Consider the following 93,258-nt stretch of genomic DNA (forward strand, 5'->3'; position numbering starts at 1 on the left):
AGGCACCCGCGGGTGCCTTTTTCAATTCATCACTTTGGTGTTTCAAAAACGGTTACGCCATCCAGCCCTGAATTTGCGCATGCTGCAACAGCATGATGGTTTTGCCGTCTTTGATGCGGCCATCTTTGATCATCTCAAGCGCCTCGGCAAACGGCACTTCCAGAACATCAATATCTTCATCCTCTACCCCGCCACCGGCGTTCTGGCGTTGTGATTCGTCGTACTGCGCCGCGAAGAAGTGAACGATCTCCGTGACACTGCCCGGTGACATGTAAGCCTCAAACAGCTTATCGACTTTACCCACCGCAAAACCGGTCTCTTCGATTGCCTCTTTACGGATGCAGTCTTCCGGCGAATCGTTATCCAGCAGACCGGCGCAGGTTTCCAGCAGCATGCCGGTGGCATTGCCGTTGACATAGGTCGGCATACGGAACTGTTTGATCAGCAGGACGGTTTTTTTGATTTTGTTGTAGAGCAGGATCGTCGCGCCGTTGCCCCGGTCATACACTTCGCGGGTTTGCGGCTGGCGTTCGCCATTGCGCTTGATTAAATCGTAGGAGAATTTACGCAGAACGTACCAGTTGTCAGACAACAGCTCGCTTTGGACGTTTTCGATCTTTGATGACTGGTTTAAGAAACAATCGTCTTGAGATGACATTCAATGCCCCCGCTCAGAAGTGGTGAGAGAAGCCCGTCATCTTAGCCGGATTATTCTCCCCCCGCTATCCTCATCCTTGTGAAATCGCTTCAAGGAGTTGTTCACGATGACGTTCAGTCCATTGCCTGTCGAGCGGCCCCCAGCTGGAAAGCTGATAGTAGCCGTCATTATTGCGGATCCCCTGCTGCACAAAATCGAGTTCGACGCCCATGCCCGGCAGCGCTTTAAGCACGTCCTGTAAGGTCCGGCGCGGCCATCCGGTAATTTCCATCAACTTCGGCACGTTAGGTTTTTGTTCATTTTCCAGCAACCAGCAAAGATACAGACGGCGGGCAAACACCGAATTCAAATTCATCAAACGTACTCCGGTCGTGTTATTTGGAAAGGATCACACCAAGCGTAGAAGATTTTAGGAAACATAACCCCGTGTACGGAGGGGGTTTTTTACATTATCTCCTTTATTTCTCCACGTTTTATCCAATGTGAGCAGGTAAAGTGCTTGGACGTAGAACTACACTCTAACACTCGCTCCGTCCTGTTTGGACAGTACTGCCACTGGGAAACGCTTCTCAGTGGATTTTTTTGTCAGATTACTGACGTTCTGTTTGTTTGCTGATGTTCGTCACTCCCGCCTGAGTGATAACGAGGTTCTTGACGCATGGCCAATTTTTTCATCGATCGCCCGATTTTTGCCTGGGTTTTAGCGATCATCCTTTCCTTGTCCGGCGCCCTGGCTATTTACTTTTTGCCGGTCGAACAATATCCCGATCTGGCTCCGCCCAATGTCCGCATCTCTGCGACTTACCCCGGCGCATCAGCACAAACTTTAGAAAACACCGTCACGCAGATTATCGAGCAAAACATGACCGGCCTCGACAATCTGATGTACATGTCTTCGCAAAGCAGTAACGATGGCAAATCACAAATCACCCTAAGCTTTACCGCCGGGACAGACCCGAACGAAGCGCTGCAACAGGTACAGAATCAGCTGCAACAGGCGCTCAAGCGTTTGCCGCAGGACGTACAAACGCAGGGCGTGACGGTGTCCAAAACCGGTGACACTAACCTGATGATGGTGGCGTTCGTCTCCACCGACGGCAGTATGGATAAGCAAGATATCGCCGACTATGTGGCCTCAAACATTCAGGATCCGCTGAGCCGCGTGGACGGCGTAGGCAGTATCGATGCCTACGGTTCGCAGTACGCGATGCGCATCTGGCTTGATCCGGACAAACTGAATAACTATCAGCTGACCACCGCCGACGTAGTGGCGGCTATCAAAGCGCAGAACAGTCAGGTGGCGGTCGGCCAGCTCGGCGGCGCGCCTTCGGTGGATTTTCAGGCGCTGAACGCCACCATCAACGCCCAGTCCCAGCTACAAACGCCGGAGCAGTTCCGTCAGATCACGCTGAAAGTGAATCAGGATGGTTCGCAGGTGAAACTCGGCGACGTGTCCGAAATTGGTCTCGGTGCGGAAAACTACAGTCTGCTCAGCCGCTATAACGGTCAGGCAGCATCCGGTATGGGCGTGAAACTGGCGTCCGGTGCCAACGAACTGCAAACCGATAAAGCCGTGCGCGCGCGTCTTGAGGAACTCTCTCACTACTTCCCACACGGCCTGAAAGCCGAAGTCGCTTATGAAACCACTCCGTTCGTTAAAGCGGCAATCACCGACGTGGTGAAAACGCTGTTTGAAGCGATCGTGCTGGTGTTCTTAGTGATGTACCTGTTCCTGCAAAACTTCCGCGCGACGCTGATCCCCACTATCGCCGTGCCCGTGGTGCTGCTAGGCACCTTCGCCGTGCTGCATCAGTTCGGCTACAGCATCAACACGTTAACCATGTTTGCGATGGTGCTGGCGATCGGGTTGCTGGTGGATGACGCCATCGTGGTGGTGGAGAACGTCGAGCGCGTGATGAGCGAGGAAGGACTCAGCCCCAGAGACGCCACACGTAAATCGATGGGGCAAATTCAGAGCGCGCTGGTGGGGATCACCATGGTGTTGTCGGCGGTCTTTGTGCCGATGGCCTTCTTCGGCGGTACCACCGGCGCGATTTACCGTCAGTTCTCGATAACCATCGTCTCTGCGATGGTGCTTTCAGTATTCGTGGCGCTGACGCTGACCCCGGCGTTGTGTTCCACCATTCTCAAACCTATCGCAAAGGGTCATCATCACGGCAAACGCGGCTTCTTCGGCTGGTTTAACCGCATGTTTGACCGCAACGCCCGCCGCTACGAAAACGGCGTGGCGGGTATTCTGAGAAACAGCGTGCGCTGGATGCTCGGTTATGCGCTGCTGGTCGCGGCGCTGGCGTTCATGTTTATCAAATTACCGACCTCGTTCCTGCCGCTGGAAGACCGTGGCGTGTTTACTGTTCAGATCCAGCTGCCGCCGGGTTCGACGTTGCAGCAGACACAGAAAGTGGTCGAGAAAGTCGAAAAATACTTCCTCAATACCGACAAGAAAGATGTGCTGTCGGTGTTCTCCACCATCGGCGCAGGACCGGGCGGAAACGGGCAAAACGTGGCGCGTATGTTCGTACGTCTGACCCCGTGGGATGACCGCACCGGCGCGGACGACTCCTCGTTCGCTCTGATTGAGCAGGCCACTAAAGAGTTTAATAAGATTACCGAAGCCCGCGTGATCGCCAGCAGCCCGCCGGCCATCAACGGCCTTGGCAGTGCCACCGGTTTCGATATGGAATTGCAGGATCACGCCGGGCTGGGCCATGCCGCGCTGATGTCTGCCCGCGACCAGTTGCTGGAAATGACCGCCAAAGACAGCAGTCTGACCCGCGTGCGTCATAACGGGCTGGATGACAGCCCGCAGTTGCAAATCAACATCGACCAGGTGAAAGCACAGGCGCTGGGCGTGGCTATCTCTGATATCAACAGCACGCTGAGCACCGCGTGGGGGTCTTCCTACGTCAATGACTTCGTCGACCGCGGTCGCGTTAAAAAAGTGTACGTTCAGGCGGGGGCGAAATTCCGCATGTTGCCGGATGATATTAACCGCTGGTTTGTCCGCAATTCTGCCGGAACCATGGTGCCGTTCTCCGCGTTCGCCACTTCTTACTGGCTGACCGGCTCGCCGCGTCTGGAGCGTTACAACGGCTACTCGGCACTGGAAATTGTCGGTGAACCGGCTGAAGGCGTCAGCAGCGGCACAGCAATGGATAATATGGAAAAACTGGTGGCGAAGCTGCCGGTAGGGATCGGCCTCGAATGGACCGGTCTGTCGTATCAGGAACGTTTGTCCGGTTCGCAGGCTCCGGCACTGTATGCGATTTCCCTGCTGGTGGTGTTCCTGTGTCTGGCGGCGCTGTATGAGAGCTGGTCGATTCCTTTCTCAGTCATGCTGGTGGTGCCGCTCGGTGTGCTCGGTGCAGTGATCGCCACATGGATGCGCGGGCTGGAAAACGACGTGTACTTCCAGGTCGGGATGCTGACCATCATCGGGCTGTCGGCGAAGAACGCCATTCTGATCGTCGAATTTGCCAATGATTTGAACGTCAGAGGCAAGGAGCTGCTGGCGGCTACGCTGGAGGCCTCGAGAATGCGTCTCCGCCCTATCCTGATGACTTCACTGGCGTTTATCTTCGGCGTGTTACCGATGGCGACCAGCACCGGTGCAGGTTCCGGCAGTCAGCATGCGGTGGGGACCGGCGTTATCGGCGGAATGATTTCCGCCACGGTGCTGGCAATCTTCTTCGTGCCGCTGTTCTTCGTACTGATCCGCCGCCGTTTTCCGGGGAAATCCGGTGAACCGATCATTGCCGACATCGTAGAAACGGCACCCGTCGACGCGAAATAACGGCGAAAAAAATCCACAAAAAAGGCGTTAATGTGAATTAACGCCTTTTTTATTAGTGATTTACTGGTGTAAGAATCGTCGCTAAATCGGACGTAATGGTCTTCCTGAACAAACGTTTTTATAATGACGGGCTGACACTGCAAATAAATCTGTCTTGCTTTACGGGCCTGAGTTTTACAGCAATTACGCGTTCAACATACGGTCGATAAAGTCTTTCCAGTTACCTAACTCTTGTTCTAACATTTGACTCCCCTTTATTGGACGCGGGAATTATACGTCTGTTTTTTGTACAAGCCAAACTTCTCTCATGTTTCTTTAATCACGATCACACTCCCGCCCCGTCTGGATCCTGCCCGCGTTTTGCCTCATTATGTGCCCTATCCTCGCGCCAGCATTCTGTGCTGGTGAAAAGTTCATAATTACTGACAGGTTACGTTTTTCTATGGCAACGACTTCAGCTTCAGCCTCATTTGTTCTCTATGGCATCAAAAATTGCGATACCGTCAAAAAAGCCCGTCGCTGGCTGGAAGAAAACGCGGTCAGTTATCAGTTTCATGATTATCGTGTTGAGGGGCTGGACGACGCGCTGTTGCAGAATCTGATCGACAAACAGGGCTGGGAAGCAATGCTGAACACCCGTGGCACGACCTGGCGCAAACTTGATGACGCCACCCGCAACGCCTGCGATAACGAAACCAATGCCAAAGCGGTGATGCTGGAACATGCGGCCATCATCAAACGCCCATTTCTGCTGGCTCCCGATGGCCAGTCTCTGCTGGGATTCAAACCAGAGACCTATCAGCAATTCCTCGCGGAGGTGAAATAACATGAGCTGCCCCGTTGTCGATCTCGCCCAACAGTTAATCCGCCGCCCTTCCCTCAGCCCGGAGGATGCGGGCTGTCAGGACATCATGATCGCCCGCCTGCGCGCGGTGGGTTTTCATATCGAACTGATGCCTTTTGGCGATACCCTGAATTTCTGGGCCACGCGCGGTGAAGGTAAAACGCTGGCGTTTGCCGGCCATACCGACGTGGTGCCAACCGGCGATCACAAACTCTGGGTTACCGGTCCGTTCGAGCCAACGCTGCGCGACGGAATGCTTTATGGTCGTGGTGCGGCGGACATGAAAGGTTCGCTGGCGGCAATGGTCGTCGCCGCCGAACGTTTCGTGGCTGCAAATCCGCATCACAAAGGCCGTCTGGCGTTTCTCATCACCTCCGACGAAGAAGCCAGCGCGGTTAATGGCACGGTTAAAGTGGTCAATGCGCTGATGGAACGCAACGAGCGTCTGGATTATTGCCTGGTCGGCGAGCCTTCAAGCACTTCGCGCGTCGGTGACATCGTGAAGAATGGCCGTCGCGGCTCCATGACCGCCAACCTGCACATTCACGGCGTTCAGGGCCACGTCGCCTATCCGCATCTGGCCGATAATCCGGTTCACCGCGCGATGCCTGCACTGAACGAGCTGGTGGCTACCGTCTGGGATAACGGCAATGAATTCTTCCCGCCGACCAGCATGCAAATCGCCAATATCAACGCCGGTACCGGCAGTAATAACGTCATTCCCGGTGAGCTCTACGTGCAATTTAACTTCCGCTTCAGCACCGAACTGACCGATGACATCATCAAACAGCGCGTGGCGGAGCTGCTCGATCGTCACAATCTGCAATACACCCTGAACTGGGTAGTCTCCGGCCAGCCGTTCCTGACCTCGCGCGGCGAGCTGGTGGACGCGGTGGTCAACGCCGTACGCCATTACAGTGAAATTACGCCAGAGCTGCAAACCACCGGCGGCACCTCCGACGGACGCTTCATCGCGCTGATGGGCGCACAGGTGGTCGAACTGGGGCCGGTTAACGCCACCATCCACAAGATCAACGAATGCGTACACGCCGCCGATCTGCAAGTGCTTAGCCGCATGTATCAGCGCATCATGGAGCAGTTAGTCGCATGATCACCAATGAGATGCTGACCGGGCGCTCAACCGCGCACCTGGTCACATTGGGCGACGGGCCGCACCGTCTGCAAAAGCAGGCGGCAGAGGCATTCGCCCGGATGCAGCAGGCAGCGCGGGAAGCCGGGTTTGATTTACAGCCTGCCAGCACTTTTCGTGATTTTGAGCGCCAGCAGGCTATCTGGAATGGCAAATTTCGCGGCGAGCGACCAGTATTAGATAAAGACAGTCAACCGTTGGATATCAGCGGATGCTCTGACGCTGAACGCTGCGGGTTTATCCTGCGCTGGTCGGCGCTTCCGGGCGCCAGTCGTCACCACTGGGGCAGTGATCTGGATGTGTACGATCCGCACCTGCTGCCCGAAGGAAAGACGTTACAGCTGGAGCCGTGGGAATATGAGCAAGGCGGGTATTTTTATCCGCTGAACTGTTGGATGTCAGACCATATGGCGGAGTTTGGCTTTTTCCGTCCTTATGCCGAAGACCGTGGCGGAGTTGCCATTGAACCCTGGCACCTGAGTTATCGCCCGCTGGCCACATTGTGCGCGGCGCAACTGACGCCGGACGTACTTATTAGTGCATGGCAAGGGCAAGATTTAGCGGGCTCCGACTGGATAATCAGCGAGATCGCGACTATCTTCCCAAGATTCATCGCCCTACCTACATAACAATTTAAGGAGCACGCCATGGAGTGGATTAAAGATTACTGGTGGATCATTCTGATCATTCTGTTCGGGATGTTAATCAGCGGCATTAAAGAACTGCGACGCGTTGATGTGAAAAAGTACCTCAACGACAAACCTGAAATCCCACCTCATCGCGATAATAATGCCGAGTGGGATAAAGACGATGACTGGCCGAAGAAGAAGTAAGGCCGGTAAAAACGAAGGCAGCCGGGATGGCTGCCTTTTTTGTTGGCAATGTTCAGATTACTGCGGCTGATCGTTTTGCAAATGCGAGATAGCGGTATTGATCATCTGCGAGTCCAGCCCGTGCGCCATGCCCGCCTGAATGTTCAAGGTACAAGCGCTGCCTAAAGATTTCAGTCGCTCAGCGGCACTTTTCGACTGGAACGGGTTGATCACCGGATCCTGCTCACCGTGAATAAAGTGCACCACGGTGCCTGCGGCTATCGGTTTTTCCGGCAGATTGGCGAAACGGCCGCTGAACGCGACGATGCGCGACGCCAGATGCTCTTCCACTTTGGTGGATTCCAGCGCCATGATGGTGCCCTGCGAGAAACCGACCAGCGTGGTGTGTTCCGGCGTCACACCGGTTTTTTGCTGCCAGTCACGGACGATCTGGATAAACAGCGGCATCGCGTCATCAATTCGCGGCTGACGATTTTTTTCTGTCACGCCCTGTACGGAGAACCACTGGAAGCCGCGGCCAAAATCACAAATATCCGGGCTGCCGACGCTCACCACCTGCGCCTGCGGGAAGGACACCGCGAAAAACTTGCCAATTTCGCCCATGGAAATCGGGTTATCGCCCACGCCGTGAAATAATAAAATCAGCTGGTTTGCACGCTCTTGCGGCTGCTGGACAATAATCTGTTCTGAGCTCATGGGTCTCTCCCGTTTATGTTAATTCAGCCACTATACGCCGCCTGCCGGACAGTGAAATCGGGTTTTATTGAACGAGTCTTTCCATTTTTTGCAATGACTCCGCGCTGCTAAATCCCTTGCCTCCAGCGTTCACAGGCTGCGGGATCCAGTTCCGCCAGCGCCTGCTGCGTCTCTTGTCGCCAGCGCTGAACCAGCGCTTTCCTCCCCGATAACCCCGCCGCCTGCACAACTTCCGCCGCATTTTTCCCTTGCTGCAGGTGTGCCCGCAGCAAGGGAAGGGGCAAGTAACTGTTAATGAGCAGGCGGTTTAGCGCGGGCAGACTGCTTTCCAGCGGCCGGTGCGCGAAAGCGAAGCCAGCCAGCTCGCGCCAGTCAGCCTCATTGAGCGCCGCCTCTGCGGCAAGCGGAAGCGGCAAAGTAATGTCCATCAGCGGTGCCAGCCAGCGCCAGTCACGGTAAAGCTGCTGTTCAGCCGTCTGCGCCAGCGCATGCCCTGCCGGGCTCAGTGGTAGTATCGCCATCACCGCATAGCATCCGCTGCTGGCCTCTTTCTGCGTGCTGATACGCGCGAGGCGAAAACCCGCCTGCTGCCACAGCGCCGCCAGATCATCGGTATAACCAAAACTCACCGAAAGGAAATCCAAACCTTGCTCCGTTGCGCGCTGTTTTTCCTCCGCCAGCAAAGCGCGCGCGATACCCTGACGCCGGGACGCCGGGTGCACAGCAATACGGCTGACGCGCCGCGACCGCAATACCGCCGCCTGCACCAGTCCGGCGTGGGCGGCAAGTGACTGCGCCACCAGATTGCCGCGCGGACGTCGTCTTCCAGCCCAGACGTCATGCGCCAGCGCCGGGCTCAGCAAGCCTTCTTCTACCAGCCACAGCGCGCCGGTTAAGGTATCACCCTGTCGGGCGGCGCTGAAGGTCATACCCGGCGCATCCAGCAGACGGCGTAAATCCAGCGGCGACGTGCGGTAATGCGCACTGGTCAGCAGACCGTAGAAATCCTCTAACAGCGCGGGTTTGCGCAGCCAGTCGTCAGCAGCGGGGGAAAAAATAGCAGAAGATACGTTTGTGTTTTTAACCTTCGTCAGGGGTTCACCGAACAGCAACGCATCGCTTATCAGGGGTTCGAGCACATCCTGTTCCGACCAGCGGATTGGCGCGATCAGCCGCAGATCCTGCCACTGCGGCAGCGAAGCGCAAAACTTCAGCAGGAATCCGCGTCCGGTGCCTTCGTAACCCTGAACCGTGGTAGTAAGTAATACGCGCGGGAAAGCCGCCACCAGCTCCGTCAACATCGGTGCGGGAATAGCAGCGGCTTCATCGATAATCAGCCAGTCCGCATCATCCACCGCGGCTTCACGGCACATCATCAGCAGGGCATCGGGTGCGATAAAACGGGTGGATTCAGGCGCATGGGCGAGGATCTGATTCACAGCACCTTTACCCGGCGCAGTCACCAGGCAGGTGCCCGGCCACTGCGCGGTCAGCATTCCCGCAAGACGCGACTTACCGCGACCCCGCGGCGAAGTCAGTACCCACACACCGGATTTGGCCTGCATCAGCCTTTGTAAAATCTGTTGCTGCTCAGGCGTCGGTTGGCCATCAGGCGGCAGCCAGTCAGGCGCAGGCGGTAAAGGGGAAAGTGAAAAAGGATGATGTTGCCTGCACAGCGCGACGTGCGGCGTGCTTTCCAGTAATGCCTGAAAACGACGGATAAAACGCGGCGTGGGGATCGCCTGTGGTTGTTCGCTCCAGCGCAGGCTGTCGGCGTCAGGTAATTGCGACCAGCGGCACCAGTCTGGCACCAGCAAAATCAACCAGCTTCCGGCCTTAAGTGTTCCGGAAAACGCCGCCAGTGCGTCCACGTTCAACCCGGCGCGGGCATCAAAAATGCCGTGCAAAAAATCCTGACCGAGAAGCGAATGCGCCGCAGTCGGTGAGCAGGCGTTCACTCCCACAGGCGGCGAATCACTGATCCACAACCAGTCCCCCGCGCTTTGGCCCGAAAATTCGAGAGCCTGCGCCACGCACCAGTCCGCTTCACCGCTGAACACCAGCACGCGCCGCACGCCACGGCGCAGCATCTGTTGCTGTAACGATGCGACCGATACGACAGGCATCTCAGGTTTTCCCGACCAGCATGGAGAGCAGCCCGGCGGCGATCAGCGGCCCGACCGGCACACCTTTAAACAGCGCCACGCCAAGCACCGTACCGACAAGTAAACCGGCGACCAGATGCGGCTGAGTGCCCATCAGCGTGAGGCCCCGTCCGCCGAGCCACGATACCAGTACGCCCACCAAAATAGCGGCGATGGATTTCCAGTGAAAGAAAGAATGGACCACGGTGCTGGCGCTGATTTTTCCGCTGGCGATCGGTGCCATCACCCCGATGGTGAGAATAATAATGCCGATAGTCAGGCCATATTTTTCAATCCACGGGAAGAAGGTATTGAGCGGCGTGATGCGCACTGTCAGCAGGAAAAACATCGCGATAGTCACCGCGCTGTTGTGGCTGATGATGCCCAGTCCGGCGAAGACCAGTAAGATCAATAGGGTTGGATCGAGAAAAGCCATAGCGTTCCCTGCGTTTCCTGTCAGAAAGGCAGAAAGGCTCCGGAGAGCCTTTCTGAATCGGTCGTTGATTATTGAACAGTTTTTGCGGGCAGACCAGAACTGAATGGTCGCGTCTGCGCGAAATCAGAGGCTGCCGAAGGTATTGCACTGATCCGGATTACCGGTATCGAAACCGCGTTTGAACCAGTCATAGCGCTGCTGAGAGGTGCCGTGGGTAAAGCTGTCCGGCACTACACGCCCCTGACTTTGCTGTTGCAAACGGTCATCGCCTATCGCCTGTGCGGCGTTCAGTGCTTCTTTCAGATCGCCTGCTTCAAGGACGTTTTGCTCCTGCATCGAATGGCCCCAGACACCGGCGTAGCAGTCGGCCTGCAATTCCATTTTCACCGACAGTTGATTCACCACCGCCTGCGACGCACCCTGCTGCAACTGCCGCACCTTGCGCTCAATGCCCAGCAGATTCTGCACGTGGTGACCTACTTCGTGGGCGACTACGTAACCCTGTGCAAAATCACCGCCCGCGCCCAGTTTGTTCTGCAATTCCTGATAGAAAGAGAGATCGATATACACCGTGCTGTCCGCCGGGCAATAGAACGGCCCCATCACCGACTGGCCGGTTCCGCAACCGGTACGGGTCGCGCCACGATACATCACCAGTTTCGGTTCGCGATACGTCATCCCCTGTTTCTGGAAAATGTCTTTCCACGTATCTTCCGTCGACGCGAGGATGACGGAAGTGAATTTCGCCTGCTCATCATCTTTCGGGCTGATGGATTGGGATTGCGTCTGGCGCTGTACGTTGCCGGATTGTCCGCCGTCAATCAGTGGAGAAAGATCGATACCATAATACCCGGCGACCAGTACCACGATAATAATCACAATGCCGCTTTTGCCACGGATTGGCAGGCGCATACCGCCACCACCCAGGCCACCGCCGCCGCTGGATCCCTGTCCGCGTCTGTCTTCTACATTGTCGCTTTCGCGACGCCCTTGCCAACGCATACTCCACCTCCAGACTGTTTTTATAAAGACTAGCCAGCGTGCGCGATTTATACCATCCGCGCAGGGACGTAATTTTAGGTCAGGAGGAATTAAATGAAATAAATCAGGGTAAAAAAGAGGAAATTAAATGCGGGATAAAGATCGGGTGGCGAAACTACCACCCGTTTTAGCATAAGCCCGCGACGGAAACGATTGCGCGTCCGGGTTAAAAACTAAGCGTTGCTTAGTCCAGTTTCACACCGATACGGCGAGCGACTTCTTCGTAGGCTTCAATCAGGCCACCCAGACTCTGGCGGTAACGATCTTTGTCCATCTTGTTCAACGTCTCTTTGTCCCACAGGCGGCTGCCGTCTGGTGAGAACTCATCACCCAGCACCACTTCGCCGTTGAACAGACCGAACTCGAGTTTGAAATCGACCAGAATCAGACCGGCATCGTCAAACAGCTTGGTCAACACGTCGTTGGCTTTGTAGCTCAGCTCTTTCATACGCGCCAGGTGCTCTTCGTTCACCCAACCGAAGGTTTTGCAGTAAGACTCGTTGATCATCGGATCGTGCATCGCATCGTTTTTCAAAAACAGATCAAACAACGGCGGATTCAAAACCAGACCTTCTTCAATGCCCAGACGTTTTACCAGCGATCCAGCAGCACGGTTACGGATAACGCATTCAACCGGGACCATATCCAGTTTTTTCACCAGTACTTCGTTGTCAGACAGCAGGCGTTCCATTTGGGTCGGAATCCCGGCTTCTTCCAGCTTAGCCATGATGAAATGGTTAAATTTATTGTTAACCATACCTTTACGGTCGAACTGCTCAATACGCTGACCATCCAGTGCTGACGTATCGTTACGGAATTCCAGCACCAGCAGGTCCGGGTTTTCAGTGGTGTAGACGGTTTTCGCCTTGCCGCGATACAACTCAGCTAACTTTTGCATCTTTACTTACTCCAGTGGAAAAAACAGATGTAAAAAGGGGCCGAAGCCCCTTGGTATTATTTTGCACTGCTCTGGCTAAATGCGGCCTGCATGACCGCCACCATCGCGTCGTTCTGCGACTGGCTGAGAGCATGTCCTTTCGGATCAAGGAACTGCAAGCTACTGCGGTTGTCGAGGTCGCCAACCTGAAGTTTGTAGTCACCGGAAGAGAGGCCCGGATCTTTCGCACCCAGTGTCTGCCACGCATCGTCATTCAACGGTTTGTAGGTAACGGACAATGTCCCCTGCGGACGGCTGCTGTCGGTCACTTTCATGCCAGCTTTCGCCAGTGCATTTGGTAAACGATCCCACACTGCGCCGTAGGTGGTACGCACGATCAGCACCGGTAAACCGGTATCATCAGCGCCGCTCTGCACGTCGATTTCACCGACGCGACGGTTGTCGAGACGCGCCTGCGTATCCTGCTGCACTTTATCGAGGCTGGCGGTGATCGAGTTCATCATCTGGCTGTTATAACGCTGGATTTCAGCTGATGCGGTCACCGCTTTATCCTGCTGTTTCAGCTCAAGCGTTTTAACGGTCAGCGCTAACTGGTAGCTCTGCTGTTTCACGCTGATCTGGTAACGGCCCTGATACTGGAAGTCTTCATCTGCACGATTCCAGTCAACGAAATCGGTGGTCAGCGTCTGGTTAGCGTCGTCACGGTTAGCAATTTTGTAGTTATTTTGCTGAACGGCTTTCACCACGCTGTTCCACAAATCGCGGTTTTGCGCGGTGTTTTCCAGCAATACAGTACTGCTGTCACCGGCGAACTGCGTTTGTGAGCCGTTCAGCAAGGCCAGAGGCTGCATTGGTGGACGGATATCGAGCTGTTTGCCCACCGCGCCTTGCATCGCGCCCTGGCGGATTTCGTAGGTGCCATTCTGCACTGGCAGAATCATGCCCGCCGGTGCTTTAAGCTCACTGAGCGCTGGCGCATCGAGGTAGGATTCATCACCGCTGACCTGACGCTTGTAGCGCTGGTCGCTGGAGCAGGCTGCCAGCAGCATAATCAGGGAAACCCCGACCACTTTCGCTACGGCTGTTTTCTGCAAACGGGTCATCTGGAAACTATTCTTGTCAAATAAAGAGGCCATCAAATCTTCCTAAGAGTTACAGCAAACCGGCGCTTTTAAGTGCTTGTTCCACGACCGGACGGGCAGCATCTGTTAACGGCGTCATAGGCAGACGCAGAGTATCGGTTGCCATCATTCCCAGTGCCTTACAGGCCCATTTCACCGGGATTGGGTTTGCTTCTATAAACAAATGCTGATGCAACGGCATCAGGCGCTGATTCAGGCGACGTGCTTCGGCAAAATTGCCACTGGCCGCCAGTTCACAAAGTTGAGCCATTTCACGGGCAGCCACGTTGGCTGTGACAGAAATGACGCCTTTGCCACCAAGTTGCATAAAGTCCAGACCGCTGGCGTCATCGCCGCTCAGCAGAATGAAATCTTCATCATCAACCAGCACTTGGATCTGACTAACACGACTTAAGTTCCCTGTTGCTTCTTTAACAGCAACAATATTCTTTAATTTTGCTAAACGCGCGATGGTCGGCGGCAACATATCGCAGCCGGTGCGTGAGGGCACGTTGTAGAGAATTTGCGGCAGTGAGGTGCTTTCAGCGATGGCTTTGAAGTGCTGATACAGGCCTTCCTGCGTAGGACGGTTGTAATAAGGTGTGACTGTCAGACAGCCCACAACGCCACTCTTTTCAAAACGTTGTGTCAGAGAAATCGCTTCGGCGGTGGCGTTAGCACCGGTGCCTGCGATAATAGGGATGCGCCCGTCGGCCAGTTCCAGCGTTTGCATGACCACGTCACCGTGTTCGTCATGGCTAAGCGTAGCCGACTCGCCTGTCGTGCCAACGGAAACGATCGCCGCAGTACCACTGGACACATGATAATCAATCAGTTTTTTCAGACTCGCGCGATCGACAGCACCTTTGGTGTCCATCGGCGTAACCAGTGCAACAATACTTCCCGTAAACATTGACCTTCCCCTCCACAAACAGGTCACTCATGGTACTTTTGACACCACTGCAAAAGCAAGCAATCAACGTGTTGTAAGCGCTTGTCCGACGGTTTTTTTTATGTTTACCTTGGGAATACTCCCAAGCACGACAGGAACAGCCATTTTGCCGCAGCCACAACAACATTATCTGGTTATCACCGCCTTAGGTGCCGATCGCTCTGGTATCGTCAATACCATCACCCGCCAGGTCAGCAGCTGCGGCTGCAATATCGAGGATAGCCGTTTGGCGATGCTCGGTGACGAGTTCACCTTCATCATGCTGCTCTCCGGCAGCTGGAACGCCATCACGCTGATTGAATCCACGCTGCCGCAAAAAGGCGCCGAGCTGGAATTGCTGATCGTGATGAAACGCACCAGCGCACCGGTTCGCCCGCCGATGCCAGCCACCGTTTGGGTGAAAGTGGAAGTTAAAGACTCCCCGCACCTGATCGAGCGTTTTACCGATTTATTCGACACGCACCAGATGAACATTGCAGAACTGGCCTCAAAAACCCGGCCAGCCGATGCCAGCACGCCAGCGCAGCTCTCTATCCAGATGACGGCACACAGCGCGGCGAATACCGATCCGGCAATTATTGAGCAAGCCTTTCATCAGCTATGTACAGAACTGAATGCGCAAGGCAGTATTAACGTCGTTAGTTATTCTGAGAATGAAAATAAACTGCAGTAATCGCTAAGTGATACGGAGAAAGACAATGAGCCCACTGAAAGCCGGTGATCCTGCGCCGCAATTTAGTTTACCCGATCAAGACGGTGAACAAATTAATCTGGCCGACTTCCAGGGACAGAGAGTCCTGGTCTATTTTTATCCAAAAGCTATGACCCCGGGCTGTACCGTACAGGCCTGCGGACTGCGCGATAACATGGATCAGTTGAAAAGTGAGGGTGTGGAAGTGCTGGGGATCAGCACGGATAAACCTGAAAAACTGTCTCGTTTTGCCGAGAAAGAACTGCTGAACTTCACCTTGCTGTCCGATGAAGATCATCAGGTGTGCGAGGCGTTTGGCGTCTGGGGTGAGAAATCCTTTATGGGCAAAACCTACGACGGCATTCACCGCATCAGCTTCCTGCTCGACGGCAATGGCAAGGTTGAGAAAGTGTTCGACGACTTCAAAACCACCAATCACCATGACATCGTGATGGCCTATCTGAACGAGAAATCAGCCTGATTATTGCCGCCTGATCCACGTTCATAAAAAAAAGCGCAGACGCGCTTTTTTTATTTGAATCAGAGAATGATGGGCTCAGGCCGTTTCGTTCAGCAATTCATCCGGCCAGACGTGAACGACGGCTTTGACCAGCGTCGCCAGCGGTATCGCAAAGAACACCCCCCAGAATCCCCACAGACCGCCGAACACCACCACCGACAAGATGATCACCAGCGGATGCAGGTTTACCGCTTCGGAGAACAGCAAAGGTACGATGACGTTGCCGTCCAGCCCTTGCACCACCAGGTAGGCGACAATGAGCGTCCAGAAATCTGCGCCGAGCCCCCACTGGAACATCGCGACAATCACGACAGGAATGGTGACCAGCATCGCACCGATGTAGGGGATCAGCACTGAAATCCCTACCAGGACCGCCAGCAGCAGCGAATAGCGCAAATCCATCACCCAGAACACCAGATAAGTCGCAACGCCGACGATAATCATCTCAAGGACTTTGCCGCGAATATAATTAGTGACCTGCTGATTCATCTCCGCCCAGACCTGTCCCGCCAGCCCGCGATCGCGTGGCAAAACGCGGCGCACAGCGTTGAGCATTTGCTCTTTGTCTTTGAGCAGGAAGAACACCATCATCGGCACCAGGATCAGGTAAATGGCCAGTGTCAGTAACCCGACCAGCGAGGCGAGGGAATATTTCACCACCGATTCACCGAGCCCCGAGAGCTTGCTGCGCATATTTTCAGCCATCATGTCGATAATGCCTGCATCCACCAGCGCCGGATAACGCTTGGGCAACGTGGCGGCAAAATCGTAGAAACGGTTAAGCATGCTCGGTAAATCCGCCAGCAAATTGACGCCCTGCTGCCACGTAACCGGCGCAATCACCAGAATCCCTAACATCAGGATCCCTGCAAACAGCAGCAGTACCACGCTCACTGCCACCGTGCGTGAAAGCCCGATGTGTTGCAGGCGCACGGTCGGCCATTCCAGTAAATATGCCAGCACAATCGCCACCAGCAGCGGTGCCAGAATGCCGTTAAAAAAGTAAAGGATACAAAAACCGGCGACCAGGATCGCCAGCAGCGCAATGGCCTGCGGGTCGGTAAAGCGGCGGCGATACCACTGTAATAACATGTCTAACATCTGAGAACGCTCCTGAGATTTTTATTGCCTGTTGGGTTGCGCTGTTCGTTCCCTGCGCGCTCAGACACAAGTAACTATCTTTTAAATTCGTTGTCACACAACTGAAGCCAGCGGAGTGTTTTAAACTCCCACGAGGATAGCTACTATAGAGTTCAGCGCCAACAATAGCGCCAGAAAATAATGCTCACTTCGCCAGTTCATGAAATAAAAGCTCTTAAAGCTCATCGATGTGCGGTTCACTTATTGGGAAGCAAATGTTTATGGTAATGCGGTTGAAAAAAACGGTGATCGCCCTGTGTCTTGGCAGCCTGTTCACTGGCGCAATTTTCCCGGCAGGCGCTGACGACAGTTCATTCTGGTCAACGCCGGTGACCTCTTCCTCCAAAAACACCAACTCGCCTTTGGCACCGCCGGTAAGCGATCAGTTACCGGATATCGGCACCACAGCGGGCGGCACGCTGAGCATTAATCAGGAATTACAGATGGGCGATTTTTACGTCCGTCAGATGCGCGCCAGTACGCCGCTGATTAACGATCCGCTGCTCAATCAGTACATCAACGAACTCGGGCAGCGTCTGGTGGCACATGCCTATTCCGTGCGCACGCCATTCCATTTCTTCATCGTCAATAATGACGAGCTGAATGCCTTCGCCTTCTTCGGCGGCAACGTGGTACTGCACTCGGCGTTGTTCCGTTATACCGATAATGAAAGCCAGCTGGCCTCGGTCATGGCGCACGAAATCTCCCACGTTACCCAGCGCCATCTGGCCCGTGCGATGGAAGATCAACAACGTAATGCGCCGCTGACCTGGGTCGGTGCGCTCGGTTCCATCCTGCTGGCGATGGCCAGCCCGCAAATGGGTATGGCAGCGCTGACCGGTACGCTGGCCGGCACGCAGCAGGGAATGATCAGCTTCACGCAGGGCAACGAGCAGGAAGCCGACCGTATCGGTTTGCAGGTGCTCCAGCGCTCAGGCTTTGATCCGCAGGCAATGCCCGCGTTCCTGCAAAAACTTGCCGATCAGGCGAGTTATTCCACCCGTCCGCCGGAAATGTTGCTGACGCACCCCCTTCCCGACAGCCGTCTCGCCGACGTGCGTAACCGCGCCAATCAGATGCCGCACACTGTCGTGCAGTCTTCACAAAACTACCTGATGGCGAAAGTGCGCATGTTAGGGATGTACGGCTCGGAAAGTTTCCCGCTGACCGATGATTATCTGCAAAAGCTGAGCGACGGTAACGTGCGCGAACAGCTGGCGGCGAAATACGGTCAGGCGCTGCAATTTTACAAAGCGAAGAAATACGATCAGGCGCGGGCGATTCTGGAACCGCTGATGGTGCAAAATCCGGGCAACGAATGGCTGCTGGATCTCTCCACCGATAACGATATCGAAAGCAAACGCGCCCCGCAGGCCATCGCCCGGCTGGAGCAGGCAGGCGCGGCCACCAGCTCTAATCCGGTGCTTCAGCTCAATCTGGCGAATGCCTATCTCGAAGGCGCGAAACCGGCCAACGCCAGCAAGATCCTTAACCGCTACACCTTCACCTATCCGGGCGATCCGAACGGATGGGATCTGCTGTCCCAGGCGTCTGCCGCGCAGGGTTTACGCGCGCAGGAGCTGGCCGCCCGTGCAGAAAGCATGGCGCTGATCGGACGTCTGGATCAGGCCATTGAAATGCTGAGTAACGCCAGCGCATTGCAGAAATTAGGCAGTCTGGAACAGGCCCGTTACGATGCGCGTATCGACCAGCTTCGTCAGTTGCAGGGCCGTTTCCGTCAGTATCAGAAAGGCTGACTTTGAATCTTTAAGGGAGAATGTTATGGCACATGATGTCGCGATTTATCACAACCCGCGCTGCTCCAAGAGCCGCGAAACGCTGAAATTGCTGGAAGACGTCGGGATCGAGCCGGAGGTGATTTTGTATCTGGAAACACCGCCGACGGTTGCCACGTTGCAGGATTTACTGAAAAAGCTGGGGTTCAGCTCTGCGCGCCAGCTGATGCGTAAAGGCGAAGAGATTTATAAGGAACTCAGTCTGGCCGATAAAAACCTGAGCGAAGCGCAGCTGTTGCAGGCAATGGCGGAAAATCCGAAGCTGATTGAACGTCCGATCGTGCTGGCCAACGGCAAAGCACGTTTAGGGCGTCCGCCGGAACAGGTGAAAGACATTTTGTAATTCCGCTCGTCCGTTCGGGTTCGTGATGCGAACCCGGACATCCTCCGATCACAACCCCAGAATTTCCTTCACGAACGGGATCGTCAGTTTACGCTGTGCGGTGATAGAAGCGCGATCGAGCTGATCAAGCGTCATAAACAGCGTGCGCATTTCACGATCCAAACGTTTGAGCAGGAAACGGCCGACGTCTTCCGGCAGTTCAAATCCGCGCAGTTTGGCGCGCAACTGCAGTGCCTGAAGTTTCTCTTCGTCGGAAAGCGGCTGAAGCTTGTAGATTTGTCCCCAGTCGAGACGTGACGCCAGATCCGGCAGGCTGAGATTCAGCTGACGCGGCGGACGATCGCCGGTAATAAACAGACGCGTACGGCCTGTTTCAAGAATGCGGTTATACAGATGGAAAACCGCAGCTTCCCATTCGTCATCGCCGGCGATCCCTTCGATGTTATCGATACAGACCAGCGCAAGATGCTCCATGCCGTCCAATACTTCAGGCACAAAATAGGCGCGTTTATCTAAAGGCACGTAACCCACGGCTTCACCGCGCTGGGATAATTCAGCGCAGGCTGCGTGAAGAAGATGACTGCGGCCGCCGCCTTCACGTGACCAGAAATAAATATAGGTGCCGTGTTCCTGATGCAATGCGGTCTGAATCGCAGAAAGCAGAGAGGGATTCTCACCCGGATAAAAACTGGCAAAGGTTTCATCATCGGGAAGATAAAGTGGCAGGGAAAGCTGTGCCGGCGTATTCAGAAGCACCTCAACCGAAGCGGTATGAAGACCGCAGATGTTGTCATGTCAATAAAAAGGAACGACCGAATTCTAGCAAGGATCCGCAGCAAATTGAACTGTGCCGAGTGCAACCGCTTGTGATCCGAGCACCTGACCGGAAAGCACTGCGCCCGCCGGTCAGGTGTTTCAGCTGAAATTCAACGATCAGACTGGCGGATTTTCTCGTTCGTCTTCGATATCAATGATCTTTTCTTCACCGCGGAAGATCTCAATCACTTTAAACAGCAGGCTGAGGAAAATGCCGACGATGGTCGCCAGCGCCATGCCTTTGAGCTCCGCCGCGCCAATGTGGATCTTGGCACCGCTGACGCCGATGATCAGGATAACCGCCGTCAGGATCAGGTTCTGTGCTTTGTTGTAATCGACTTTCGATTCAATCAGCACGCGGATACCGGATGCGCCGATCACGCCGTACAGCAGCAAGGAGACGCCGCCCATTACCGGCACCGGTACGGCCTGAATAGCCGCCGCTAATTTCCCGATGCACGACAGCAGGATCGCCAGAATCGCCGCGCCGCCAATCACCCAGGTGCTGTAAACCTTGGTGATGGCCATCACGCCAATGTTCTCGCCGTAAGTGGTGTTCGGCGTAGAACCGAAGAAACCGGAAAGTACGGTAGACAAGCCGTTTGCCAGCATCGAACGGTGCAGGCCCGGATCGCGCAGCAGATCTTTTTTGACGATGTTTGCCGTCACGACCAGATGCCCGACGTGTTCTGCAATCACCACCAGCGCGGCAGGCAGAATGGTCAAAATCGCCACCCACTCAAAGCGCGGGGTGTAGAACGTTGGCAGCGCAAACCAGTGAGCATTCGCGATGGCAGACACATCCACCACGCCCATAAAGAACGACAGCGCGTAGCCGACCAGCACACCGATGAGGATCGGAATGATCGCCAGGAAACCGCGGAACAACACTGAACCCAGAATGGTCACCGACAACGTCACGACGGAAATGATCACTGCGGTGGAATCCACCGGCGCGCCATCGGCAGGCAGCAGTCCGGCCATATTCGCCGCCACGCCCGCCAGTTCCAGCCCGATGACGGCAACGATTGCGCCCATCGCCGCCGGCGGGAACATCACGTTGATCCAGCCGATACCCGCCTTCTTGACGATCAGCGCCACCAGACAGAACAACAGCCCGCAGGCGATAAATCCGCCCAGCGCCACTTCATAACCCATCGGCAGCAGTAACAGCACCGGTGAGATAAACGCAAAGCTGGAACCGAGATAAGCCGGTATTTTCCCTTTACACACAAATAAATACAGCAAAGTCCCTATGCCATTGAACAGCAGCACCGTTGCCGGGTTGATTTTGAACAGAATGGGTACCAGAACGGTGGCACCAAACATGGCAAACAGATGCTGGAAACTCAGGGGGATTGTCTGCAGTAAAGGCGGACGTTCGCTTACCCCGATGACACGACGGGTCATGGATTGATCCTCTGTGAAATGATGTTGTATTTGACGAGTAAAAAAAAATCAAAAAAAAGCCGACTTCTCAGTCGGCTATTGCTTGCTGCTTATTTCGTACCAAATATCTTATCGCCCGCATCACCGAGTCCCGGGATGATGTAGCCTTTTTCGTTCAGCCCTTGATCAATCGAGGCGGTGTACAGCTCAACGTCAGGGTGCGCGGCTTCCAGCGCGGCAATCCCTTCCGGTGCAGCCACCAGCACCAGCACTTTGATGCTCTGGCAGCCCGCTTTTTTCAGCAGGTCGATGGTTGCAATCATCGAGCCACCGGTCGCCAGCATCGGGTCAACCACCAGCGCCAGACGTTCTTCGATGTTAGAAACCAGCTTCTGGAAATAGGGTACAGGTTTCAGGGTTTCTTCGTCACGGTACACGCCCACGACACTGATACGCGCGCTTGGTACGTGCTCCAGAACGCCTTCCATCATGCCCAGACCGGCACGCAGGATAGGCACAACGGTAATTTTCTTACCCTTGATCTGATCGATTTCAACCGGACCGTTCCAGCCTTCGATGGTGACTTTCTCAGTTTCTAAATCGGCAGTCGCTTCATACGTCAGCAGACTTCCCACCTCAGAAGCCAGTTCGCGAAAACGTTTCGTGCTGATGTCGTTCTCACGCATCAGGCCCAGCTTGTGTTTCACCAGCGGGTGTTTCACCTCGACGATCTTCATTGTTTATTCTCCTAAGGTGGTTGAGCTGCAAAAAAAAATCGCGAGATTATAACGCCATTTTTTTTCAATGCTACAGCCAATTGCCTGATCTGGATCATCAGGAACCCCGATAGAGTATAGACAGCCCAAAAAGGGTCATCGCATAAGGCGCTCGCAAACGTTTGCCTGCGCTGTTAGAATTGCCCCGCTTTATTCTTCAACCACCAACCCAAACCGCCGTGGGGACTTCGCAGTGACCGACAAAACCTCTCTCAGCTATAAAGACGCAGGCGTAGATATCGATGCCGGTAACGCATTGGTAGATCGCATTAAAGGTGTAGTAAAACAGACTCGCCGCCCTGAAGTCATGGGTGGACTGGGCGGTTTTGGTGCCCTCTGCGCATTGCCGCAAAAATACCGTGAACCCGTACTGGTTTCGGGCACCGACGGCGTTGGCACCAAGCTGCGTCTGGCGATGGATTTGAAACGCCACGATACTATCGGTATCGATCTGGTCGCGATGTGCGTCAACGATTTGATCGTTCAGGGTGCTGAACCGCTGTTCTTCCTCGATTACTACGCCACCGGCAAACTGGACGTCGATATCGCCGCCAGCGTGATAACCGGTATCGCCGAAGGCTGCAAGCAGTCTGGCTGTGCGTTAGTCGGGGGTGAAACCGCTGAAATGCCGGGTATGTATCACGGCGAAGATTATGACGTGGCAGGTTTTTGCGTCGGCGTGGTGGAAAAATCAGAAATTATCGACGGCAGCAAAGTCGCTGACGGCGACGTGCTGATCGGTCTTGCCGCCAGTGGCCCGCATTCCAACGGTTACTCCCTGGTACGCAAAATTCTCGAAGTCAGCAACACCAATCCGGAAACCACCGATCTGGCAGGTAAACCGCTTGCCGATCACCTGCTGGCACCGACCAAGATTTACGTGAAATCGATCCTGAACCTGATCGAAAACGTTGATGTCCACGGTATCGTGCATCTGACCGGTGGCGGCTTCTGGGAAAATATCCCACGCGTATTGCCGGATAACACTCAGGTCATCATCAACGAATCCAGCTGGCAGTGGCCGGATGTTTTCACCTGGTTGCAGACCACCGGTAACGTCAGCCGTCACGAAATGTACCGCACCTTTAACTGTGGCGTGGGCATGGTTGTGGCCCTTCCGGCTGAACTGGCCGATCAGGCGATTGCTTTACTCAATGACAATGGCGAGAAAGCGTGGAAAATTGGCTATGTTAAAGCCTCTGACTCCGCGGAACGCGTGGTAATTGAGTAATCGGGTAAATCAACTGACTGAAGACAGGTAGCGATATGAAAAGGATTGTGGTTCTGGTATCGGGCGAAGGCAGTAATCTTCAGGCCCTGATTGATGCCTGCCAGCAGGGACGAATTAATGCAGAAATCACCGCTGTCTTCAGCAATAAATCCGCCGCTTACGGTCTGGAACGTGCGCGACTGGCAGACATTGCCGCGCACGCGCTGGATGTCAAAGCTTACGAAGACCGCGCGGCGTTTGATGTCGCACTGGCCGATGCTATCGATGAATACCAGCCGGACCTGGTCGTGCTGGCGGGGTACATGCGTATCCTTACTGCCGACTTCGTTCAGCGCTTTGCCGGGCGCATGATCAACATCCACCCTTCCCTGCTGCCGAAATATCCGGGTTTACACACTCACCGTCAGGCGATTGAAAATCAGGATACGGAACACGGCACGTCGGTGCATTTTGTGACGGAGCAGCTCGACGGCGGCCCGGTGATTTTGCAGGCCAAAGTGCCGGTATTTAGCGATGACAGCGAGGATGATTTGGTGGCCCGCGTACAAACGCAGGAGCACAATATCTATCCGCTGGTGGTCAGCTGGTTCGTTGAAGGCCGTTTATCCCTGAAAAACGATCTGGCATTGCTGGATAACAATCCACTACCTGATCAGGGTTACGCAGCGGATTAACCTGCTTAAACGCGATGATTTCACTATAAACCGGCTTCGTGCCGGTTTTTTATTTCCTGTCATTTGACACTTGTTTACAGTTCAGCCGATATAATGGCGTTCCCGGCGCACGTTTAAACGTCGTTTGTGCGCCGACCTTCATCTGGAACACGGTTGTTTCAGATTTCATTTCCAAGAAGGTTACCTCAGGTAAAACGGCTTTATTTTTTGAGGAACACCCCATGTTTAGCAATAACAGCGTCAGATTACGTCCCCTGGAAAAGGATGACCTGTCGTTTGTTCACCGTCTTGATAATAACGCCAGCATCATGCGTTATTGGTTTGAAGAGCCTTATGAGGCATTTGTCGAACTGACCGATCTGTATAACAAACATATCCATGACCAAAGCGAACGCCGCTTTATTATCGAATTCCAGGGCGGGCCGGTCGGCCTTGTCGAGTTGGTGGAAATTAATCATATTCACCGCCGTGCGGAATTCCAGATAATCATTGACCCACAGCATCAGGGCAAAGGATTTGCAGGCGACGCCGTGCGTCTGGCGATGGATTATGCCTTCTCGGTGCTTAACCTCTACAAACTCTATTTAATCGTCGATAAAGAAAATAAAAAGGCGATCCACATCTACAGCAAACTAGGGTTTGAGCTGGAAGGCGAACTGAAACAGGAATTTTTTGTGAACGGGGAATATCGCAGCGCCATTCGCATGTGTATTTTCCAGCCGCAGTTCCTGGCCAAATACAAAACCAAACCGGTACAGATCAAACCGGAAGCCGTAATTGGTGCCAGCGCGGTCTGATTTAATTCATACAGTCCGGGTCAATTTTCTGCTGGTGTAGGGCGTGAATGTCCTTCACCGGTAAGACTTTTCCTGCATATCTCCTGCGTTTTCCCCTCTTTTATTTCATCTGATAAAACTCTCCCTGTTATGTTGGACTTTCCTGTCAATCTTTCGCAATATTGTTAGTAGACACTAGGCCCCTCACACAAAAGGCTTCCTGTTACGTTGACCGTTGGAAAAGCGAACAGCACGAAGATGATGGTGAGCTAAATTGCGGTGTTTTCAGGCGGATTTCGCCTGTATGGGCCAGGTTGCACGCTAAACGAACGGAGTGAAAATGGGTCAGGAAAAGCTTTATATCGAGAAAGAACTAAGCTGGCTGTCCTTCAATGAACGCGTTTTGCAGGAAGCAGCGGACAAAAGTAATCCCCTGATCGAACGGATGCGGTTTTTAGGCATTTATTCCAATAACCTTGATGAGTTTTACAAAGTCCGCTTTGCCGACTTAAAACGACGGATCCTCATCAGTGAAGAACAGGGTTTTCTCGGCGCATCGCGGCATTTGCTGAAAAAGATTCAGGCGAAAGTCCTGCGGATCGATCAGGAGTTCGACAGCCTTTATAACGACCTGTTACTGGAGATGGCGCGTAATCAGATCTTCCTGATTAACGAGCGTCAGGTGTCAGAAAATCAGCAGCTCTGGCTGCGTCAGTATTTCAAACATCACCTGCGCCAGCACATCACGCCGATCCTCATTAATCACGACACCAATCTGGTGCAGTTCCTTAAAGACGATTACACCTATCTGGCGGTCGAAATTATCCGCGGCGATGAGATCCATTATGCGCTGTTGGAAATCCCGTCAGACAAAGTACCGCGTTTTGTGAATCTGCCGCCGGAAGCGCCTCGTCGCCGCAAGCCGATGATCCTGCTTGATAACATTCTGCGTTATTGCCTCGACGACATTTTCAAAGGCTTCTTTGATTACGATACGCTGAACGCTTATTCGATGAAAATGACCCGTGATGCCGAATACGATCTGGTCACGGAAATGGAATCGAGCCTGCTGGAGCTGATGTCTTCGAGCCTGAAACAGCGACTGACCGCAGAGCCGGTGCGGTTTGTTTATCAGCGCGATATGCCTAATGAAATGGTGGAATTACTGCGCGGTAAGCTCGGGATCTCCAACTACGATTCGGTGATAGCCGGTGGCCGTTACCACAACTTTAAAGATTTCATCGGCTTCCCGAATGTCGGTAAAGCCAATCTGGTGAACCGTCCCCTGCCCCGCCTGCGTCATTTGTGGTTCGATAAATTCCGCAACGGCTTTGCCGCCATCCGCGAGCAGGACGTGTTGCTGTATTATCCGTATCACACCTTCGAGCACGTGCTTGAGCTGCTGCGTCAGGCATCGTTCGATCCGAACGTGCTGTCGATCAAAATCAATATCTACCGTGTCGCCAAAGACTCGCGGATTATCGAATCGATGATCCACGCAGCGCACAACGGCAAGAAAGTGACCGTGGTGGTTGAGCTGCAGGCGCGTTTCGACGAAGAGGCGAATATTCACTGGGCGAAACGTCTGACTGAAGCCGGTGTACACGTTATTTTCTCTGCGCCCGGCCTGAAAATTCACGCAAAACTCTTTCTTATTTCCCGCCGCGAAGGCGACGAAATTGTCCGCTATGCTCATATTGGGACCGGGAACTTTAACGAAAAAACTGCCCGTCTTTACACCGACTATTCGTTGCTCACCGCCGATGCGCGCATCACCAACGAAGTCCGCAGGGTGTTTAACTTCATCGAGAACCCTTACCGCCCGGTCTCATTCGAGCATCTGATGGTGTCGCCGCAAAACTCGCGCGACATGCTTTACCGTCTGATCGACCGTGAAATCGCTAACGTTCAGGCCGGTGGAACCGGTGGCATTACGCTGAAAATCAACAACCTGGTGGATAAAGGGCTGATCGACCGTCTTTACGTGGCGTCCAACGTTGGGGTAAAAATCCGTCTGCTGATCCGCGGTATGTGTTCACTGGTGCCCAATCTGCCGGGATTCAGCGAAAACATTCAGGTCACCAGCATCATTGACCGTTATCTCGAGCATGATCGCGTATACGTGTTCGAAAACGGCGGCGATGCCAAAGTCTTCCTGTCGTCCGCCGACTGGATGACGCGCAATATCGATTACCGTATCGAAGTGGCGGTGGCGCTGCTCGATCCGCGTCTCAAACAGCGCGTGCTGGACATTCTGGAGTTGCTGTTTAATGACACAGTCAAAGCCAGAGTGATTGATAAAGAACTGAGCAACCGGTATGTTCCACGCGGAAATCGCCGCAAAGTCCGTGCGCAACTGGCGATTTACGAATATTTGAAAGATCTGGAACAACAGAGTCAGCAAGCCTGAACCCCCTGGAGCGTTACACGATTATGCCCCTTAAAAACAGCTCATTGAGTGCCAAGCCACAGGAAATTGCGGCGATTGATCTTGGATCGAACAGTTTCCACATGGTGATTGCGCGCGTCGTCAACGGCGCCTTGCAGGTGTTAGGCCGCCTGAAGCAGCGCGTTCATCTGGCTGACGGCCTCGACAGTAAAAATGTGCTCAGTGAAGAAGCCATTCAACGCGGGCTGGATTGCCTGGCTTTGTTTGCCGAACGCCTGCAAGGCTTTCCGGATAACAACGTCACTATCGTCGGGACGCATACTCTGCGTCAGGCGGTGAATGCTGAGGAATTCCTCAAGCGTGCCGCAGAAGTCATCCCCTACCCGATCGAAATCATCTCCGGTCAGGAAGAGGCGCGTCTGATTTTCATGGGCGTGGAGCATACGCAACCGGAAAAAGGTCGCAAACTGGTCGTTGATATCGGGGGCGGATCTACGGAACTGGTCATCGGCGAAGACTTCGAGCCGTTGCTTGCCGAAAGCCGCCGCATGGGCTGCGTCAGCTTTGCGCAGATGTTTTTCCCGAACGGGGAAATCAGCCGCAGCAATTTCAAACGTGCACAGCTCGCCGCCGCACAAAAGCTGGAAACGCTGGCGTGGCAGTACCGTCTGCAAGGCTGGCAATATGCGCTCGGTGCCTCCGGCAGCATCAAAGCCGCCCATGAAGTGCTGGTCGAAATGGGCGAGAAAGATGGCCTCATCACGCCGGAACGTCTGGAAATGCTCACCGAAGCGGTGCTGGATTTTAAGAGTTTCGATGCGCTGGATTTACCGGGGCTGTCGGAAGATCGTCAGTCGGTATTTGTGCCGGGCCTGGCTATTTTGCGCGGCGTGTTTGATGCGCTGGCGGTTAAAGAACTTCGTCTTTCCGACGGTGCGTTGCGCGAAGGCGTGCTGTACGAAATGGAAGGCCGTTTCCGTCATCAGGATATCCGTACCCGTACCGCGAAAAGTCTGGCCGAACACTACAATATCGACCGGGAACAGGCGCGCCGCGTGCTGGAAACCACCGAGCAGCTATACAGCCAGTGGCTGGCGCAAAACACCAAGCTGGTTCAGCCACAGCTGGAGTCGCTGCTGAAATTCAGTGCCATGTTGCATGAAGTGGGCCTGAGCATTAACCACACCGGCATGCACCGCCACTCTTCTTACATCCTGCAAAACACCAATCTGCCGGGGTTTAATCAGGAACAACAAACGTTGCTGGCGACTATCGTGCGTTTTCATCGTAAAGCAATCAAACTCGAAGAGCTGCCGCGCCTCAACCTGTTCAAGAAGAAGCATTACATTCCTCTGATCCAGTTATTGCGCCTCGGTGCTTTACTCAATAACCAGCGCCAGTCCACCACCACACCGGAATCCCTGCGGTTATCGACGGATGATAATCACTGGACGCTGCGCTTCCCTGCGGGTTATCTGGCGCAGAATAACCTGGTTCAGCTCGATTTTGAGCGCGAGCAAAGTTACTGGGATGACGTGACCGGCTGGAAACTGATGCTGGAAGAAGAAGACGCCGAAGCGAAAGAAAGCTAAGCGGTTTTGCGTCATGCAATGACGTTGGATGGCCAAACAAAAAGCCCTCAGGCACGTTGTGCACTGAGGGCTTTTTCGTAAGTACTATATCTGCGTGTCAGGCTTGTGGCACGTCCAGCAGCGTCGATAAAAGTTGCGGTTTTCCGACCAGATAACCCTGCATATAATCCACGCCCAGCGCGTGCAGTGCCGCTTTCTGCTCTTCGGTTTCCACATATTCCGCCACAATCGCCAGATGCTTCATCCGCGCCACCTGGCAAATCGACTGCACGATGTAGCTATCCAGCGAATCTGTCAGCATGTTGCGCACAAAGCTACCGTCAATCTTAAGGATATCGGCCTCAATCGCTTTCAGGCGGCCATAGCTGGCGTAGCCCGTCCCGAAGTCATCTATAGCGATACGGCAACCGTAGTGGCGCAGCTCACGCATGGCGTAGTCCGCGTACTTCACGTCCTGCAATAAGTGCGACTCGGTGACTTCCAGCACGATCTGGAAGGGTTCCACCTCGAACTCCTTCATCAGCGCTTTGAAATCGCGGGTGAACGTCGGGCGGCACAGGGTTGATGGCGTAAAGTTGACGGCAAAACGCAGGCTCGGCAGCCGCACGCGGTTCTGGCTGATAAACATCAGCGCGTGCCTGAGCACCCACATATCCATCTGATACGACAGACCAAATTCGTGCACCACTGGCAGGAATTTATCTGGCATGATCAGCGCTTTATCTGAACCTTCCGACATGCGCAGCAGAATTTCATGATAGCTGTCTCCGCGCACGCCCAGGATCGGTTGTGCCATCAGTACAAATCGGTCGTCATCCAGCGCGCGCTGGATTTTATGCAGCATATCGACTTTGTCTCTGATTTCAGTCTGCACCTGGCTGTGATCGCTTTTATTCGATTCCGGCTTTCCGGTGGTCAGCGACATTTCGGCAATCCCGCTCAGTTCACCCAGCAAAATCGGCAGATGTTCGACCGGCGAATAGACCGTGCAGTAAGACAAGCCGATATTCGGATGCAGCGGTAAACCGTTCCAGATCAGCCGAAAATCTTCAACGTACTCATACAGCTTAATAAGTTTTTCGTCGACATTGTCACAGTTCAGCCGCAGAACCAGATCGTAGCCTGGCAGGTGATAGACTTTTTCACCGGGCTGTAAGTAAGGCTTCAGCCCCATTGCCAGCTGCCGTTTGAACTGGATACGCAGCTGCATTCCGTAATTACGGCTCAGCACATCCATATCCGAAACACGTACAAAGCACAGCAGCGAGCGCGGATATACCGCCAAATCCCGGTTAAAAGCTCGCAGATTAGGCAGACCAAATACCGGATCCTGCAGCGCTGCCGCTCTGAATTTTTTCATCAGCAGCCGCTGGCGTGAAGAAATCACCGCCATCAGCAACAGCGTGAAGGTATAAACCAGCATCAGGGCGGAGACAAAAACCAGATTATGAATAAAGTTTTGCTCAGAGATAAAGCCCTGATAGTTATGAAACAGAATGGTGAGGATAACGGTCCACACGATGCTGATGAAGTAATAGCCGTAACGCAGTGCGCCGAACAGCAGCACCGGGAACAACAGCGTGAGCGTATAATCACTGAGCAAAATTTTCATGAAAGGCTCGCTCAGCCCCTCGATGCACAGCAACCCTACCATCGTACACAGAAGCGTAAACCACACCACGATTTCCAAAGACTTCACGCTCGGTGCGCACTGCTTACGCAACATCATGCGTAACACGCGCCAGTAACGTGGCTGCCGCAGAATGCGGATCACCAGATAAATCAGATGCGAGTTAAGCAGGATCCCCAGAATCATGGACTGAAGATTAATCAGCGTACGCAGCGTCATGAATTCGCGGGTCGCCATGCCCAGATACTGCGGCAGCAGACCACTTTCCACTACGATTTGCAGCACAATAATGAAGAAGAACGTCAGGAAAATCAGCAGCCAGCCGACGCGTACCCACGGCTGACTCATCAATCCGAGCGGCGCGGACCAGCGGCTTCCCGCCTGCCAGCGATATCCCAGCCAGGCAAGAAACAGTGACGTGAAGTAAATCACCGTCATCAGCGTGCCCATTTCCACACCCACGCGCAGGTAATAGCGCAGGAACAGTGCCAGCACGATGCCGGGGAATGCCGCCCAGTCAAAGACCATCAGCAGCGCCACGCAGGTCGCGAGCGGCATATAAATCAGATATGTGCGACCTTCCGGCAACGTAATGATCGGAGAGAGCCAGGAGGTGATGGGGATCAGCACCATCGCGCAGAAGATCGGAAGTCCCCACCATTTATGGCGCAGTGCATTCCAGGAAAAGAATTTTTGCATCGGGTCCATCGTCAGTTTTGCGGATATGAGTCATGCCGCAGTAAAGGTATCAGGATGAAACGGGCATCATGAAATCGTCGGGCGACAATGACGACAGGCTCCGCATTCAATTATCGTCATAAAAATGTCATTTCACAGAAACCAGCAGGAAAAAAGAAAAACAGCGGAGGTCGGTGTCATAAATCCAAAATAGAGCTGAATTCTAATCGGCTTTATATTAATGCTCTTGATACTGATCAATAAACACATTCTTCAAATTTTTGACTAAAAAGACCTTAAACAATTTCTCACGTGATTAACAAATTAACAAATACATTCAAAACAATGAGATTAACTTTAAACATATAGATTGTCTGAATGGTAATGTCATCCCGCGACTTCACTTATCCGTGAAAATAAACCGCACTTTTTGCTTTTTGCCTTTATCTGGAGAGTCGTTTAGTTGTGCGTTATATTGTAACCGTTATCATTTACATCTTTTATCACTGCCACCGGAGCAAAAATCCCCTTAACGGACTTTACTATGTCTCGAAAATCCAACATCAAGTTGATGACGAAAATTGTGTTGTCGATAAGCTTTATTATTTTGTTCGGACGTCTGGTCTACTCCGCTGTCGGCGCGTATTCGCATCATCAGAATCAAAAGCAAACTCAACGCGAAGCGCAGACCGAAGCACGTCCTGAACACACTGATACGACGAAATCCATACCGGCGCCCTGAAGGCCTGCCGGACGTAAAAAAGAGAAAGGACCCTGAATGTCTGCCGAAAAACCAAAGAATTACGGCCAAAAGCTGGCGGAAAGTCGCCGCCGGATCCTCGATCTGCTGCTCAACACCGATGAACTCGCCGACAGTATTCTCGGGGAAGAGATTGAGGTTGATGACGCCACGCGCGCACAACTCATGGACTACACCGCAGAACTCAGCGCGCGGGTACAAAAACTCCACGCAGCCGACGTCGCCGACGTACTGGAAGCGTTACCGATCCGCGAACGTCTGGCGCTGTGGCGGCTGGTCGAACCGGCCGCGCGCGGTAAAGCGCTGGTCGAGGTCTCAGAAACCGTCTGGGATAGCCTGATCGAAGAAATGAGCGACAAAGAACTGCTGAAAACCATGTCGCTGCTCGACGTGGACGATCAGGTATATCTGGCGGAATACCTGCCGCGTGATCTGACAGGCCGCGTACTCACGTCGCTGGAACCGAAGCAGCGGGAAAAAGTCCGCGAAGTCATGAAGTTCAACAAAGAATGCGTGGGCCGTATCATGGATTTCGAGCTGATGACCGTCCGCCCGGACGTCACTCTCGCGACCGTACAGCGCTTTCTGCGTTTGCAAAAAAGTATTCCACAGGCCAGTGACAAGTTGTTTATTACCGATCGCAAAAATACCCTGCTCGGCGAACTGCCGCTGACCGCGATTTTGCTCAACCCGCCGGAGACGAAAGTCGCCGACGTGATGATTACCGATCTCACCAGCTTTGAGCCGGAAGACAAAGCAGAAGATGCCGCCAGCGCGTTCGAACGTTATGACCTGATTACCGCACCGGTAGTGGATAAAAAAGGCAAGCTGATGGGGCGCCTGACGGTGGAAGAGATCGTCGACTTCGTCAACAACGATACCGACAGCAATCTGCGCCGCATGGGGGGTCTGAGCCCGGAAGAGGATGTGTTTTCTCCGGTCGGCAAAGCGGTCCGTAACCGCTGGGCGTGGCTGGCGATCAATCTTTGTACCGCTTTTATTGCGTCGCGCGTTATCGGCTTATTCGAACATACGATTTCGCAGCTGGTCGCGCTGGCCGCACTGATGCCGATTGTCGCCGGGATTGGTGGTAACACCGGTAATCAGACCATCACGATGATCGTGCGCGGTTTGGCGCTGCACCATGTGCAGGTAGGAAACCTGAAATTTCTGATGTTCAGGGAGCTCGGCGTGGCGCTGATCAACGGTTTAGTCTGGGGCGGCCTGATGGGTATCGTCACCTGGCTGCTGTACGGCGACTGGGAGATGGGTGCTGTGATGACGCTGGCGATGATCCTAAATCTGCTGCTGGCTGCCCTGATGGGTGTGATTATTCCGTTAACCATGGTGCGCATCGGCCGCGATCCGGCTATCGGTTCAAGCGTGATGATTACCGCGCTGACTGACACCGGTGGCTTCTTTATTTTCCTCGGCCTCGCCACAATCTTCCTGATCTGATGACGGTCTTCCGGCCTGCGGGCCGGTAATTTCCCCTTTTCGCAAAACAATCACAACAACAGCCCTGAAAACCTCGTTTTATTTCTGTAACGGATTATTCGTTATCGCCGAAAGAGTGATGTAGAATTCATACTAATAATCCTAAAATAATAATCATTCACACCGACACAACGTGAATCGGCTGAACAGGCCTTATCTCCAGTGAGCCGGTGATAAATAACAGCAAAAACAAGCGTCAATGTTACTGCCTGCTGCTCATTGCCAGTCAGAAAAAGGTTTTCACCGTGGAAAAAAGTAAACCGACCGCTTTCCTTGTGGAAAAGGTCAACTGGAAAGTGCCTCTCCTGACTGGCATTGCCATTTGTCTGCTGGCTCTGGCGTGTCTGAATATTGTCCAAAAAACCGCCAGTCTGGCAGGATTATGGTTACCCACGGCGTTTCTGATACCCGTGCTGTTCCATCACCGCTATCTGGACTGGATCCCGCTGCTTTGCGCCGCGGCGTTAGGTATTGCTGCCGCGCATTCCCTGATGGGATCGCACATCCTCGGTTATCTGCCCTACACCCTCAACAATCTGATTGAGGCGACGCTGTGCGCCCTGCTGCTGCGTCGGGCGTTGCCGCAACAAGATCCCCTTTCCGGCCTGAGTCACTGGGTGAAGTTTTTGGTCATTGCGGTGATTTTCTGTCCGCTGGTCAGCTCAGTGATCATGATGATGTTCATTCTGCACATCCATACCTCGGCGCAATTACAGGAGCGTTTTGCCACCTGGTTTATGTCCGAAGCGGTGGCAATCCTCGCGCTGACCCCGCTGGGGCTTATCTACCAGCGGGGTTATCTCACGCAAATTCTGACTTCCCGCCGCCTGATTGAATTGCTGGTCACGCTGATTGTGACGCTGACGCTCGGTTTTATGGCGCTCAAATGGCTGCCTTACACCTTCGCGTTTATCACCATTCCTTTGCTTTGGGCTGCCATTCGTTTGCCGCGCATCGAGGCATTTATCATTTTCCTGTCGATGACGCTGATGATTGCCCTGCTGCAAACCAGCGGCATTATTACCGTCCAGCCTCATGCTATTCAGATCCCACAAGGGCTGATCTTCCTGCCGCTGTTACTGATTCTGCTGCCCGCGAATGCGATGGCAATGGCGATGCACGCCCTGCGCACCGAGAAATCTCACATCACCCAGAGCGAAAACCGTTTTCGTAACGCGATGGAGTATTCGGCGATTGGCATGGCGTTGGTCTCGCCGCAGGGCAAATGGCTGCAGGCGAACAAATCACTGTGCAAGCTCCTGGGCTATGACGCGGAATACCTGAAAACGCTGTCGTTTCAGGACATCACCCATCCTGAAGATTTAGGTAAAGATCTCGCCTTGCTCCAGCAGCTGTTAGACGATGATATTCAGAGCTATAACATGGAGAAGCGCTACCTGTGCCGCAGCGGCGAAATGGTTTGGGTGCTGCTGGCGGTTTCACTGGTGCGAGATGAGAACCAAAATCCGCTCTATTTCATCTCTCAGATTGAAGATATCACCGAGCTGAAACACACCGAAATCACCAATAAGCGGCTGTCCGAAGCATTGCATGAAGAGAAAGAGCTGCTGCACATCACGCTGAACTCTATCAACGAAGCCGTGATTTCGACTGACCGCGATCTGAATATCACCTTTATGAATCCGGTGGCTGAGAAGATGACCGGCTGGAAAGAGGCGCAGGCGCAGGGGCAGCCGGTTGGCCGGATTGTGCATATCACTAAAGGGCCAGACGGGCCGTTGCTCGACAATTTGCAACAGTTCGATATCAGAGAAAATCTGCACTCGTCCGTTGAACAATCGTTAGTTTTACACGGCCACAGCACAGGCCTGTTTGACGTCCAGCTGGCGGTTTCACCGTTGCGTACGCTGAAAGATGAGCCGATCGGCATCGTGCTGGTCTTGCAGGACGTCAGTAAATCCCGTGAGCTGATGCGCAAACTCAGCTACAGCGCCTCGCATGATTTACTCACTGGTTTAGCCAACCGCGGCAGTTTCGAAAAAAGCCTGAAAAAAGCACTCAGCCTGACGGCAGTACAGCATCAGGCGCACAGTCTGGCGTTTATCGATCTCGACCGTTTCAAGGCAATAAACGATACTGCGGGGCACGCGGCTGGCGACGCATTACTGCGTCAAATCAGTACGCTGATGCAGGATCACATTCGCAACAGCGATCGTCTGGCGCGGCTGGGCGGCGATGAATTTGCGCTGATCCTGTTGGATTGTCCGCTGGATCAGGGGCTGAACTCCCTTCAGCAGCTGGTGAATAAGATCAACGCGTTCCAGTTTGTCTGGGAAGACCAAATTTACCGCATCGGCGCCAGCGCCGGGCTGACGTTAATTAACAATGCCAATATCAGCGGCAGCGAGTACATGGCACAGGCCGATGTCGCCTGTTACACCGCCAAACACAACGGCCGCGGACGGGTCTTCACCTATGAGTCGCGGCAAAAACTGCAACTTTCCTCGCACACGGCGCTGTTCCGCCCCGAGGACATCACCCGTATTTTGAGTGAGAATCAGATAACCCTGCATTGCCGCGCGGCGTCGCCGCCTAAAACACCGCTGTCGGTGTGCTTCTATCAGATGTCTTTACAGCTGGCGATCCCCAACCAGATGGCGCAAACCGCCGAACTGTTCCTGCAGGCCGCCCATTTCTACGACATGATGCCGCAAGTGGACCACTGGCTGTTACGCCGTGTGCTGACCGATTACGGGCAGGGCATTGCCAATAAAGGCATTTGCGTGGCGATCCCTGTGTCGACGGAAGGCTTATTGCAGCCAACCTTGCGCGCTGATTTGCTGGGGATGCTCGATGAAACGCCGTTGCCGACGTCATCCATCAACCTGATGATTGACGACGCGGTCCTGTTAAAACACCCGGATTTACGGGTGTTTATTGCTGAAATACGTCGTCGCGGCTGCAAAATTGTGGTGCAGAACATTGGCAAGAACATGGTGGAATTTAACCAGCTGCCGGCTGATACGGTGGATTACGTACAGATCGACCCGAGTTTTATGGCACAAATCCATTACAACCAGATGCATGAAGTGCTGGTGACCATTTTGCACGGCAACACCCACCGGCTGAATGCTCAGACGCTGGCGGGACCGGCCGATATCACCGAGACACTGGAGAAATTGACCGGGATAGGCATCGATCTGGTTGGCGGCGATACCATCGCCCCGGAAACTTCGCTGGAAAAACTGCTCAACACCGGCTATTTCGGTATTCACTAAGGCGTGTCTGGCTGCCAGTCATTGTTGAACCATAAATGCAGCGTGGCGTAGGTGCGCCACGGTTGCCAGATTTCGGCATAGCGGGCGATTTTTCCCGGCGTCATGCCCGGAAAACGCTGTTTGATCAGATAATCCCCACCAAGGAAAACATCCGGCGCTGACCAGGCGCGCATCGCCACATAACTGGCGGTCCAACTGCCAATGCCGGGCATAGCCAGCAGCATTTTGATACTGTCCTGCGCATCGGTCATTTCATCGAGCGGTAACCGCCCTTCTTCCACCGCCTGCGCCAGCCCGATCAGACAGGCCGCGCGTTTCGCCTGCACGCCAATCCCGCGCAAATCATCCACCGTCAGTTGCCCGACAGTCGCCGGTGATGGGAAGAGATGCGTCAGTGCCGCAAACGGCGTACTCACCGGCTCGCCCCATCTCTGCGTCAGCCGCGTGGCCAGCGTCGCTGCCATTTTCACGCTAACCAGTTGCCCGAGGATCGCCCTGACCACCAGCTCAAAACGGTTCACACAGCCTGGCAATCTCAGCCCGATGGCATTTTCCGCCAGTGAACCTAGCCCGGCGGCGATTTGCTGCGGCTCTGCATCCAAATCCAGCAACCGTCGCACCTGCTGCGCAACGTTGTCCGCAACGGGTTCCAGCGACGGCGAAACCTGCAGCTCGACGCTGTGCTGCCCGGCTAAAGGCCGCAGCCTGATCCAGCCGGTCAGCCGTTCGCCGCTGTGCTTCACCGCCAGCGTGCGCTGGTAGAATTCGCCGTCCTGCTGCTCGACGCCCTGCAAAGCGCGCGCGCCAAGAAAGGCCGTCATCCACTGCCAGTCGTACGGTGGTTGATAGGTCAGAAGCATTGTAGTCACAGGACGATCCTTATAAAAATGGCCCCCAAACGGGAGCCATTGAGCGTAGCTGAAAAAACAGGGGAAGGACTACTTTCTGCGCCAGGTGGTGCCTGCCGCGCCATCTTCCAGAACGATACCCATTTCATTCAGACGGTCACGCGCTTTATCCGCCATGCCCCAATCCTTGCTGGCGCGGGCATCGTTACGCTGTTTGATCAACGCTTCGATTTCAGCCACTTCGTCGTCGTTATCCGCCTGCGCACCGGATTTGAGGAACTGCTCAGGATCCTGCTCCAGCAAGCCGAGCACGCCAGCCAGCTGACGCAGTTCTGCCGCCATGCCATTGGCCGCCGCCATATCTTCGGTTTTCAGGCGGTTGATATCACGCGCCATATCGAACAACACCGAATAGGCTTCCGGCGTGTTGAAATCGTCGTCCATCGCCGCACGGAAGCGGGCGACAAACGCCTCACCACCGGCCGGTGTCGCAGTGGCGTCGGTGCCTCGCAGTGCGGTGTACAGACGCTCCATCGAGGTACGCGCCAGTTTCAGGTTCTCTTCGCTGTAGTTCAGCTGGCTGCGGTAATGGCCGGACATCAGGAAGTAACGCACGCTTTCAGCATCGTAATATTTCAGCACGTCGCGCACGGTGAAGAAGTTATCCAACGATTTAGACATCTTCTCGCGGTCGATCATCACCATGCCGGAGTGCATCCACGTATTCACATACGGGCCGTCGTGTGCGCAGCTTGACTGAGCGATTTCGTTCTCATGGTGCGGGAACATCAGGTCAGAACCGCCGCCGTGGATATCAAAATGATCGCCCAGCTGTTTGCAGTTCATCGCCGAACATTCGATGTGCCAGCCCGGACGGCCTTCGCCCCACGGCGACGTCCAGCTCGGTTCACCCGGTTTGGACATTTTCCACAACACGAAGTCCATCGGATTACGTTTCACATTCGCTTCGACTTCCACGCGCGCGCCGGCCTGCAGCTGATCCAGATCCTGACGGGACAGCAAACCGTAGTCCGGATCGCTTTCGACCCAAAACATTACGTCGCCGTTCGACGCCACGTAAGCGTGGTCACGATCGATAAGCTTTTGCACGATTTCGATGATTTCATCAATGTGCTGTGTGGCACGCGGTTCAGAATCCGGCGGCAGAATGTTAAGTGCAGCGAAATCATTGTGCATTTCGGCGATCATACGATCAGTTAAGGCCGAGAAATGTTCGCCCTTCTCAGCCGCACGTTTGATGATCTTATCGTCGATATCGGTAATATTACGCACATATTTCAGGTCGTAGCCGAGGTAACGCAGGTAGCGCGATACCACGTCGAAAGACACAAAGGTGCGACCGTGGCCGATGTGACACAGGTCGTAAACAGTGATCCCACACACGTACATCCCGACTTTACCGGCATGAATTGGCTTGAATTCCTCTTTTTGGCGACTCAGGGTATTAAAAATCTTCAGCATCAGGCTATTCCGTGTGTTGGGCGTAGAAAATGATGGTTGTGCGCTTACGCGACACTCCGGCTCATAATATAACGAAAACGCCTTCACCGAAACGGCATAAGGCCGCCGGACGGGCTTTAGTCATCACAAACCGTCTGCTGACGGCAACTTTTGAGTTATGGTATAAGAAAAGGCTATAGTAGCGACTCTTACTAAGAGCACACATCAACATAAGCAGGATGATTAATATGGTCACTTTCCACACCAACCACGGCGACATCGTAGTAAAAACTTTTGCTGACAAAGCGCCCGTAACGGTTGAAAACTTCCTGAACTATTGCCGTAAAGGCTTCTATGACAACACGATTTTCCACCGTGTTATCGACGGTTTCATGATTCAGGGCGGCGGTTTTGAGCCAGGCATGAACCAGAAAAATACTGATGCTCAGATTAAAAACGAAGCAGACAACGGCCTTAAAAACACCAAAGGCACGCTGGCGATGGCACGTACCAACGATCCGCACTCTGCCACTGCACAGTTCTTCATCAACGTGACTGACAACGACTTCCTGAACCATAGCGGCAAAAACGCGCAAGGTTGGGGCTACTGCGTATTCGCAGAAGTGGTTGAAGGTCAGGACGTGGTTGATGCGATCAGAGCGGTCAAAACCGGTCGCAGCGGCATGCATCAGGACGTTCCAAAAGAAGATGTTGTGATCAAAAGCGTCACAGTCAGCGAATAATTAACGTCGGGATGACCACGTTTTTTATCGCAGATATTCATCTTTGCGCACAGGAACCGGCAATTACTGCCGGTTTTCTGCGTTTTCTGCGCGAAGATGCGCCGCAGGCCGACGCGCTGTACATTCTCGGGGATTTATTCGAAGCCTGGATTGGTGACGATGATCCTGAGCCGTTACACGCGCAAATCGCTGCGGCGTTAAACCAACTTCATCAGCAAGGCGTGCCCTGTTTCTTCATCCACGGCAACCGCGATTTTCTGCTCGGCAGACGTTTCGCGCGCGACAGCCTGATGACGCTGCTGCCGGAAAAGAAAGTCCTCGAACTTTATGGTCGCCGCGTGCTGATCCTGCACGGTGACACACTGTGTACCGATGATATCTCCTATCAGAACTTCCGCAAGAAAGTGCATAATCCGCTGATCCAAAAGCTGTTCCTGATGTTGCCGCTGAAATGGCGTCTTGGCATTGCCGCCAAAATGCGCGCCAACAGCAAAGCCTCGAATCAGGGAAAATCGCTGGCGATTATGGATGTGAATCCTCAGGCAGTGGTCAGCGAAATGCAGGCGGCAGGCGTTGAATGGATGATTCACGGCCACACTCATCGTCCCGCTGTCCACGACGTGCCGCTCGGTGAGAAAACCGGCCACCGCGTCGTGTTAGGCGCATGGCACGAAGAGGGATCGATGGTCAAAGTGACTGCCGAAAACGTGGAGCTGATCAGCTTCCCGTTTTAAGACTGCACACGGGTGTTCCGCTGTGAAAGCGGAACTGCTCATCAGGCGACAAAATTAATTCCGCTTCAATCCTCCCGAAAAACTCCACCCGTTCGCTGATATCCGTACCGGCATACTGCTCCGCAAGCGCCAGATAATCGGCGAAGTGCCGTGATTCCGAGCGCAAAAGCGACGTATAAAAACGCGACAACGTTTCATCCAGATGTGGTGCGATTTTAGCGAAACGCTCGCAGGAACGCGCCTCGATGTAGGCGCCGATAATCAGCCGGTCCACCAGAATGTTCAAATCGTCGTGATGCCGGGTGTGTTTGATCATTCCGCTGGCGTAGCGCGACGGCGAAAGCTGGGTGTAGGTGACATTCCGCTTTTGCATGATTTCCACCACCTGTTCGAAATGGTGCAACTCTTCACGCGCCAGCCGCGCTGCGCAAAATAATAATTCGGTACGATCGAGATATTTGGTCATCAGGCTCATCGCCGTGGCCGCCGCCTTCTTTTCACAGTTGGCGTGGTCAATCAGCATCACCGCCTGATTTTCCAGCGCAACATCCACCCACAAAGCCGGTGTTTCACAGTGCAGAAAATCATAAATCGGTGCCAGTAAAGCCTGCGTCATAAATCAGTTTCCCGTCGGGTAAGCTAAAAATAGTGTGGCTGGGATTATACAAATCTGCCGACAACTTCTCAGCAAAAAAGCACGGTTCTGCGGCGACGCAACCGTTTTCCTTGCTTCATGAGCGTGATATCATTTGCGCCCTCTCCGCCAGAACCTGTCCTCTGGCGATGCTTGCATAATCACAGGAGCTATACAGACATGTCATCCAACGTTACCCCGGCAAAAATCGCCATCGTTATGGGGTCTAAAAGTGACTGGGCGACCATGCAGTTCGCCGCCGAAGTGCTCACAACGCTGAATATTCCTTTCCATGTCGATATCGTCTCCGCTCACCGCACCCCGGACAAATTGTTCACCTTTGCAGAACAAGCTTCGGCCAACGGGTTTGATGTAATCATCGCAGGCGCAGGCGGCGCGGCGCATCTGCCGGGCATGCTGGCCGCGAAAACGCTGGTGCCGGTGCTGGGCGTACCGGTGCAAAGTGCTGCGCTGAGCGGCATCGACAGCCTGTATTCCATCGTACAAATGCCTCGCGGTATTCCGGTGGGTACGCTGGCAATCGGCAAAGCGGGCGCCGCAAACGCCGCCCTGCTGGCCGCACAAATTCTGGCGCTGCACGATACGCAAATCAGCAAAAATCTGGCCGCATGGCGTCAGGCGCAAACCGATGAAGTCCTGAATAACCCCGACCCGCGGGAGGAAGCATGAAACCGGTCTGCGTTCTCGGAAACGGTCAGTTAGGCAGAATGCTGCGTCAGGCGGGCGAACCGCTGGGGATCGCCGTCTATCCGGTAGGTCTGGATGCCGAGCCGGAAGCCGTGCCTTATCAGCAAAGCGTGATCACCGCTGAAATTGAACGCTGGCCTGAAACCGCGCTGACCCGCGAACTCGCGACGCACACGGCGTTCGTCAACCGCGATATTTTCCCACGTCTGGCCGATCGTCTGACGCAAAAGCAGCTGCTGGACCAGCTCGGGCTGGCCACCGCCCCCTGGCAGTTACTGGCCGATGAAGCCGAATGGCCGCAGATTTTCTCACAGCTCGGTGAACTGGCGATTGTAAAACGTCGCGTCGGCGGTTATGACGGTCGCGGCCAATGGCGTCTGCGTGCAGGCGAAGAAACGACATTGCCGAAAGACTGCTACGGCGAATGCATCGTCGAGCAGGGCATCAATTTTTCCGGCGAAGTGTCGCTGGTCGGGGCGCGCGGTCACGACGGTAAAACGGTCTTTTATCCGCTCACCCACAATTTGCATCAGGACGGTATTCTGCGCACCAGCGTGGCGCTGCCGGAGCCCGACGCCGCCCTGCAACAGCTGGCGGAAAGTATGCTGTCGGCAATCCTTAATGAACTCAATTATGTCGGCGTGATGGCGATGGAGTGTTTTGTGGTCAGCGAAGGTTTGTTGATCAACGAACTGGCCCCACGCGTACACAACAGCGGGCACTGGACGCAAAACGGCGCATCTTACAACCAGTTTGAAATGCACCTGCGGGCGATCCTCGGCCTGCCGCTGCCGAAACCTGTCGTCAGTACGCCGTCGGTGATGGTCAATCTGATTGGTACGGATGTCGCTACGCAGTGGCTCAGCCTGCCACTAGTGAACCTGCACTGGTACGAGAAAGAAGTACGCCCCGGACGTAAAGTCGGACACCTAAATCTCAACGACGCCAGTGCCAGCCTGCTGAAAGATAATCTGACCGCACTGATCCCGATGCTGCCGCAAGAGTATGCCAGCGGTATCGAATGGGCGATTGAGAAGCTTTGACGTTCCAGCACCCTGCCCTGCGAAGGGGAGGGTGCTTAAAAACTACGAATCGTATTGCCTGAACAACGCCCTTCCCCGCAGCAACCGCACACCCAGCCAGCCGCCACAGACCGAGAGCAGCAGCGCGCTGACTGCCGGCACAGCAATCCACATCAGGTAATTCGGCTCCCAGGGGAAATCGAACACTTTGCGCTGTAACAGCCATAATGCCGCCTCCGCCCCGATGGCTGCCGCGATACCGGCGACCAGCCCAAGTACCGCGAACTCACACCACAGCGTGCGATGCAGCATCTTTTTGCTGGCGCCGAGCGTGCGATAAACGATCAGCTCCTGACGGCGCTGGCGCATCCCAATCTGAATTTGTGCCAGCAACAGCAGGCCGCCACACAACATCACCAGAATCACCATCACTTCCAGCGCCCTGCTCACCTGCTGCAAAACCTGTCCAACCTGACGCAAAATCGAGCCGATATCCATCATGCTGACCGTCGGGAACTGGCGGTTGAACTGCGTGATCGTGCTGTCATCGCCGTGATAGCGGAAGCTGGTTAGCCAGCTTTGCGGCTGGCCGTCGAGCGCGCCCGGCGGGAAGATGAAGTAGAAGTTCGGTTTCAGACTGTCCCAGTCGACTTTGCGCAGACTGGTAATTTTGGCGCTGAAATCCTGTGTATCACCGTTGAAGGTCACGGTATCGCCGAGCTTCACGCCCAGACGCCCCGCCAGCCCTTCGTCGATCGACACTTCACCGGCTTTCGGTGGCCCGTTGCCTGCGACCAGCGGATTGTGATCCGGCAGGCCCTGCATCCACGTCAGGTTCAACTCACGGTTGACCGCCTCACCGGCCGCATCATCAGGTTTGATGATGTCAGTGGCAATCTGGTCGTTAATTTTGGTCAGACGCACACGCACGATCGGATAGAAGGTTTCCGGCTCGGCTTTATGCTGATGCAGGAAATCCGTCACCTGCGGGATTTGCTCTTTGGTGATGTTGAGCAGGAAATAATTCGGACTGTCAGGCGGCAGCTGTTGCTCCCAGCGGTCCAGCAAGTCTCCGCGCATCACCAGCAGCAAGGCCAGCAACATAAATGACATCGAGAACGCCGCCAGCTGGCTCAGCGTCACCCACGGCTGGCGCAGCAGACGATTCACAGCCAGACGCAGCGGTAGCTGGCGGAACGTCAGGCGGCGCAGTAATAACAGCGCGCCCCAGCCGATAATCCCCAGCAACAATGACAGCACCAGCACGCCCGCCAGCAGTGACCAGAGCAGCGAACTTCCGCCCATCAGCGCCGCCAGCAGACCGACGACCACCAGCACCATCACCGGCAGGAAATAGCGCAGCGGCCAGACGTTGGCGACCACGTCGTTACGCAACACGCGCAGCGGCTGAGTCGCCAGCAGCTGGCGGTATGGCCGGATGCCGATCAGAAACGAGATCACCACCATCGCGCCCATCGACCACACCCACGGCCAGACGCCAGCGGGCGGAAGCGCCGCGGGCAGAACCGGTGCCAGTACCTTCATCAGCCCTGCTTCAAACGCCAGCCCGACCAGACTGCCGCAAATGCCTGCCAACACCATCACGGCTATCCACTGGCCGATAATCAGTCGGCGCAGCGCCTTCTTCCCCGCGCCGAGCGTTTTGAGCACCGCCACCAGATCGTAACGGCTGCGGCAATAATGCCCCATCGATACGGCAATCGCGGCAATCGACAACATTAGCGTCAGCAATGCCGAGAGCGTGAGGAACTGCTGGGAACGTTGCAGAGATTTGCCCAGCGCGCCGTCAGAATCTTCCATGCCGGTCCAGCGCTGGTCGGGTTTCAGCAATCCTTTAATGGCGTCGCCGTAGCTCTGAATTGCCTCAGGCGTTCCGGCAAACATATAGCGATAGGTCAGCCGGCTGCCCGGCTGGACTGCGCCGGTTTTTGGCACATCTTCCAGATTCATGATGACGCGCGGAGCCGTCTGGAACGGATTAAAGCCCGAGTCCGGTTCCTGCACAATCACTCCGGCAATTTTCAGTGTGGAATCGCCGACGTCCAGATTGTCGCCCACTTTCACGTTCAGCAATGCCAGCAGACGCGGGGCAACCAGCACGGTGCCCGGTTCCGGTTTCAGCCCCGCCGGTTCAGTCTGTAATGCGCCGTACAAGGGGTAGGCCAGATCGGTGGCTTTCACCGACGCCAGTTGCGGTGTGTTCTCAGCGAAGGTCATGGTCATGAAAGAGAGCTGGCGGCTGACCTTCAGCCCCTGCTTTTCCGCGTCCTGCAACCAGGCTTCGGTGATGGGATGGGCCGATCGCAAAACGCGGTCACCGACGATAAACTCGCGGCTTTGCTGGCTCAGCCCTTTATCCATACGGTCACTGATACTGCCGAGCGCCAGCACGCAGGCCACCGCCAGCGTCAGTGCCAGCCAGACGATCAGCAACGAAGGCGAACGCCATTCACGCCAGAACCATCGCCAGATCATGCTTCCTCCCACAACTTACCGTCACGCAGACGCAGACGCCGCTGGCAGCGCGCGGCCAGTTGCTCGTCATGAGTGACCAGAATCAACGTGGTGGCCGCATCGCGGTTCAGCGAGAACAAGAGATCGACGATACGCTCACCGGTGGCGCGATCCAGATTGCCGGTTGGTTCATCGGCGAACAGTAATTTCGGCTTGCCGATAAACGCCCGCGCCAGCGCGACACGCTGCTGCTCGCCGCCGGAAAGTTGTGCCGGAAGATGATGCAAACGCCCGCCCAGCCCGAGACTTTCCAGCAACTGCACCGCCTGCTGACGGCTGTTGCTGTCACTTTCACCGCGCAGCAACGCCGGAAGCTGTACGTTTTCCAGCGCGTTCAGCGTCGGCACCAGCATGAAGGACTGAAACACAAAGCCGACATTTTTCGCCCGTAGCGCGGCGCGGCCTTCTTCGTTAAGCGAACGGAGAGATTTGCCGAGCAGCACCACGTCGCCGCTGGTGCCGTCGTCCAGCCCGGCGAGAATTCCCAGTAACGTGGATTTGCCGGAACCGGACTCGCCGATCAGCGCAATTGTCTGCGCCGGTTTGACAACCAGCTCCACACCGGACAGGATGGTTAGCTGTCCTTCACCCTGACCGACGTGCTTATTAAGATGATGAACTTCAAGAACGTTTTCCGCTGGCATCTCCCCTTCCTTATGTTGTTAGGATTATTGAGTTTTCGCGCCGTTGCTGCTGATAACTTGCTGATTATTGGCGACAGTTTAAGTGCTGTCTATCGCCTTCCGGTAGCCGAATCCTGGCCGTCACTGCTGAATAACAAATGGCAAAAAGAGGGGAATAAACCCACCATTATTAACGCCAGCATCAGCGGCGATACCGCCGAACAAGGGCTGGCGCGACTGTCTGCGCTGCTGCAACAACATCACCCGCGCTGGGTGCTGATTGAACTGGGCGCCAACGACGGGTTGCGGGGATTCCCGCCACAAACTATTTCCCAAACGCTGACGCAGATTATCAGCCAGATAAAGCAGGCCGATGCCCAACCGCTGCTGATGCAAATTCGCCTGCCGCCAAACTATGGCCGCCGCTACGGTGATGCGTTCTACGCCATCTATCCCGCGCTGGCGAAGCAGGAAAATGTGCCGCTGGTGCCGTTCTTTATGGAACAGGTCGCCGCGAAGCCGGAATGGATGCAGGACGACGGTTTACATCCTGCGCTGGCCGCTCAGCCGTTTATCGCCGACTGGATGGCTGAGAAACTCGCCCCGCTGCTGAGCAATTAGGTTTAAAATACGATAAATAAAATAATACCGGGACGTGAGTAAAACCAAGACGTTACCTTTTTCACCCGACTCCCTAGTAAATCACAGCTATAAAAAATAGGGACACCTCACAGGTAAAGTTATGCAAAAAGCAGTATTAATCACCGGTTGTTCGAGCGGTATCGGGCTGGTGGCGGCGCAGGATTTGCGCAGTCGTGGTTATCGGGTTCTGGCCGCATGCCGGAAAGCGCAGGATATTGACACACTGGAGCAGATGGGTTTTGAGACCGTACAGTTAGATCTCGATGATGAACACAGCGTTGCTCAGGCCGCTGCCGAAGTCATCGCGTTAACCGGCAACCGCCTGTATGGCCTGTTTAACAACGCCGGATATGGCGTTTACGGCCCGCTGAACAGTATCAGCCGGGCGCAGTTTGAGAAGCAGTTTTCCACCAACCTGTTCGGCACCCATCAGCTGACGCAGCTTTTGCTTCCCGCCATGTTGCCGCACGGCGAGGGGCGTATCATCCAGACAAGCTCAGTGATGGGGCTGATTACCACGCCGCGCCGTGGCGTTTATGCCGCGAGTAAATTCGCGCTGGAAGCCTGGTCCGATACGCTGCGCATGGAGTTGCATGGCACGGGCATTCAGGTCAGCCTTATTGAACCCGGTCCACTGAGCAGTAACTTCACCGCCAATGTGAATCAATCACAGGCCGACCAGCCGGTGGAAAATCCGGGGATCGCGCAACGTTTTACGCTCAAGCCGGAAGCAGTTTTGCCTAAACTGCACCATGCTTTAGAAAATCCGCGCGCACGCCTGCGTTATCCGGTCACGCTGGTCGCCCATGCACTGACCGTGCTGAAACGTCTTTTGCCAGGCCGCTTGCTGGATAAAATTTTACGTGGAAACAGTTAAGTAAAGTCTGATGGGGTTGAAGCCGCTAATGCCCGCCCCCATCTGTTTATTAATACTTTAAATTTACACACCCAAAAATAATTTGAGTTGCAGGAAGGCGGCAAGCGCATGAATCCACGGGAGCTTAGATAACTAAGTACCCAGGGTGAATGAACGCAGCCAACCCATTTGCAGCTCGAAGTATGAAGGGTAGCGAGAGAACGAATTCATGCTTGCACAACCTACTATTATCGATATCGACGAAACCAACCTGCAACAGGCGCTGGAGCAATCCATGTCTGTGCCGGTGATGTTCTACTTCTGGTCAGAACGCAGCCAGCACTGCCTGCAACTTGGGCCAATTCTCGACAGACTGGCCGCCGAATACGCCGGTCAGCTCATTCTGGCGAAGGTCGATTGCGATGTGCAGCAGATGATCGCCCAGCAGTTTGGTCTTCGTTCCATTCCTGCGGTTTACCTGTTTAAAGACGGGCAGCCGGTGGATGGTTTCCAGGGGCCGCAGCCGGAAGAAGTGATCCGCGAATTGCTGCAAAAAGTGCTGCCGAAAGAAGAAGAGCTGAAACTGGCTCAGGCGCAGGAACTGTTGCAGGAAGGCAACGTACAGGACGCGCTGCCGCTACTGAAAGACGCGTGGCAGCTGAGCAATCAGCGCAGCGATATCGGTCTGCTGCTGGCTGAAACACACATTCATCTGAACCGCATCGACGACGCCGAAACCGTGCTGGCGACCATTCCGTTGCAGGATAAAGATTCACGTTATCAGGGACTCATCGCTCAGATCGAACTGCTGAAACAAGCGGCGGATACCCCAGAGATTCAACAACTTCAGATGGAACTGTCAGGCGATCCGGATAACGCCGAGCTGGTGGTTAAACTCAGCCTGCAACTGCATCAGGTCGGGCGTAACGAAGAAGCGCTGGATTTGCTGATGGCGCCCCTGAAGAAAGATTTAGGCGCGGCCAACGGTGCTGCGCGTAAAACGCTGATGGATATTATGGCCGCTCTTGGCACCGGCGATGCGCTGGCCGCCAAATATCGCCGCCAGTTATATTCCCTGCTGTACTGATTCCTCAGAAAATAGCGAATTAATACTTCCTGCGCACACCGGCTTTCCCCTGCCGGTGTGCGTTTTCCGTCCCCTTTCCTCTGCCTTTTTCTCCTCTGAACTATCCTTTATTAATACGATGACTCGCGTAAGTGTGCGACAATTGACCTCGCGTATTACCCGTGGGTAAACGCACAGGGACTTGTTTTATCGGAATATTCCAGCCGGAATATTCAGGACACAGTTTTACAGGAGTTTCATACTATGTTTGACCTCATTCACATCCCAATCATCATTCTGATCGTACTGGCATTGCTGGTGGTTTACGCCGGGATCAAGATAGTGCCGCAAGGCTACCAGTGGACCGTCGAGCGCTTCGGCCGTTATACCAAAACCCTGATGCCGGGGCTGAACCTGGTTGTGCCTTTTGTTGACCGTATCGGTCGAAAAATCAATATGATGGAACAGGTGCTGGATATTCCTTCTCAGGAAATCATTTCCCGCGATAACGCCAATGTTGCCATTGATGCTGTCTGCTTTATTCAGGTCATCGACCCGGCACGCGCCGCATATGAAGTCAGCAATCTGGAGCAGGCCATCGTCAACCTGACCATGACCAACTTCCGTACCGTTCTGGGTTCGATGGAACTCGATGAGATGCTGTCACAACGCGACAATATCAACGCACGTTTGCTGCATATCGTCGATGAAGCCACTAATCCGTGGGGTGTAAAAATCACCCGTATCGAGATCCGTGACGTGCGTCCACCGGCTGAACTGATCTCAGCAATGAACGCGCAGATGAAAGCTGAACGTACCAAGCGTGCTGATATTCTTGAAGCGGAAGGCGTGCGTCAGTCGGCTATTCTGCGCGCTGAAGGTGAAAAGCAGTCGCAGATCCTCAAAGCAGAAGGTGAGCGTCAGTCGGCATTCTTACAAGCTGAAGCGCGTGAACGTGCAGCAGAAGCCGAAGCGCAGGCGACCAAAATGGTGTCTGAAGCCATCGCGGCAGGCAGTGTTCATGCCATCAACTACTTCGTGGCACAGAAATACACCGATGCACTGACCAAAATTGGCTCCGCCAATAACAGCAAAGTGATCATGATGCCGCTGGATGCCAGCAGCCTGATGGGCTCGATTGGTGGTATCGCTGAATTGCTGAAAGAAACCAAAGGCGGCAAATAATGCTGCAAAACCTGATGGCAACGCCGCATCTGTTCTGGCTGTCGCTCGGCGGCCTGTTACTGGCAGCTGAGCTCGTCGGGGCCAGCGGTTATTTGTTGTGGAGCGGTGTCGCTGCGGCGCTGGTGGGGTTAGTTACCTGGATCCTGCCGCTGCCGTGGGAATGGCAGGGTGCGGCGTTTGCCGGACTCACCATTATCGCCGCGTGGCTGTGGTGGAAGTGGCTGAATCAGCGCGTGGATAAAAACAGCGCCAACGCGTCGCTCAATCAGCGCGGCCAGCAGCTGGTGGGCACTTACGCCACCGTGATTGAGCCGCTGATGAATCACTTTACGCGGGTAAAAATCGGCGACAGCAGCTGGCGCGCTATCTGCACCTCGCCGTTAAACGTCGGTGACGAAGTCATTATCACCGGTGTGGAAGGCGCGACGCTGCGGGTGGAACCTCACTCCCGCGAATCCTGAGGGTGGTGACAACAGCCGCTGAGATTGTCGATGATCGGGCAGTTTGCGCCGTCATCTCCCGGACAGGACTGCGCCAGCGTCAGCAGACGCTGGCGCATCACTTTTAGCTCTTCAATGTGCCGCGCTATCTCCGCGGCCTTTTCCAGCGTGCGTGCTTTCACATCTGCACTGTGCCGCTCGGGATTATGGAACAGCGCCACCAGCTCCTGACACTCATCAAGCGTAAACCCGACCTGTCGCGCCTGACGCAGCAGCGTCAGCTCTTCAATGTGTTTTTGCGCGTAACTGCGATAGCCGTTTTCACTGCGCATCGGCGCAGTCACCAGCCCTTTCTCTTCATAAAAACGAATCGCCTTGCTGGTCAGCCCGGTTCTTTTCGCCACATCACTGATATTCATTTTGACTCCTTGACCTTCCCCTTGCTGGAAGGTTTATCCTCTATAACTAATGAAAGTTCACTATCGGGTCAAGACAAAAAGGAAATCATCATGACAACAACCGTTTTATCCCTGCAAGGTTTGTCCTGCGGACATTGTGTCGCTTCGACGCGTAAGGCGCTTGAAGCCGTTGAAGGCACCACAGCGGTGGAAGTGTCTCTCGACAAAGCTATCGTCAAAGGCGATGCCAGCAGCCAGAGTCTGATTGAGGCTGTGGTGAACGTGGGCTATGAGGCACAACTGCTGGAGGATCCATCCCCAAAATCTGAGCCGCTGACCGATAAGGCGACTGTTTTGCCGGAACCCCTGTCAGCGGCTGTGTCACCCGTTCCGGCAAAAGTTTCTGCCACCGATGACAGCGTGCAACTGCTGCTCAGCGGGATGAGCTGCGCCAGCTGCGTCAGTAAAGTACAGCGGGCGCTGGAGGGCGTGACCGGCGTCGAACGTGCGCGGGTTAATCTGGCCGAACGTAGCGCACTGGTCAGCGGCGACGCCGATCAGGCTGCGCTGATCGCTGCCGTTGAACGTGCCGGTTACGGCGCTGAAATTATTATTGATGAAACCAAACGTCGCGAGCGTCAGCAGCAAACCGCGCGCAGCAGCATGATCCGCTTCAGCTGGCAGGCCGCCGTTGGTCTGGCTGCGGGTATTCCGCTGATGCTCTGGGGTCTGCTCGGTGGCGAAATGATGGTCACTGCACAGAACCAGACCGGCTGGCTGATTGTCGGCGTTCTGACGCTGGCTGTCATGGTGGTCGCGGGCAGTCATTTCTATCGCAGCGCGTGGAAAAGCCTGATGCACGGGAGCGCCAACATGGACACGCTGGTGTCACTCGGTACCGGGGCGGCATGGGTATTTTCCTTCGCCGTCAGCCTGTGGCCGGACGCCTTCCCCATGCAGGCGCGGCATCTTTATTATGAAGCCAGCGTGATGATCATCGGCCTGATCAATCTCGGCCACGCGCTGGAACAACGCGGTCGCCAGCGGTCATCACAGGCTCTTGAACGTCTGCTGGATCTCACCCCGCCGACCGCACGTGTGGTTACAGATCAGGGCGAAAAATCCATCCCGCTGGCAAATGTTGAGCAAGGTATGACGCTGCGTCTGACTACCGGCGATCGTGTGCCGGTTGATGGCGAAATCCAGAGCGGCGAAGCCTGGATGGATGAGGCGATGCTGACCGGTGAACCTCTCCCGCTGCAAAAATCGCAGGGCGACAAAGTGCATGCCGGAACGCTGGTGAAAGACGGCAGTGTGCTGTTTCGCGCGGACGCCATCGGCAGCCAGACGACGCTTTCCCGCATCATCAAACTTGTGCGTGAAGCGCAAAGCAGCAAGCCGGAGATCGGTAAACTCGCGGACAGAATCTCTGCCGTGTTTGTACCTGCCGTGGTGCTATTCGCGCTGTTCAGCGGTGCCCTCTGGTACTTCTTCGGCCCACAGCCACAGCTGATGTACACGCTGGTTATTGTCACTACGGTGCTTATCATCGCCTGCCCTTGTGCGCTTGGGCTGGCCACGCCGATGTCAATTACCGCCGGTGTCGGGCGTGCGGCGGAGTTCGGCGTGCTGGTGCGTGATGCCGATGCGCTGCAAAAGGCCAGTACGCTCTCGACGCTGGTCTTTGACAAAACCGGGACGCTGACCGAAGGCCAGCCGAAAGTGACGGATATCCATACCTTTGGCGGCATCAGCGAATCCGAGGCGCTACGCTTTGCTGCCGCGCTGGAACAGGGCTCTCATCATCCGCTGGCGCAGGCCATTGTCGAAAAAGCGCAAGGCCAAACCCTTCCCGAAGTGCAAAACTTCCGCACGCTTGGCGGACTGGGTTTACGGGGTGACGTCGACGGCACAACGCTGCTGCTGGGGAATCAGGCGCTCATACAGGAAAATGGCGTGGATGCTCAGGCGGCTGATGGTTTGCTCAATGAGATGACGGAGCAAGGCGCGACACCGGTTCTGCTGGCAGTCGACGGGCAAATTGCGGCGCTGTTTGGCCTGCGCGATCCGCTGCGTGAAGACAGCATTGGGGCGTTACAGCGCCTGCATCAGCTCGGCTACCGGCTGGTGATGCTGACCGGTGACAATCCGCGCACCGCGCAGGCGATTGCGACGCAGGCAGGAATTGATACGGTGATTGCCGGTGTTCGGCCCGACGGAAAGGCTGATGCCATCAAAGCGTTACAGGCCAAAGGTCAGCAGGTGGCGATGATTGGCGACGGCATTAACGATGCACCCGCGCTGGCGCAGGCGGACGTTGGTATTGCAATGGGCGGTGGCAGCGATGTGGCAATTGAAACCGCTGCCATCACCCTGATGCGCCCGAGTCTGCACGGCGTCGCCGACGCACTGGCGATGTCGCAGGCCACGCTGCGCAACATGAAACAGAACCTGCTTGGGGCATTTATCTACAACGTGATTGGCATCCCTATCGCCGCCGGTGTGCTGTATCCGCTGACCGGCACCCTGCTCAGCCCGGTGATTGCCGGTGCGGCGATGGCGCTGTCTTCCATCACCGTGGTGGCAAACGCCAACCGCCTTTTACGATTCACGCCTAAAAAACAGGCCTAAAAAACAAGACGTTTCCTCTGTTCGCCCAACGTCTGACGCGATAGCATGGTCTCTCATTTTTCGGGAGACCATGCTATATGGCGCAGTTTTTTAAACAGACATTCCGCTGGCTACGCAGGCTGCTTCCCGTCGAGTATTCTTATCCCGCCATTGATATTCAGCTTCCCGGCCACCGCTCCCTGCATCTGGTCGGCAGCATTCATATGGGCACGCAGGATATGCAGCCGCTCCCCGAGCAGCTGTTACGCCGTATGCAAAAAGCCGATGCGCTGATTGTCGAAGCGGATATCAGTGGATCCGAATCCCCTTTCGAAATGTCCGGTGAGTTCCCGCCGCTGGCCGAACGGCTACCCGAAGCACAGTATCTGCACGTCGAAAAATTATGCGAAGAGCTGGGTGTGTCGATGTGGACGCTCAACCCGCTGCCGTCCTGGCAGGTCGCGCTGATGTTACAGGCGACGCAGGCACAGCGCCTCGGGTTACGTGGCAACTACGGCATTGATTATCAGCTGTTGCAGAATGCCAAACAGCAGAACATGCCGGTCATCGAACTGGAAGGGCCGCAGGAACAGTTTGCGCTCTTGCAGCAACTTCCCGACAACGGTCTGGGACTGTTGGAAGACACTCTGACGCACTGGCACACCAATGCCCGCTTGCTGCAAACCATGATCAGCTGGTGGCTGGATACCAAGCCGGTGACGGCATTAGATCAGTTACCGAATACCTTCAGCAGTGAGCTGTACGACGTGCTGATGAATCAGCGTAATCTGCGCTGGAAACAACAACTGTCGGATCTCCCGCCGGGAAATTATGTCGTCGCCGTTGGCGCGCTGCATTTGTACGGTGAAGGGAATTTGCCGGATTTGCTGGCGGATAAGAAGGTCTGACTAACAGATTACCCAAAATCAATCGGGCTGGATCAAGGCGGCGACGAAGAGAACTCCGGGAGCTTATAGCAGTCAGTGACCGGGGTGAACGCAGGCAGCCAACGCAGAGGCCGCCCGAAGGATGAAGAGGATGCGATCAAAAAAATGGCCGGGTTTTAAGGCCGGCCAGTCAAAGAGGAATTTCATTTTATTTTTATAGCTACAGTGCCAGCCCTTGCGGACGCGGCACCGGCGGGCACAGGGTAACAACCCGCGCTGGGTCTTGGCAATAACCATTCATTGAACTACTATTTCTCCCTCGCTTAATAATCATACTTTATTGTTTAATTTCATCGAATTGAACTGCCGACGATATTTCGAACAAAAAAGTAATCAGAGATGAAAGATCATGACCCCAGCGGTACTTCTTCTGGAAAAAAATAAAATCAGCTTCACTCTTCATCCGTATGAACACAGCAGCGACGAAACGAATTTTGGCGACGAAGCCGTGAAAAAGCTTGGGCTGGATGCGCGACAGGTCTACAAAACGTTGCTGGTTTCCCTCAACGGCGACGCCAGGAATCTGGCCGTTGCGGTGACGCCGGTAGCCTCGATGCTGGATCTGAAGAAAGTCGCAAAAGCCCTCGGCGCGAAAAAAGCCGACATGGCAGATCCGGCGATCGCCCAGCGCGTGACCGGCTATCTGGTTGGCGGTATCAGCCCTCTCGGGCAAAAAAAATTGCTGCCGACGGTGATCGACAGTCCGGCGCAGACGTTTTCCACCATTTATGTTTCAGGTGGTAAACGCGGGCTTGATATTGAACTGGCGGCAGGCGATCTTTGCCGCTTACTAAAAGGCCAGTTCGCTGAGATCGCTAAAGTCGACTGACAGCCCTGCCCCGATAATTTTAAGATGAAGGTTCACCTGCCATGACCGATAACACGGCAACGCCGGGAAGCCCGCAGAAAGACGCAGTCAAAAAGACTGCGTTTTCTATTCTGGCGGCGATCAGCGTTTCTCATCTGCTTAATGACATGATCCAGTCGCTGATCCTGGCGATTTATCCGTTGCTGCAAAATGAATTTGCGCTCAGTTTCACCCAGATAGGGATGATCACGCTGACGTACCAGATCACCGCGTCGCTCCTGCAACCTTTGATCGGTTATTACACCGACAAGCACCCGCAACCCTATTCGCTGCCAATCGGTATGGGCTTTACGCTCTCCGGCCTGCTACTGCTGGCGGCGGCACAGAGTTTCCCGGTCGTGCTGCTGGCGGCGGCGCTGGTAGGCACCGGTTCTTCGGTGTTTCACCCGGAATCGTCCCGCGTGGCGCGTATGGCCTCCGGCGGTCGCCACGGGCTGGCGCAATCGCTGTTTCAGGTGGGCGGTAACTTCGGCAGCTCACTCGGCCCGTTGCTCGCTGCGCTGATCATCGCGCCTTACGGCAAAGGCAACGTTGCGTGGTTTTCACTGGCGGCGTTGCTCGGCATTGTCGTGCTGTTGCAAATCAGCAAATGGTATCGCCAGCAAAATCAGATCGCCAAAAAACGCGGCCCGGTGAAAAATACGGTAACCGTACTCCCGCGCCGGACGGTGGCGATGTCGCTGGGTATTTTACTGGTGCTGGTGTTCTCGAAGTATTTCTATCTGACCAGTATCAGCAGCTATTACACCTTTTATCTGATCCACAAATTTGGCGTCTCGGTGCAAAGTGCACAGATCCACCTGTTTGTTTTCCTGTTTGCGGTCGCGGCAGGGACAATTATCGGCGGGCCGGTGGGTGATAAGATTGGGCGCAAATACGTCATTTGGGCGTCAATTCTCGGTGTCGCGCCATTTACGTTACTTTTGCCACACGCGAATCTTATGTGGACCAGCGTGCTGAGCGTGATTATCGGCGTAATTCTGGCCTCGGCCTTTTCAGCCATTCTGGTGTTTGCCCAGGAGCTGATGCCGGGGAAAGTCGGTATGGTATCCGGCCTGTTCTTCGGTCTGGCTTTTGGCATGGGCGGGCTGGGCGCTGCTGTGCTTGGCTATGTGGCGGATATCACCAGCATCGAGCTGGTGTATCAGATTTGTGCCTTCCTCCCGTTGCTCGGGATATTTACCGCCTTCCTGCCTAATTTAGAACGCAAAGACGCCTAATCTCCCGCCTTCTGCTGCCGATACTCAGAATATCGGCAGCATCCAATCCCCTCTCTACTTGAGTTCTGCCCGATAAAACCCATTTAAATCATCTGTTCAGATTTTTTTTGTTCTCTGCGGGGGATTTACTGCAAAAAAGGCCAAAATTCCTCAACGTGGAAATGATTTTTACCATAAACTTAGAAACAATCTGCAACATATCGCCCTGAGCATAACCAGAAGGAGTCTGAATGCATCATTCTACGCCCTTGATTACCACGATTGTCGGTGGCCTGGTACTGGCCTTTATTTTTGGCATGATTGCCAATCGTTTACGTATTTCCCCTCTGGTTGGCTATATCGCTGCAGGCGTTCTGGCCGGGCCATTTACACCAGGCTTTGTTGCTGATACCTCTCTTGCTCCCGAACTGGCTGAAATCGGCGTGATATTGCTGATGTTCGGTGTCGGTCTGCATTTCTCTTTGAAAGATTTACTGGCCGTAAAGGCGATAGCCATTCCCGGCGCTGTAGCGCAAATCGCGGTAGCGACGCTGCTTGGGATGGGGTTATCAAGCCTTATGGGCTGGGATCTGGCCACCGGGCTGGTGTTCGGTCTGTGTCTGTCTACCGCCAGTACCGTGGTGCTGCTGCGTGCTCTGGAAGAGCGGCAATTAATTGAAAGCCAGCGCGGGCAAATCGCCATCGGCTGGCTGATTGTTGAAGATCTGGTGATGGTACTGACGCTGGTCTTGTTACCGGCCTTCAGCGGCATGCTGGAAAGCCATCACGCCAGCCCGACCGAGTTGCTGATTGAGCTGGCTGTCACCATCGGTAAAGTCGTGGCCTTCATGACGCTGATGATGGTGGTCGGACGTCGCGTGGTGCCGTGGATCCTGGCGAAAACCGCCAGCACCGGTTCACGCGAACTGTTCACGCTGTCGGTTCTGGCGCTGGCGCTCGGTATCGCTTACGGCGCGGTCGAGTTCTTTGACGTCTCTTTCGCTCTGGGCGCGTTCTTCGCCGGGATGGTGCTGAACGAATCCGAACTGAGCCAGCGGGCGGCGCATGATACCTTGCCGCTGCGCGATGCGTTTGCCGTGCTGTTCTTCGTGTCGGTCGGCATGCTGTTCGACCCGATGATACTGGTGCGCGAGCCTCTGACAGTGATCGCCACACTGGCGATTATCGTGTTCGGCAAATCCATCGCCGCCTTCTTACTGGTAAAAATGTTCGGGCACTCGAAGCGAACCGCGCTGACGATTTCAGTCAGTCTGGCGCAGATCGGCGAATTCGCATTTATTCTGGCAGGACTGGGGATTTCTTTGGGGCTGCTGTCCGAGCCGGGACGTAATCTGGTGCTGGCGGGGGCTATTTTGTCGATTATGTTTAACCCGCTGCTGTTTACGCTGCTGGAAAAATATTTGGCGAAAACCGAGACTATCGAAGATCAAAGCGTCGAAGAAGCGGTGGAAGACGAAAAACAGATCCCCTTTGATTTGTGTAATCACGCATTGCTGATCGGTTATGGCCGCGTCGGCAGCCTGCTGGGCGAGAAGCTTCAGGCCGCCGGTATCCCGCTGGTCGTGATCGAAAATTCCCGTCCACGGGTCGAAGCGCTGCGCGAGCAGGGGATCAGCACGGTACTGGGCAACGCCGCTAATCAGGAAATCATGGATCTGGCGCGTCTTGACTGCGCCCGCTGGCTGCTGGTGACTATTCCTAACGGTTACGAAGCCGGTGAAATCGTCGCCTCCGCGCGCACCAAACGGCCAAATATCGAGATCATTGCCCGTGCGCATTACGATGACGAAGTGACGTACATCATGGAGCGCGGCGCGGATCGCGTGGTGATGGGCGAACGTGAAATCGCCAACAGTATGCTGGATATGTTGCAGATCGACATTATGACCGAAGACGAAAAAAGGCCGTTTTGCCCGGTCTGATTTCAGCAATAAAGGCGGGCGCAGTTTGTTTCTGCGCCCGTTTCAAATTCTGACATTTGCTCTCACCCTGCCCCCAGATAAAAAACACCTAATCAGATCAATTCGCTGTATTCTGTTGCTATGCCAAATTGAGATCGGTAGGCGCAATGTTGTTACCCCATCTGGAAACGTTAAACATTTTAAGTACGCCGGTCTGGGTCGTTTCGGCGCACAGTCAGCACATTCTTTTCGCCAATACGGCGGCCAGAAAGCTGGCAGGTAACAGCCTGCTCGGGCCGCTGCGCAACGGCCAGTTCTCGGTTCATTCTCAGTTGTCCCTCGAGTCCTATCTGCCGAATCTGGCAAAAGACGATCAGATCGTCGAAATCTGGACGATCCACAAGGAAGGCCGCGCATTCCCACTGAGCTGCCGCCTGTCTTCATTCCAGATGGATACGAACGAAACCGTCATCGTATTCGAAGGCGCACACACGTCCGCCGCCAATGTGCCGATGCCCATTCCAGGTGACACGCCCTATCGCCGCGATGAAAGTGGTTTCTACGAACGGCTTTTTCAGACCAATACTGCGCCGATGTTGTTAATCGATCCGGCCAATAACGGTCAGATTGTCGATGCGAATCAGGCGGCCACGCGCTTTTATGGATATACGCGCGACGAGATGTGCACCAAACATACCTGGGAAATCAACGCAATGGGGCTGGACGTGCTGCCGGTGATGCATGAAATCTCCCGGCTGCCCGGTGGACACAAGCCGCTGACGTTCGTGCATAAACTGGCTGACGGCAATCTGCGTCACGTCCAGACCTACGCCGGTCCGGTGGAGCTGAATGGCGTACGGCTGATGCTGTGCATCATTCACGATATTACCGAGCAGAAGCGTCTGGAGCAGGAGCTGGAACACGCTGCACTGCGCGATCCGCTGACCGGATTGGGCAACCGCCGTCAGTTCATGCAACTGGTGGAAAATGCGCGGACGCAGAATCCGCAGCGGACACACAATTTCAGCCTGATGCTGGTGGATGCCGATCACTTTAAGGCGATAAACGATGAGCATGGCCACAACACCGGCGATGATGCGCTGGTCATGCTGGCGCGCACGCTGGAAACCGGCATCCGCGAGAGCGATACGGTGTTCCGCTGGGGCGGCGAGGAGTTTTTAATTTTACTGCCGCTGACGCCGCTGGAAGGCGCGATGCACGTTGCTGAGGATTTGCGCGAAGCCGTACAGCAATTATCCCGGCCTGGGCTGCCTGCGCTGACGGTAAGCGTAGGTGTGGCGCAGTACGAAGCGGGCGAGGATTTTACCAGCCTGTTTAAACGTGTGGACGACGCACTGTATCGTGCGAAAACGTCTGGCCGTAATCAGGTTCAGGCAGGATAAGCTGGATTGAAGCGGAGGGAGCTCTTCGATTGAGACTCCCCCGCCCTTTTAACTCAACGTTCCCAGTAGCTCTCTTCGAGACTGTCTTCACGCTCAGGCAGGCCACGCGTCAGACGTGGTGAATGCTGATTCAGAACCTGATAGCTGACGCGGTTGGCATATTTACACACCTGCGCCAGCGACGAATACGTCAGGTATTCGCGGGAATGTTTACTGGAGTTCGGTACTGAGGTTCGGTGGAACCCGTTGGCAGCGATATCATGCAGCAGTGCGGAAAGCGCGCCGTCTCCGGCACCGTTGGTATTCATGATTTTTTCCGGTCCGCCCATGTAAGGCGCGATGTGGGAGAAAATCTTCAGCGGCTGCTCGCAGCATTCACGACGCATCGCACGGCTGAATTCGTACTGGTTGAATTCGGCAATCGCGCCCGGCAGCAGCGGATGCTGAGTGGTGCGTTTAAATTCTTCTTCGGTATAGCTCGCCATAAACAGACCGTTCGGTCCGGCGGTGCATAACACCAGATCGACCCATTCCAGCGCCTTGTCGGCGGCCATCAGCGGATCTTTCAGACCGGTAAGCGCAAAACCTTCGTCTTCATTCATCGCCAGAATCGACACGTGGTCGCGCAGAAAATCGCGCCATGCCTGCGGATCATCGGCGATCACATATTGCGTGCCCAATGTTAAGACCACCGGCACATGATATTTTTTCGCGTATTCAATGGCCTGCATCGTGGCCTGTGGGATCGGCTCGCCGGGTTTGCTGCGCAGCAAATACGAAGTCAGCAACAATGCTGAAGCGCCGGCAATCACGTCTTCCGGCACGCTTTCAGCTTTCAGGCCGTTCATCTTGCCCGGACTGATAGCAAAGGTGCGTTCACCGGTTTCACTGATCAGCGTAAAGCAGCGGCCAATTGCGCCGTCCACGCCCTGCAGGAAGTTGAGATCTACGCGGCTGGAGGTGTTACACAGATAGCGGTAAGCGTAATCGCCAATCTTAACGTTATTACACATCACACCGAGCAGCACCGAACGGTCATCGGCCAGCACCGAGTAGTTGTGCAGCGTATTACCGACGGTACCCCCGGCGAACTGATGGGTGATCAGCGCATTAAGCATCAGTTCCTGATAGAGCGCTTCCGACATTTCATCATCCAGAATGTTGGATTCGCCGGGCGTTAGCCCGTAACGGGCGACAAAATGTTCATCCACGCGCGCTTCGATATCCACCATCGTCTGGTCAATGCCGACGATGTAAGACGCGCCGCCTTCGGATTCCGGCTGCATCTCCTGCAGCATAGAATCACGCAATAAAGGGTCGCGCGCGCTGACCGGAAAATAGTGTTTGGACTTACGCTTACCAGGAAATTTCATTCGTTATTCTCGGGAAATTCAAAAAGCTCAGCCTTCTTTCAGAAGTGCTGAGTGACCAGTTGTTGCAGCAGATCGATATGCTCCGGCTGGTCGTTTAAGGCGTCAATATATTCGAAGCGTTCGCCGCCTGCATGAATAAAAATCTCACGGTTCTCTTCTTTGATCTCTTCCAGCGTCTCCAGGCAGTCTGAGGCAAAGCCCGGACAGATAATCTGTATGTACTTAACACCCTGCGCTGGCAGGCCCTTCAGCGTTTCGTCAGTGTACGGCGTCAGCCACGGTTCGCGACCAAAGCGCGACTGGAAGGTCAGCATGATTTTTCCGGTCGGCAGTTGCAGCGCGTCGGTCAGTGCCTGTGCGGTGTCACGGCAGCGCTGTTCGTAATCATCGCCTTCTGCCACAAAACGTTTCGGAATACCGTGGAACGACAAGACCAGACGGTCCGGCTCACCGTGCTGCGCAAAGGAGCGTTCAATACTGGCTTTCAGCGCGGAGATGTACGCCGGATGGGTGGCGTAATCGCGGATAAAACTTAGCGAAGGCAAGCGGCGCTGGGATTTCAGCACGCGCGCCACGCCGTCAAACACGGCGGCGCTGGTGGAACACGAATATTGCGGATACAGCGGCAGAACGACCATTTTGGTCACGCCCTGAGCCAGCAATTTTTCGATCGGATCTTTCATGCCAGGCTTACCGTAGCTCATTGCCAATTCAACTGGCGTGCCCGGCAGGCGTTCGGCCAGCGCTTTTTGCTGACGACGGCTGAAGACCATCAGCGGCGAGCCTTCTTCCATCCACACGGACTTATACAGTTTGGATACGCGCGGAGAACGCAGGGGCAAAATCACCAGATTAAGGATCGGCCACCACAGCAAACGCGGGGTGTCCACAACGCGGATATCACTCAAAAACTCACCCAGATACTTTCTCACGGCCTGCGGAGTCGGTGCTTCCGGCGTCCCGAGATTAACCAGAAGAACCCCGAATTTGGTCTGCGTCATGCTGAATATCCTAAATTGATGGCATTGAAGCCAGGGTGAAAAATATGGGCGCTTCCGTTTACGGTGATTCAGAAAGAGGCGCACGTCATTGTAACGAAAACAAAGACGATCGGAACAACGGTGGTGGCTATCAATGCGAATTGTGACTATTTTTGGCGGGGAATGGCTGAAAAACAAACGGGGCGACCGAAGTCACCCCGTTGGCTGAACAGATACAGTACGAATCAGCTTAAGATAGCCGCCAGTTCGTCACGCACGGCAGAAACCTGCTGGGTGCCGTCAATTTTGACGTACTTAGTATTGCCTGCTTCTGCTTCTTTACCGTAGTAGGACACCAATGGCTCAGTCAGCTCATGGTATTCCACCAGACGTTTACGCACGGTTTCTTCCTGATCATCTTTACGGGTGATCAGATCTTCGCCGGTCACATCGTCTTTACCTTCCACTTTTGGCGGATTGTACTGGATGTGATACACGCGGCCAGAGCCTGGGTGTACGCGGCGACCCACGATGCGATCCACGATCAGTTCGTCAGGCACGTCGAATTCCAGAACATAATCGACTTTGATGCCCGCGTCTTTCATGGCATCAGCCTGCGGAATGGTGCGAGGGAAACCGTCTAACAGGAAACCGTTGCGGCAATCTTCCTGCTGAATACGTTCTTTCACCAGAGCGATAACCAGTTCATCCGTCACCAGTTTACCGGCGTCCATAATCTCTTTTGCTTTCTTGCCGAGTTCACTTCCGGCCTTCACAGCGGCGCGCAACATATCACCGGTAGAAATCTGTGGAATACCAAATTTCTCCATGATGAATTGAGCCTGAGTACCCTTACCTGCGCCCGGAGCGCCCAGCAGAATGATACGCATTGCGTAAATCCCCTTGCATGTAATTTTTATGAATCTCGAAAAACGGTCAACCATACCATTTTGAGCGCTTTTGCTCAAGGAACAACCCCAACGGGCACAAGGGTTAAGCGGCTGTCATCCGGCGTTTTTACCCGAAAGGTTTGCAACAGCACAGCCAGACTCAGGCGGCCAAAACTGGAGCGTAAATCACGGCGTTCAGGCAATGGATTGAAGTGGAAGCGAAGCAAGGTTGATCAGATATAAAAAAGGGCCCCGTTCTCACGGTGCCCTTTACAATGTGACTTCAGCAAATTATGCCTGTAGCAGCGTATTCATACGACGGATGAACAGGTTTGGATCTTCCAGCGTGCCGCGTTCTGCGAACAGCGCCTGATCCAGCAGCAGTTCGATCCACTCGCTGAACTGTGCTTCGTCCGTCACGTCCGAAGCACGTTTCACCAGCGCATGCTCAGGGTTCAGCTCGAAGATATATTTCACTTCAGGCGCGTCCTGGCCGGCAGCCGCAAACAGTTTTGCCATCTGCGTGGTCATTTCATCCGCGCCGGTGGTGACGATGGCTGGAGTGTCGGTCAGACGATGCGTCAGACGCACTTCTTTCACGCGCTCACCCAGCAGCGATTTCACACGCTCAACGAACGGCTCCAGCGCTTTTTCCGCTTCTTTCTGCTCTTCGGTTTCTTCGTCGGCCAGTTTATCCAGTGACTCATCGGCTTTACTGACGGACTGGAAGACTTTGCCATCAAACTCGGTCAGATAGCTCATCATCCATTCGTCGATGCGGTCAGACAACAGCAGGACTTCAATGCCTTTTTTGCGGAACAGTTCCAGATGCGGACTGCTCTTCGCGGCGGCATAGCTGTCAGCGGTGATGTAATAAATCTTGTCCTGACCTTCCACCATGCTCGCAACATACTCTTCCAGCGACAGCGTTTGTTCGCTGGTATCGTTGCGGGTGCTGGCAAAACGCAGCAGTTTGGCGATCGTTTCTTTGTTCGCGCCGTCTTCTGCAGGGCCTTCTTTCAATACCAGACCAAACTGTTTCCAGAATTGCAGGTATTTTTCGTTGTCATCTTTCGCCAGTTTTTCCAGCATTTGCAGAACACGCTTGGTCAGCGCACTGCGCAAGTTCTGGGTAACGCGACTGTCCTGCAGAATTTCACGGGACACGTTCAGCGGCAGATCGTTGGAGTCGATCAGGCCACGCACAAAGCGCAGGTAGTTCGGCATGAACTGCTCGGCTTCGTCCATGATGAACACGCGCTGTACGTACAGTTTCAGGCCGTGTTTGTGATCGCGATTCCACATATCCCATGGCGCCTGAGAAGGGATATACAGCAGGCTGGTGTATTCCTGCTTACCTTCAACGCGGTTATGGCTCCAGCTCAGCGGATCGCTGAAATCATGGGAGATATGTTTATAAAATTCGACGTATTCTTCGTCACTGACTTCGGCTTTGCCACGGGTCCACAAAGCCTGAGCCTTGTTGATTTGTTCCCATATGACAGTGCCGTCTTCTTCGTTGCGGGTTTCCACTTCAACCGGCAGCGCAATGTGGTCTGAATATTTGCTGATGATGGAGCGCACGCGCCAGTCATCCAGAAACTCGTCCTGATCTTCACGCAGATGCAGGGTGATTTCAGTCCCGCGGTCGGCTTTCTCGATATCGGCCAGGGTGTATTCACCTTCACCGGCAGACTCCCAGAACACGCCTTCTTCAGCACTGGCACCGGCTGCACGGGTGCGCACGGTCACTTTGTCCGCCACGATAAAGGCAGAGTAGAAACCGACGCCGAACTGGCCGATCAGCTGGCTGTCTTTCGCCTGTTCAGAACCGACAGACTGGAGGAACGCTTTGGTGCCGGATTTCGCGATAGTCCCGAGGTTGTCGATGACTTCATCGCGGGTCATGCCGATACCATTGTCGCTCAGCGTCAGCGTGCGTTTTTCTTTATCAAATGCCAGACGCACGTGCAGTTCGCCGTCGCCTTCATACAGCTCAGGGGTGGACAGCGCGCGAAAGCGCAGTTTGTCAGCCGCATCGGAAGCGTTGGAGATCAACTCACGCAGGAAAATTTCTTTGTTTGAATACAGAGAATGGATCATCAGATGAAGAAGTTGTTTTACTTCAGACTGGAATCCGCGTGTCTCTTGTCCTTTCATACTCATCAAATTACCTCAATCCAGATACTGTTATTGACCAAATCAGACGTTGAGGAATAAGTGGGGTTAGGGACGTGGTTTTTCAAGCATACGAAGAAATTTTTAAGAAGAAATGCAAAAGGGAACGGCAGAAAGTAAATCGGGTGCGGTAATCAGCACCCGATCTATAACAGTCAGAACTTGAAGGGATTCCGCCCGGCGAGAGAGTGTGACAGAGTGGTGCCATCAACCATATCCAGCTCACCGCCCACCGGCACACCGTGCGCGATGCGGCTCGCCAGGACGCCGTACTGGCCGCACATCTCAGCGATGTAGTTGGCGGTGGCTTCACCTTCAACCGTCGGGTTAGTCGCAAGGATGACTTCCTGAATGCTTTCACTTTCAAGACGCTCCTCCATCCGGCCCAGACCAATGTCGTCCGGCCCGATGCCATCGAGTGGAGACAGGTGGCCCATCAGCACAAAATAGCGACCTGAGAACTGACCGGTTTGTTCTATCGCGTGAATGTCTGCCGGACTTTCTACCACGCAAATCTGTCCGTTCTCTTTACGCCGTGGATTGGCGCAGATCGTACAGATTTCCTGCTCGGTAAAAGTACGGCAATCGGCACAATGGCCTATCTCAGACATGGCGCGCGTTAACGACTGCGCCAGCCGCATTCCACCGCTGCGATCGCGCTGCAGAAGTTGGAATGCCATACGCTGCGCTGACTTCGGGCCAACGCCCGGCAGACAACGCAACGCCTCCATTAAAGATTCAAGGAGAGGGCTGGTTTGCATCAGAACGGCATCTTAAAGCCTGGTGGCAATTGCATTCCGCCAGAGATAGCCTCTGTTTTTTGCTTGCGCACTTCGTCGATACGACGTGCAGCATCATTGAATGCCGCCGCGACCAAATCTTCCAGCATGTCTTTGTCGTCTTCAAACAAAGTCGGATCAATGACAACACGACGAACGTTATGCTCGCCGTTGATGGTGATTTTTACCAGACCAGCGCCAGACTCGCCGGTGACTTCCAACGCAGCAATTTCAGCCTGAACTTGTTGCATTTTTTCCTGCATTTGTTGGGCCTGTTTCATCAGGTTACCAATGCCGCCTTTTCCAAACATAAGCTTTCTCTCCATAGAGCCGCGACGATGCGGCGTTTGATTTAAATTGGGCGAATACTTTCTTCATCCAGTTCGGCGTCAAAGAACCGACGCAGAGTCTGGATGTTATTATCCGCAATAATCGACTGACGCGCCTGCGCCAGCTTTTCTTCGTAAATAGTTTGTCGCCATTCAAGCGGCGTTTTCACCGCCAGATTATCGTCTTCCAAAACGGTGAGTTCAACCGTTCTCTGATGCAGTGTCGATAAAGCCTCAGCGAGCACTTTCTGTGCCGATGGCGAATTCAGATGCTTTTGCGATGAACGCAGATGCAGGCAAATTTTGCCCGGTTCCGGCTGTTCACGGTACGCATTCAGTGCCAGTTGCTGTACCAGTTTCGGAATGGCTAACTGGCTAATTTCTGCCGCCCATTCATCACGTTCAATGGCCTCTTCTGCCAGGCGGGAGACCAGTTCCGGTGATTTTTCATGTTCCAGCGCTGTCCGCAATGCTTTCGGCGTCGCGACCGGTTCCGGGGACTCCTGCGGTTCAGTCAGCGCTTTCCAGCGATACGCTTCTTCTTTTACCGGCGCTACGGGTTCTTTCTTCACGCTGGCCAATGTCTGCGCACGTTCAGTCACCGAGGCGAGACGCTCCAGTGCTGAGTTTGCCGGCCGCGCTTTTCCTGGCGCTGCCGGCTCAGCTTTTTTTGGGGTGGTACTCCCCTGCTGCCTGAGTAATTGTGTTCGCGCCTGCAACAGCTGGGCTGTGGAATCCGGCATGGATGCGGGTTCGGCGTTGCCGTGCGGCGGCGGTGAATCATTGTTGTACTGCTGCGGTGACGACGGCTGTGGCTGCGCGGGCGCAGTGCGCGGTACATGACTTGCCGGAGCCTGGGCGACGGGTGCAGCGACCGGCTGCGGAACCGGCTCAGCAATAATGACTTTCGGGTGGAATGCCAGTGCACGCAGCAACGTCATTTCGACACCCATACGCTTGTCCGGCGCATACGCCAGCTCTTTACGGCCAATCAATAATGTCTGGTAGTAGAGCTGAACATCCACAGGCGGGATCACCCGCGCCAGTTCACGTAAACGTTGTTCGATGGCGGCGTAATGGTTGTCGAGCACCGAGGGCAACAGCTGAACCATCGCTATGCGGTGCAACAATGACAGCGTTTCTACCAGAAGATTTTCCCAGTCCACCCCGCGCGACGCAGCCTGTTCGACCTGCGCCATCATCTGACCTCCGTCGGCGCTGACCAGCGCCTCGAGCATCGCCAGCGGCTGTTCGTCATCGAGGGTACCAAGCATTTGCGCCACCGTTTCGGTGGTGACCGCGCCCTGACCCATCGCGATCGCCTGATCGGTGAGACTCAGCGCATCACGCATGCTGCCGTCGGCTGCACGGGAAAGCAGCTGAAGTGCACGCGGCTCAGTAGCAATGGTTTCCTGGGTTAATACGTTTTCGAGCTGTTTGCGGATTTGCTCCGGATCCAGAGCTTTCAGGTGAAACTGCAAACAACGCGATAAAATCGTGACGGGTAATTTCTGCGGGTCTGTTGTCGCCAGCAGAAATTTGACGTGCGCGGGCGGCTCTTCCAGCGTTTTCAACAACGCATTGAAGCTGTGACGCGAGAGCATGTGCACTTCGTCAATCAGATAAACTTTGAAGCGACCGCGCGCCGGTGCGTACTGGACGTTATCGAGCAACTCGCGGGTATCTTCGACTTTGGTACGGGACGCGGCATCGATTTCAATCAGGTCGACGAAACGGCCCTGCTCAATCTCACGGCAATTATCACACACGCCACAGGGCGTGGAGGTGATGCCGGTTTCGCAGTTAAGCCCTTTCGCCAGCAGACGGGCAATGGTGGTTTTCCCCACGCCGCGGGTACCGGAAAACAGGTAGGCATGATGAATGCGCCCGAGCGACAGGCCATTAGCCAGTGCGGTCAGCACATGTTCCTGTCCGACGACGTCGGCAAAAGTTTGGGGGCGCCACTTACGGGCAAGAACCTGATAGCTCATTAGTACTTCATCGTTGATTTATAATGAATAATTTGACGATACACGAAAAAACATCGTTTAACCCGTCTTTCTGCGCTGGTCTGCGTAACGGAGACTGAAGACTCAGCATAATGATGCCGGAGCCAGACTACCACTACTTAGTGTATCAGCAGGGTCGCTATCATTCCTATTACTTTACTTTTTGCGGGCTGCGCCGCAGGTTCTCCCCCTTCTTCCTCCTCCTGAGATTTTCCCTGCAAGGATGAGGGCAAATCTGGCGTGAGGATTACACTGTTTTCATCTCTGCCAAAAGAATGCTTCCTGCCACGCGTAAGGAGAGCCATGAAACGCCTGACACTGCCTCTGTTATTGTTGATTTCCCCCGCCTCGCAGGCGAACTGGTCGCTGCAAGGCTTCCCCGACCTTTCTGAGACGTCATCAGGAATTCTCACCACGCACGCCGCGTTGCCAAAAGGCCAGCGCACACTTGAACTTCTTCAGGATAATCAATGCTGGCAGCCTGCCGATGACGTCAAACTTAACGTCATGCTCTCGCTGCGACCGTGCGCGAGCAAAGCGCCGGTGAACTGGCGGCAATTTCGTGCCGGCGATTATCAGGTGCGGATCGATACCCGCAGCGGAACGCCGACCCTTCAGCTGAGTCTTAATACCACGCCGGAAACGGTCGCTGAAGTGACGAAAACCTGCCCGCGCTGGAATGGAAAACCGCTTTCTGTGGACGTCTCTTCGACGTTTTCCGAAGGTGAAGTCGTACGGGATTTTTACTCCGGTCAGGAAGCAAAGGTGTTCAAGGGACATATACAGATAATGCCCGATCCCGCCAGTGGCGGTTTACTGCTGCTTGAATCCGCTGCAAGTAAACCCGTCACCCCTTTTAGCTGGCAAAACGCCACGGTGTATTTCGTACTGACCGACCGTTATGAGAACGGTAATCCTGCCAACGATCACAGCTATGGGCGCCACAGCGACGGGTTACAAGAAATCGGCACCTTCCACGGCGGCGATCTGGCTGGCCTGACTAATAAACTGGATTATCTGCAACAACTGGGAGTCAACGCTCTGTGGTTAAGCTCACCGCTGGAGCAGATCCACGGCTGGGTCGGGGGTGGCACCAAAGGCGATTTTCCGCATTATGCTTATCACGGCTATTACACCCTCGACTGGACAAAACTCGATGCCAATATGGGCACTGCCGAAGAATTGCATCGATTGGTAACAGAAGCACACAAACGTGGGATGCGCATTCTGTTTGACGTGGTAGTCAATCACACGGGCTACGCCACGCTGGCCGACATGCAAACCTTCCAGTTCGGATCGCTGTATCTGAAAGGCGATGAGATAGAAAAGACGCTGGGTAAAAACTGGACCGACTGGACACCTCGCCCCGGTCAGAACTGGCACAGTTTTAACGATTATATTAATTTCGGCGACAAGGACGGCTGGAGTACGTGGTGGGGTAAAAAATGGATCCGCACCGATATCGGCGATTACGACTCGCCGGGGTATGACGATCTCACCATGTCGCTGGCTTTTCTCCCTGATATCAAAACCGAATCTAAAGACATCAGCGGGTTACCAATTTTTTACCGTCATAAACCTGACACCGCCGCGAAAGACATTCCCGGCGCAACGCCGCGTAACTATCTGGTGACATGGCTCAGTCAGTGGGTCCGCGATTACGGCATTGACGGGTTCCGCGTTGATACCGCTAAACATGTTGAAAAGCCGACGCTGGCGTTGCTGAAAGAACGTTCTGTCGACGCGCTGAAAGAGTGGAAAGCGGCCAATCCTGAGCTGGCACTAGACGATGCACCGTTCTGGATGACCGGCGAAGCCTGGGGTCATGGTGTGATGAAAAGTGATTATTACGACAATGGTTTCGATGCGATGATCAACTTTGATTTTCAGGATCAGGCCGCTGCCGCGCTGAGTTGCTTCGCCAGCATCGATGCGACATATCAGCAAATGGCAGAAAAAATGCAGGACTTCAACGTGCTGAGCTATCTCTCTTCACATGACACCCGGCTGTTTTTCGACGCAGACGCGAAAGGCGCACTGCCTTTCCAGCGGCGGGCAGCAGATTTGCTGCTGCTGGCACCCGGCGCAGTGCAGATTTATTACGGCGATGAAAGCGGGCGCGCGTTTGGCCCGACGGGATCGGACCCTTTGCAGGGGACGCGTTCTGACATGAACTGGAATGAGCTCAGTGGAGCGAAGCAGACCCTGCTGACGCACTGGCAAAAACTGGGGAAATTCAGGCAACAACACGTTGCTCTCGGCGCAGGCGTTCAGACATCGCAGCACACGCCTGACTATTACGCATTTAGCCGCAAAAAAGGTAACGATAAAGTGATGGTAGTGTGGGCGGGAGAGTCGGAGAAATAGCAGTGAATAAATGGCCTCGCGATAAAAGCGAGGCCATTTAACAGTCATCAATGCCCGTCGAAAGAAACCAGACTGTAGCAGTTGATGTTCAGGGAGTTCAGGCGTTTTTCTCCGCCCAGTTCCGGCAGGTTGATGATGAAAGCGGCATCGGTCACTTCTCCCCCCAGACGGCGGATCAGTTTCGCAGTGGCTTCAATAGTGCCGCCCGTTGCCAGCAGATCGTCGATCACCAGAATTTTTTCGCCCGGCTGGATCGCATCAACGTGGATTTCCAGGCTGTCAGTGCCGTATTCCAGATCGTAGGTTTCGCTGATAGTTTCACGCGGTAATTTGCCCGGTTTGCGCACGGGAACAAAACCCACGCCCAGAACCAATGCCACCGGGGCGCCGAACAGGAAACCGCGAGCTTCGGTGCCGACCACTTTGGTTACACCGGCATCGCGATAACGATCGGCCAATAATTTAATGCTTTCAGCGTAAGCTTTCGGGTCTTCCAGCAAACTGGTGACGTCGCGGAACAGTATGCCTGGCTTAGGATAGTCAGGGATGGTTTTGATACTGTCTTTAATTAACTGAAGCTGCTGTGCGGTAGCGGTCATAATGTCATTGCCTGATATAGCTGCTGTTCATACTTAAACGCGGGCGGTCAAATGTCCCCCGTCATGCCTGATATAAAGCATGTCGTCTAAGGAAGGAAATTGGGAGCGCACCGACGTACGAGATGCCCAAATCTATGCAAAGCCGCTTTAAAAAGCAACCCGCAGCCGGACATGATCACCTTTTTTATTGCTCAAGGTCAACCACTGGTAGTCGCCACATCATTATCAGCAACATAAACATCATGCAGAGCAATAAAATACGAACCCATAATAACGGGACGAAATAGATTGAGACGGCGAACGTCACCAGGATCAGCGCCACCGCTTTCGGTTTTGCCCCTTTTGGTAATGCGCGATGCTGCTGCCAGTGGCGAAGATAACTGCCGAACCAGGAACGGTGCAGTAACCAGTGGTGAAAACGCGGCGACGAGCGTGCAAAGCACCAGCCAGCCAGCAGTAGAAAGGGTGTTGTCGGCAACAGTGGCAGCACAACACCCAGCGTCGCCAGCATCACGCAAATCCAGCCAAGAATGATCAGTAGTACGCGTTTCATTCAATTCCTTTTAATTCGGATAAACCACGGCAAGTATTCCTCTGGCCAGTGTAAACTGACGCAGCAACACTGTCATATTTGCCGGACGCGTCATCAATGGAGATTTCCCGTGAGCACAGAACGAATTTTACATGTCCTTGATCAGCAGATTGAAACACTGTCGCGGGAAATTGAACCGATTGGACACGTCTCCGCCACGCAGGCGCGGTTTGATATCGCCTTATTCTCCACTAAAGGCACACGTCTGCGGGATTATCTGGCAGAGATAAAAAATAATTTACGTCAGCTCAATCAGGAAGTGGTGGAAAAGCGCTCTGCGCAGGTGGCATTTATCGCTGAAAGGCTGGTGGCGCAAATCACCGCCATGCAGCGTGAGCTCGCCACCCAAACGCTGCGAAAAACGCATCAGACGCCGGAGCGTAAAAGCCATGATAACTACACCAGACTGGCGGAAACGCAGCAGTTCGAGCGTCGGCTGATCGCCATGATTGAAGACCGGGAAACCACACTCGGGCAACTGGCGACGTTCAGCGATCAGCAGCGGGTACAGAAGGAACTGGCCGCGTTAGAAGGACGGCTTATGCGTTGTCGTCAGGCGCTGGCGAAAATTGAAAGACAGATTGAACGGCAGGAAAAAGGTTTTTGAATCTTTATCACATTTTTTGAATCCGGCATGCTTCGTTGACCTTTTCTTATCTATAATGATAAGTCCAAAACCTGCTAATTATAATGTTGGCCAATATGTCAGTAGAAAATGCGCCTCCCGAACTTCAGCTTGCTGTTGATCTGATTTACCTGCTCGAGTGCAACGAGATTGCGCCTGAAACCGCCCTTGCCGCACTGGAAATTGTGCAGCGCGATTATCAGGAAAAGCTGAAAAGCAGCAAAAGTTCGCTTTCCATCAGTTATCTGTAAGCTCGCCAGCCTGCGTTAATGGCTGCCGGAGGAAATATCAGGGGATTTCATCGTTTTCCCCTGATGTGCAAAACCACCCTCAGCCTTGTGTCACCGCATCCGGCTCATCTCCTGGCTGTCTCAGCACCCGCTTCACTTCCTGAACTTCACTTCCATCCTGATTATGCAGATACACTTCCAGCTGATTGAAGGCGATATTGATATCGTTCTCGCGGCAGAGTTTATCAATGCTGCGGTTAAGTTCATCGACGGTGTAACTGCGGTCTCCCAGCTCCCGGACATACACACGCAGTTCGTGATCCAGCGTGCTTGCGCCGAAATTGAGGAAGAAGACCAGCGGCGAAGGATCGTTCATCACCCGCGGATTTTCATGCGCCGCCTGCAATAAAATCTCTTTCACTTTGTCGAGATCCGAACCATACGCCACACCAATTTTAATCAGCACGCGGGTCACGGTATCTGTCAGCGACCAGTTGATCAGCCGCTCAGTCACGAAAGCTTTATTAGGAATGATCACTTCTTTGCGATCGAAATCGGTGATGGTCGTGGCACGAATGCGGATGCGGCTGACCGTGCCGGAGAATGAGCCGATGGTGACGGTATCGCCGATACGTACCGGGCGCTCAAACAGGATAATCAGACCCGAAACGAAGTTGGCGAAGATCTCCTGCAGGCCGAACCCAAGCCCGACCGACAGCGCGGCCACCAGCCACTGAAGTTTATCCCATGAAACGCCCAGCGATCCGAGCGCGGTCACGGCTCCGATCACGGTGATCGAATAGGTGAGGATGGTGGTGATGGCATACGACGTTCCCTGCCGCAGCTGCAGCCGCGAGAGAACCACAACTTCCAGTAATCCCGGTAAATTACGCGTGAGTACATAGGCCACGATCACCGCCAGAAAACCGAGGAGTAAATTCCCCAGCGTGACGGTTTGCTGCGTCACCGTGCCCGCCACGGTGCCGGAGTAATGCCACAGCGAAATGCTGTCGAGATAGGAAATCACCGTCAGCAGATCCGACCAAATCCAGTAGAACACTGTCGCGAAAATAAAGAACAGCCCCATGGTGGTCAGGCGCAGCGATTGCTGGTTAATCTGATCCAACCCCAGCGGCGGCTCTTCGACTGGCTCGCTGCCTTCCACACCCTCTTTGGTGGCCGCCGTCTGACGTCGTGCCAGCGCACGCCGGTAGGCCAGACGCCTGGCTGCCACGCTCAGTCCACGCAGCGCGGTAAGGTAGGTGATATTCCAGAAAATTAGCAGATACAGGCTGTCAATCCAGCGCCCGGCCAGTCGCAGCGTGGTGTAGAAATAACCGGTAACCATCAGACCAATCAGGAACACGGGAGCCAGCGCAATGGCGGTAACCACCACCAGTCGAATACTGTGCGAATCTTTTTCGCGCCAGCCATCGCGCGCAATCGGGAAAACCAGCACGGTCAGCGCGGTGAGTGTCAGTAAAATCACCACCTGCCCGATAATGTCATCCACCAGCCCGAGCGGCGCTTTTTCACCCCGCACCGACCAGAAGATCAGCGGTAGCATCACCAGACTCAGGCGGATCACCGAACGGCGATAATGCGCGCAGGTGGTCGCCGGTGTATTGAAGTGGCGTTCGTTGATGCCACCCGGCTTGAGAATACGGAAGCAGAACCCCATCACCAGCTGGAAAACAGCCAGCCGCTGAGACAGTGTCCATAAAAAGTCGCTAAGTTCGATATCACACTGCGAGAACCAGTAGCCAACGCCCAGCATCAGTAAAACGCCCGGCAGAACGTTGAGTACCATCAGCAACAAAGCCTGCGGCGTGTGCAGCTGGCTGTCGCGCTTGAGCTGCCCGACGTCATTGCTCAGGCTTTCAATCCGCTGATTGATGTATTTTTTGCGCCACAGCAGCAACAGAATCACCACCAGCAGCGGGACAGTCACGGGTAAGGAACGCACAGCCCCAAGCATCAGCTCGCCACGGGGAAGATTGATACTCAGGCTGCTCAGCTGGCTTTTGACGTCATCAGGCAGGGATTTAATGAAATCCCAGTTCATCGGTTTATTACTGCTCACCCAGAAAATCTGCTGAGTCAGCGTTTCGGTCAGCGACTGGTTGATGCTCTGCAACTGCTGCTGGTTGATCTGCAAATTGATGGCCAGCGACAGCTGATTTCCCAGCTGCTTATTCAGTTGATCGAGTAACTCCCGGCGCATATCCACAATCTGATCCAGCGCGTCACTGATGTCATCATTAATCGTTTCTTTGCTGTTGGTGACAACACTTTGGATGTAGCTGTCACCCTGGAATAAAGCATCGCGCTGCTGATTAATGGTGAATTGATCAAGGCGGAGATCAGCAATCCGCGCGCTCATATCGGTGATAAGGCCGGAAGGCGGAATGGTATTTTGCTGCTGCTGATACAAAATGCGTGACAGCAGCAGGCTGCCTTTTAGCACGGTGATCTGTTCTTTAAGATCATGCTCTGACTGCGCCGAGCGATCTAACCAGTTTTTCACCGTGATGTTTTTCTGCACCAGCTGATTGCCCTCTTCTGTCGCGGCGATCAGGCGTTCACTTAGCTTGCGGTTGATGCCCAGTTCCTGCGCCACCAGCGGATCATTCTGGATATTGGACGTGTCGTCTGGGGTCTGCGCTTCTTTTGCCGTGCGCTCGGAGAGGATCAGGCGTTTGCCGTTCACCACTTCCTGCAACAACTGGGCGGTATGTTCCAGCTGATTGATATGGGCGTTGGTGTAATCACGCTGTTTTTGCAGTAAATCCTGTAGCGTGGTGTTGGCTTCCAGGCTTTTGCGTTGTAAATCGATTTGCGCATTCAGCAACGATTGCTGGGTCACCAGCATGGTTTGCTGAGTGTTGCGTAAATCCTGCTGCCCCGGCGACATTCCGTTGAGCTCATTACGGATTTTCTGAATACTCAGTGAATAGGTATACATCGCGTTCTGCACGCGTTCCGGCTGGGTTTGTAGCGAAATTAACTGCGTATTGAACGTCGAGAGATCTTCCTGTGAGGACTGAAGATCGTCGAGGGTATCGTTGAGGCGATTTTCCAGCTGACGCAGGGAAAGCGCGGAAAGCTGGGCTTTATTGCCGTCGTCTTTGGCGCTGTTTTTTAGTTGATCAAGCCCGTCTATTGCCGCGCGCAGTTTTTGTGGTGCTTCGGTGACCTGCTGGTGCAGCTGCGTGGCGTCCTGTTTGACGCGATCGAGCGCATCAAGGTACTCCAGCGTGTGGATTAAATCCTGTTGCGACAGTTTATCGACCGGCGTGAGATTTTTCTGCCGGTTAAAGGTATCGAGCTGGTTTTGCACTTCATTACGGGTCGGGACATCGTTACTGCCCGCGTAAGAAGAAAGAGAGACAAGTAAAAGTGCGAGGCATATCACGAGTGTATAAATTCGTAATATCCCATTTTTTTTCAGGGTTAACATGTTGTCAGAAGGTACGGCCAGAAACCGGTTAAACATACGTGAGCTTCAACTCATTTACCGAATGAATAGTATGGTGACGACAATAGCAGCCTTCAGGCTTAAAGAAAGCGGAAAAGCGTTTCTGAATACAACATGCAATTGTTTATTTTATCTGCACAATGCCCCATAAACATTGCAGGCTTATTGTTTTTGTCTGGGAATATTATTAAGACTTTGGAGCGGCAGAAAGGAAGGAAGAATGGCGGAGCATATCGATGTAAGTGTCAACAAACCTCCCAGCATTAGCTTCTAAATCAAAGCTTTCGGGGATGAATAACCAGTTTTCCATCAGGCCGGTCAGATAGGCGCGCAGAATAATAGCTGCCTGACGGGTATCGAGAGTGGCGGGCAATTGTTTTTCTTCAATACATCGCAGCAGAATACGCTCGATTTTCCCGTACCCTTCCATATATAGCGATTTTCGCGCTTCATGGACGGATGACATCTCCCCAACAAATTCACATTTATGGAATATAATCTCCATCAGTGCTTTACGCTGTGTATCAGTGACCGTGGAAACAAGAATGTAAATTAGGATTTCACGTAAAATACGCAGTGGATTATTAGGAAACTTTGTCTGATACTCTACTTCGAGCACTTTTACCCGGGATTCGTAGGCTTCCCAGATCGCATTAAAAAGTTCTACTTTGTTTCTGAAATGCCAATAAATTGCGCCCCGCGTCACACCGGCTGCATTTGCAATATCAGTCAGTGATGTCGACGATACCCCACGGGCCGAGAACTCTCTCACAGCAGCATCCAGTATCTGCTGTCTGGTTTCCAGCGCCTGTGATTTGGTTTTTCGTGCCATAGGTTTATCTTTCAGGGGAGTTTGATTTACATACATTCTTGAATGTATGTAACATAGCACGCAGATACTATAAGCGCAGCAATGGATTTGGAATGTTGTGATCCATTGGACAATTTGAAATCGGACACTTGAGGTTTATTTATGAACAAAAACAGAGGGTTAACGCCTCTGGCGGTAGTTCTGATGCTATCCGGAAGCATAGCACTTACAGGATGTAACGATAAAGAAGCTCAACAAGGTGCGCCACATGCTCCGCAGGTTGGCGTCGTTACCCTGAAAACTGAACCGCTGAATGTGACTACCGAACTTCCTGGTCGTACTGCTGCTTTCCGCATCGCTGAAGTACGTCCGCAGGTTGGCGGCATCATTCTGAAACGCAACTTCGTTGAAGGCAGTGAAATCAAAGCCGGGACCTCTTTATATCAAATTGATCCAGCCACTTATCAGGCCGCGTATGACAGCGCTAAAGGCGATCTGGTAAAAGCTCAGGCCAACGCACAAATTTCCCGCGTGACCGTGAATCGCTACAAACCACTGCTTGGCACTAACTACATCAGTAAGCAGGATTACGACACTGCTGTCGCTACCGCTGCCCAGGCTGATGCCGCCGTGGTGAGTTCGAAAGCTGCCGTTGAAACAGCGCGCATCAATCTCGCTTACACCAAGGTCACCTCACCTATCAGCGGACGTATCGGTATTTCGTCTGTGACTGAAGGTGCGCTGGTGTCGAACGGTCAGGCCACTGCATTGGCAACCGTGCAACAACTCGATCCTATCTACGTTGACGTGACTCAGTCGAGTAACGATTTCCTGCGTCTGAAACAGGAACTGGCTGACGGTTCCCTGAAACAAGCCAACGGTAAAGCACAAGTCAAACTGCTGATGGACAACGGTAAGGAATATTCACAGGCGGGTACATTAGAATTCTCTGATGTGACGGTTGATGAAACCACCGGCTCTATTACGTTACGCGCCATCTTCCCGAATCCAAATGACTCACTGCTGCCAGGAATGTTTGTGCGCGCACGTCTGGATGAAGGGGTTAATAACGACGCTCTGCTGGTTCCTCAGCAAGGTATCACCCGTAACCCACGTGGTGATGCAACGGCTATGGTTGTTGGCGCTGACAATAAAGTTGAGCTTCGTACCGTCACCACAACGCAAGCTATCGGCGACAAATGGGTCGTGACTGATGGCCTGAAAAGTGGCGATAAGATCATCGTGACAGGTCTGCAAAAAATTAAGCCAGGCGTACAGGTTACTGCACAGGAAGTTGATCAAAAAGCAGCTGCATCCGATACAGCGACGAAGTCTTAATAGGAGCCGGTAATTCATGGCTAAGTTTTTTATAGATCGTCCCATCTTTGCATGGGTGATCGCCATCATCATCATGTTGGCAGGGGCATTGGCGATACTTCAATTGCCTATCGCACAGTATCCAACGGTTGCGCCACCAGCTATCCAGCTGACCGCAACTTATCCGGGCGCCGATGCGCAGACGGTACAGGATACGGTAACCCAGGTTATTGAACAGAACATGAACGGTATCGACAACATGATGTACATGTCGTCGACCAGTGACTCTTCAGGTACTGTCCAGATCACCATCACATTTGCTTCCGGTACCGATGCGGATATCGCACAGGTTCAGGTTCAGAACAAACTGCAGCTGGCGACACCGTTGCTGCCGCAGGAAGTTCAGCAACAAGGTATCTCCGTTGAGAAATCGAGCAGCAGCTTCCTGATGGTCGCGGGCTTTATCTCGAATAACGGAACCATGACGCAGGATGATATCGCCGACTACGTAGGGTCTAACATTAAAGACCCGGTCAGCCGTACTTCAGGTGTGGGTGACGTTCAGCTGTTTGGTGCTCAGTACGCGATGCGTATCTGGATGGATCCGAACAAACTGAACAACTTCCAGATGACACCGGTCGATGTCATCAATGCGATTAAAATTCAGAACAACCAGATTGCAGCAGGTCAGCTCGGTGGTACACCGCCGGTTCCTGGTCAGCAACTGAACTCCTCTATCGTGGCGCAGACCCGTCTGAAGTCCGCTGATGAGTTCGGTAAAATCATTCTGAAAGTCAATCAGGACGGCTCTCAGGTTCGCCTGAAAGACGTAGCTAAAATCGTACTGGGTGGTGAAAACTACGACGTTATCGCTCGCTTCAACGGACAACCGGCATCAGGTTTGGGTATCAAACTGGCTACCGGTGCGAACGCCCTTGATACGGCGGCATCAGTAAAAGCAACACTGGCTAAACTTCAACCGTTCTTCCCGGCGGGCTTAGAAGTTGTTTACCCGTATGACACCACACCGTTCGTTAAAATTTCGATTAAAGAAGTAGGTAAAACGCTGTTCGAGGCCATCGTCCTGGTATTCCTGGTCATGTTCTTGTTCCTGCAAAACTTCCGCGCGACACTTATCCCAACGATTGCCGTTCCGGTAGTATTGCTCGGTACGTTTGCCGTACTTTCTGCATTTGGCTATTCGATAAACACCCTCACGATGTTCGGGATGGTGCTCGCGATAGGCTTGCTCGTCGATGACGCCATCGTCGTCGTCGAGAACGTTGAACGCGTGATGGTCGAAGAAGGGCTGCCACCGAAAGAAGCCACCAAGAAATCCATGGAGCAGATCCAGGGCGCACTGGTGGGTATTGCGATGGTGCTGTCAGCAGTATTCATCCCAATGGCCTTCTTTGGCGGTTCGACCGGTGTTATCTACCGTCAGTTCTCCATCACCATCGTTTCTGCCATGGTGCTGTCAGTTCTGGTGGCGATGATCCTGACGCCAGCCCTCTGTGCGACCATGTTGAAACCGATCGCCAAGGGTGAGCATCACGAGAAGAAAGGCTTCTTCGGCTGGTTTAACAAGAAATTTGAGCAAAGTACGCACCACTATACCGACAGCGTAGGTAATATTCTGCGCAGCACCGGTCGTTATCTGGTGATTTACCTGCTGATTGTTGTTGGGATGGCATTCCTGTTTATCCGCCTGCCAACCTCCTTCCTGCCGGAAGAAGACCAGGGTGTATTCCTGACCATGGCGCAGTTGCCAGCAGGTGCAACTCAGGAACGTACGCAGAAAGTGCTCGATGAAGTCAGTAACTACTATCTGACCAAAGAAAAAGCCAACGTGAACTCCGTGTTTACCGTTAACGGTTTCGGCTTTGCTGGTCGTGGTCAGAACACCGGTATCGCGTTCGTCAGTCTGAAAGACTGGTCTGAACGTAGCGGCGCTGAAAACAAAGTTCCTGCAATTGCAGGCCGCGCGATGGGCGCTTTCAGCACCATTAAAGATGCAATGGTGTTCCCGTTCAACTTACCGGCCATTGTTGAGTTAGGTACGGCGACGGGCTTCGACTTCCAGCTGATTGACCAGGCTAACCTTGGGCATGACAAACTGACGCAGGCACGTAACCAGTTACTGGGCATGATTGCTCAGCACCCGGACTTGCTGACTCAGGTCCGTCCAAACGGTCTGGAAGATACGCCACAGTTTAAAATCGAAATTGATCAGGAAAAAGCAACGGCTCTTGGCGTTTCTATTTCCGATATCAACACCACGTTAGGTGCATCGATTGGTGGTAGCTACGTCAACGACTTCATCGACCGCGGTCGTGTGAAGAAAGTTTACGTGCAGGCTGAAAATAAGTACCGTATGTTGCCTTCAGACATCAACAATCTGTATGTCCGCGGCAGCGCGGGTCAGATGGTGCCGTTCTCCGCGTTCTCAAGCGCGAAATGGGAATACGGCTCACCTCGTCTGGAACGTTACAACGGTCTGCCTTCAATGGAAATTCTGGGTCAGCCGGCACCGGGCAAGAGTAGTGGTGATGCGATGGCGATGATGGAGTCTCTGGCTTCCAAACTCCCAAGCGGCATCGGCTATGACTGGACAGGTCTGTCTTATCAGGAACGTTTGTCAGGCAACCAGGCTCCGGCTCTTTATGCTATCTCCCTGATCGTAGTATTCCTGTGTCTGGCAGCGTTGTATGAGAGCTGGTCGATACCGTTCTCCGTTATGCTGGTTGTGCCACTCGGGGTTGTCGGTGCGCTTCTGGCGGCAACGATGCGTGGTCTGAGTAACGACGTTTACTTCCAGGTGGGTCTGTTAACCACCATCGGGCTGTCAGCGAAGAACGCCATATTAATTGTCGAATTCGCCAAAGACCTGATGGATAAAGAAGGTAAAGGGCTGATTGAATCGACGCTGGAAGCAGTCCGTATGCGTCTGCGTCCGATTCTGATGACCTCACTTGCCTTCATCCTCGGTGTTATGCCGCTGGTTATCAGCTCCGGTGCTGGTTCCGGTTCTCAGAACGCCGTAGGTACCGGCGTTATGGGCGGGATGATCACCGCAACGCTGTTGGCGATCTTCTTTGTTCCGGTCTTCTTCGTGGTGGTTCGTCGCCGCTTCGGTAAGAAGAACCAGGATATTGAACACACGCATAAAGTAGAGCATCCGACGTTATAACCGGATCCCCTACCCTGACGAAAGGCCGCTTATGCGGCCTTTTTTTTCGTCTGAACCTTGAACATGAGGTAAGATGGGTGCATAATTATTGTTATAGTATAACATAACATTTAGAGGCATTATGAAACCTGCTATCCATCCCGCTTATCGCACCGTCGTATTTCACGACACCAGCGCTAACGAATACTTTAAAGTCGGTTCCACTATTTCCACTGACCGCACCATTGAACTGGAAGGCGTGACCTTCCCTTACATCACCATTGAAGTGTCTTCCGCCTCACATCCCTATTACACCGGCAAGCAGAAAGAGTACTCAAAAGAAGGCAGCACCGCGCGCTTCAACCAGCGTTTCGGCAGCTTCCTCGGTAAGAAATAAACAGCATCAGGGAGATGTAGTATGCAGGTTCTGAGTTCATTACGTTCGGCGAAAAAACGCCACCCGGATTGCCGCGTTGTCCGCCGTAAAGGCAGAATTTATGTGATTTGCAAAAGTAATCCGCGCTTTAAAGCCGTTCAGGGTAAGAAGAAAAAACGGTAAGCAATTTTTCTTCATCGCCTCACTGTGGCACAAAAAACAAAAGCCCCGTCGCTTGCCCGACGGGGCTTTTTCTTATGCTAAGACATGATGTAAACCTCCCCACAGCAGCGCCGTGAGGAGGGGGATCTTATTTCATGCTGGCGACAATCGTCTCAACGTTATGCTTAAACGCTTTGATGTACGTCGTTGCCGGGCCCTGCGGGCCAGATAACGCTTCCGGATACAACTCTCCACCAGGCTGCGCACCGCTGGCGGCGGCAATCTGTTTCACCAGACGGGGATCGGTCTGATTTTCAATGAAGTACGTTTTTACCTGCTGTTCTTTAATCTGCTTAATCAGTGATGCCACACCGCTCGCGCTGGCTTCCGCTTCGGTAGAGAAGCCGACCGGCGCCATAAAGCTCACATGATATTCCTGGCCGAAATAGCCAAACGCATCATGACTGGTCAACACTTTACGTTTCGACTGAGGAATGCCAGTGAACTCGGTTTTCGCCCACGCATCCAATTTTTGCAGCTGCTCAATGTAAGCCTTGCCGCGCTGACGGAAATAATCAGCATCTTCCGGATCCGCTTTGATCAGCGCATTCATCACATTGGTGGCGTAAATCACACCGTTAGCCATGCTGTTCCACGCATGCGGATCGGTAATTTGCTTGCCGTCTTCTTCCATTTTACGTGAGTTAACGCCTTCCGATGCGGTGACCAGATGACCTTTATAACCGGACGCAGTGACCAGACGATCGATCCACCCTTCCAGCCCTAAACCGCTGACGAATACGACATCAGAGGCGTTAATCGCTTTGCTATCCTTTGGTGAAGGTTCAAAACTGTGCGGGTCGCCGTCCGGGCCCACCAACGTCGTCACCTTGACGTGCTCGCCCCCCACTTCATGAACGATATCACCGAGAATAGAAAAACTGGCTACCGCATCTACGGTTTTCGCCATTGCCAACGGGCTCGACAGCAGGGCAGCTACTGCGAGTGATACAGGTAATACTTTCATCATGTCCCCTTAATTTTTGGTGCTACTTTTCATTGTGTTACTGCTTAACAACGCGAGGCCGTTAACATCCCGCCACGCTTTCCAAATAAAACTGAAATAAAGAAAATAACCGTCGCGCTGAGCACAATCGCCGGGCCTGCCGGCAATGATGCGTAATATGACCAAATCAGCCCGATGACGCTGGAAATCACCCCGATAATCATCGCGCTTAATAGTGTGTGCGGTAAATCACGCGCCCAGAAACGCGCGCTGGCCGCGGGCAACATCATCAGTCCGACAGACATCAGCGTGCCAAGGATCTGGAAACCGGCCACCAGATTAATCACCACCAGCGCCAGGAAAATACCGTGGATCGCCGCCAGCCATTTACCTGCACTTACGCGCAGAAAAAGCGAGTCAAAAGACTCAATCACCAGCGCGCGATAGATGCAGGCCAGCACCAGCAACGACACACTGCTGATGATCCCGACCATGATCATCGCAGAAGAATCGATAGCGAGAATGGAACCAAATAAAACATGCAGAAGATCGACGCTTGAACCTCGCAGCGAAACCAGCGTCACGCCCAGCGCGAGAGAGCCGAGGTAGAAACCGGCGAAGCTGGCGTCTTCTTTCAATTGCGTTTTGCGACTCACCAGCCCTGACAGCATCGCCACCGCCAGCCCGGCGATAAACCCGCCAATCCCCATCGCCACCAGTGACATACCTGAAATCAGATAGCCTATTGCCGCCCCCGGTAAAACGGCGTGGGATAGCGCATCACCTACCAGACTCATCCGCCTTAACAGGAGAAAGACGCCTAAAGGTGTCGCGCTTATCGATAATGCAATGCAGGCGATCAGCGCGCGGCGCATAAAACCAAATTCAATAAAGGGGTCGGCCAGCAAATGGAAAAGCATCATGAGTTGGCCACTCCCGCCACCAGAGAAAAGGGTACAGACGAAACGCAGGCATGCGCGGGATGTGGAAAGTGGCTCAGAACATCGTGCGCACTTCCCCACAGATTTTGTTGACCACTGAGATAAAGCACATCGGGGAAATGCCGGGAGACCATCGAAATATCGTGCAACACCGCAATGACGGTCTTGCCTTCCCGATGCCACTGCGCGATGACCTTAAGGAGTAATTCGGTCGTCTGACTGTCGATGCCGGTAAACGGCTCATCGAGCATGATGAGCGGAGCCTGCTGCACCAGCAAACGTGCGAATAACGTGCGCTGTAGCTGCCCGCCGGAAAGCGACCCCACGGGAAAACTCGCCATCTCCGTCATCCCCACGGTCTCCAGCGCCTGCTCCACATTCATCGCTGACTGGCGGTTAATCCCGCCAAACAAGCCACTTTGCGGCCAGCATCCCATCGCCACGATGTCGAACACGCTGATGGGGAAACTACGATCCAGCTCAGCCTGCTGGGGTAGATATGCCAGACGCGGACGCTTGCCCTGATTGAATGTGATATCACCGGCGACAGCAGATTGCAGACCCGCCAGTGTTTTCAGAAACGTCGATTTCCCGGCGCCGTTAGCCCCAATAACCGCCGTTAAAGAACCTGACAAAAAGCGGCCATACAGCGGCATAGCCACAGCGCGACGGTCATAGCCGACTTCAAGATTGTTGACAAAAATCATGGTAGTGAAATCGCCCAGTAAATCGCCGCCCAAAGAACAACGAGTACGGCCAGTACCACGATGCAGCGTACTGGCGAAGAAATCGTAAAGAGTGTTTTGGTCATAGCCCCTCCAAATCGTTACAATATAACATCACATGAGGTCTTTTTTATCAATACATGAACTGTTTCAGTTTCTTAACGACGTCGGACAGCACCCAAACTGTCAGAAAAGGGTAAAAATTGATGTACGTATCATAAATGCCAGCCAATTCAACGAACTAAACGCAGAGATGATGAGAATTTTTTTTCGTGCTAAAAACACAGAATCCAGAAAGTATGTAATAATGTAAGAACAGAACTTAAGAGGAAATTACCCGTGCTGAAAATGATCTCCAGCGATATTTATGGGAAAAATCCCGCTGTTAAAGAGCTGCAAGAGATAATCCAATGTTCTTTATCTGAAATTGAAGAGCCTTTAATTGGCGATTTATCTTATTTTTCTGAAAATGCCCGTTATGAGCCGAATTCTTTGCAAATCGTGTCTATAACTCAAACGGACAAAAACCAATATTCAATGAGTTATCGTTACAAGTGGACGATTTTCAATGGCTGTCTGGACATTAATGCAGACGAGTTTACGACGCAAAATGTCACATTCATGGTCAAGCCAGAAGGGCTTGAGTTTGATATTATTGACACCTCCAGAGGAAGTACTGCAGACGAATTGTAAGTTTGAGTAATACGTTTGCACAGCTTTCTAAAAATGAATTATATTTAAACTGTTAACTGTAGAATAATCCCTGGTAGAACCTCCTTCAGATACCGGTTTATTGTGATTGTTACTGATATTTAACTGAGTTTGTGATGTTTCCAGCATTTGTAGTGAGAGCTGTTTCCTGTAAGCCATTAAGTTTTGTTGTTTACTCACAGAGTGTTATCAACACCGAATAAACCATTACGGAGGGGATGATATGGATGAGTACTCGCCTAAGCGGCACGATATCGCTCAGTTACGATTCCTGAATGAAATGTTGTATGATGAGGGGATTGCAACGCTGGGTGACAGTCATCATGGTTGGGTTAACGACCCTACATCAGCTGTTAACCTGCAACTCAACGAACTGATTGAACACATTGCATCCTTTGTGATGAGTTTTAAAATTAAGTACCCCGACGATAACCATTTAAGTGATCTGGTTGAAGAGTATCTGGATGATACCTACACCCTGTTCAGTAATTATGGAATAAATGATTCTGATTTACGCCAATGGCAGAAGACCAAAAAGCGATTATTCAGAATGTTCTCAGGGGACTACATCTGTACCCTAATGAAGACTTGAGTAATAATTTATATGCTGTCATCAGAAAAAAATGAAAAGGCCACGATGAACAAAATCGACTATTTGATGCGTTTAAGAAAATGCACCACTATTGATACCCTTGAACGTGTTATTGAAAAAAATAAGTATGAACTTTCAGACGACGAACTCGAATTGTTTTACTCGGCAGCTGACCACCGTCTGGCAGAACTGACGATGAATAAGCTGTACGATAAAATCCCCGTTGCCGTGTGGAAATTTGTACGTTGACTGTTTACATTGAGCCGAATCATCGCTCGGCTCAATGTTTATTATTTCAACAAAACAACGTTAGCTTTGTTTAACAATTGCCTTAACGCATCCCGTCTTTCTTTTCTTTAACTCGTTGATGAAACGCCTTTAAGAGAAATTGAAAACATTGTTCCGTTTTTTCAGAACGTAATGGAACCGGTTTACACATCATTGCAACCGTACGGCTTAATGTCGGCTGCTGCAGATGAATTATTGTTAATTCATTATCGTTAAGTGTTGCAGTATATAATTCCGGCAGAATTGCCAGGGCTAAACGTGACCGCACCAGCCCATACAACGTCTCCTGAAAATCCACCCGATAATTTACATGCAAATTCAGACGATGAGTCTCATTCATCGACGTCACCAGCCTGCTGACATTTCCTTTTGAAAACAATGCAATATCCCTTTTCGCCAACTGCCGCCACGGGATATTACGCCCTTCAGCCAGCGCATCATCACGTCTGATCACTACCACGAGCGGGTCTTCAAGCAGCGGGTACACGGCTATTGATTCCGGTACCGTGCTGTCAGTTGCTCCGATACCAAAATCAACCGATCCGTTCTCCAGTTCCAGTAATAACGCATCATTGGTGAGGTCGTGAAATTCCACACGCATATCAGGGAAATATTCCGACAGTAATTGCGGAACGGCTGGAAATAATAACGTGCTGACCGAAGGCACTAATCCGATACGTAATGTTCCATCTCCGCCCTGTTGCATTATTTGCTTCATATCATCGAACACACTGTGAGCTGTATTTAATAAGCGTTCTGCATACGGCAGCACCGCCTCGCCCTGTTCAGTGAGTCTCACATTTTGCGCCGTACGGTGTAACAACTTCCCGCCTAAGACTGACTCAATTTGTCGCAATGCGCTGCTTAATGCCGGCTGGCTGATTGCCAGTCTGTTTGCCGTTTCAGTAAAACTACGCAGCTGAGCCAGTGTGACAAAATATTGAATTTGCTTAAGAGACAGTGCAGGTAAGCGACGCCAGGGTTCAGACATGATGTGCAGTTATTCCGATAAAATAGAAAACGTTTGCTCAGCATAACCGCATCTTATAATCAGATAAAATAAATCATCTGTGCAAAGCCGCCGCCTCTCCCTACATTAAGCCTCATCATTCTGCAAATCCGGAAACAGCTATGACCGATAACCTGGCCTCCCTGCCCATTCGCCAGCAGGCAATTAATGCTGCGCTGGGGAAAATCCCCTTTGACCGCCTGTTGATCAACGCAAGGGTCATTGACATGGTGACGGGCGAAATACGTGATGCAGACGTGGGTCTGGTGGGCAGTATGATTGCCAGCGTACATCCGCGCGGAAAATTCACCCAGGCCGTTAATATTGATGATTTATCGGGATATTTTCTGTCTCCCGGCCTTATCGATACCCACGTTCATATCGAAAGCTCGCACCTGCCACCGGAAAAATACGCGGAAATTGTGGTGGCTCAGGGCACCACGACAGTGTTTTGGGATCCTCATGAACTGGCAAATGTGCTGGGCGTGGCAGGCGTAGAGTACGCGGTGAAAGCCAGCCGTGACCTGCCCTTGCGCGTCATTTGCGCGGCACCGTCCAGCGTACCTTCCACGCCAGGGCTGGAAATGTCCGGAGCCGATTTTAAAGGTCAGGAAATGCAAACTATGCTGAGCTGGCCGGAAGTCGCAGGCGTCGCAGAAGTCATGGACATGTACGGTGTACTGAACGGCAGCGAACGTATGATGGAGATCCTCGACGCCGGTTTACGCAGCGGTAAGCTGATAGAAGGCCATGCACGCGGCCTCAAGGACGAGCAGTTACAGGCCTATCTGGCGGCGGGCGTGACGTCAGACCACGAACTGACCTCGGCGGAAGACGCGCTGGAAAAACTGCGTGCCGGGCTGACGTTGCAGATTCGCGGTTCACATCCTTATCTTTTGCCGGATATCGCCGCTGCCCTGCTGAACTTACCCCATCTTTCCTCGCAGATTACGCTGTGTACTGACGATGTGCCGCCTGACCATCTGCTGGAAAAAGGCGGCCTGATTGCGCTTATCAAACTGCTGATATCTCACGGTCTGCGGGCAGAAGACGTCCTGAGGATGGCGACGCTCAACGCTGCAATTCGTCTGCGTCGCTCTGATCTCGGGTTGATTGCCGCCGGACGTACCGCTGACATCATTGCTTTCGACTCCTTAGAAACGCTGAACCCCGCCAAAGTGTTTGTCGCCGGAGACTGTGTCGCAGAACACGGCAAACTGCTGTTCAGCCCCGCGGCGGCCACTGATGTGATTGCGCCGCGCAACACCATGCGCCTTGAAAAACTGACCGGGGAAGATTTCCGGTTGAAGATCCCAGGTCTGATAAACGGTAAGGCGCGCTTACGTAACATCAAAGGTGCCCGCTTTACGCAGTGGAGTGAAGTCACGGTCGCCGTCCGCGATGGTGCGGTACAAATTCCCGAAGGGTTCAGTCTGATTTGGGTACAGCACCGGCATGGACGACATGACGCCACACCGAAAATGGCTTTGCTGGAGGGCTGGGGAGAATTACGCGGCGCGATTGCGACCTCCTACTCCCATGACTCTCATAATCTGGTGGTACTGGGGCGTGATCCTGCTGATATGGTGCTCGCTGCTAATCAGCTGATCGACAGCGGCGGCGGTATGGCGCTGGCTCAGAATGGAAACCTGCTGGCAAAAGTAGATATGCCGATAGCCGGAATGCTCTCAGATTTGCCTGCCAACATCCTTGCTGCTCAGTTTAAAAACCTGCGTGAACTCAGCGCACAGATTGCTGACTGGGAACCGCCGTATCGGGTATTCAAAGCCATTGAGGGTACCTGTCTGGCCTGTAATAACGGCCCGCATCTGACAGATCTGGGGCTCACGGACGGGGGGTTACGCGAGATTATCAACCCTGTTCTGGAAATCTGGCCCGACGAGGCCTGATATTTATTAAAAAGAAACACACAAAAATAACAGCTCACAACCGTTAAATATCCTTCTCAGGGGAATGTTATGACCGACAGTTCTGTAAAAAGTGTAGCCGCATCCTCAGACGAAAGCTGGCTTCAACGCCGCTTCCAGCTTCGTCAGCGCCACACAAAAGTAAAAACCGAGTGTCTGGCCGGTATCACCGGCTTTCTGGCTGCCGCCTATTTACTTGTGGTGATCCCCGGACTGCTGGCCGTGGGCGGGATGGACAAAGGTGCGGCCACTACCGGCGTGATTCTGGTCTTTGTGCTCGGTTCCCTGCTGATGGCGTTCTACGCCAACCTGCCGTTTATGGTCGGCCCCGGCATTGGCGGGTCGGTGCTGGTCGGGATCACGCTGGCCGGAGACGGCATCACCTGGCCAATTGCGCTGGGTATCGCCTGCTGGTCAGGGATCTTATTTTTTGTAATGACTGTGTTCGGTCTGCGTGAGGTGGTCACCCGTTCGGTTCCGCAATCTATTAAGCTGGGGCTGACGGCGTCGATCGGGATTTTCGTTGCCCTGCTCGGTTTTCGCAACGCAGGCCTGGTGATGGCTAATGCCAAAACGCATGCACTGGCGCTGGGGGATTTCACCGCACCGGGCGCGCTTATCGCGCTGCTGGGTTTGCTGGTCGCCGTAGGTTTGCAGGCACGCAAAGTTCCGGGTGCCATTTTGTGGGCGATTTTACTGGCGACGGTCGCGGGGATCCCGTTTGGCGTGACGCATTTACCTGCGCAATGGATTTCACTCCCTCACTCTGTCGCTCCGCTGCTGGGTAAGGTTGATCTGACCGGTGCTATCAATATCGCTTTCCTGCCGTTTCTGTTTATCTTCTTCGCCTCTGAGTTTTTCTCTACCATGGGCACTACGCTGGCGGTCGGCGGTGAAGCGGGCTTACTCGATGAACACGGCAATATGCAGCACATCAACAGGCCGTTCATGGTGGATTCAATTGCTGCGGCGCTCGGGCCGATTGTCGGCATTCCGGCAGCAACGGCGTTAATCGAATCCTCAGCGGCAGCAGAAGCAGGCGGTAAAACCGGTCTGACTGCGCTGTCGGCTGCCGTCATGTTCTTACTGATGCTGTTGTTCACCCCGATTGCGCTGATGATCCCAAAAGAAGCCACCGCGCCAGCACTGATTCTGATCGGTCTGAACATGTTCAGTAATTTACGTAAAGTGGATTTGGCGAATTTCACCGATGCATTACCGGTGCTGATGATGGTGATGATTACGCTGATTTCTAACAGCTTTGGTACCGGTATCGCTGGCGGGCTGCTGTTTTACATCATCATTAAGGCGGTGGCGGGGAAAGCGCGCGAGGTTCCGCTGGGGCTGTATATTTTGGCGATTCCGCTGGTGTATTACTTCGCAACGTTGGTGCATCACTGAAAGTGATAGAAGGTTTGAAGGCCGTAGTTTAGCGTTGTGATTTGAGGAAATTGGGAAGAAGAATGAACGTTGGAGGGCCTGAATTGGTGGAGGCCCTGCCAGCTACATCCCGGCACACACGACACCTGCTATGGCTGCTTCCTTCCGGACCTGACCGAGTTAACAAGTTAGTGTTGCGGGAGAACCAACAGAGCCCCCATTGTCGTTGTTGGCTTCATTTCTCTGTGTAAGAACTGAAGCGGTGGGCATTATCAGTGATGCCCGACTCAAAAGCAAGTTAACCGCCGACAACCGTTGTTTTCTTAAACAATACCGCTTAAACCCGCCTGCCTGAAACGTGAAATTACGTCATACTGTCCGGCAAACACTGAGGAGGATGTGATGCCGGAACCCGATAACTTTCGCCAGCGCGTATTTCAAATTATAGCTGCCATTCCCGCCGGACAGGTCACTACCTACGGTAATGTCGCGCAGCTGGCAGGCTCGCCGCGGGCGGCAAGGCAGGTGGGCGGTGTCCTCAAGAAATTGCCCGAAGGCAGCACTCTTCCCTGGCATCGCGTCATTAACCGTCACGGTGAGATTTCATTACAGGGCGAAGATTTTAAACGCCAGCGTCAGGCGCTGCTCGCCGAAGGGATTATCTTTAAGAAAGGCAAAGTCGATTTAGAGAAATACGGCTGGAAGTGGTAGTCCATCTAACGTGTAAATAAAAAAGCACCGCCGAAGCGGTGCCTTAGTCTTACAGCCTTCGTACTTAGTACGTTGACTGCGTCGGTACTGCGCTCACCGGAGCAGGCGCTGTACCTAATCCCGTCGGCTCAGACGGATTACTCAACGGCCCCAACGTGCTTGGCTTGGTGGCAACCGGAACGGCGACAACCGGCACCAGCTGCAGATCCGCACGGGTACCCTGACCATTGTTAATCACTTCTTTGATGCTATCCGTCACGAACGTCATCTGACCATTGATGGTCACCGCTGCGCTTAGCAAGACGCGGGCATTCGGTGGAATGTCCTGTGGGTTATACGGCAGGATAAACGTAAATGGTGACTGTTTGCCCTGCGTTCTCGCCACTTTCTGCGATATCACTTTGGATGGCGCATCGGCCAGAGAGGCATCTGATAATGTCACGGTCAGCACCGCATCAGGCGGTAGAGCGACACGCTGATTGATGAACACGCTACCCGATACATTCGGGCCAGTTATTGCAGGCTGGCTGGCCGGACTGGCTGCCGAATTCACCGGAGCCTGCTGAGCGGGTGCCTCGTGATGCTGTGCACATCCGGCAAGAGTCAGAGACAGCGCGGTTCCACCTACTATCTGCCAAAGTTTCATAGATCGTACTCCCTTTTTATTATTCGCTTGTCGACAAGCTGTAATAAACGCCGACATGAAAATGGTTTCTTTAACCAGCTTACCCATTAATCATGGCACAATAATCTGGTTTTTTCCTCCCGATGGCGAAACAGGTCTTCTGAGTGCTCATAAGATCCACTATCATTAACAGGTTAGACCTGTTCAGCAGCGGTACTTAAGCGCTGCTTTCAGCATGAACCAACCGGTAACTTTCGTGAGGCCACTATGAGTCAGGCATTAAAAAATCTGCTGGATCTGCTCGATCTGGAAAAAATTGAAGAAGGACTGTTTCGTGGTCAGAGTGAGGATTTGGGCTTGCGCCAGGTCTTTGGTGGGCAGGTTGTCGGTCAGGCGTTATACGCTGCCAAACAGACTGTTCCGGTTGATCGCGGGATCCACTCTTTTCACAGCTACTTTTTACGTCCGGGTGACAGCAGTAAGCCCATCATCTATGACGTTGAAATCCTGCGTGACGGCAACAGCTTCAGCGCCCGTCGTGTAAAAGCGGTGCAAAACGGCAAACCGATTTTCTACATGACCGCCTCTTTCCAGAGTCATGAAGAGGGCTTTGAACATCAGAACACCATGCCAGACGTGCCGCCGCCGGAGTCGCTGATCTCTGAATCAGATATCGCCAAAAATCTGGCGCATCTGATCCCGGAAAAAATCCGCGATAAATTCCTGGGCCATCGCCCCATTGAGATGCGCCCGGTGAAATTTCATAACCCGCTGAAAGGCAGCGTCGAAGAGCCGCACCGTGCGGTGTGGTTCCGCGCTAATGGTGAAATGCCGGACGATCTGCGCATCCATCAGTATCTACTGGGTTATGCGTCTGACTTCAATTTCCTGCCGACAGCGCTTCAACCGCATGGCATCGGTTTTCTGGAACCTGGCATGCAGGTCGCAACTATCGATCACTCGATGTGGTTCCACCGCCCGTTCCGCATGGATGACTGGTTGCTGTACGCCGTTGAGAGTACCTCGGCCTCTGGCGCGCGTGGTTTTGTTCGCGGTCAGTTCTACACCCGCGACGGCGTGCTGGTGGCGTCCACGGTGCAGGAAGGCGTGATCCGCAAGCGTGCTGCAGAATAAGTCTCTGCGGATAAGTATCTCCGGCTGAAAAACAAAAATGAAAAAGGGGCGATAGTGATATCGCCCCTTTTGCTATTCATCATTATTTTTTAGTTTTAGTACTGCTCGTGAAGAGAATTAGCGGACTGCTTTCTCTGAACGTTTAATTACTGATTGTACGCATTTTCGCCGTGGCTGTTGACGTCCAGACCTTCGCGTTCCTGCTCTTCAGGGACACGCAGACCGACCAACATATCTGCCACTTTGTAACCGATGAAGGCCACAACACCAGACCACACCAGCGTGACGCAGACGCTGAAGAACTGTACCCAGACCTGATGGCCCATGGTCACACCTTCTGCATAACCTACGCCACCCAGTGAACTGGAGGTGAATACGCCGGTCAGCAAGCAACCTACGATACCGCACACACCGTGAACACCGAACACGTCACAGGTGTCATCGACACGCAGCCATTTTTTCAGGGTAACGACGCCCCACAGACCGGTGACACCACCGACCAGACCGATAATCAGTGCACCACCGACGCCGACCGTACCACAGGCTGGAGTGATAGCAACCAGACCCGCGATAGCG

General features: G+C 53.7%; 83 protein-coding genes, 1 other RNA gene, 1 pseudogene and 1 other annotated feature. Of the genes and pseudogenes, 46 read left to right on the forward strand and 39 right to left on the reverse strand.

Annotation, left to right across the window (positions count from 1 at the left end; translation table 11 throughout):
• Positions 1–52 precede the first annotated feature (52 nt).
• Together nudK and TU92_RS18300 are read right to left on the reverse strand one after the other, a co-directional pair.
• Complete coding sequence (nudK, locus tag TU92_RS18295) at positions 53–658, reverse strand: GDP-mannose pyrophosphatase NudK (RefSeq protein ID WP_112168612.1); 606 nt, start codon at positions 656–658, stop codon at positions 53–55.
• Between the two features lie 70 nt (positions 659–728).
• Positions 729–1,013, reverse strand: a complete 285-nt coding sequence (locus TU92_RS18300; RefSeq protein ID WP_112168613.1) for a winged helix-turn-helix domain-containing protein — start codon at positions 1,011–1,013, stop codon at positions 729–731.
• Positions 1,014–1,316: 303 nt separating this feature from the next.
• Between TU92_RS18300 and acrD the strand changes: the two genes are divergently transcribed.
• On the forward strand, positions 1,317–4,472 hold the full coding sequence (gene acrD / locus TU92_RS18305; protein WP_112168614.1) for a multidrug efflux RND transporter permease AcrD: 3,156 nt from the start codon (positions 1,317–1,319) through the stop codon (positions 4,470–4,472).
• A gap of 183 nt (positions 4,473–4,655) precedes the next feature.
• On the opposite strand, the gene ypfM is transcribed toward acrD, so the two are convergent.
• Positions 4,656–4,715: a protein YpfM gene (gene ypfM / locus TU92_RS22640; RefSeq protein ID WP_112168684.1), complete on the reverse strand. Its 60-nt coding sequence runs from the start codon at positions 4,713–4,715 to the stop codon at positions 4,656–4,658.
• A 199-nt stretch (positions 4,716–4,914) separates the two neighbouring features.
• Between ypfM and TU92_RS18315 the strand changes: the two genes are divergently transcribed.
• The 4 genes from TU92_RS18315 to TU92_RS18330 are packed head-to-tail and all read left to right on the forward strand — an operon-like array spanning position 4,915 to position 7,299.
• The gene (locus tag TU92_RS18315) at positions 4,915–5,298 is read left to right on the forward strand and encodes an ArsC family reductase (protein ID WP_112168615.1); all 384 of its coding nucleotides are present in this window, start codon (positions 4,915–4,917) and stop codon (positions 5,296–5,298) included.
• Between the two features lies 1 nt (position 5,299).
• Entirely contained in the window at positions 5,300–6,427 is a 1,128-nt protein-coding gene (gene dapE, locus TU92_RS18320) for a succinyl-diaminopimelate desuccinylase (RefSeq protein WP_112168616.1), read from the forward strand.
• Positions 6,424–7,095, forward strand: coding sequence for a M15 family metallopeptidase (locus TU92_RS18325; protein ID WP_112168617.1), 672 nt, complete (start codon positions 6,424–6,426; stop codon positions 7,093–7,095). The genes dapE and TU92_RS18325 overlap by 4 nt, the downstream gene beginning before the upstream one ends.
• A gap of 18 nt (positions 7,096–7,113) precedes the next feature.
• A complete protein-coding gene (locus TU92_RS18330; RefSeq protein ID WP_112168618.1) occupies positions 7,114–7,299 on the forward strand; it encodes a YpfN family protein in 186 nt (61 codons plus the stop codon).
• Between the two features lie 57 nt (positions 7,300–7,356).
• On the opposite strand, the gene ypfH is transcribed toward TU92_RS18330, so the two are convergent.
• The 7 genes from ypfH to dapA form a co-directional block, all read right to left on the reverse strand.
• Positions 7,357–7,995: an esterase gene (gene ypfH / locus TU92_RS18335; RefSeq protein ID WP_112168619.1), complete on the reverse strand. Its 639-nt coding sequence runs from the start codon at positions 7,993–7,995 to the stop codon at positions 7,357–7,359.
• A 107-nt stretch (positions 7,996–8,102) separates the two neighbouring features.
• Positions 8,103–10,121, reverse strand: a complete 2,019-nt coding sequence (locus tag TU92_RS18340; protein WP_112168620.1) for a tRNA(Met) cytidine acetyltransferase TmcA — start codon at positions 10,119–10,121, stop codon at positions 8,103–8,105.
• A 1-nt stretch (position 10,122) separates the two neighbouring features.
• Positions 10,123–10,575 carry a DUF441 domain-containing protein gene (locus TU92_RS18345; RefSeq protein ID WP_112168621.1) on the reverse strand — a complete coding sequence of 151 codons (453 nt, stop codon included), beginning with the start codon at positions 10,573–10,575 and terminating at the stop codon, positions 10,123–10,125.
• Between the two features lie 123 nt (positions 10,576–10,698).
• Complete coding sequence (ypfJ, locus tag TU92_RS18350; protein ID WP_112168622.1) at positions 10,699–11,577, reverse strand: KPN_02809 family neutral zinc metallopeptidase; 879 nt, start codon at positions 11,575–11,577, stop codon at positions 10,699–10,701.
• 223 nt (positions 11,578–11,800) lie between these two features.
• Positions 11,801–12,514 carry a phosphoribosylaminoimidazolesuccinocarboxamide synthase gene (purC, locus tag TU92_RS18355; RefSeq protein WP_056771346.1) on the reverse strand — a complete coding sequence of 238 codons (714 nt, stop codon included), beginning with the start codon at positions 12,512–12,514 and terminating at the stop codon, positions 11,801–11,803.
• Positions 12,515–12,570: 56 nt separating this feature from the next.
• Entirely contained in the window at positions 12,571–13,650 is a 1,080-nt protein-coding gene (bamC, locus tag TU92_RS18360) for an outer membrane protein assembly factor BamC (protein WP_112168623.1), read from the reverse strand.
• A gap of 16 nt (positions 13,651–13,666) precedes the next feature.
• Positions 13,667–14,548 (reverse strand): 4-hydroxy-tetrahydrodipicolinate synthase, encoded by an 882-nt coding sequence (dapA, locus tag TU92_RS18365; RefSeq protein ID WP_112168624.1) that lies wholly within the window; start codon positions 14,546–14,548, stop codon positions 13,667–13,669.
• Between the two features lie 145 nt (positions 14,549–14,693).
• Here dapA and TU92_RS18370 point away from each other — a divergent pair, with 145 nt between their 5' ends.
• Together TU92_RS18370 and bcp are read left to right on the forward strand one after the other, a co-directional pair.
• The gene (locus tag TU92_RS18370) at positions 14,694–15,260 is read left to right on the forward strand and encodes a glycine cleavage system transcriptional repressor (RefSeq protein ID WP_112168625.1); all 567 of its coding nucleotides are present in this window, start codon (positions 14,694–14,696) and stop codon (positions 15,258–15,260) included.
• 25 nt (positions 15,261–15,285) lie between these two features.
• Positions 15,286–15,759 (forward strand): thioredoxin-dependent thiol peroxidase, encoded by a 474-nt coding sequence (gene bcp, locus TU92_RS18375; protein ID WP_112168626.1) that lies wholly within the window; start codon positions 15,286–15,288, stop codon positions 15,757–15,759.
• 75 nt (positions 15,760–15,834) lie between these two features.
• Here the strand turns inward: bcp and TU92_RS18380 are convergent, their stop codons facing one another.
• A complete protein-coding gene (locus TU92_RS18380) occupies positions 15,835–16,899 on the reverse strand; it encodes an AI-2E family transporter (RefSeq protein WP_112168627.1) in 1,065 nt (354 codons plus the stop codon).
• Positions 16,900–17,159: 260 nt separating this feature from the next.
• On the opposite strand from TU92_RS18380, the gene bepA reads away from it, so the two are divergent.
• Both bepA and arsC read left to right on the forward strand, forming a co-directional pair.
• Entirely contained in the window at positions 17,160–18,695 is a 1,536-nt protein-coding gene (gene bepA, locus TU92_RS18385) for a beta-barrel assembly-enhancing protease (protein WP_208640454.1), read from the forward strand.
• Positions 18,696–18,720: 25 nt separating this feature from the next.
• Positions 18,721–19,077: an arsenate reductase (glutaredoxin) gene (gene arsC / locus TU92_RS18390; RefSeq protein ID WP_112168629.1), complete on the forward strand. Its 357-nt coding sequence runs from the start codon at positions 18,721–18,723 to the stop codon at positions 19,075–19,077.
• A 48-nt stretch (positions 19,078–19,125) separates the two neighbouring features.
• On the opposite strand, the gene hda is transcribed toward arsC, so the two are convergent.
• The 3 genes from hda to upp all read right to left on the reverse strand — a co-directional run bounded on the left by hda (position 19,126) and on the right by upp (position 22,019).
• A complete protein-coding gene (hda, locus tag TU92_RS18395) occupies positions 19,126–19,833 on the reverse strand; it encodes a DnaA inactivator Hda (RefSeq protein ID WP_101075803.1) in 708 nt (235 codons plus the stop codon).
• A gap of 177 nt (positions 19,834–20,010) precedes the next feature.
• Positions 20,011–21,303, reverse strand: coding sequence for a uracil permease (gene uraA / locus TU92_RS18400; protein WP_112168630.1), 1,293 nt, complete (start codon positions 21,301–21,303; stop codon positions 20,011–20,013).
• An 89-nt stretch (positions 21,304–21,392) separates the two neighbouring features.
• A complete protein-coding gene (gene upp / locus TU92_RS18405) occupies positions 21,393–22,019 on the reverse strand; it encodes a uracil phosphoribosyltransferase (RefSeq protein WP_056771320.1) in 627 nt (208 codons plus the stop codon).
• A gap of 232 nt (positions 22,020–22,251) precedes the next feature.
• Between upp and purM the strand changes: the two genes are divergently transcribed.
• The 5 genes from purM to ppx all read left to right on the forward strand — a co-directional run bounded on the left by purM (position 22,252) and on the right by ppx (position 28,720).
• The gene (gene purM, locus TU92_RS18410) at positions 22,252–23,289 is read left to right on the forward strand and encodes a phosphoribosylformylglycinamidine cyclo-ligase (protein ID WP_112168631.1); all 1,038 of its coding nucleotides are present in this window, start codon (positions 22,252–22,254) and stop codon (positions 23,287–23,289) included.
• A 35-nt stretch (positions 23,290–23,324) separates the two neighbouring features.
• Positions 23,325–23,963, forward strand: coding sequence for a phosphoribosylglycinamide formyltransferase (gene purN, locus TU92_RS18415; protein WP_112168632.1), 639 nt, complete (start codon positions 23,325–23,327; stop codon positions 23,961–23,963).
• Positions 23,964–24,184: 221 nt separating this feature from the next.
• Complete coding sequence (gene speG, locus TU92_RS18420) at positions 24,185–24,760, forward strand: spermidine N1-acetyltransferase (protein WP_112168633.1); 576 nt, start codon at positions 24,185–24,187, stop codon at positions 24,758–24,760.
• A gap of 319 nt (positions 24,761–25,079) precedes the next feature.
• A complete protein-coding gene (gene ppk1, locus TU92_RS18425; protein WP_112168634.1) occupies positions 25,080–27,149 on the forward strand; it encodes a polyphosphate kinase 1 in 2,070 nt (689 codons plus the stop codon).
• A gap of 23 nt (positions 27,150–27,172) precedes the next feature.
• Positions 27,173–28,720 (forward strand): exopolyphosphatase, encoded by a 1,548-nt coding sequence (gene ppx / locus TU92_RS18430; RefSeq protein WP_112168635.1) that lies wholly within the window; start codon positions 27,173–27,175, stop codon positions 28,718–28,720.
• Between the two features lie 97 nt (positions 28,721–28,817).
• Here the strand turns inward: ppx and TU92_RS18435 are convergent, their stop codons facing one another.
• Positions 28,818–31,049, reverse strand: a complete 2,232-nt coding sequence (locus TU92_RS18435) for a sensor domain-containing phosphodiesterase (protein WP_244207764.1) — start codon at positions 31,047–31,049, stop codon at positions 28,818–28,820.
• Positions 31,050–31,572: 523 nt separating this feature from the next.
• Here TU92_RS18435 and TU92_RS18440 point away from each other — a divergent pair.
• The 3 genes from TU92_RS18440 (at position 31,573) to TU92_RS18450 (ending at position 36,524) form a co-directional block, all read left to right on the forward strand.
• The gene (locus TU92_RS18440; protein ID WP_112168637.1) at positions 31,573–31,770 is read left to right on the forward strand and encodes a YfgG family protein; all 198 of its coding nucleotides are present in this window, start codon (positions 31,573–31,575) and stop codon (positions 31,768–31,770) included.
• Positions 31,771–31,806: 36 nt separating this feature from the next.
• Complete coding sequence (gene mgtE, locus TU92_RS18445) at positions 31,807–33,246, forward strand: magnesium transporter (RefSeq protein ID WP_112168638.1); 1,440 nt, start codon at positions 31,807–31,809, stop codon at positions 33,244–33,246.
• Between the two features lie 284 nt (positions 33,247–33,530).
• Positions 33,531–36,524, forward strand: a complete 2,994-nt coding sequence (locus TU92_RS18450; RefSeq protein WP_244207763.1) for a PAS domain S-box protein — start codon at positions 33,531–33,533, stop codon at positions 36,522–36,524.
• Here TU92_RS18450 and alkA read toward each other — a convergent pair.
• Complete coding sequence (alkA, locus tag TU92_RS18460; protein ID WP_244207769.1) at positions 36,521–37,384, reverse strand: DNA-3-methyladenine glycosylase 2; 864 nt, start codon at positions 37,382–37,384, stop codon at positions 36,521–36,523. The two genes, TU92_RS18450 and alkA, sit on opposite strands and share 4 nt — an antisense overlap.
• A 78-nt stretch (positions 37,385–37,462) precedes the next feature.
• Positions 37,463–38,854, reverse strand: a complete 1,392-nt coding sequence (gene cysS / locus TU92_RS18465) for a cysteine--tRNA ligase (RefSeq protein ID WP_112168640.1) — start codon at positions 38,852–38,854, stop codon at positions 37,463–37,465.
• Between the two features lie 227 nt (positions 38,855–39,081).
• Here cysS and ppiB point away from each other — a divergent pair, with 227 nt between their 5' ends.
• Positions 39,082–39,576 (forward strand): peptidylprolyl isomerase B, encoded by a 495-nt coding sequence (gene ppiB / locus TU92_RS18470; protein WP_056771274.1) that lies wholly within the window; start codon positions 39,082–39,084, stop codon positions 39,574–39,576.
• 11 nt (positions 39,577–39,587) lie between these two features.
• Positions 39,588–40,310 (forward strand): UDP-2,3-diacylglucosamine diphosphatase, encoded by a 723-nt coding sequence (lpxH, locus tag TU92_RS18475; RefSeq protein WP_112168641.1) that lies wholly within the window; start codon positions 39,588–39,590, stop codon positions 40,308–40,310.
• On the opposite strand, the gene TU92_RS18480 is transcribed toward lpxH, so the two are convergent.
• Positions 40,294–40,926, reverse strand: coding sequence for a MiaE family protein (locus tag TU92_RS18480; RefSeq protein WP_112168642.1), 633 nt, complete (start codon positions 40,924–40,926; stop codon positions 40,294–40,296). The two genes, lpxH and TU92_RS18480, sit on opposite strands and share 17 nt — an antisense overlap.
• 198 nt (positions 40,927–41,124) lie before the next feature.
• On the opposite strand from TU92_RS18480, the gene purE reads away from it, so the two are divergent.
• A complete protein-coding gene (gene purE, locus TU92_RS18485; RefSeq protein ID WP_112168643.1) occupies positions 41,125–41,634 on the forward strand; it encodes a 5-(carboxyamino)imidazole ribonucleotide mutase in 510 nt (169 codons plus the stop codon).
• Positions 41,631–42,695, forward strand: coding sequence for a 5-(carboxyamino)imidazole ribonucleotide synthase (gene purK / locus TU92_RS18490; RefSeq protein ID WP_112168644.1), 1,065 nt, complete (start codon positions 41,631–41,633; stop codon positions 42,693–42,695). The genes purE and purK overlap by 4 nt, the downstream gene beginning before the upstream one ends.
• 42 nt (positions 42,696–42,737) lie before the next feature.
• Here purK and ybbP read toward each other — a convergent pair whose 3' ends face one another.
• Together ybbP and ybbA are read right to left on the reverse strand one after the other, a co-directional pair.
• Complete coding sequence (gene ybbP / locus TU92_RS18495) at positions 42,738–45,170, reverse strand: putative ABC transporter permease subunit YbbP (protein ID WP_112168645.1); 2,433 nt, start codon at positions 45,168–45,170, stop codon at positions 42,738–42,740.
• Positions 45,167–45,853, reverse strand: a complete 687-nt coding sequence (gene ybbA / locus TU92_RS18500; RefSeq protein WP_112168646.1) for a putative ABC transporter ATP-binding protein YbbA — start codon at positions 45,851–45,853, stop codon at positions 45,167–45,169. Before ybbA ends, ybbP begins: the two co-directional genes overlap by 4 nt.
• On the opposite strand from ybbA, the gene tesA reads away from it, so the two are divergent.
• From tesA to TU92_RS18530, 5 genes are all read left to right on the forward strand, one after another.
• Entirely contained in the window at positions 45,824–46,453 is a 630-nt protein-coding gene (gene tesA / locus TU92_RS18505) for a multifunctional acyl-CoA thioesterase I/protease I/lysophospholipase L1 (RefSeq protein WP_112168686.1), read from the forward strand. The two genes, ybbA and tesA, sit on opposite strands and share 30 nt — an antisense overlap.
• Before the next feature lie 121 nt (positions 46,454–46,574).
• The gene (locus tag TU92_RS18510; protein WP_112168647.1) at positions 46,575–47,351 is read left to right on the forward strand and encodes an SDR family oxidoreductase; all 777 of its coding nucleotides are present in this window, start codon (positions 46,575–46,577) and stop codon (positions 47,349–47,351) included.
• A 208-nt stretch (positions 47,352–47,559) separates the two neighbouring features.
• The gene (locus tag TU92_RS18520; RefSeq protein WP_112168648.1) at positions 47,560–48,417 is read left to right on the forward strand and encodes a co-chaperone YbbN; all 858 of its coding nucleotides are present in this window, start codon (positions 47,560–47,562) and stop codon (positions 48,415–48,417) included.
• Positions 48,418–48,660: 243 nt separating this feature from the next.
• Complete coding sequence (locus TU92_RS18525; RefSeq protein WP_112168649.1) at positions 48,661–49,581, forward strand: SPFH domain-containing protein; 921 nt, start codon at positions 48,661–48,663, stop codon at positions 49,579–49,581.
• Positions 49,581–50,042, forward strand: a complete 462-nt coding sequence (locus TU92_RS18530; protein ID WP_112168650.1) for an NfeD family protein — start codon at positions 49,581–49,583, stop codon at positions 50,040–50,042. The genes TU92_RS18525 and TU92_RS18530 overlap by 1 nt, the downstream gene beginning before the upstream one ends.
• Here the strand turns inward: TU92_RS18530 and cueR are convergent.
• Positions 50,024–50,440, reverse strand: a complete 417-nt coding sequence (cueR, locus tag TU92_RS18535) for a Cu(I)-responsive transcriptional regulator (protein ID WP_112168651.1) — start codon at positions 50,438–50,440, stop codon at positions 50,024–50,026. The two genes, TU92_RS18530 and cueR, sit on opposite strands and share 19 nt — an antisense overlap.
• A 90-nt stretch (positions 50,441–50,530) precedes the next feature.
• On the opposite strand from cueR, the gene copA reads away from it, so the two are divergent.
• The 6 genes from copA (at position 50,531) to TU92_RS18565 (ending at position 59,368) form a co-directional block, all read left to right on the forward strand.
• Positions 50,531–53,050, forward strand: a complete 2,520-nt coding sequence (copA, locus tag TU92_RS18540) for a copper-exporting P-type ATPase CopA (protein WP_112168652.1) — start codon at positions 50,531–50,533, stop codon at positions 53,048–53,050.
• A gap of 77 nt (positions 53,051–53,127) precedes the next feature.
• Positions 53,128–53,937 (forward strand): TraB/GumN family protein, encoded by an 810-nt coding sequence (locus tag TU92_RS18545; protein WP_112168653.1) that lies wholly within the window; start codon positions 53,128–53,130, stop codon positions 53,935–53,937.
• Positions 53,938–54,325: 388 nt separating this feature from the next.
• Positions 54,326–54,805, forward strand: a complete 480-nt coding sequence (ybaK, locus tag TU92_RS18550; RefSeq protein ID WP_112168654.1) for a Cys-tRNA(Pro)/Cys-tRNA(Cys) deacylase YbaK — start codon at positions 54,326–54,328, stop codon at positions 54,803–54,805.
• 41 nt (positions 54,806–54,846) lie between these two features.
• Complete coding sequence (locus TU92_RS18555; RefSeq protein WP_112168655.1) at positions 54,847–56,064, forward strand: MFS transporter; 1,218 nt, start codon at positions 54,847–54,849, stop codon at positions 56,062–56,064.
• 230 nt (positions 56,065–56,294) lie between these two features.
• Complete coding sequence (gene ybaL, locus TU92_RS18560) at positions 56,295–57,986, forward strand: YbaL family putative K(+) efflux transporter (RefSeq protein ID WP_112168656.1); 1,692 nt, start codon at positions 56,295–56,297, stop codon at positions 57,984–57,986.
• A gap of 146 nt (positions 57,987–58,132) precedes the next feature.
• Entirely contained in the window at positions 58,133–59,368 is a 1,236-nt protein-coding gene (locus tag TU92_RS18565) for a sensor domain-containing diguanylate cyclase (RefSeq protein WP_112168657.1), read from the forward strand.
• Positions 59,369–59,421: 53 nt separating this feature from the next.
• On the opposite strand, the gene TU92_RS18570 is transcribed toward TU92_RS18565, so the two are convergent.
• The 7 genes from TU92_RS18570 to dnaX form a co-directional block, all read right to left on the reverse strand.
• Complete coding sequence (locus tag TU92_RS18570; RefSeq protein WP_112168658.1) at positions 59,422–60,741, reverse strand: inosine/guanosine kinase; 1,320 nt, start codon at positions 60,739–60,741, stop codon at positions 59,422–59,424.
• Positions 60,742–60,779: 38 nt separating this feature from the next.
• Positions 60,780–61,742, reverse strand: a complete 963-nt coding sequence (gene hemH, locus TU92_RS18575; protein WP_112168659.1) for a ferrochelatase — start codon at positions 61,740–61,742, stop codon at positions 60,780–60,782.
• Between the two features lie 224 nt (positions 61,743–61,966).
• On the reverse strand, positions 61,967–62,611 hold the full coding sequence (adk, locus tag TU92_RS18580; protein WP_112168660.1) for an adenylate kinase: 645 nt from the start codon (positions 62,609–62,611) through the stop codon (positions 61,967–61,969).
• Positions 62,612–62,902: 291 nt separating this feature from the next.
• On the reverse strand, positions 62,903–64,771 hold the full coding sequence (gene htpG / locus TU92_RS18585; protein WP_208640453.1) for a molecular chaperone HtpG: 1,869 nt from the start codon (positions 64,769–64,771) through the stop codon (positions 62,903–62,905).
• A gap of 173 nt (positions 64,772–64,944) precedes the next feature.
• Complete coding sequence (gene recR / locus TU92_RS18590; RefSeq protein WP_112168662.1) at positions 64,945–65,550, reverse strand: recombination mediator RecR; 606 nt, start codon at positions 65,548–65,550, stop codon at positions 64,945–64,947.
• Positions 65,550–65,879 carry a YbaB/EbfC family nucleoid-associated protein gene (locus TU92_RS18595; protein WP_112168663.1) on the reverse strand — a complete coding sequence of 110 codons (330 nt, stop codon included), beginning with the start codon at positions 65,877–65,879 and terminating at the stop codon, positions 65,550–65,552. Before TU92_RS18595 ends, recR begins: the two co-directional genes overlap by 1 nt.
• 41 nt (positions 65,880–65,920) lie before the next feature.
• Entirely contained in the window at positions 65,921–67,888 is a 1,968-nt protein-coding gene (gene dnaX / locus TU92_RS18600; RefSeq protein ID WP_112168664.1) for a DNA polymerase III subunit gamma/tau, read from the reverse strand.
• Positions 66,524–66,588: a sequence feature (DnaX frameshifting element), on the reverse strand. Its footprint overlaps the gene before it by 65 nt.
• Positions 67,889–68,209: 321 nt before the next feature.
• On the opposite strand from dnaX, the gene TU92_RS18610 reads away from it, so the two are divergent.
• Positions 68,210–70,273 (forward strand): alpha-amylase, encoded by a 2,064-nt coding sequence (locus TU92_RS18610; protein ID WP_112168666.1) that lies wholly within the window; start codon positions 68,210–68,212, stop codon positions 70,271–70,273.
• 47 nt (positions 70,274–70,320) lie between these two features.
• On the opposite strand, the gene apt is transcribed toward TU92_RS18610, so the two are convergent.
• A complete protein-coding gene (gene apt / locus TU92_RS18615; RefSeq protein ID WP_112168667.1) occupies positions 70,321–70,872 on the reverse strand; it encodes an adenine phosphoribosyltransferase in 552 nt (183 codons plus the stop codon).
• Positions 70,873–71,056: 184 nt separating this feature from the next.
• Positions 71,057–71,425, reverse strand: coding sequence for a DUF454 family protein (locus TU92_RS18620; protein WP_112168668.1), 369 nt, complete (start codon positions 71,423–71,425; stop codon positions 71,057–71,059).
• Positions 71,426–71,534: 109 nt separating this feature from the next.
• On the opposite strand from TU92_RS18620, the gene priC reads away from it, so the two are divergent.
• Together priC and rsmS are read left to right on the forward strand one after the other, a co-directional pair.
• Positions 71,535–72,071, forward strand: coding sequence for a primosomal replication protein PriC (priC, locus tag TU92_RS18625; RefSeq protein WP_112168669.1), 537 nt, complete (start codon positions 71,535–71,537; stop codon positions 72,069–72,071).
• Between the two features lie 95 nt (positions 72,072–72,166).
• Positions 72,167–72,340, forward strand: a complete 174-nt coding sequence (gene rsmS / locus TU92_RS18630; protein ID WP_112168687.1) for a pleiotropic regulatory protein RsmS — start codon at positions 72,167–72,169, stop codon at positions 72,338–72,340.
• A gap of 79 nt (positions 72,341–72,419) precedes the next feature.
• On the opposite strand, the gene mscK is transcribed toward rsmS, so the two are convergent.
• On the reverse strand, positions 72,420–75,815 hold the full coding sequence (mscK, locus tag TU92_RS18635; protein WP_112168670.1) for a mechanosensitive channel MscK: 3,396 nt from the start codon (positions 75,813–75,815) through the stop codon (positions 72,420–72,422).
• A 169-nt stretch (positions 75,816–75,984) separates the two neighbouring features.
• On the reverse strand, positions 75,985–76,629 hold the full coding sequence (gene acrR / locus TU92_RS18640; RefSeq protein WP_112168671.1) for a multidrug efflux transporter transcriptional repressor AcrR: 645 nt from the start codon (positions 76,627–76,629) through the stop codon (positions 75,985–75,987).
• 141 nt (positions 76,630–76,770) lie between these two features.
• Here acrR and TU92_RS18645 point away from each other — a divergent pair, with 141 nt between their 5' ends.
• The 4 genes from TU92_RS18645 (at position 76,771) to ykgO (ending at position 81,653) form a co-directional block, all read left to right on the forward strand.
• Positions 76,771–77,946 carry an efflux RND transporter periplasmic adaptor subunit gene (locus TU92_RS18645; RefSeq protein WP_112168672.1) on the forward strand — a complete coding sequence of 392 codons (1,176 nt, stop codon included), beginning with the start codon at positions 76,771–76,773 and terminating at the stop codon, positions 77,944–77,946.
• A 16-nt stretch (positions 77,947–77,962) separates the two neighbouring features.
• Complete coding sequence (acrB, locus tag TU92_RS18650) at positions 77,963–81,115, forward strand: multidrug efflux RND transporter permease subunit AcrB (protein WP_112168673.1); 3,153 nt, start codon at positions 77,963–77,965, stop codon at positions 81,113–81,115.
• Between the two features lie 121 nt (positions 81,116–81,236).
• Positions 81,237–81,491 (forward strand): type B 50S ribosomal protein L31, encoded by a 255-nt coding sequence (locus TU92_RS18655; protein WP_112168674.1) that lies wholly within the window; start codon positions 81,237–81,239, stop codon positions 81,489–81,491.
• Positions 81,492–81,512: 21 nt separating this feature from the next.
• Complete coding sequence (gene ykgO / locus TU92_RS18660) at positions 81,513–81,653, forward strand: type B 50S ribosomal protein L36 (RefSeq protein ID WP_015698299.1); 141 nt, start codon at positions 81,513–81,515, stop codon at positions 81,651–81,653.
• A gap of 127 nt (positions 81,654–81,780) precedes the next feature.
• On the opposite strand, the gene TU92_RS18665 is transcribed toward ykgO, so the two are convergent.
• The 3 genes from TU92_RS18665 to TU92_RS18675 are packed head-to-tail and all read right to left on the reverse strand — an operon-like array spanning position 81,781 to position 84,286.
• Positions 81,781–82,659, reverse strand: coding sequence for a metal ABC transporter substrate-binding protein (locus tag TU92_RS18665; RefSeq protein ID WP_112168675.1), 879 nt, complete (start codon positions 82,657–82,659; stop codon positions 81,781–81,783).
• Positions 82,660–82,703: 44 nt separating this feature from the next.
• The gene (locus TU92_RS18670; protein ID WP_112168676.1) at positions 82,704–83,561 is read right to left on the reverse strand and encodes a metal ABC transporter permease; all 858 of its coding nucleotides are present in this window, start codon (positions 83,559–83,561) and stop codon (positions 82,704–82,706) included.
• Positions 83,558–84,286, reverse strand: a complete 729-nt coding sequence (locus tag TU92_RS18675) for a metal ABC transporter ATP-binding protein (RefSeq protein WP_208640448.1) — start codon at positions 84,284–84,286, stop codon at positions 83,558–83,560. Before TU92_RS18675 ends, TU92_RS18670 begins: the two co-directional genes overlap by 4 nt.
• Before the next feature lie 366 nt (positions 84,287–84,652).
• Between TU92_RS18675 and TU92_RS18680 the strand changes: the two genes are divergently transcribed.
• The 3 genes from TU92_RS18680 (at position 84,653) to TU92_RS18690 (ending at position 85,856) form a co-directional block, all read left to right on the forward strand.
• A complete protein-coding gene (locus tag TU92_RS18680; protein WP_112168688.1) occupies positions 84,653–84,997 on the forward strand; it encodes a hypothetical protein in 345 nt (114 codons plus the stop codon).
• Positions 84,998–85,238: 241 nt separating this feature from the next.
• Positions 85,239–85,607, forward strand: a complete 369-nt coding sequence (tomB, locus tag TU92_RS18685; protein WP_056771141.1) for an Hha toxicity modulator TomB — start codon at positions 85,239–85,241, stop codon at positions 85,605–85,607.
• A 45-nt stretch (positions 85,608–85,652) separates the two neighbouring features.
• Positions 85,653–85,856: an HHA domain-containing protein gene (locus tag TU92_RS18690; RefSeq protein WP_056771138.1), complete on the forward strand. Its 204-nt coding sequence runs from the start codon at positions 85,653–85,655 to the stop codon at positions 85,854–85,856.
• Positions 85,857–85,938: 82 nt separating this feature from the next.
• Here TU92_RS18690 and TU92_RS18695 read toward each other — a convergent pair whose 3' ends face one another.
• Positions 85,939–86,886 carry a LysR family transcriptional regulator gene (locus tag TU92_RS18695; RefSeq protein WP_112168678.1) on the reverse strand — a complete coding sequence of 316 codons (948 nt, stop codon included), beginning with the start codon at positions 86,884–86,886 and terminating at the stop codon, positions 85,939–85,941.
• A gap of 140 nt (positions 86,887–87,026) precedes the next feature.
• Here TU92_RS18695 and TU92_RS18700 point away from each other — a divergent pair, with 140 nt between their 5' ends.
• The gene (locus TU92_RS18700) at positions 87,027–88,814 is read left to right on the forward strand and encodes an adenine deaminase (protein ID WP_112168679.1); all 1,788 of its coding nucleotides are present in this window, start codon (positions 87,027–87,029) and stop codon (positions 88,812–88,814) included.
• A 69-nt stretch (positions 88,815–88,883) separates the two neighbouring features.
• Positions 88,884–90,233, forward strand: a complete 1,350-nt coding sequence (locus TU92_RS18705) for an NCS2 family permease (RefSeq protein WP_112168680.1) — start codon at positions 88,884–88,886, stop codon at positions 90,231–90,233.
• A 93-nt stretch (positions 90,234–90,326) separates the two neighbouring features.
• On the opposite strand, the gene ffs is transcribed toward TU92_RS18705, so the two are convergent.
• Positions 90,327–90,423: signal recognition particle sRNA small type (ffs, locus tag TU92_RS18710), an RNA gene on the reverse strand.
• Between the two features lie 191 nt (positions 90,424–90,614).
• Between ffs and TU92_RS18715 the strand changes: the two genes are divergently transcribed.
• On the forward strand, positions 90,615–90,923 hold the full coding sequence (locus TU92_RS18715) for an MGMT family protein (RefSeq protein ID WP_112168681.1): 309 nt from the start codon (positions 90,615–90,617) through the stop codon (positions 90,921–90,923).
• Between the two features lie 64 nt (positions 90,924–90,987).
• Here TU92_RS18715 and TU92_RS18720 read toward each other — a convergent pair whose 3' ends face one another.
• Positions 90,988–91,569 carry a YbaY family lipoprotein gene (locus TU92_RS18720; protein ID WP_112168682.1) on the reverse strand — a complete coding sequence of 194 codons (582 nt, stop codon included), beginning with the start codon at positions 91,567–91,569 and terminating at the stop codon, positions 90,988–90,990.
• A gap of 246 nt (positions 91,570–91,815) precedes the next feature.
• Between TU92_RS18720 and tesB the strand changes: the two genes are divergently transcribed.
• Positions 91,816–92,682, forward strand: a complete 867-nt coding sequence (gene tesB, locus TU92_RS18725) for an acyl-CoA thioesterase II (RefSeq protein WP_112168683.1) — start codon at positions 91,816–91,818, stop codon at positions 92,680–92,682.
• A gap of 146 nt (positions 92,683–92,828) precedes the next feature.
• On the opposite strand, the pseudogene TU92_RS18730 reads toward tesB, so the two are convergent.
• Positions 92,829–93,258: pseudogene (locus tag TU92_RS18730) on the reverse strand (ammonium transporter); the annotation flags it as partial.

Origin of the sequence: Rahnella inusitata, from assembly GCF_003263515.1 — a bacterium.
Lineage (GTDB): Bacteria > Pseudomonadota > Gammaproteobacteria > Enterobacterales > Enterobacteriaceae > Rahnella > Rahnella inusitata.

Bases quoted from the DNA above. Each gene is read 5' to 3' on its own strand.
- nudK (WP_112168612.1), bottom strand. From the start codon at position 658: ATGTCATCTCAAGACGATTGTTTCTTAAACCAGTCATCAAAGATCGAA.
- TU92_RS18300 (WP_112168613.1), bottom strand. From the start codon at position 1,013: ATGAATTTGAATTCGGTGTTTGCCCGCCGTCTGTATCTTTGCTGGTTG.
- acrD (WP_112168614.1), top strand. From the start codon at position 1,317: ATGGCCAATTTTTTCATCGATCGCCCGATTTTTGCCTGGGTTTTAGCG.
- TU92_RS18315 (WP_112168615.1), top strand. From the start codon at position 4,915: ATGGCAACGACTTCAGCTTCAGCCTCATTTGTTCTCTATGGCATCAAA.
- dapE (WP_112168616.1), top strand. From the start codon at position 5,300: ATGAGCTGCCCCGTTGTCGATCTCGCCCAACAGTTAATCCGCCGCCCT.
- TU92_RS18325 (WP_112168617.1), top strand. From the start codon at position 6,424: ATGATCACCAATGAGATGCTGACCGGGCGCTCAACCGCGCACCTGGTC.
- TU92_RS18330 (WP_112168618.1), top strand. From the start codon at position 7,114: ATGGAGTGGATTAAAGATTACTGGTGGATCATTCTGATCATTCTGTTC.
- ypfH (WP_112168619.1), bottom strand. From the start codon at position 7,995: ATGAGCTCAGAACAGATTATTGTCCAGCAGCCGCAAGAGCGTGCAAAC.
- TU92_RS18340 (WP_112168620.1), bottom strand. From the start codon at position 10,121: ATGCCTGTCGTATCGGTCGCATCGTTACAGCAACAGATGCTGCGCCGT.
- TU92_RS18345 (WP_112168621.1), bottom strand. From the start codon at position 10,575: ATGGCTTTTCTCGATCCAACCCTATTGATCTTACTGGTCTTCGCCGGA.
- ypfJ (WP_112168622.1), bottom strand. From the start codon at position 11,577: ATGCGTTGGCAAGGGCGTCGCGAAAGCGACAATGTAGAAGACAGACGC.
- purC (WP_056771346.1), bottom strand. From the start codon at position 12,514: ATGCAAAAGTTAGCTGAGTTGTATCGCGGCAAGGCGAAAACCGTCTAC.
- bamC (WP_112168623.1), bottom strand. From the start codon at position 13,650: ATGGCCTCTTTATTTGACAAGAATAGTTTCCAGATGACCCGTTTGCAG.
- dapA (WP_112168624.1), bottom strand. From the start codon at position 14,548: ATGTTTACGGGAAGTATTGTTGCACTGGTTACGCCGATGGACACCAAA.
- bcp (WP_112168626.1), top strand. From the start codon at position 15,286: ATGAGCCCACTGAAAGCCGGTGATCCTGCGCCGCAATTTAGTTTACCC.
- TU92_RS18380 (WP_112168627.1), bottom strand. From the start codon at position 16,899: ATGTTAGACATGTTATTACAGTGGTATCGCCGCCGCTTTACCGACCCG.
- bepA (WP_208640454.1), top strand. From the start codon at position 17,160: ATGGTAATGCGGTTGAAAAAAACGGTGATCGCCCTGTGTCTTGGCAGC.
- arsC (WP_112168629.1), top strand. From the start codon at position 18,721: ATGGCACATGATGTCGCGATTTATCACAACCCGCGCTGCTCCAAGAGC.
- uraA (WP_112168630.1), bottom strand. From the start codon at position 21,303: ATGACCCGTCGTGTCATCGGGGTAAGCGAACGTCCGCCTTTACTGCAG.
- upp (WP_056771320.1), bottom strand. From the start codon at position 22,019: ATGAAGATCGTCGAGGTGAAACACCCGCTGGTGAAACACAAGCTGGGC.
- purN (WP_112168632.1), top strand. From the start codon at position 23,325: ATGAAAAGGATTGTGGTTCTGGTATCGGGCGAAGGCAGTAATCTTCAG.
- speG (WP_112168633.1), top strand. From the start codon at position 24,185: ATGTTTAGCAATAACAGCGTCAGATTACGTCCCCTGGAAAAGGATGAC.
- ppk1 (WP_112168634.1), top strand. From the start codon at position 25,080: ATGGGTCAGGAAAAGCTTTATATCGAGAAAGAACTAAGCTGGCTGTCC.
- ppx (WP_112168635.1), top strand. From the start codon at position 27,173: ATGCCCCTTAAAAACAGCTCATTGAGTGCCAAGCCACAGGAAATTGCG.
- TU92_RS18435 (WP_244207764.1), bottom strand. From the start codon at position 31,049: ATGCAAAAATTCTTTTCCTGGAATGCACTGCGCCATAAATGGTGGGGA.
- TU92_RS18440 (WP_112168637.1), top strand. From the start codon at position 31,573: ATGTCTCGAAAATCCAACATCAAGTTGATGACGAAAATTGTGTTGTCG.
- mgtE (WP_112168638.1), top strand. From the start codon at position 31,807: ATGTCTGCCGAAAAACCAAAGAATTACGGCCAAAAGCTGGCGGAAAGT.
- alkA (WP_244207769.1), bottom strand. From the start codon at position 37,384: ATGCTTCTGACCTATCAACCACCGTACGACTGGCAGTGGATGACGGCC.
- cysS (WP_112168640.1), bottom strand. From the start codon at position 38,854: ATGCTGAAGATTTTTAATACCCTGAGTCGCCAAAAAGAGGAATTCAAG.
- ppiB (WP_056771274.1), top strand. From the start codon at position 39,082: ATGGTCACTTTCCACACCAACCACGGCGACATCGTAGTAAAAACTTTT.
- lpxH (WP_112168641.1), top strand. From the start codon at position 39,588: ATGACCACGTTTTTTATCGCAGATATTCATCTTTGCGCACAGGAACCG.
- TU92_RS18480 (WP_112168642.1), bottom strand. From the start codon at position 40,926: ATGACGCAGGCTTTACTGGCACCGATTTATGATTTTCTGCACTGTGAA.
- purE (WP_112168643.1), top strand. From the start codon at position 41,125: ATGTCATCCAACGTTACCCCGGCAAAAATCGCCATCGTTATGGGGTCT.
- purK (WP_112168644.1), top strand. From the start codon at position 41,631: ATGAAACCGGTCTGCGTTCTCGGAAACGGTCAGTTAGGCAGAATGCTG.
- ybbP (WP_112168645.1), bottom strand. From the start codon at position 45,170: ATGATCTGGCGATGGTTCTGGCGTGAATGGCGTTCGCCTTCGTTGCTG.
- tesA (WP_112168686.1), top strand. From the start codon at position 45,824: ATGAACTTCAAGAACGTTTTCCGCTGGCATCTCCCCTTCCTTATGTTG.
- ybbA (WP_112168646.1), bottom strand. From the start codon at position 45,853: ATGCCAGCGGAAAACGTTCTTGAAGTTCATCATCTTAATAAGCACGTC.
- TU92_RS18510 (WP_112168647.1), top strand. From the start codon at position 46,575: ATGCAAAAAGCAGTATTAATCACCGGTTGTTCGAGCGGTATCGGGCTG.
- TU92_RS18520 (WP_112168648.1), top strand. From the start codon at position 47,560: ATGCTTGCACAACCTACTATTATCGATATCGACGAAACCAACCTGCAA.
- TU92_RS18525 (WP_112168649.1), top strand. From the start codon at position 48,661: ATGTTTGACCTCATTCACATCCCAATCATCATTCTGATCGTACTGGCA.
- TU92_RS18530 (WP_112168650.1), top strand. From the start codon at position 49,581: ATGCTGCAAAACCTGATGGCAACGCCGCATCTGTTCTGGCTGTCGCTC.
- cueR (WP_112168651.1), bottom strand. From the start codon at position 50,440: ATGAATATCAGTGATGTGGCGAAAAGAACCGGGCTGACCAGCAAGGCG.
- copA (WP_112168652.1), top strand. From the start codon at position 50,531: ATGACAACAACCGTTTTATCCCTGCAAGGTTTGTCCTGCGGACATTGT.
- TU92_RS18545 (WP_112168653.1), top strand. From the start codon at position 53,128: ATGGCGCAGTTTTTTAAACAGACATTCCGCTGGCTACGCAGGCTGCTT.
- ybaK (WP_112168654.1), top strand. From the start codon at position 54,326: ATGACCCCAGCGGTACTTCTTCTGGAAAAAAATAAAATCAGCTTCACT.
- TU92_RS18555 (WP_112168655.1), top strand. From the start codon at position 54,847: ATGACCGATAACACGGCAACGCCGGGAAGCCCGCAGAAAGACGCAGTC.
- ybaL (WP_112168656.1), top strand. From the start codon at position 56,295: ATGCATCATTCTACGCCCTTGATTACCACGATTGTCGGTGGCCTGGTA.
- TU92_RS18565 (WP_112168657.1), top strand. From the start codon at position 58,133: ATGTTGTTACCCCATCTGGAAACGTTAAACATTTTAAGTACGCCGGTC.
- TU92_RS18570 (WP_112168658.1), bottom strand. From the start codon at position 60,741: ATGAAATTTCCTGGTAAGCGTAAGTCCAAACACTATTTTCCGGTCAGC.
- hemH (WP_112168659.1), bottom strand. From the start codon at position 61,742: ATGACGCAGACCAAATTCGGGGTTCTTCTGGTTAATCTCGGGACGCCG.
- adk (WP_112168660.1), bottom strand. From the start codon at position 62,611: ATGCGTATCATTCTGCTGGGCGCTCCGGGCGCAGGTAAGGGTACTCAG.
- htpG (WP_208640453.1), bottom strand. From the start codon at position 64,771: ATGAAAGGACAAGAGACACGCGGATTCCAGTCTGAAGTAAAACAACTT.
- recR (WP_112168662.1), bottom strand. From the start codon at position 65,550: ATGCAAACCAGCCCTCTCCTTGAATCTTTAATGGAGGCGTTGCGTTGT.
- TU92_RS18595 (WP_112168663.1), bottom strand. From the start codon at position 65,879: ATGTTTGGAAAAGGCGGCATTGGTAACCTGATGAAACAGGCCCAACAA.
- dnaX (WP_112168664.1), bottom strand. From the start codon at position 67,888: ATGAGCTATCAGGTTCTTGCCCGTAAGTGGCGCCCCCAAACTTTTGCC.
- TU92_RS18610 (WP_112168666.1), top strand. From the start codon at position 68,210: ATGAAACGCCTGACACTGCCTCTGTTATTGTTGATTTCCCCCGCCTCG.
- apt (WP_112168667.1), bottom strand. From the start codon at position 70,872: ATGACCGCTACCGCACAGCAGCTTCAGTTAATTAAAGACAGTATCAAA.
- TU92_RS18620 (WP_112168668.1), bottom strand. From the start codon at position 71,425: ATGAAACGCGTACTACTGATCATTCTTGGCTGGATTTGCGTGATGCTG.
- rsmS (WP_112168687.1), top strand. From the start codon at position 72,167: ATGTCAGTAGAAAATGCGCCTCCCGAACTTCAGCTTGCTGTTGATCTG.
- mscK (WP_112168670.1), bottom strand. From the start codon at position 75,815: ATGTTTAACCGGTTTCTGGCCGTACCTTCTGACAACATGTTAACCCTG.
- acrR (WP_112168671.1), bottom strand. From the start codon at position 76,629: ATGGCACGAAAAACCAAATCACAGGCGCTGGAAACCAGACAGCAGATA.
- TU92_RS18645 (WP_112168672.1), top strand. From the start codon at position 76,771: ATGAACAAAAACAGAGGGTTAACGCCTCTGGCGGTAGTTCTGATGCTA.
- acrB (WP_112168673.1), top strand. From the start codon at position 77,963: ATGGCTAAGTTTTTTATAGATCGTCCCATCTTTGCATGGGTGATCGCC.
- TU92_RS18655 (WP_112168674.1), top strand. From the start codon at position 81,237: ATGAAACCTGCTATCCATCCCGCTTATCGCACCGTCGTATTTCACGAC.
- ykgO (WP_015698299.1), top strand. From the start codon at position 81,513: ATGCAGGTTCTGAGTTCATTACGTTCGGCGAAAAAACGCCACCCGGAT.
- TU92_RS18665 (WP_112168675.1), bottom strand. From the start codon at position 82,659: ATGAAAGTATTACCTGTATCACTCGCAGTAGCTGCCCTGCTGTCGAGC.
- TU92_RS18670 (WP_112168676.1), bottom strand. From the start codon at position 83,561: ATGATGCTTTTCCATTTGCTGGCCGACCCCTTTATTGAATTTGGTTTT.
- TU92_RS18675 (WP_208640448.1), bottom strand. From the start codon at position 84,286: ATGATTTTTGTCAACAATCTTGAAGTCGGCTATGACCGTCGCGCTGTG.
- TU92_RS18680 (WP_112168688.1), top strand. From the start codon at position 84,653: ATGATCTCCAGCGATATTTATGGGAAAAATCCCGCTGTTAAAGAGCTG.
- tomB (WP_056771141.1), top strand. From the start codon at position 85,239: ATGGATGAGTACTCGCCTAAGCGGCACGATATCGCTCAGTTACGATTC.
- TU92_RS18690 (WP_056771138.1), top strand. From the start codon at position 85,653: ATGAACAAAATCGACTATTTGATGCGTTTAAGAAAATGCACCACTATT.
- TU92_RS18695 (WP_112168678.1), bottom strand. From the start codon at position 86,886: ATGTCTGAACCCTGGCGTCGCTTACCTGCACTGTCTCTTAAGCAAATT.
- TU92_RS18700 (WP_112168679.1), top strand. From the start codon at position 87,027: ATGACCGATAACCTGGCCTCCCTGCCCATTCGCCAGCAGGCAATTAAT.
- TU92_RS18705 (WP_112168680.1), top strand. From the start codon at position 88,884: ATGACCGACAGTTCTGTAAAAAGTGTAGCCGCATCCTCAGACGAAAGC.
- TU92_RS18715 (WP_112168681.1), top strand. From the start codon at position 90,615: ATGCCGGAACCCGATAACTTTCGCCAGCGCGTATTTCAAATTATAGCT.
- TU92_RS18720 (WP_112168682.1), bottom strand. From the start codon at position 91,569: ATGAAACTTTGGCAGATAGTAGGTGGAACCGCGCTGTCTCTGACTCTT.
- tesB (WP_112168683.1), top strand. From the start codon at position 91,816: ATGAGTCAGGCATTAAAAAATCTGCTGGATCTGCTCGATCTGGAAAAA.